Source organism: Hanamia caeni, from assembly GCF_003721595.1.
In the GTDB taxonomy this organism is placed as follows: Bacteria; Bacteroidota; Bacteroidia; order Chitinophagales; family Chitinophagaceae; genus Ginsengibacter; species Ginsengibacter caeni.
In genome coordinates this window covers 230,687-346,029 of the sequence record NZ_RJJR01000001.1, presented here as the reverse complement: position 1 = coordinate 346,029, position 115,343 = coordinate 230,687, and the positions used below count along the sequence as shown (strand labels likewise).

100 protein-coding genes and 1 pseudogene (2 of these 101 running past the window's edge) are annotated in these 115,343 nt (G+C 39.9%); 56 read left to right on the top strand and 45 right to left on the bottom strand.

What is annotated here, in order from left to right; genetic code table 11:
- On the top strand, positions 1-1,287 hold the 3' portion of the coding sequence (locus tag EFY79_RS01605) for a glycosyltransferase family 39 protein (protein WP_123118914.1). The gene continues 246 nt to the left of window position 1, outside the view; the window shows 1,287 of its 1,533 coding nt (coding positions 247-1,533); its start codon lies beyond the left edge, outside the window; its stop codon occupies positions 1,285-1,287.
- Between the two features lie 16 nt (positions 1,288-1,303).
- On the opposite strand, the gene EFY79_RS01600 is transcribed toward EFY79_RS01605, so the two are convergent.
- From EFY79_RS01600 to EFY79_RS01575, 6 genes are all read right to left on the bottom strand, one after another.
- Positions 1,304-3,082, bottom strand: coding sequence for an AMP-dependent synthetase/ligase (locus EFY79_RS01600; protein WP_123118913.1), 1,779 nt, complete (start codon positions 3,080-3,082; stop codon positions 1,304-1,306).
- 116 nt (positions 3,083-3,198) lie between these two features.
- Positions 3,199-4,203, bottom strand: a complete 1,005-nt coding sequence (locus EFY79_RS01595) for a tetratricopeptide repeat protein (protein WP_123118912.1) — start codon at positions 4,201-4,203, stop codon at positions 3,199-3,201.
- Positions 4,204-4,282: 79 nt separating this feature from the next.
- On the bottom strand, positions 4,283-5,509 hold the full coding sequence (locus tag EFY79_RS01590) for a DUF1015 domain-containing protein (protein ID WP_123118911.1): 1,227 nt from the start codon (positions 5,507-5,509) through the stop codon (positions 4,283-4,285).
- Positions 5,510-5,611: 102 nt separating this feature from the next.
- On the bottom strand, positions 5,612-6,679 hold the full coding sequence (gene serC, locus EFY79_RS01585; protein ID WP_123118910.1) for a 3-phosphoserine/phosphohydroxythreonine transaminase: 1,068 nt from the start codon (positions 6,677-6,679) through the stop codon (positions 5,612-5,614).
- Positions 6,680-6,805: 126 nt separating this feature from the next.
- Complete coding sequence (locus EFY79_RS01580) at positions 6,806-7,771, bottom strand: zinc dependent phospholipase C family protein (protein ID WP_233577898.1); 966 nt, start codon at positions 7,769-7,771, stop codon at positions 6,806-6,808.
- A 10-nt stretch (positions 7,772-7,781) separates the two neighbouring features.
- Complete coding sequence (locus EFY79_RS01575) at positions 7,782-8,393, bottom strand: DUF502 domain-containing protein (RefSeq protein WP_123118908.1); 612 nt, start codon at positions 8,391-8,393, stop codon at positions 7,782-7,784.
- Positions 8,394-8,518: 125 nt separating this feature from the next.
- Between EFY79_RS01575 and EFY79_RS01570 the strand changes: the two genes are divergently transcribed.
- The 7 genes from EFY79_RS01570 (at position 8,519) to EFY79_RS01540 (ending at position 17,990) form a co-directional block, all read left to right on the top strand.
- Positions 8,519-9,148, top strand: coding sequence for a TetR/AcrR family transcriptional regulator (locus tag EFY79_RS01570; RefSeq protein ID WP_123118907.1), 630 nt, complete (start codon positions 8,519-8,521; stop codon positions 9,146-9,148).
- 6 nt (positions 9,149-9,154) lie between these two features.
- Positions 9,155-10,507: a TolC family protein gene (locus EFY79_RS01565; protein WP_123118906.1), complete on the top strand. Its 1,353-nt coding sequence runs from the start codon at positions 9,155-9,157 to the stop codon at positions 10,505-10,507.
- 29 nt (positions 10,508-10,536) lie between these two features.
- A complete protein-coding gene (locus EFY79_RS01560) occupies positions 10,537-11,742 on the top strand; it encodes an efflux RND transporter periplasmic adaptor subunit (protein ID WP_123118905.1) in 1,206 nt (401 codons plus the stop codon).
- A 48-nt stretch (positions 11,743-11,790) separates the two neighbouring features.
- Complete coding sequence (locus EFY79_RS01555) at positions 11,791-15,363, top strand: efflux RND transporter permease subunit (RefSeq protein ID WP_123118904.1); 3,573 nt, start codon at positions 11,791-11,793, stop codon at positions 15,361-15,363.
- A gap of 272 nt (positions 15,364-15,635) precedes the next feature.
- Entirely contained in the window at positions 15,636-16,265 is a 630-nt protein-coding gene (locus EFY79_RS01550) for a DUF4136 domain-containing protein (protein ID WP_123119221.1), read from the top strand.
- A gap of 12 nt (positions 16,266-16,277) precedes the next feature.
- Positions 16,278-16,898, top strand: coding sequence for an outer membrane beta-barrel protein (locus EFY79_RS01545; protein WP_123118903.1), 621 nt, complete (start codon positions 16,278-16,280; stop codon positions 16,896-16,898).
- A gap of 729 nt (positions 16,899-17,627) precedes the next feature.
- Positions 17,628-17,990, top strand: a complete 363-nt coding sequence (locus tag EFY79_RS01540; RefSeq protein ID WP_123118902.1) for a response regulator — start codon at positions 17,628-17,630, stop codon at positions 17,988-17,990.
- Positions 17,991-18,035: 45 nt separating this feature from the next.
- Here EFY79_RS01540 and EFY79_RS01535 read toward each other — a convergent pair whose 3' ends face one another.
- Complete coding sequence (locus EFY79_RS01535; protein WP_123118901.1) at positions 18,036-18,527, bottom strand: DinB family protein; 492 nt, start codon at positions 18,525-18,527, stop codon at positions 18,036-18,038.
- A gap of 564 nt (positions 18,528-19,091) precedes the next feature.
- Here EFY79_RS01535 and EFY79_RS01530 point away from each other — a divergent pair.
- The 3 genes from EFY79_RS01530 to EFY79_RS01520 all read left to right on the top strand — a co-directional run bounded on the left by EFY79_RS01530 (position 19,092) and on the right by EFY79_RS01520 (position 24,835).
- On the top strand, positions 19,092-19,544 hold the full coding sequence (locus EFY79_RS01530; RefSeq protein ID WP_123118900.1) for a hypothetical protein: 453 nt from the start codon (positions 19,092-19,094) through the stop codon (positions 19,542-19,544).
- Positions 19,545-19,960: 416 nt separating this feature from the next.
- Positions 19,961-23,089, top strand: coding sequence for a SusC/RagA family TonB-linked outer membrane protein (locus EFY79_RS01525; RefSeq protein ID WP_123118899.1), 3,129 nt, complete (start codon positions 19,961-19,963; stop codon positions 23,087-23,089).
- 27 nt (positions 23,090-23,116) lie between these two features.
- The gene (locus EFY79_RS01520; protein WP_123118898.1) at positions 23,117-24,835 is read left to right on the top strand and encodes a RagB/SusD family nutrient uptake outer membrane protein; all 1,719 of its coding nucleotides are present in this window, start codon (positions 23,117-23,119) and stop codon (positions 24,833-24,835) included.
- A gap of 155 nt (positions 24,836-24,990) precedes the next feature.
- Here the strand turns inward: EFY79_RS01520 and EFY79_RS01515 are convergent, their stop codons facing one another.
- From EFY79_RS01515 to EFY79_RS01455, 12 genes are all read right to left on the bottom strand, one after another.
- Positions 24,991-25,827, bottom strand: coding sequence for a glycoside hydrolase family 16 protein (locus EFY79_RS01515; protein ID WP_123118897.1), 837 nt, complete (start codon positions 25,825-25,827; stop codon positions 24,991-24,993).
- Positions 25,828-25,968: 141 nt separating this feature from the next.
- Positions 25,969-27,300: a glycoside hydrolase family 2 TIM barrel-domain containing protein gene (locus tag EFY79_RS01510; protein WP_199727408.1), complete on the bottom strand. Its 1,332-nt coding sequence runs from the start codon at positions 27,298-27,300 to the stop codon at positions 25,969-25,971.
- Positions 27,301-27,521: 221 nt separating this feature from the next.
- Positions 27,522-28,598, bottom strand: coding sequence for a hypothetical protein (locus tag EFY79_RS01505; RefSeq protein WP_148041826.1), 1,077 nt, complete (start codon positions 28,596-28,598; stop codon positions 27,522-27,524).
- A 96-nt stretch (positions 28,599-28,694) separates the two neighbouring features.
- Positions 28,695-29,048: a nuclear transport factor 2 family protein gene (locus tag EFY79_RS01500; protein ID WP_123118895.1), complete on the bottom strand. Its 354-nt coding sequence runs from the start codon at positions 29,046-29,048 to the stop codon at positions 28,695-28,697.
- 139 nt (positions 29,049-29,187) lie between these two features.
- Positions 29,188-31,698, bottom strand: a complete 2,511-nt coding sequence (locus EFY79_RS01495) for an alpha-L-rhamnosidase-related protein (RefSeq protein ID WP_123118894.1) — start codon at positions 31,696-31,698, stop codon at positions 29,188-29,190.
- A gap of 192 nt (positions 31,699-31,890) precedes the next feature.
- Positions 31,891-33,108 (bottom strand): PQQ-dependent sugar dehydrogenase, encoded by a 1,218-nt coding sequence (locus EFY79_RS01490; RefSeq protein WP_148041825.1) that lies wholly within the window; start codon positions 33,106-33,108, stop codon positions 31,891-31,893.
- A gap of 257 nt (positions 33,109-33,365) precedes the next feature.
- Positions 33,366-33,755, bottom strand: a complete 390-nt coding sequence (locus tag EFY79_RS01485; protein ID WP_123118892.1) for a DUF1398 domain-containing protein — start codon at positions 33,753-33,755, stop codon at positions 33,366-33,368.
- A gap of 77 nt (positions 33,756-33,832) precedes the next feature.
- Complete coding sequence (locus tag EFY79_RS01480; RefSeq protein WP_123118891.1) at positions 33,833-34,597, bottom strand: response regulator transcription factor; 765 nt, start codon at positions 34,595-34,597, stop codon at positions 33,833-33,835.
- Between the two features lie 196 nt (positions 34,598-34,793).
- Positions 34,794-35,009, bottom strand: a complete 216-nt coding sequence (locus tag EFY79_RS01470; RefSeq protein WP_123118889.1) for a hypothetical protein — start codon at positions 35,007-35,009, stop codon at positions 34,794-34,796.
- 10 nt (positions 35,010-35,019) lie between these two features.
- Positions 35,020-35,991, bottom strand: coding sequence for an MBL fold metallo-hydrolase (locus tag EFY79_RS01465; RefSeq protein ID WP_123118888.1), 972 nt, complete (start codon positions 35,989-35,991; stop codon positions 35,020-35,022).
- Between the two features lie 249 nt (positions 35,992-36,240).
- The gene (locus tag EFY79_RS01460; RefSeq protein ID WP_123118887.1) at positions 36,241-36,585 is read right to left on the bottom strand and encodes a nuclear transport factor 2 family protein; all 345 of its coding nucleotides are present in this window, start codon (positions 36,583-36,585) and stop codon (positions 36,241-36,243) included.
- 317 nt (positions 36,586-36,902) lie between these two features.
- On the bottom strand, positions 36,903-37,373 hold the full coding sequence (locus EFY79_RS01455) for a hypothetical protein (protein ID WP_123118886.1): 471 nt from the start codon (positions 37,371-37,373) through the stop codon (positions 36,903-36,905).
- Positions 37,374-37,837: 464 nt separating this feature from the next.
- On the opposite strand from EFY79_RS01455, the gene cax reads away from it, so the two are divergent.
- Positions 37,838-38,926: a calcium/proton exchanger gene (gene cax / locus EFY79_RS01450; protein ID WP_123118885.1), complete on the top strand. Its 1,089-nt coding sequence runs from the start codon at positions 37,838-37,840 to the stop codon at positions 38,924-38,926.
- A gap of 262 nt (positions 38,927-39,188) precedes the next feature.
- Here the strand turns inward: cax and EFY79_RS01445 are convergent, their stop codons facing one another.
- Complete coding sequence (locus EFY79_RS01445) at positions 39,189-39,398, bottom strand: hypothetical protein (protein WP_123118884.1); 210 nt, start codon at positions 39,396-39,398, stop codon at positions 39,189-39,191.
- A gap of 65 nt (positions 39,399-39,463) precedes the next feature.
- A pseudogene (locus tag EFY79_RS21680) lies at positions 39,464-40,162 on the bottom strand (alpha/beta hydrolase).
- Positions 40,163-40,605: 443 nt separating this feature from the next.
- Between EFY79_RS21680 and EFY79_RS01420 the strand changes: the two are divergent.
- Both EFY79_RS01420 and EFY79_RS01415 read left to right on the top strand, forming a co-directional pair.
- Positions 40,606-40,839 carry a hypothetical protein gene (locus tag EFY79_RS01420; RefSeq protein ID WP_148041824.1) on the top strand — a complete coding sequence of 78 codons (234 nt, stop codon included), beginning with the start codon at positions 40,606-40,608 and terminating at the stop codon, positions 40,837-40,839.
- 44 nt (positions 40,840-40,883) lie between these two features.
- Complete coding sequence (locus EFY79_RS01415) at positions 40,884-41,324, top strand: hypothetical protein (protein ID WP_148041823.1); 441 nt, start codon at positions 40,884-40,886, stop codon at positions 41,322-41,324.
- 43 nt (positions 41,325-41,367) lie between these two features.
- On the opposite strand, the gene EFY79_RS01410 is transcribed toward EFY79_RS01415, so the two are convergent.
- A complete protein-coding gene (locus EFY79_RS01410; protein ID WP_123118877.1) occupies positions 41,368-41,826 on the bottom strand; it encodes a hypothetical protein in 459 nt (152 codons plus the stop codon).
- Positions 41,827-42,223: 397 nt separating this feature from the next.
- Here EFY79_RS01410 and EFY79_RS01405 point away from each other — a divergent pair, with 397 nt between their 5' ends.
- Entirely contained in the window at positions 42,224-43,306 is a 1,083-nt protein-coding gene (locus EFY79_RS01405; RefSeq protein ID WP_199727407.1) for a sensor histidine kinase, read from the top strand.
- Positions 43,307-43,490: 184 nt separating this feature from the next.
- On the opposite strand, the gene EFY79_RS01400 is transcribed toward EFY79_RS01405, so the two are convergent.
- Complete coding sequence (locus tag EFY79_RS01400) at positions 43,491-46,694, bottom strand: chemotaxis protein CheB (RefSeq protein WP_123118876.1); 3,204 nt, start codon at positions 46,692-46,694, stop codon at positions 43,491-43,493.
- Between the two features lie 455 nt (positions 46,695-47,149).
- Between EFY79_RS01400 and EFY79_RS01395 the strand changes: the two genes are divergently transcribed.
- The 10 genes from EFY79_RS01395 to EFY79_RS01350 all read left to right on the top strand — a co-directional run bounded on the left by EFY79_RS01395 (position 47,150) and on the right by EFY79_RS01350 (position 54,975).
- The gene (locus EFY79_RS01395) at positions 47,150-47,482 is read left to right on the top strand and encodes a hypothetical protein (protein ID WP_123118875.1); all 333 of its coding nucleotides are present in this window, start codon (positions 47,150-47,152) and stop codon (positions 47,480-47,482) included.
- Positions 47,483-47,771: 289 nt separating this feature from the next.
- Entirely contained in the window at positions 47,772-48,941 is a 1,170-nt protein-coding gene (locus EFY79_RS01390; protein ID WP_123118874.1) for a trans-sulfuration enzyme family protein, read from the top strand.
- 367 nt (positions 48,942-49,308) lie between these two features.
- On the top strand, positions 49,309-50,172 hold the full coding sequence (locus EFY79_RS01385; protein ID WP_123118873.1) for a universal stress protein: 864 nt from the start codon (positions 49,309-49,311) through the stop codon (positions 50,170-50,172).
- Between the two features lie 18 nt (positions 50,173-50,190).
- Complete coding sequence (locus tag EFY79_RS01380) at positions 50,191-51,111, top strand: universal stress protein (protein ID WP_233577897.1); 921 nt, start codon at positions 50,191-50,193, stop codon at positions 51,109-51,111.
- A gap of 30 nt (positions 51,112-51,141) precedes the next feature.
- A complete protein-coding gene (locus EFY79_RS01375) occupies positions 51,142-52,002 on the top strand; it encodes a universal stress protein (RefSeq protein WP_123118872.1) in 861 nt (286 codons plus the stop codon).
- Positions 52,003-52,022: 20 nt separating this feature from the next.
- A complete protein-coding gene (locus EFY79_RS01370) occupies positions 52,023-52,883 on the top strand; it encodes a universal stress protein (RefSeq protein ID WP_123118871.1) in 861 nt (286 codons plus the stop codon).
- Positions 52,883-53,005 (top strand): hypothetical protein, encoded by a 123-nt coding sequence (locus EFY79_RS21845; RefSeq protein ID WP_262683346.1) that lies wholly within the window; start codon positions 52,883-52,885, stop codon positions 53,003-53,005. Before EFY79_RS01370 ends, EFY79_RS21845 begins: the two co-directional genes overlap by 1 nt.
- 85 nt (positions 53,006-53,090) lie before the next feature.
- Positions 53,091-53,486 carry a DUF302 domain-containing protein gene (locus EFY79_RS01360; protein ID WP_123118869.1) on the top strand — a complete coding sequence of 132 codons (396 nt, stop codon included), beginning with the start codon at positions 53,091-53,093 and terminating at the stop codon, positions 53,484-53,486.
- Positions 53,487-53,587: 101 nt separating this feature from the next.
- The gene (locus EFY79_RS01355) at positions 53,588-54,034 is read left to right on the top strand and encodes an NfeD family protein (RefSeq protein ID WP_123118868.1); all 447 of its coding nucleotides are present in this window, start codon (positions 53,588-53,590) and stop codon (positions 54,032-54,034) included.
- Positions 54,031-54,975 carry an SPFH domain-containing protein gene (locus EFY79_RS01350; protein ID WP_199727406.1) on the top strand — a complete coding sequence of 315 codons (945 nt, stop codon included), beginning with the start codon at positions 54,031-54,033 and terminating at the stop codon, positions 54,973-54,975. Before EFY79_RS01355 ends, EFY79_RS01350 begins: the two co-directional genes overlap by 4 nt.
- Positions 54,976-55,417: 442 nt before the next feature.
- On the opposite strand, the gene EFY79_RS21330 is transcribed toward EFY79_RS01350, so the two are convergent.
- Complete coding sequence (locus tag EFY79_RS21330; RefSeq protein ID WP_158605116.1) at positions 55,418-55,594, bottom strand: hypothetical protein; 177 nt, start codon at positions 55,592-55,594, stop codon at positions 55,418-55,420.
- 24 nt (positions 55,595-55,618) lie between these two features.
- On the opposite strand from EFY79_RS21330, the gene EFY79_RS01340 reads away from it, so the two are divergent.
- Complete coding sequence (locus EFY79_RS01340; RefSeq protein ID WP_123118866.1) at positions 55,619-59,275, top strand: LGFP repeat-containing protein; 3,657 nt, start codon at positions 55,619-55,621, stop codon at positions 59,273-59,275.
- Between the two features lie 135 nt (positions 59,276-59,410).
- Here the strand turns inward: EFY79_RS01340 and EFY79_RS01335 are convergent, their stop codons facing one another.
- Positions 59,411-60,646, bottom strand: coding sequence for a glycoside hydrolase family 27 protein (locus EFY79_RS01335; protein ID WP_123118865.1), 1,236 nt, complete (start codon positions 60,644-60,646; stop codon positions 59,411-59,413).
- A 239-nt stretch (positions 60,647-60,885) separates the two neighbouring features.
- On the opposite strand from EFY79_RS01335, the gene EFY79_RS01330 reads away from it, so the two are divergent.
- On the top strand, positions 60,886-62,322 hold the full coding sequence (locus EFY79_RS01330; RefSeq protein WP_123118864.1) for a hypothetical protein: 1,437 nt from the start codon (positions 60,886-60,888) through the stop codon (positions 62,320-62,322).
- A 33-nt stretch (positions 62,323-62,355) separates the two neighbouring features.
- Here EFY79_RS01330 and EFY79_RS01325 read toward each other — a convergent pair whose 3' ends face one another.
- Both EFY79_RS01325 and EFY79_RS01320 read right to left on the bottom strand, forming a co-directional pair.
- Positions 62,356-62,814, bottom strand: coding sequence for an SRPBCC family protein (locus EFY79_RS01325; RefSeq protein ID WP_123119216.1), 459 nt, complete (start codon positions 62,812-62,814; stop codon positions 62,356-62,358).
- 82 nt (positions 62,815-62,896) lie between these two features.
- The gene (locus EFY79_RS01320) at positions 62,897-63,289 is read right to left on the bottom strand and encodes a VOC family protein (protein ID WP_123118863.1); all 393 of its coding nucleotides are present in this window, start codon (positions 63,287-63,289) and stop codon (positions 62,897-62,899) included.
- Positions 63,290-63,660: 371 nt separating this feature from the next.
- On the opposite strand from EFY79_RS01320, the gene EFY79_RS01315 reads away from it, so the two are divergent.
- Positions 63,661-65,349, top strand: coding sequence for an amino acid permease (locus tag EFY79_RS01315; RefSeq protein ID WP_123118862.1), 1,689 nt, complete (start codon positions 63,661-63,663; stop codon positions 65,347-65,349).
- 108 nt (positions 65,350-65,457) lie between these two features.
- Here EFY79_RS01315 and EFY79_RS01310 read toward each other — a convergent pair whose 3' ends face one another.
- The 5 genes from EFY79_RS01310 to EFY79_RS01290 all read right to left on the bottom strand — a co-directional run bounded on the left by EFY79_RS01310 (position 65,458) and on the right by EFY79_RS01290 (position 70,162).
- The gene (locus EFY79_RS01310) at positions 65,458-67,566 is read right to left on the bottom strand and encodes a prolyl oligopeptidase family serine peptidase (RefSeq protein WP_123118861.1); all 2,109 of its coding nucleotides are present in this window, start codon (positions 67,564-67,566) and stop codon (positions 65,458-65,460) included.
- Between the two features lie 216 nt (positions 67,567-67,782).
- Complete coding sequence (gene fabD / locus EFY79_RS01305; protein ID WP_123118860.1) at positions 67,783-68,664, bottom strand: ACP S-malonyltransferase; 882 nt, start codon at positions 68,662-68,664, stop codon at positions 67,783-67,785.
- Positions 68,665-68,676: 12 nt separating this feature from the next.
- Positions 68,677-69,282 carry a GTP cyclohydrolase I FolE gene (gene folE / locus EFY79_RS01300; protein ID WP_123119215.1) on the bottom strand — a complete coding sequence of 202 codons (606 nt, stop codon included), beginning with the start codon at positions 69,280-69,282 and terminating at the stop codon, positions 68,677-68,679.
- A gap of 28 nt (positions 69,283-69,310) precedes the next feature.
- Positions 69,311-69,727 carry a 6-pyruvoyl trahydropterin synthase family protein gene (locus EFY79_RS01295; protein ID WP_123118859.1) on the bottom strand — a complete coding sequence of 139 codons (417 nt, stop codon included), beginning with the start codon at positions 69,725-69,727 and terminating at the stop codon, positions 69,311-69,313.
- Between the two features lie 24 nt (positions 69,728-69,751).
- Positions 69,752-70,162: a 6-pyruvoyl trahydropterin synthase family protein gene (locus EFY79_RS01290; protein WP_123118858.1), complete on the bottom strand. Its 411-nt coding sequence runs from the start codon at positions 70,160-70,162 to the stop codon at positions 69,752-69,754.
- 71 nt (positions 70,163-70,233) lie between these two features.
- Here EFY79_RS01290 and mqnB point away from each other — a divergent pair, with 71 nt between their 5' ends.
- Together mqnB and EFY79_RS01280 are read left to right on the top strand one after the other, a co-directional pair.
- The gene (gene mqnB / locus EFY79_RS01285; RefSeq protein ID WP_123118857.1) at positions 70,234-70,857 is read left to right on the top strand and encodes a futalosine hydrolase; all 624 of its coding nucleotides are present in this window, start codon (positions 70,234-70,236) and stop codon (positions 70,855-70,857) included.
- Positions 70,858-70,868: 11 nt separating this feature from the next.
- A complete protein-coding gene (locus EFY79_RS01280) occupies positions 70,869-71,711 on the top strand; it encodes a 1,4-dihydroxy-6-naphthoate synthase (protein ID WP_123118856.1) in 843 nt (280 codons plus the stop codon).
- A 147-nt stretch (positions 71,712-71,858) separates the two neighbouring features.
- Here the strand turns inward: EFY79_RS01280 and EFY79_RS01275 are convergent, their stop codons facing one another.
- The 4 genes from EFY79_RS01275 to thrS all read right to left on the bottom strand — a co-directional run bounded on the left by EFY79_RS01275 (position 71,859) and on the right by thrS (position 75,640).
- Complete coding sequence (locus EFY79_RS01275) at positions 71,859-72,539, bottom strand: response regulator transcription factor (protein ID WP_199727405.1); 681 nt, start codon at positions 72,537-72,539, stop codon at positions 71,859-71,861.
- 245 nt (positions 72,540-72,784) lie between these two features.
- Entirely contained in the window at positions 72,785-73,354 is a 570-nt protein-coding gene (gene infC / locus EFY79_RS01270; protein WP_123118854.1) for a translation initiation factor IF-3, read from the bottom strand.
- Between the two features lie 28 nt (positions 73,355-73,382).
- Positions 73,383-73,676: a hypothetical protein gene (locus EFY79_RS01265; RefSeq protein WP_123118853.1), complete on the bottom strand. Its 294-nt coding sequence runs from the start codon at positions 73,674-73,676 to the stop codon at positions 73,383-73,385.
- A gap of 26 nt (positions 73,677-73,702) precedes the next feature.
- On the bottom strand, positions 73,703-75,640 hold the full coding sequence (gene thrS, locus EFY79_RS01260; protein WP_123118852.1) for a threonine--tRNA ligase: 1,938 nt from the start codon (positions 75,638-75,640) through the stop codon (positions 73,703-73,705).
- A gap of 139 nt (positions 75,641-75,779) precedes the next feature.
- Between thrS and EFY79_RS01255 the strand changes: the two genes are divergently transcribed.
- The 3 genes from EFY79_RS01255 to EFY79_RS01245 all read left to right on the top strand — a co-directional run bounded on the left by EFY79_RS01255 (position 75,780) and on the right by EFY79_RS01245 (position 79,859).
- Entirely contained in the window at positions 75,780-76,907 is a 1,128-nt protein-coding gene (locus EFY79_RS01255; protein WP_148041822.1) for an SPOR domain-containing protein, read from the top strand.
- Between the two features lie 261 nt (positions 76,908-77,168).
- Complete coding sequence (gene glmM / locus EFY79_RS01250) at positions 77,169-78,551, top strand: phosphoglucosamine mutase (RefSeq protein ID WP_123118850.1); 1,383 nt, start codon at positions 77,169-77,171, stop codon at positions 78,549-78,551.
- A 180-nt stretch (positions 78,552-78,731) separates the two neighbouring features.
- The gene (locus EFY79_RS01245) at positions 78,732-79,859 is read left to right on the top strand and encodes a cysteine desulfurase family protein (RefSeq protein ID WP_123118849.1); all 1,128 of its coding nucleotides are present in this window, start codon (positions 78,732-78,734) and stop codon (positions 79,857-79,859) included.
- 90 nt (positions 79,860-79,949) lie between these two features.
- Here EFY79_RS01245 and ligD read toward each other — a convergent pair whose 3' ends face one another.
- Entirely contained in the window at positions 79,950-81,632 is a 1,683-nt protein-coding gene (gene ligD / locus EFY79_RS01240; protein WP_123118848.1) for a non-homologous end-joining DNA ligase, read from the bottom strand.
- 245 nt (positions 81,633-81,877) lie between these two features.
- On the opposite strand from ligD, the gene EFY79_RS01235 reads away from it, so the two are divergent.
- From EFY79_RS01235 to EFY79_RS01205, 7 genes are all read left to right on the top strand, one after another.
- Positions 81,878-83,221 carry a Gfo/Idh/MocA family oxidoreductase gene (locus EFY79_RS01235; RefSeq protein WP_123118847.1) on the top strand — a complete coding sequence of 448 codons (1,344 nt, stop codon included), beginning with the start codon at positions 81,878-81,880 and terminating at the stop codon, positions 83,219-83,221.
- Between the two features lie 58 nt (positions 83,222-83,279).
- A complete protein-coding gene (locus EFY79_RS01230) occupies positions 83,280-84,761 on the top strand; it encodes a sodium:solute symporter family transporter (RefSeq protein ID WP_123118846.1) in 1,482 nt (493 codons plus the stop codon).
- Positions 84,762-84,810: 49 nt separating this feature from the next.
- Positions 84,811-85,875 carry a Gfo/Idh/MocA family protein gene (locus EFY79_RS01225; RefSeq protein WP_123118845.1) on the top strand — a complete coding sequence of 355 codons (1,065 nt, stop codon included), beginning with the start codon at positions 84,811-84,813 and terminating at the stop codon, positions 85,873-85,875.
- 193 nt (positions 85,876-86,068) lie between these two features.
- Positions 86,069-86,443 carry a hypothetical protein gene (locus EFY79_RS01220; RefSeq protein WP_123118844.1) on the top strand — a complete coding sequence of 125 codons (375 nt, stop codon included), beginning with the start codon at positions 86,069-86,071 and terminating at the stop codon, positions 86,441-86,443.
- A gap of 110 nt (positions 86,444-86,553) precedes the next feature.
- The gene (locus tag EFY79_RS01215; protein ID WP_123118843.1) at positions 86,554-87,264 is read left to right on the top strand and encodes a DedA family protein; all 711 of its coding nucleotides are present in this window, start codon (positions 86,554-86,556) and stop codon (positions 87,262-87,264) included.
- A gap of 12 nt (positions 87,265-87,276) precedes the next feature.
- Positions 87,277-88,044 carry a TerC family protein gene (locus tag EFY79_RS01210; RefSeq protein WP_123118842.1) on the top strand — a complete coding sequence of 256 codons (768 nt, stop codon included), beginning with the start codon at positions 87,277-87,279 and terminating at the stop codon, positions 88,042-88,044.
- A gap of 340 nt (positions 88,045-88,384) precedes the next feature.
- Entirely contained in the window at positions 88,385-89,659 is a 1,275-nt protein-coding gene (locus tag EFY79_RS01205; RefSeq protein ID WP_123118841.1) for a M23 family metallopeptidase, read from the top strand.
- A gap of 229 nt (positions 89,660-89,888) precedes the next feature.
- Here EFY79_RS01205 and EFY79_RS01200 read toward each other — a convergent pair whose 3' ends face one another.
- The gene (locus tag EFY79_RS01200; RefSeq protein WP_123118840.1) at positions 89,889-92,513 is read right to left on the bottom strand and encodes a glycoside hydrolase family 2 protein; all 2,625 of its coding nucleotides are present in this window, start codon (positions 92,511-92,513) and stop codon (positions 89,889-89,891) included.
- A gap of 183 nt (positions 92,514-92,696) precedes the next feature.
- On the opposite strand from EFY79_RS01200, the gene EFY79_RS01195 reads away from it, so the two are divergent.
- Positions 92,697-94,103, top strand: coding sequence for a hypothetical protein (locus EFY79_RS01195; RefSeq protein WP_123118839.1), 1,407 nt, complete (start codon positions 92,697-92,699; stop codon positions 94,101-94,103).
- A gap of 62 nt (positions 94,104-94,165) precedes the next feature.
- On the opposite strand, the gene accC is transcribed toward EFY79_RS01195, so the two are convergent.
- The 4 genes from accC to efp form a co-directional block, all read right to left on the bottom strand.
- Positions 94,166-95,503, bottom strand: a complete 1,338-nt coding sequence (gene accC / locus EFY79_RS01190) for an acetyl-CoA carboxylase biotin carboxylase subunit (RefSeq protein WP_123118838.1) — start codon at positions 95,501-95,503, stop codon at positions 94,166-94,168.
- Positions 95,504-95,620: 117 nt separating this feature from the next.
- A complete protein-coding gene (locus EFY79_RS01185) occupies positions 95,621-96,013 on the bottom strand; it encodes a four helix bundle protein (RefSeq protein WP_123118837.1) in 393 nt (130 codons plus the stop codon).
- A 75-nt stretch (positions 96,014-96,088) separates the two neighbouring features.
- Positions 96,089-96,568 (bottom strand): acetyl-CoA carboxylase biotin carboxyl carrier protein, encoded by a 480-nt coding sequence (gene accB, locus EFY79_RS01180; RefSeq protein ID WP_123118836.1) that lies wholly within the window; start codon positions 96,566-96,568, stop codon positions 96,089-96,091.
- 102 nt (positions 96,569-96,670) lie between these two features.
- Positions 96,671-97,237: an elongation factor P gene (efp, locus tag EFY79_RS01175; protein ID WP_123118835.1), complete on the bottom strand. Its 567-nt coding sequence runs from the start codon at positions 97,235-97,237 to the stop codon at positions 96,671-96,673.
- A 157-nt stretch (positions 97,238-97,394) separates the two neighbouring features.
- Here efp and EFY79_RS01170 point away from each other — a divergent pair, with 157 nt between their 5' ends.
- The 8 genes from EFY79_RS01170 to EFY79_RS01135 all read left to right on the top strand — a co-directional run bounded on the left by EFY79_RS01170 (position 97,395) and on the right by EFY79_RS01135 (position 104,881).
- Entirely contained in the window at positions 97,395-97,895 is a 501-nt protein-coding gene (locus tag EFY79_RS01170; protein ID WP_123118834.1) for a TlpA family protein disulfide reductase, read from the top strand.
- A 128-nt stretch (positions 97,896-98,023) separates the two neighbouring features.
- Positions 98,024-98,521 (top strand): TlpA family protein disulfide reductase, encoded by a 498-nt coding sequence (locus EFY79_RS01165; RefSeq protein ID WP_158605115.1) that lies wholly within the window; start codon positions 98,024-98,026, stop codon positions 98,519-98,521.
- Between the two features lie 137 nt (positions 98,522-98,658).
- Positions 98,659-99,591 carry a malate dehydrogenase gene (locus EFY79_RS01160; RefSeq protein ID WP_123118832.1) on the top strand — a complete coding sequence of 311 codons (933 nt, stop codon included), beginning with the start codon at positions 98,659-98,661 and terminating at the stop codon, positions 99,589-99,591.
- Positions 99,592-99,762: 171 nt separating this feature from the next.
- Positions 99,763-100,941: an acyl-CoA dehydrogenase family protein gene (locus EFY79_RS01155; RefSeq protein WP_123118831.1), complete on the top strand. Its 1,179-nt coding sequence runs from the start codon at positions 99,763-99,765 to the stop codon at positions 100,939-100,941.
- Between the two features lie 33 nt (positions 100,942-100,974).
- Entirely contained in the window at positions 100,975-101,268 is a 294-nt protein-coding gene (locus tag EFY79_RS01150; protein ID WP_123118830.1) for a DUF433 domain-containing protein, read from the top strand.
- Positions 101,265-101,762, top strand: a complete 498-nt coding sequence (locus EFY79_RS01145) for a shikimate kinase (protein WP_148041820.1) — start codon at positions 101,265-101,267, stop codon at positions 101,760-101,762. Before EFY79_RS01150 ends, EFY79_RS01145 begins: the two co-directional genes overlap by 4 nt.
- 168 nt (positions 101,763-101,930) lie before the next feature.
- Positions 101,931-102,335: a DUF423 domain-containing protein gene (locus EFY79_RS01140; protein WP_123118828.1), complete on the top strand. Its 405-nt coding sequence runs from the start codon at positions 101,931-101,933 to the stop codon at positions 102,333-102,335.
- Positions 102,336-102,409: 74 nt separating this feature from the next.
- On the top strand, positions 102,410-104,881 hold the full coding sequence (locus EFY79_RS01135) for a DNA translocase FtsK (RefSeq protein WP_123118827.1): 2,472 nt from the start codon (positions 102,410-102,412) through the stop codon (positions 104,879-104,881).
- 27 nt (positions 104,882-104,908) lie between these two features.
- Here the strand turns inward: EFY79_RS01135 and ytxJ are convergent, their stop codons facing one another.
- Positions 104,909-105,244 carry a bacillithiol system redox-active protein YtxJ gene (gene ytxJ, locus EFY79_RS01130; RefSeq protein WP_123118826.1) on the bottom strand — a complete coding sequence of 112 codons (336 nt, stop codon included), beginning with the start codon at positions 105,242-105,244 and terminating at the stop codon, positions 104,909-104,911.
- Between the two features lie 252 nt (positions 105,245-105,496).
- Here ytxJ and EFY79_RS01125 point away from each other — a divergent pair, with 252 nt between their 5' ends.
- The 3 genes from EFY79_RS01125 (at position 105,497) to EFY79_RS01115 (ending at position 108,505) form a co-directional block, all read left to right on the top strand.
- Positions 105,497-106,846 (top strand): UDP-N-acetylmuramate--L-alanine ligase, encoded by a 1,350-nt coding sequence (locus EFY79_RS01125; protein WP_123118825.1) that lies wholly within the window; start codon positions 105,497-105,499, stop codon positions 106,844-106,846.
- 21 nt (positions 106,847-106,867) lie between these two features.
- On the top strand, positions 106,868-107,635 hold the full coding sequence (locus EFY79_RS01120) for a 3'-5' exonuclease (protein WP_123118824.1): 768 nt from the start codon (positions 106,868-106,870) through the stop codon (positions 107,633-107,635).
- 66 nt (positions 107,636-107,701) lie between these two features.
- Positions 107,702-108,505 (top strand): polyprenol monophosphomannose synthase, encoded by an 804-nt coding sequence (locus EFY79_RS01115; protein ID WP_123118823.1) that lies wholly within the window; start codon positions 107,702-107,704, stop codon positions 108,503-108,505.
- 11 nt (positions 108,506-108,516) lie between these two features.
- On the opposite strand, the gene xerD is transcribed toward EFY79_RS01115, so the two are convergent.
- A complete protein-coding gene (gene xerD, locus EFY79_RS01110) occupies positions 108,517-109,422 on the bottom strand; it encodes a site-specific tyrosine recombinase XerD (RefSeq protein WP_123118822.1) in 906 nt (301 codons plus the stop codon).
- A gap of 140 nt (positions 109,423-109,562) precedes the next feature.
- Between xerD and EFY79_RS01105 the strand changes: the two genes are divergently transcribed.
- The 3 genes from EFY79_RS01105 to ade all read left to right on the top strand — a co-directional run bounded on the left by EFY79_RS01105 (position 109,563) and on the right by ade (position 113,791).
- Positions 109,563-110,141, top strand: coding sequence for a YkgJ family cysteine cluster protein (locus tag EFY79_RS01105; RefSeq protein ID WP_123118821.1), 579 nt, complete (start codon positions 109,563-109,565; stop codon positions 110,139-110,141).
- Positions 110,142-110,456: 315 nt separating this feature from the next.
- Positions 110,457-112,148: a L,D-transpeptidase family protein gene (locus EFY79_RS01100; protein WP_123118820.1), complete on the top strand. Its 1,692-nt coding sequence runs from the start codon at positions 110,457-110,459 to the stop codon at positions 112,146-112,148.
- A 5-nt stretch (positions 112,149-112,153) separates the two neighbouring features.
- On the top strand, positions 112,154-113,791 hold the full coding sequence (gene ade, locus EFY79_RS01095) for an adenine deaminase (protein WP_123118819.1): 1,638 nt from the start codon (positions 112,154-112,156) through the stop codon (positions 113,789-113,791).
- A gap of 46 nt (positions 113,792-113,837) precedes the next feature.
- Here the strand turns inward: ade and EFY79_RS01090 are convergent, their stop codons facing one another.
- Positions 113,838-115,154: a (Fe-S)-binding protein gene (locus EFY79_RS01090; RefSeq protein ID WP_233577896.1), complete on the bottom strand. Its 1,317-nt coding sequence runs from the start codon at positions 115,152-115,154 to the stop codon at positions 113,838-113,840.
- 132 nt (positions 115,155-115,286) lie between these two features.
- On the opposite strand from EFY79_RS01090, the gene EFY79_RS01085 reads away from it, so the two are divergent.
- Positions 115,287-115,343, top strand: partial view of a phosphoribosyltransferase family protein gene (locus EFY79_RS01085; RefSeq protein ID WP_123118817.1) — the 5' portion only. The gene runs 444 nt beyond the window's last position; only the first 57 of its 501 coding nucleotides appear in the window; the start codon lies at positions 115,287-115,289; its stop codon lies off the right edge, out of view.

The following is a 115,343-nucleotide window of genomic DNA, read 5'->3' as shown; positions in this document are numbered from 1 at the left end:
TATTTAATGGTAGGAAAAATAATTCTTTCTTTTAATGGAAAATGGCTTGCCCTGGTGCTGGGATTTCTGCCATTTATTTTCGGAGCATATCTTCGTATTCACTTCCTTTTCCAGCCTAATTTTTTAGAAGTATTTTTCTGGACTATGATAGCCTTTAGCATATTGCGGTTTATACAAACCCAACAAAATAAGTGGCTTTATATTTTTGGGACCTGCTGTGGCCTCGGTATGCTTAGTAAATATTCAGTTGCTTTTTTTATTATAAGTGTTTTACTTGCTTTGCTCATTTCAAGCCATAGAAAAATATTTCTAAATAAGCATTTTTATTTTTCATGCATCCTTGCATTCGTGATCTTTTTGCCCAATCTTTTATGGCAAATTCATTACGGCTTTCCCGTTATCACGCACATGGAAGAACTACACCAGTTTCAATTACAATATGTAGAGCCTTCCGGATTTTTATCAGACCAGATTTTAATGAACCTGCCTTGTGTGTTTATCTGGATTGCGGGTTTGTATTTTGTAATCTTCCGGGAAAGGGAATATCAAATTTTTGCATGGGCATATTTAATCGTAATTGTATTGCTGCTTTATTTCCAGGGTAAAAGTTATTATGCGCTGGGTGCATATCCCATTTTATTTGCTTTTGGCGGTGTGCAACTGGAACGCTTTGCCACGCTGCATTTTAAAGCGTGGACATTTGCATTTATTGCCATACCTGTTGTGGCCGGAACTTTTATGATTCCGCTGTTGCTGCCTGTATGGAAGCCACAAAAGCTTGCGCAGTTTTATGGAAAGGCACATTTAGAAAAGACCGGGCTTTTGAAATGGGAGGATTTGAAAGACCATCAGTTGCCCCAGGATTTTGCAGACATGTTGGGATGGAAAGAAATGGCGGCTAAAACAGCTAAAGCGTATTCTTCACTAACCAAACGCGAAAAAAAGCAGACGTTCATTTTTGCTGATAATTATGGCCAGGCCGGAGCTATCAATTACTATCGAAAACAATACGATCTTCCAACGGTTTACAGCGCCAATGCAAGTTTTCTTTATTGGCTGCCTGAAAACGTGCAGGTTTACAATATGATTTTAATAACTGACGACGAAAATGAAATGCAACGCCCCTTCCTGAAAGATTTTACTACAGCCATTTTGAGTGATTCTATAACTGATAATTATGCCAGGGAAAAAGGCTCGCTGATTTTAATTCTGAAAGGCGCCAACAATAAATTCAATGAACTGTTCAGTCAAAAAATAAAATCGGCAAAAGAAAAATTCAGGCATTAAACTTTCTTTCTGACAATCAGGTGGAGTAAATATTAGCGATTGCTTCCTTGTTTTTATCCATAATCACTTTTCGTCTCAGGCTTAATTTTGGTGTAAGCTCGCCACTATCAGTCGACCATTCCGAAGGAAGCAATTCAAACTTTTTCACCTGTTCAACGTGGTTAAAAAAACGATCGTATTTCCTGATTTCTTTTTCGAACAATTCTTTGACCGGTGCATTTTCAATTAATTTTTGACGGTCATCACAAGGCAGGTTATTTTCCTGGCACCATGATTTAAGATTGCTGAAAGATGGAATAATGAGCGCTGCGGTAAACTTTTGGCCGGCGCCAATTACCATAATATTTTCTATAAACCTTGATTCCTTTAATTTATTCTCAATAGCAAGCGGCGCCACATATTTCCCACCGCTGGTTTTAAAAATTTCTTTTTTGCGGTCCGTTATTTTTAAAAACTTTCCCACCATCACGCCAATATCGCCTGTTTTGAACCACTCGCCTTCCATACATTCCGCAGTCCAATCAGGATGCTTGTAATATCCCATCATAATATTTGGCCCTTTGCACAAAATCTCTCCATCTTCACTAAATTTTACTTCTACATTTTCAATCAGCGGCCCCACAGTACCAAACATTCTTCCTTCTTCTTCGTACCTGTTTACGCTGATTACAGGGGAAGTTTCGGTGAGACCGTACCCTTCCATTATGGGAACCTGCGCCGCAGTAAAAAGCTTTAAAAGCCTTACCTGGCAGGCAGCTCCGCCGCTTATTATACAAATAATATTATTGCCAAGGGCTTCGCGCCATTTATTAAAAATGAGCTTATTGGCCAGCGAAAGCTGTAACCTGTAAAAAACGGTAAATTTTTTATTTACATCGTATTTTAATCCCAGGCGATGCGCCCAGAAGAATAAACTCCGTTTAATGCCTTTAAGCTCGCTCCCTTTCTCCATTATTTTTTCATACACTTTTTCAAGAAGCCTTGGAACTGTGGCAAATAAATGGGGCCTCACTTCTTTCAGATTTTGAGCAATGGCATCGATGCTTTCTGCAAAAAATATACTTGTTCCTTTAAACAGATAAATGAAAGAAATCATGCGCTCAAAAACATGATTGAGTGGTAAAAAGCTCAGAGCTTTTAAATTTTCGCCGGGTGGAAAGCAAGGAAGACTGGCAAGAACATTACTCAAAATATTTTTGTGCGAAAGCATCACGCCTTTTGGTACGCCCGTGGTGCCTGATGTATAGATGATGGTAGCCAGGTCTTCGTATTTTATCTTATCAGATATAGCCCTGATTTCGCCTAAAATATTTTCAGTCAGCGGCAGCAGTAAATCGCGCCAATGCCTTACGCCATCAATCTTTTCAAATGAAATAATCTCTTTTAGGTTGGGAAGATTTTTTTTGACTGTATTTACTTTATCAAACAATGCAGAATCGTTCACAAAAATCAATTTCACATTTGCATCTTTCAGGATAAATTCCAACTCCACCTCGCTAATAGTTGGATAAACAGGCACCAGCACCGCACCCACCTGTTGAACGGCCAAATCAAGCGTCACCCACTCAGGCCGGTTTTTTGAAATAACGGCCACCTTATCTCTTCCTTCAGTAGAAAAGTCGCCCGGCCCGATTCCTGAATACAATAATCCGGAACTTAACCGGTTAACCAGTTCAGAAACCTCCACCGTTGAATATTCTTTCCATTCCCCATTTTCCTTACCGGCGAGCATAGTAAAGTTTGGTGCATCTTTTAAATGCATTTCAATACAATCAAATAATCGGGTTGGAACCATTTTACTTTTAAATATTTAATTATCGCCCTTCGGCATTTCGCTGAAATTCTAAATTAAACAATTAAACAAATAAAAGCGTTCAAAAAGCAAACTGATGTATAAATTCTTGTAAAAAATCAATGGTAATATTGCCCCGCAGGAATTTTAAAAATAATACCGGCTTTAAATTTTTTAAAATCTTCTTCTTCTTTTGCGTGATTGCTTGTCCAGTTTTGGTAAGCTGCAAGATTTTGTGAAGCGCCGAATATCCATTGATTGTAGGCTGGAAATAATCCCTGCTCCAGAAGCTGCTCCTGGAATTCGAACAACCTGAAAGGATATTTCTGTGCATAGTTCACTTCCCAATCGAGAATGAAACGGGTTCTGATCATAGTAAGCGTTTCAGGACTAATACCGCGGATCACCACATCGTTCTGGCGGTTCATACAGGTGAGGTAAGCAACTTCAAATTCAGATTTGCCTTTTACGTTTTTCAGCAAATCCGGATCCGCAAAAAGCCTCTTGTAACCGTTTAGCAGCAGGTTTTTTATTTCTGCAGTACGGGAAGTGAAGGATTCAATATTGATAAAAATTTCACCGTAGATAAGGCACCATGCATAATCTTTGTTGACGTAATAATATTTGCTGGCGTTGTAATAATTATAACCAAATGAAGGGTCTACCTGTATACCTTTTTCCCACGCTTTGATTGCCTCAGGGCTTTGATTTTTATGCAATAGCTCGCCATAATCGTTATACAAGGCGCCGCTGTTCGGAAATTTTTTCAGTGCATCGCGATAATTCTTTTCAGCTTCCTTGTCTTTTCCAAGCCTGCGGTAAATAGTGCCTGCAATCTGGTAAGCCTGGTCATCGGCATTATTGTTTTCCAAAAAAGGCTTGATTATGCCAAGCGCCTTCTGATCTTCCTTTTGTAAAAAATAACTTAATGAAAGATCTTTCGCAATCGAAAGATTTTCTTTATCCTGCTGAAGCGCGCGGGTTAATATCAGCGTGGCATTTCCATAATCGCCCTGTTGCATAAATGTTTTCGCATTTTCATGAAGCTGGGTTGCATCTTCCTGCTGGGCAAAGCCAATTGAAAAAAAGCTTATAAAGATTACGGAAAATAAAAATCTTTTCATCGGGTAAAGTTAAAATACTTTATCTCCTGAATTCTTTATTAAAAACAAAAAATTCTATAATGTTATCCAAAGGGTCAGATTAAGAGGAAATAAGATGAGTAAGGAGGCCATCTCTTAATTTCGGTTCAAACCATGTGCTTTTTGGAGGCATGATGTTATTGGTATCCGCTATATCAAATAATTGCTCAATGGTAACCGGATAGAGGCTGAAAGCCACTTCCCATTCACCGCTTTTCACTCTCTCTTCCAATTCTCCCAGGCCTCGTATTCCTCCCACGAAATCAATCCTCGTATCAGTTCGCTGATCTTTTATGCCCAGCACAGGTTCTAATAAATTGTTTTGTAAAATAGTAATATCCAATACACCAATCGGGTCAGTAGCAAAGGTACCTTCCAGGGCTGCAAGTTGATACCACTTTCCTTTTAGATACATCCCAAATTCATGTGGCTTTTGTGGTGCAAAAGGCTTTGACACTTTTGAAACTGAAAAGCTTTTGTTGAGATGGTTTAAAAAATCTTCCGCAGAAAGTCCGTTAAGATCTTTTACTACCCTGTTATATGACATTATCTGAAGCTGCGATGCAGGAAATAAGGTTGACAAAAAATGCCCCGCCTCTTCATTATCGGCCAACATGTATTTGACTTTGGCAGCCGAGGCCACGCGGTGATGGCCATCTGCGATATAAGTACATTCAACATCTTCCTTAAATATTTCAGTAATACGATCTATGATTCGTTCATCACTAATCACCCATACAGAATGTTGAATGTCATCTTCTGCTTTAAAATTATATACAGGGTTTTTAGTATTTTTCCATTTCTCCATAATATCATTCACCTCATCAATATCCCTGAAAGCAAGAAATACATTCCCCGTTTGAGCACCGGTAGTTTTTATGTGATTGATACGATCCTGCTCCTTTTCCGGCCTTGTTAATTCATGCTTTTTTATAAGGCCTTCTTCATAATCCGCCACTGAGCTGCAGCAAACCAAACCTGTTTGCGTTTTATCATTCATTGTGAGCTGGTAAATATAATAGCAGGGCTTGCTTTCACTAAAAAGCACCGGGCGGCTGATAAATGCATCAAGATTTTCTTTGGCCTTTTCATACACTTGTGGGCTGTGAACATCCGTACCAGCAGGAAGGTCAATTTCGCTGCGCGTAATATGAAGAAAAGAATGAGGATTCCCTTCCGCTTCTACTTTTGCTTCTTTGGTAGTTAAAACATCGTAAGGCCGGGAAGCCACTTGTTTTGCAAATTGTGGCTCAGGTCGCAATGCCTTAAAAGGAGAAATAGATATCATATTTTAAAAATGCCAAATGGCAACCAGTTTTTTGTAAAGGTTGCAAATATAAATCAATCAGGGAATATTGTTTTACCTTTCAAAAGGGTAAATGACCAATTTCTAACGGGTGCTGTTCTCAAATTCTTTCATCTTTTCAACCAAATATTCCACACTACTTAACGGCAATGCATTGTACAATGATGCCCTGAAACCTCCGACAGACCTATGGCCTTTGATACCATAAATATTATTTTGCTTTGCAAACTCAAGAAACTGTTTTTCTTTTTCGGCATCGTCCATCACAAAACAAACATTCATTTTGCTGCGGTCTTCCAATGCAACGGTTCCTTTGAATATTTTACTGTTATCAATTGCCTCATAAAGCAATTTTGATTTTTCAGTATTCAATTTTTCCATTGCAGCCACCCCGCCGTTTTCTTTTAGCCATCGAAGCGTAATCATTGAAGCATATACTGCAAAAACCGGCGGTGTATTCAACATACTTTTAGCCTGTATGTGTGCCTGGTAATCCATAATAGGCGGAACAGGCCGGTTTAATTTTCCTAATATTTGTTTGTTTACTACCACCAGCGTAGTACCTGCGGCGCCCATATTTTTTTGTGCGCCTGCAAATATCAAATCAAAAGAATTGAAATCAAGTTGACGGCTCAGGATATCGCTCGACATATCTGCAATCAAAGGCATGCTTACTGCAGGGATTTTCTGCCATTGCGTGCCATAAATGGTATTATTCGTGGTGATGTGGAGATAGGTAGCATTGTTGGATATCGCAAAATCTTTTGGTATGTAGGTATAATTCTTATCTTTTGAGCTACAAACAATTTCAACATTTCCATACAGCTTTGCCTCCTTAATGGCCTTCGTGCTCCAAACGCCGGTATCGGCATAAGCTGCCGTTTCATTTTCATTTAAAAGATTCATGGGCACCTGCATAAATTGTGTAGTAGCGCCACCATGAAGAAACAATACTTCATGTTTATCATCAAGGTTCATCAATTCTTTCACTAACGACCTGGCTTCTTCCATTACTGACTCAAAAAGAGGCGTGCGATGGCCTATTTCGAGGATAGACAATCCGCTGTTATTAAAATTCATAATCGCTTGTGATGCTTGCTGCAACACACTTTGAGGGAGAAAAGAAGGGCCTGCATTAAAATTGTGAATCATTGATAAAAATTAAAATATTTTTTTGATGTATTTGTTCATTTACTGATCGCGTTTAAAAAGAATTGCAAATTTGAAGTAAAAAAGAATAAGATTTTCATTTTTTTTGCCAGGCCTTACATAAAAAAGTCACTCATGAAATCTTCCTTTAGTTTCTTTATGATTTTTCCACGCAGCATTTAATTTTTCAAATTCTTGTTTGTCATTGTCCGAAAAATCATTGTTCACCAATTCAGAAAGATCAGGTTGGCCCGCATTTACCCAGGCTGTATACCAAAATGAGGCAATGGAAAAAACAGATTGCCGCATTCGCCGCTCCACCATACCGTTTAGTATTTTATCATAAGCGATGGTATATTCCGAGGAACTTTGTTCAACGCGCCTGTTATTTCTTGGTTCATAATTCCTTTTTTTATCAGGCCTGAATTTTAATGATAATTCCTTTTCAAATTTCAAAACTGAATCAGATGCTTTGGCGCTTTCCAAAATACGCTGCCAGATATAAGTTGACGGATCTTTGATATACTCGGCTTTTCCAATAAAAAAATTGAAATTGTTATCCAGTAATTCCGGGATGCGGCTTTCCCAGAATGCATGAATTCCTTTTTGATTGGTAAGCTGGCCATCATAATTTTCTGAAGTATGTAAAGGAACGTGCGCATCTGCAATGTAATGTCCCAGCTCTGCACTGTTTTTTAAAATGGACGAAAAGTTTTTTTCTTTAAAAGCTTTGGTAAGCCTGCCGAGCATTACCTGGATGTGCCACGGCACGATACCATAAGCCTGCAACGTATCTTCGCCGAATTTATCGATGGCGTCTTTCCATTTTCGTGGCAGCTGATCAAAAGGATAAGATCCATAATGGTCGATATCTATATAATGCCTGGCCCCCTCAGCAGCAATTGAATATCTTCTTTTATCCGGATCGGTGGCATGATTTTCAATAAATTCAATGTGAGGCTTATAAAATACCATCATCTGTGGCGGCAATAAAAAAACTGCATGAAAATTTATCTTTCTGTGCGCATGAAAACCCCAGCAAAAGCATGCCTTTGAGATGCTCATTAATAAGATAAAAAGGAAAGTCTTTGGCACGCAGTTGTTTTTAGTGAATCATAGATTCGTTTAACGGATCATCCGTAACATCGGAAAGATTTTGCGTAACACCTCCACTGACTGCAAACTTCATGGATTGGGCTGCACTAATCGAAGTGATAGGCCTTATTCTTTCTTTAGGTACAATATAGACATTTCCTGCGACAGAATAAGCCATTGGTAAATAAACTGCCACATAGTTTTCCATTCCAAAAATGCTCATATCTTCCTGTGTAATAAATCCTACACGCCAAACATCAGTATCATCCACGCATGCGAGCACGTTATGCGTAAACTTTTTTTTATTTCCGGCAAAGGCTTCAAAAAAATCTCTTACAAATGAATAAAATAATTTGACGCCAGGAGTTTTCTCCAAAAATCTATCCACAACAGACAATATTCTTCCCATTACAAAAAAGGAGCTCAGGTACCCGATAAGAAAAATAAATGCTATAATGATTACAAAGCCCAATCCCGGCAGATGAATAGTAGGCCGCAAGATGCTATCTACCTTGTCAAAAACAACGTAGATAAAATAAATAGTAATAGAAACGGGCCCGAGAATGAGCAAGCCTTGTAAAAAATACTGGATGGTTCTTTGGTAGCTTTTCGATTTTTTCATGATACACAATTATTGAAGGTTCAAAGTTACACGATGTACCATTTATCATTGAAATTTAAAAATTTATAAAAAAAATTTAATGGAAACTTTTGTAACTAAAAAAGTTTCCATAGTTTTGCGCACCGATGGAATTAAAAAACAGGATAAAAGAAAAGGCTGATGAATTGTTCAGGCGTTATGGCGTAAAATCTGTAACCATGGACGAAATCGCTTCACAGTTAGGCGTTTCAAAGAAAACGATATACCAGTCATTTAAAGATAAAAATGAGCTTGTGGATGCTGTGTTGGTTGAGATGATAGCCTACAATAAAGAATGCTGTGTAACAAGCCGCAACAAAGCTACGAATGCAATACAGGAAGTGTATTACGGTATCGAAAGCCTGCAGGACATGCTTGACAATATGAATCCTTCCATTCTTTTCGACATTGAAAGAGCCCACCCAAAAACGTTCAAAAAGTTCAGCGATTATAAAAATAATTTTCTGTACGACCTGATGACAAATAACATGGAGCGTGGCAAAAAGGAAGGATTGTACAGGGAGGAATCGAATGCCGAAATTGTTTGTAAAGTAAGGCTTGAGTTAATAATGCTCGCTTTTAACGAGGAAATTTTCCCGAAAAATAAGTACTCATTGTTTTACATTCTGCAGCAACTGACCGAGTATTTTTTATATGCAATAGTGACCCCGAAGGGATATAAATTATTAACCCATTATCAAAAAGAAAGCGCTGCAAAAAATGCGGCAAAAAAATAAGTACCGATGAAAATTATAATCAGACTGAGCCTGGCTTCTGTGTTGTGTATATTATGCGTTGGAGCCGGTGCGCAGCAAAAAAATTCAACAAGGCAGATTCATACATTTTCTGCAAAAGAAGCGGTTGATTATGCATTGCAAAATTCAGTACAGGTGAAGAATGCATTGCTTGATATCAAACTTCAGTATCAGCAAAACAAACAGGTGACCGCTGCAGCATTGCCTCACGTTACCGGCAGCGTTGATTTTACGGATTTTTTATCCATTCCCACGCAACTGATTCCTGCTGAATTTGCCGGAGGGCCCGCCGGCACTTATTTCCCGGTGAAATTCGGAACAAAATACACCGGAAGCTATGGCGCCAACCTGCAGCAGATTCTTTTTGACGGCCAGGTTTTTGTAGGCTTGCAGGCAAGAAAAGCGGCTATTAAAAATGCGGTACTTACTGCTGATATTACGAAAGAACAAATCAAGGCAAACGTTTACAAAGTGTATTATCAACTGGTGGTTGCCAAAAGGCAAATAACTACGCTGGATGCAAATATTGAGAATTACGAAAAGTTGCTGCATGACACCAAAATAATTTACACGAATGGCTTTGCAGAAAAGCTGGATGTAGATAAAGTGCAGGTGCAGCTCATAAATCTGCAAACTCAAAGATTAAAAGCTGAAAACCAGATAGCGGCCGGCAAAGAAGGATTGAAATTATTGATGAATATTCCGCAGTCTGATTCATTGTATCTTTCTGATACCCTTTCGGACGAAGAATTAAAATCAAATATCCTCGATGCCGGTTATAACTATGAAGACAGGAAACAATTTCAGCAATTGGAAACCGCTATTGAGCTTGGAAAATATAACGTAAAAAGATACCAGCTCAGCAGAATTCCAACGCTCACTTTTTCGGCAAATTATAACAACAATGCACAACGAACCACTTTTAATTTTTTCAAAAAAGATGAGCCGTGGTACAGTTCTTCATTTTTAAGCCTGCATTTAGCTATCCCGATTTTCGATGGCGGCGAAAGGCAGGCTAACATTAATTCTGCCCGGCTGAATCTTCAAAAGCTCACCAATAATGCAGATCAGTTAAAACAGTCAATTGATAATGATGTGGCGCAAGCCAGAATTAATATGAAATCTGCAATACTTACGATGGATGCGCAGAAAAAGAATATTGAGCTTGCACAGCAGGTTTATAATTCTACCAAATTAAAATACGAACAGGGATTGGGCAGCAACCAGGAAATTTCAACAGCGCAGGCTGACCTGGTAACTGCACAAAACAATTACTATAGCTCACTTTACGATGCAATAATTGCAAAAATTGATTACCTCACCGCTACCGGAAAACTTTAATAAAACACAAGCATTTCAAATACTATAAAATGAAAAAAATAACAACGATCGGTTTAAGCATGCTGTTGATTTCTTTTATTTCATCCTGCACCAACTCTTCAAAGGATGCGCAATTAAAAGATAAAAAGGCTCAGTTGGAAAAGTTGAAAAGTGAGCAGGCATCTATTGATTCAAAAATCGAAAGTCTTCAAAAAGAAATTGCCGTTTTGGATACAGGTTCGGCTATTGTTGCCAATCCAAAGCTGGTAGCGCTTTCTACTGTAGAAAAAGGTGATTTTAAACATTACCTGGAACTGCAGGGAAATGTGGATTCTAAAAACATTTCTTATATCACGCCAAGCGGGCAGCCCGGCCAGATAAAAGCCATTTATGTAAAGCAGGGAGATAAGGTTCATAAAGGCGAGTTGATCCTGAAACTTGATGATGCAGTGGCTCAACAAAATGTGACTGCCATCAAACAGCAAATGGGAAGCGTAAAGGCACAGCTTGGCCTGGCCCAATCCGTTTATGACAGGCAGAAAAATCTGTGGAATCAAAATATTGGCACTGAGGTGCAATTGCTGCAGGCAAAAACCAATGTGGAGACTTTACAAAACCAATTGAAGGCTATTGAAGCGCAGGTAAAAACCGCGCAGGAACAAGCCAATCAAAGCAATGTTTACAGCGATGTAAACGGAACCGTTGATGAGATTACCGCACACGTTGGTGAAACATTCAACGGAAATCCATTAACCGGTGGCTACATTAAAATCGTAAACGAAACCGATTTAAAAATCACAGTTACTGTTCCTGAAAATTATTCCGGAAAGGTTCATAAAGGCTCTCCCGTGATTGTAACGATACCCGATGCAAATCAAACTTTCAACGGTAGCATTTCTTTTATCAGCCAGGCGATTGGTGATTTAAACAGGGGCTTCACCGCAGAGATAAAAGTACCGAAAGGACTGAGCCTCCGTCCGAACCAGATTGCGAAAGTGAAAATCCTCGATTACAATGCACCGAATTCCATCGCCATTCCGCTGAACACCATCCAGACCGGGCAGGAAGGCAAATTTGTTTTACTCGCGGGAAAAGAAGACAGTGTAATGGTGGCAAAGAAACGAGTAGTTACTATCGGCCAGTTTTATGGCGACAGCATTGAGGTAAAATCCGGTTTGCAGCCAGGCGATAAACTGATAACAGAAGGCTTCCAGGGCTTATTTGAAGGCGATCCCATCTTTACAGCCAGTAAATAAACAAATAATGCAAAAATTGCTTTTGCAAAAAAGCACAATCAATCAAGTATGAGTTTAACTGAAAATTTCAAGGAAAAATATAAAGAGTTTAAACCAACCTCCTGGTCAATAAAGAATAAAACATCGATTTATCTTTTGGTGATATTCGTATCAATTATCGGGATTTATCAATTTGTAACGCTGCCAAAGGAACAGTTTCCTGATGTTGTGATTCCAACCGTTGTGATTCAAACTGTATATGCTGGTAACTCGCCCAAGGATATGGAGAACCTGGTAACCAAGCCAATTGAAAAGCAATTGAAAGGTATTACCGGCGCAAAAATCAATAAGATTACCAGCACCTCACTGCAGGATTATTCTGTTATCACCGTGGAATTTGAAACCAGTGTAAAAACAGAAGTGGGTTTGCAAAAAACAAAAGATGCGGTCGATAAAGCGAAGAAGGATTTGCCCACAGACCTTACGCAGGAGCCAAATGTACAGGATTTCGACATCAGCGAATTTCCTATAATGTATGTAAACCTGAGCGGCGATTATGATATGATGAGCCTGAAGAAATTTGCTGATGACGCCAAAGACAAGCTTGAAGAAATTCCGGAGATTACCAGGGTAGATATTGTAGGGGCGCCGGAAAGAGAGTTCCAGATCAACGTGGACAATTACAAAATGCAGAATGCAGGAATCACTTTTGATGACATTGCCGGCGCCATCCAGAGGGAAAATGTGGACATCTCCGGAGGTTTACTGGACGTTGGAAACATGAAGCGGACCTTGCAGATAAGAGGCCAGTTTAAAAATGTATTTGATCTTGAAAAAATAATCGTAAGAAATACAAAAGGGGCTCCGATTTACTTAAAAGACATTGCTACAATAATAGACACGGTAAAGACGAGTGAAAGTTTCGCCCGTTTAAATGGTAAAAACGTTGTGACACTCAATATCATCAAAAGGGCTGGTGAAAATCTGATTCAGACTTCAGATGAAGTAAAAAAAGCCGTAGAGGAAATGAAGGGAACCACCTTGCCAGCTAATCTCAAAGTTGTCATCACCGGCGACCAAAGCCGTTCTACGCGCACCTCTTTCAACGACCTGGTAAATTCTATAGTGATAGGCTTTATCCTTGTTCTTTTGATTTTGATGTTTTTCATGGGCGTAACCAATGCGTTCTTTGTGGCGCTTTCCGTGCCGCTCAGTATGTTTGTGGCATTCCTGTTTTTGCCGGCGGCCGACCTGGTGGTGGGTGGGAATGTAACGTTGAATTTTATGGTGCTTTTTGCCCTTCTTTTTGGGCTGGGAATTATTGTGGACGATGCAATAGTCGTCATAGAAAACACGCACCGTATTTTCATGGAAAACAAAGGGAAGCTATCTGCTATGGAATCGGCAAAGATGGCTGCAGGAGAAATTTTCGTTCCGGTGCTTTCGGGTACGCTTACCACTTTAGCGCCGTTCTTTCCTTTGCTGTTCTGGCCTGGCATTATTGGAAAATTCATGATCTATTTGCCTACCATGCTCATTTTCACATTGGGCGCGTCGCTGATTGTGGCGTTTATCATGAATCCCGTATTTGCAGTAGATTTCATGAATCATCCCGAAGGTGAAGTAAAAAGGAAATCAACCGTTTTCAAAAGCAAAGCCTTTCTAATTCCATTGTTAGCTGGGATCCTTTTTGATCTTCTGCATGTAACTTTTGTGGGCAATCTGCTTATTTTCTTCGCCATAGTAGTAGTGCTTAACACATATTTGTTTGATTCGCTTATTCATAAGTTTCAAAATAATGTATTGCCGCGCATCATGAGAAACTATGAAAAGCTGTTAAGATGGGCCACGGCAAAATGGCGCCCGGTGTGGCTTTTGGTAGGCACATTTGTATTACTGGTTTTTTCAATTATTCTTTTCAGCCTGAGAAATGTGCCTGTGGTATTTTTCCCGCAAGGCGACCCTAATTTTATTTACGTGTACCTGAAGCTTCCGGTAGGTAGCAGCGTAAATTATACGGATTCGATTACCAAAAATGTTGAAAATAAGGTCCAAAAAGTTTTACAGGGTCCTTCAGGAAAGCCCAACCCGATTGTGGAGAGTGTAATTTCAAATGTGGCTGTCGGCGCATCTGATCCGTTCAGCGGAAATAATATTACTCAGCCAAATCTTGGACGAGTACAGGTTTCATTCGTGGAATATCAACAGCGAAATGGCGTTTCTACTGCGCCGTATCTCGACTCCATCCGGGAAGCGGTAAAAGGCATTCCGGGCGCCCAGATTTCTGTAGCACAGGAAAATTCCGGACCTCCCACTGAGCCGCCTATAAATATTGAAGTATCAAGCGAGGATTTCGATGAACTTACCTCTACAGCTACCTCTTTAAAGACCTACCTGGATAGTCTGCAAATTCCGGGAATAGAAGAATTAAAATTAGACGTTGACCTTAGCAATCCGGAAATCACGCTCTCCATAAACCGTGAACGCGCCATGATAGAAGGCGTATCTACAGCCCAGATCGGCCAGCAGATACGGACAGCTTTGTTTGGCCTTGAGGTATCAAAAATTAAAGAGGGAGAAGATGAATATAAAATTCAATTGCGCAACAACGAGGTGCAAAGACAGAACCTCACCGACCTGCTCAATATGAATATTGTATTCAGGGATATGGCCAGCGGCGGACAGGTAAAATCTATCCCAATCAGTTCATTGGTAAATGTAGATTACACGAATACGCTTGGCAGCATTAAAAGGAAAAACGTGAAGCGCGTGATTACCATTTTTTCAAACGTACTTTCAGGATATACGCCCACTGAAGTAAATAAAAATATAGCCGCTGCCATCAACGATTTTAATCAAAAAGGCCCCGGCGTTACAATTAAGCAGACAGGCGAAGGCGAACAACAGGCAGAAACAGGCGCGTTTCTCGGGAAAGCGCTCATGATTGCACTCATGCTCATTTTGTTCATCCTGGTATTACAATTTAATTCAGTAAGCAAGTCTGTGATTATCCTGACAGAAATAATCTTCAGTGTCATTGGAGTAATTCTGGGCTTTTCTCTCACAGGTATGACTATCTCTGTAGTTATGACAGGTATCGGAATTGTAGGATTGGCAGGTATCGTGGTTAAGAATGCCATTTTGGTAATTGACTTTGCCGATGAGCTACGGGCGCGCGGAATGAAAACGAGAGAGGCAGTAATAGAAGCCGGAAAAATCAGGATAATACCGGTAATGCTTACCGCGCTGGCAGCTATATTCGCTTTGATTCCCCTGGCTATCGGTTTCAACATTAATTTCGTTACCACCTTCTCTGAACTGAATCCTCAGATTTTCTTCGGAGGCGACAGCGTTGTATTTTGGAAACCTCTGTCGTGGACAATTATATTCGGGCTGGCATTCGCCTTCTTTATGACTTTGATTATGGTGCCGAGTATGTACCTGATTGCTGAAAGGCTGAAACGCCCTATGCGCAGGCAATACGGCGGCAAATGGATTTCCATTCTTGGTATTCCGCCGCTCACGCTGTTGTTTATTCCGCTCATGTTTGTCACCATGATTATTCATAACATACAAGCAAAAAGAAGAAGAAGAAAGATGGGTAATGAACTCGGTGAACGATTTACGGGTAGTTGGTTTTGACAAATAAAAGTGTTTGATGACAAAAAGCCTGCAAAAAAATTGCGGGCTTTTTTTTATAGTAAAAGCACAAATAGCAGGCATTTTTATTCTATAAAATTGCTGTCTGTAATCATCAAATCTTAATTAAAAAACCATTGTATTATCATCCTGTGAAAGGCATTATAATAAAAAAATCTTAAAAGAAAGTTGCACCGGCTTTTCTTAACTTTTTTTATGAAATAGATTGAGAATCAGGCACTCACTTTGTGCAAACCAAAGAAAAAGTTTACACTATGAAACAAATATTAATCATGCTTATCGGCTTTGCGGGCTCTGCTGTTTTATTAAATAGCTGTACCAAAGATCCGGTAGCCAATTTAACTGACGAAGAATCGAGGATCTACATTACAGACCATGATTCAACTACTAATTTTTCCAATTTCAAAACCTACAGCATTTCTGATTCTGTGGCGGTAATCCAGGACGGCAAAACAGAAATGGAATTAACTGACGTAGACGCGGCGTACATTACCGCTGTAAAAAAATACATGAACCAGGCGGGATTTACTTTGGTATCAAAAAACGAGAATCCTGATCTGGGAGTAGATGTATCTCACATCATCCAAACCTCCACCGGCGTTATTTCGTATGGCGATTATTGGGGTAATTATGGCGGCTACTGGGATCCTTATTATTGGGGATATCCCGGGTATGGATATTACATCCCTTATGCCTACAGCGTTTATCAAATCAGGCAGGGAGCGCTGGCTGTAGATATCCTTGATTTAAAAAACGCGGAAGCTAATAAGAATATCAATATTGTCTGGACCGGCCTTATCCGTGGATCAGGAATTTTTAATACTTCCGTCGCAGACAGCCAGGTAAAAGCGTTGTTTGATCAGTCTACCTATTTAAAACATTAAAATTTTTAAAACATGAAAAACATAAAAATCTTTATAGCATCCTTGTTGCTGATGTGTTTCTGCGTGCCGGCAATGGCACAGAATACGCCACTCAATCTGGAACTTAATTACAATTACAGCATGCCCGCCAGTCATTTTAAAAGCGATCTTATAAGTGATGGTTCGCCGAGGGGCTTTTCAGCCAGTTTATTATATCCTGCTTCTAACCAACTATCTGTAGGGCTAGCCGTAGGCTTCCAGGATTATTATCAAAAATATCCGAGGGCGCTGTATAACTTAAATAAGACACAGCAGATCTCTGCAGTGCTTACCAATTCAATTCAAACCACACCGGTTATGGCCAAAGCAAAATACTTCCCGGCCATTCAATCCTCTTTGAAACCTTACGTGTCGCTGGCTGCGGGTGCTAACATCATTGATAACAAGCAATATTATGGCCAGTACGGAAACAGCGAATCAAATGTTGGTTTTAGGGCTGAAGGCGGATTAGGATTGCTAATCCCTTTCAAAAAAGGATCAACATCAGGGATTAATATTGGCGCTAATTATGCGCTTGCGCCCTATCATAAATTTGGCTATACCGACCTGAACACTTTTAATGTGCAGGCAGGAGTACAAATTCATTTGAGATAAAAACAGAAGAAAAGAAAAGTAAAAGCCCGGATAAAACCGGGACTTTTTTTTCAATGCTGTCAATAATAAAAATTATTATATCAATTTCTTGTATAATAATCTTCAAAAGAGTGCGTTTACATTTTGTAGATTATCATTAATATCCTCTAAAATTCTAAACCTATGATCGTTAAAGAAATCGTTTGTGAAATTTTAATTGCCACCCATATCATTTTGTTCATTCAGTCAAGATGGGAAAAAATCAATATAAAATAACAATTTCCCGAAAATCTTCGCTCCTCATTTACTACGAATAAATTGGCCTAAACGCATGTTTAGCCCCGCTGTTTTGCAGCAATTCAAATAATTATTTTTTTTACTCTGTATAAGAAATATTAGTTAATATTGCAGCACAATACGCCTATCCTACCGGAAAACTTTCTCCAACTTCCAATTCATTTTATTTATTCATTTCTAACAAAGAAATTATGAGAAAGATTTTCATTTTACTATTTCTGGTGGTTATGACTGCCACAACTGCTTCCTCCTGTTTTGCACCAAGACACGGTTGCGTGGCTACAGCCAAGATGTCCGGCTATCGCTAACCGACAGAAAATGATACTTGCCGGTTGTTTCCTCGAAGTCAGCGATTGCCAGGGCGAATATCACATTCACAGTCGGCCACAAGCCTGAGCTTATGTTATTCCAATACTAATTGAACAATTTCACCCAAAAAACTAATAATCCTTGATGGAAAAGAAATGCGTGTTAATCTATGATGATGATGTCGAAATATTGAATGTGTGCAAGGCTATTCTCCAAACCTCGAATTATAGAGTTGAAACTATTCAAACCTGCGAAAATATTATTTCAGATATCCTTACGCTTAAGCCAGACATTGTGTTGATGGATCTTTGGATCCCCTCGATTGGCGGAGAAAACGCTGTGCGGTGTATGCGTGAAAACCCCGAAACCAAAGATATACCGGTTGTGCTGTTTTCAGCTAGCGATGAAATTGAAAAAATAAGCGAAAGGGTAAATGCGAATTCTTTTCTGAGAAAACCTTTTGACATCCAAACCTTCAAGGATACCATCAGTGAAAATATGCTTTAATACGCTTACAAATTGAGGTTACAAAAGCGGGCCAATATAAATCTTTTAAACTGGCCAGTTTTTCAATATTCTCCTTATAATAATAATTTCACCTGTATGGTAACTCTGATGATCTGCCAGTACCAAGGCTTCGCGCAGCAAGGTTTGGCCATCGCCATATTCGAATGGAGTAAACAGGGTATCCGCAGAATTTCGCAGCAGGCTGATGAAACTTTTCCTATCCTTTCTAATTTGGCTAATACAATTTTCCCACGCTTGCTCTGATGCAGGCTTTACTTCTTTGGGCCAATAATCGTCTGGCCAATTTGGCGAGCGGTATTGGCTGTCTTTACTAAAATTCAAAATATCTGACTGGGCAATTCGGATATGTTCAGCAAGTTGCCAAATGCTGTAGGGCAGACCCTTTGGTCGGTTTCCCAGAATTTCGAACGGGATATTTTTTAAAGCCTCATCAAGAGAAACGTGCGCGTTTCCCTTTTTGAGCAAATTGATAAGATTGTCGATTATTGCGGCATTTTCTGTTGTATCGGTACTCATAATAAATATTTTTTCAAAAAAATGGGCCTGTAACTTTTTTTACATCATTATGTTACACAACTATCCTTCCAAAAAATTAAAAAATATTTATTATGAAAAAATTACTGGTTATTTTTATTATAGTTAGCGGGAACCAGGTATGCGCAACCGTGGAAAACCGTTAAAAGCAATAACCATATCAAAAAAGAGACCCGCACCGTTGGCGATTTTTCATCATTTCAATCAAAAGGGCCGCTGGATGTAAAATTATTTCCGGCATGGAGTATTCTTTTTGGTGACCGGCTCAAGCTTAATTTACGCACCCTAAAAAATAAATTGACCGGGAAAGAAGATGTGATGGCAACATAATGTCAACATGAATAAAAAATTTTGCTTCTGGCTCCATACTATCTGTAAAAATTTGTTTTATATAGATTATTTCAGAACCTACACTCAATCACTTAACTCATGTCTGCTAACGATTTTTTGTTATTTATTCAGAAAAAGAATAATTTTAATATGTAGTTTTTGTTCTGCCTTTGATAATTACAGGAAGATGTTTTATGTTTTTTAAAAAATTAAAAAATGAAAATTATCTGTCTGTTTTTTTTCGCAGCATTATTATCCTCTTTTACTTCTACAGGCCAGGTAAAAAATGGTCAGCAACAACCAAATATTGTCCCCAGAACTTCCATTAAGCCCGCGGCAGATTCGATTAAAATGGCTATAGATGATGCCAAATCTTCATTTAACACGCTCTTCAAAACACACAAAGACACCGCAACCATTGCGATATCAAATATTGAATATGAAGATTCAAACCTGGCCAATCTGAAAGAAAACCTGAAAAAATTAAAAGGAGTAAAATCAGTCTCCGAAGAATATAAATCTTCGAACGCATTGCTCAAAATCCCTTTTAAGGGCAAGCCCACGGATTTGTGGGACGAGTTACCTGCTTCAGTAAAAGCGCCTTTCAGGCTGGTGGAAGCGGGCGATAATTTTATATCGCTGAAATTTAAAAACGATAAGGATAACTAATTGCTTTTTTCATAAGCTCTTTCATTTTATCCGGAACAGAGTTAACCCGATTTACAAAATCTCTTTTTCCACAGTTCTATAACGGGAATCAGTTGATACACGCTTGAGTCCAATCGCCCTTCAATAAATATTGCTTTAGCATAAGAAACATTGCTATATATGAAGTTTTCTGACGTGCCCGCAATTGTATTACGATAGCGAGATATGCGCGTGCAGTAGCTTTGGTTGTTCAGGAATGTGCTTAACTTTTTTAATCGTCACTGTGCAGTAAAGCAAGAAAGAAAGGATTTTTTTATTTGCCCCGATACTGCTATTTTCGCGGTGCCAATGCGTACCAATACGGTTCATTCCTTGTGAAGTTATATTAACTAACAAAATCTATTTATCTATTTATTTACTTGATCAAATTGTTTTCAATGAGAAAATTTACTTATGAAAATCGCCTTACCTGGCGAATTCCCTTTTTCAAACGATTTTACGTCCTTTTATTTATGGTGTTCGGATTTTCCGCCAGTTCGTTTTGCCAGCAAATGGTAACCGGTAAAGTAACCGGCGCTGACAATGCCGGATTAGCGGGTGTTACTGTCCAGGTGAAAGGCAGTAGCTCTTCCACGCAAACTGATAATAGCGGTAGTTTCACCATAAATGCGTCTGCCAATGCTACTTTGATTTTTAGCTATGTTGGAATGGCAACCCAGGAAGTAAGTATTGATGGCCGCAGTCAAATTGACGTTCGCCTTTCACCTTCCGCCCAAAGCCTTAGCGATGTTGTTGTGGTGGGATATGGCACCCAGAAAAGATCATCTCTTACCTCGTCAATCTCTTCTGTTAAAGGTAGCGAGATTGCACGCCAACCGGTGAGCGATATTTCGAACGCTTTAGGTGGCCGGGTTACCGGTGTTTTGTTTTCGCAGGCCAGCGGACAGGCGGGTAACGACGCGGCACAAATCATGATAAGAGGTAAAGGAACCAACGGCAACGCTTCACCGCTTTATATTGTAGACGGCATACCGAGAAACTACAGCCAGATAGATCCTAATGATATTGAGTCTATATCCATTTTAAAAGACGCCGCAGCCGTTGCACCTTATGGTATGGGCGGTGCAAATGGCGTAATATTAGTAACTACAAAGAGGGGTAAAACAGGGAAGCCTGTGCTTACTTATGACGGGTATGTGGGTATGCAAAATCCAACTGTTATTACGCAGTTTATCAATTCGTATCAATATGCCACATTGAAAAATGTTGCTGCGGTTAATTCCGGGGCTACAGAAATGCCTTATTCGCCAAGTGACCTTCAGAAATATAAAGATCATTCCGACCCGGACGGGCATCCTAACTTTAACCCGATTGCAGACATGGTCCAAAAAAATTACCTGCAAACCGGCCATAATCTTTCAATAGGCGGAGGTTCTGACATTATAAAATATTCCGCAGGATTAGGATTTTTTTCGCAGGATGGTATGTTTCCGGGTATAAAGTATAAACGTTACAATCTTTCAGGCAGCATGGATATACAGGCTACTAAAACCACGACGGTAAGCCTCTCACTTAACGGCCGTGTGGAACAAAGAAATTTAACCGGCGCCGGATTTAACTCGCAGTCACTCTTCGAAAATCTTATTAATACCACCAGCATTTCTACACCCAAAATATACAGCAATGGAGATTATCCTTACCTGTATGCTTATTTTTATGACAATCCAAGTTATCAGATTATTACCGGCAATACAATGCTTACCCAATTTTCCATTAACCAAAAGTTGCCTGTTAAAGGGCTGAGTATAAAAGTCGTAGGCGCATACGACCTGAACCCTTTTGATCCTTACAACACCACGAACAACGGTATTGCAAGCCTTACCCGTTCATGGAGTGCACCGCTTAGTTTCTATCAATACGATACAACAACCAAAGAATACCTGCCTGTACCTGTAACAACTTCGCCATCTTTCAACGAAGCTTACCACCAAACACAGGCGTTCACCTACCAGGGATATATTAATTATTCAGGCACATTTGGCAAAAGCGCGATTACCGGTTTAGTGGTTGGCGAGGCCAGGAATACTAAATCTCTTATGTTTAATGCGGGCAGGATCAATTATAACTTGTCTATTCCGGAATTGTTCGCAGGTGGCACGGGCTCTACTGACCTTTCCAACTCGGGGAGGTCTACCGGTTCAAAGCAAAGGTCGCTGGTATACAGGATTACTTACGGTTTTGATAATAAATATTTGTTTGAAGCAACGGGCCGTTATGACGGAAACTATTATTTCGCGCCCGGTAAACGCTTTGGTTTCTTCCCTGCCTTCTCTGCCGGATGGAGAATTTCACAGGAAAACTTTATGGCCAACGTGAAATGGATAAACGAATTAAAGATCAGGGGTTCCTGGGGCCAGTCTGGTAACCTTGCCGGTTCACCATTCCAATACCAGTCAGGCTTTACTCTGTATGGTACTTCAGCCATACTCAACGGTGCTCAAACACAGGGTTTATATGAAAACACCGAACCCAATCCTAATATTACATGGGAAAGAGCCACAAAATCTGACATAGGCCTCGAAGCCCGGCTTTTTAATAATTTAATAAACCTGGAAGCAGATTACTTTCATGAAAGAAGAGGGAATATGCTTTTAACGCCAAATGTAGTAGTACCTGCAGAATACGGTATCGGGCTCGCACAGGAGAATGCGGGTGTCATGGTAAATGATGGATTTGAAGTTTCTGCCAGCAGCAATTATTCTGTTTCCAAGGATTTGAGAGTAGGCTTATCAGCTAATTTCAGCTATGCGAAAAATAAGCTGATACAGATTTTTGAGAACCATTCCACCTATGATTTTCCGAACCTGAGGCAAACAGGCAGACCTTTAGGGACGCAATTCGGTTACAAGGCGTTGGGCTATTTTACTGATGCTGATTTCGCAAGTGCCGGTGTTTTGAAGGAGGGCATACCTACACAGACGTGGTCACCACTGGCGCCCGGCGATATACGTTATGCCGATATCAGCGGCCCTAATGGAAAACCGGATGGCACAATCACTTCGTATGATATGGTTCCATTGGGAGCACCAAACTATCCGCAAATTGTTTACGGAATTGCTCCGAGCGTCTCTTACAAAGGCTTTGAACTTACGCTTCTGTTCCAGGGCGCCGGGCAGCGTTCACTGCAAATTACAAATACGGCAGCCTGGGCTTTCGACAATAATAAAAATGCGCCGGTTACTGTATTGGATTACTGGACAGAAACTAATCAAAATGCATCTTATCCAAGAATGACTACTACGCCTTCTGTCAATAATACGCAGGTATCATCTTTCTGGCAACAAGACCTATCTTATTTGCGGTTGAGAACAGGTATATTGGGATATACATTCCCTGCCAGCTTTTCAAAAAAAATAGGTATGAGCATGCTGAATGTCTATTTATCCGGGCAAAATCTGTTCACATGGACAAAGGTTAAAAATTTCGACCCGGAAATAAGCAATGGCAGAGGCTGGTATTTCCCAACTCAAAAAGTAGTTACCGCCGGCCTTAAAGTGCAATTTTAATTTTATTACCATTTCAAGAAAGATAAAATGAAAACATTCTATAATAAAAATACCATCGTTAAGTTAATCATATTCTCGGGGCTGGTCTTTTCTGCATGTAAGAAAGACAACTTCCTGAATGTCGATAATTTAAGTTCTGTAAGTTCGTCCACAGCTTTTGCGACGCAAAATGCCGCGGATCTTGTATTAAACGATATCTATTATGCTTTGCCGGATGAGTATAACAGCGTCTTTGACCCCTTTGATAACTGGACCGATAATTCAATGACCGGTTTTAGCTGGAGCAATTCTGCAAACCAGGCAAGAACCAAATCAACTATCAACTCAAATACTGGTTTTTCATACAACTGGGGCGGCGGAACCCAAAAGGCGACTTCCTGGTTAAACTGGGATTACCTGTATGGCGCCATCCGCAAATGCAATGTTTTTATTGCCGGACTGCAGGCTTCATCGCTTGACGACACTTATAAGAGCCAGCGTCTGGGAGAGGCAAAAGTATTACGTGCCTATTTTTATCATATCGTGTGGATGTTGTATGGCGGCGGCCCAATTATTACAAAACCTGACAGCAGAGCTGAAGACGGCGATTCAATTTATCATAAGAGAGCCACCTTCGATGAAAATTATACTTTCCTCGAAAAAGAACTTACCGATGCTGCGGAGTTGTTGCCAGATAACAGCGGAAACAATTCGGCCGGAAGAATTACAAAAGGAGCTGCCCTCACGTTAAAAGGATGGATCGAACTTTTCTACGCCAGCCCTTTATATAACACTTCAAACGATTTAACCAGGTGGGCAGCAGCAGCAGCTACCAACAAGGCGGTAATGGAAATGGGATACAGTCTTTATCCTAAGTATGATGAATTGTTTTTAACCACCGGCAACAATAATAACGAGGGCATATTATACAGGGAATACCTGGGCCTGAAAGAGGGAAGTACTATCGCAGGATACCAGGGGCCTGCCTATGCAGGCAAAGTATGGCTGAGCTGGGGCGGATCAACCCCTACACAGGAATTAGTTAATGATTATGCAATGGCCAATGGGAAAGCCATAACAGACGCTGGTTCAGGTTATGATCCGAATAATCCTTATGCCAACAGGGAACCGAGGTTTAAAGAATCTATTTTGTACAATGGCAATACTTTTAATGGACTTCCTTATCTGTCGGCTGTAGGATCAGGGTTTAATGAGATTGATTTGTCTGACGCAACAGATGCAACCAATACAGGATATGCGATGAAAAAGGGAATTGATACGACAATTAATATTTTTCAGTGGGGCGCCAGCAGCCAAACGTATTATTATTTCAGGTATGCTGAGGTTTTGTTAAACTATGCCGAAGCTCAGAACGAAGCCTCAGGGCCGGATGCCAGTGTTTATGACGCTATGGACCAGGTAAGAACCAGGGCCGGCGTTCCTACTTTTTCGGAAGTTTATCCCAATGCATCACAAACTGAAATGCGCCAGGCCATTCGTCGTGAAAGGCGGGTAGAACTGGCATTTGAAGGCAAGCGCTATTTTGACTTGCTTCGCTGGAAGACGGCTGAAGTAAATCTGAATCATGTAATGCATGGAATGAAAGTAACGCCTGTAACCGGTGGAGGTTATACTTATCAAATAGTTAATGCTATACCTCCCGGTTCACCGCAATGGTCTTTTGATCCGTCAAAAAACTATTTGCTACCAATTCCGCTATCAATTATGGGTCAGAATCCGCAACTTACCCAGAATCCAAATTATTAGTTTTACGGCATTTAAATCTTTAAAACCTTACCATTTGCATTATCAGCAAAGTGGTAAGGTTTTTTTATTTTATTAAGTATAAAACAGGAAGCAATGATCTTTTGCAGGTTTGATTTGAAGTAATACCCTCTTTATTAATAATGGATACGAAGGGTTTATTTAAGTTTTTGATACACCCGCACGTAATCCACTTCAAACTTTTTAGGGAAAGATGTGTTTGATGGATCGCCTCCGTTTGCGCCGCCGATAGCAAGATTCAGTAACATATAATGCGGCTGTTTAAACGGATTAAATCCGCTCCCATCTTTATTCACCAAAGAATCTAAGGGCACTTTATTCAGCAACTGGTCATCTATATACAAGGCGATAAATTCTTCATCCCAATCCATTCGCCACGTATGAAATTCAGAAGCCCATTTTTTACCTCCTAATGAATCAATGTTAAACCGGTTGCTAAACCATTCTGCTCCACCGTTTTTGTCTAAACAGGCAATATTCGCCAGCAACTTGCTGCGGTAATATTCCATGATGTCAATTTCGCCATTGGCAGGCCATCTCTTTTTTAAGCCTAAAGTCCACCAGGCAGGCCACATGCCATCACTGATATCAATACGGCCCCGCATAACAAAGCGCCCATATTGCCAGGAATGAAGGCCTTTTGTAAGTAAGCAGGCAGACGTATAATGAATACTATCCCTGCTTTTTTTCCAATCTTTACTGTTGGCAACATACCATGGATTTAGCTTTTGCACTCTTTTTGCTTCAATGATTAGTTTACCATTTTCGCACCGCGCGTTTTGTGGCTGGTACCACTGAAACTCCTGGTTGCGGACAAAACCTTTTTCATAAGTCCATTTAGAGGTATCAGGAGCACCGTTTTTATTAAATTCGTCAGCCCACACTAACTTATAACCCGGAATTTTTTGGGCTTTTGGCGACGAAACATTCAGGATAAAAAACGGTACCACGAGGAGAAATTTTATATGAGCCATACTGACTATTTTTTATTTGTGCAAATGAAGTGTAAGGGAAATAGAAACTGCCGGTATTTCTTCGTTTACTGAAAAATATTCTTTGTAAAAATTACATTTCCAAAAATCCAGGGTTGATTCCTTTAGAGTTTCTGGTTTTCCTTATTCTTTCACATAAAAAGGTAAATTAGCTGTTGCTACATTGTTATTCCCATCCGAAATGTAAATAAACAACCGGTAAGCGCCCGCCTTTGCAGGTGCCTTTAGGGTAGCGTGTCCATCACCTGTTGCATCTGAAATTGCATTTTCTACCGCTTTGGGACGGGCTTCAAAATCACCGCCTTCTCCTACTTTTGTGGGCTCGGGCAACAGCTCCCAGCGATAGGAAAGATGATCGCAATCAGGGTCTGACCCTACGGCCAAAACAGGATAGCTTTTGCCCGGCTTTACATACACATTTTCCAGTGCTTTTTTCCCATCCACCTGTAGCGAATAAATATGCGGGGCCTTGTTGGCAGGCCAGGCTCCGCTCCATAGAAACTGCATCACATCCACCACTTCCGTTTCCTCACCTTTCTCTGTAAACAGGCCATACCATGTGGGCGTGCGCTCCTGCTTTTGGCCCCAGAGAAAAACATACGATCCAAGGCATTTGTCCTTATGGGTTTCTATAGAAACTTCATAACGGCTTTTATACACCGCGGCTTTTTCGCTGCTTGTTTCCTCTATCGGAGATTTCCATTCGGTTGAAAGGCTTTCCCAATGACCGGTTGGGCCCCATTCCGTTACCATATAAGGGCCCTCCCATCCTGCTGTTTCAAGGGTTTTGGGAAGCCGGGGTAAATCAGCATACGTGTTGACGGCAAGAAAATCAATATCCGGGCAACGTTGCTTCATGTTATCCACCAGTTCTTTATTAACACCTGCCAATACAGTGCTGGTCGGGTGGTAAGGGTCCAGTTCATGAATCATCTTCGAAATGTCATTAACGGCATCCCAAACTTTTGGATTTTTATATTGCAGGTTCAATTCATTACCTATGCCCCATGCAAGCAAGGCCGGATCATTCCTGTACTTCAAAACTTCAGCACGCAAATTTTCTAATTGCTTTTTGACCGCTTCTGTATCATTATAATCAAATCCGTGCCGCTCAAGCCCAACGCCGAGGCCCATTAAAACTGTTAGCCCATATTTTTGGGCCGAATCCAAAACCTTTTGTCCATCGCGGGTTCCCCATGTTCGTATGGAATTTCCGCCGGAAGCCGCAATGCGATCAGGGTAGGCACTGCCTCCGGCGCCTTTTACAAAATAGGGCTTTCCGTTGCGCAGCAATTGAAAATGGTTGCCAACCTTTTTGATTTCTACTTTCACAGGCTTTGTATTTTTGGCAGTGGAAGATTGGGCTTTACAGGCAATAGCAAAAAAGCAGCATGCAGTTAACGTAACTATTTCTTTAATCATCAGGATTCTTTGTTTTCTGGTAAAAAGTATCATCAGTCGCGATAGATTTGTTAACTCACAAAATACAATTTATTCCGAGGGTTCTAAAATCTATTTTGTTTAGTATCAACAGTTAACAATGGCCCCACCCTGCTCAGCTTTCCTACCTAGGCCATAAGCCTTGCCTGCTTTTTATTAATTATAAACTTTTTAGAAAAACAAATTTGCAGACAAATGGCTCCTGTTTTCCATTGCCGCGAAAAGGGGTAACATAGTCAATTCCTTTGCGCCTGTTGTCTTGTGGGGGCTTCTTTCACGAACCGGATCAGCGCACTGCTATTTTCTGTGCTTGCCAGTCTTGCCTCATAACGTCTGCCATTTACCATGGCAATCATCAGTGAAGTATTCGGAGGAATAGAGCCGAGGTTTTCTGCCACCATCACCAGGTCGTTGGTTTGGAGCAGCGCCGCAACGGGCAATTTGATGATAAAAGCAGTTTCTGAAAGCCGGATATGTTCCGCAAGCATTTTATCGTTGAAAAATACAGCGATAGAATCACCATCAATTTCTGCGTTATCATAAAACCTCAGTTCCAGCGAATCACCTGTAAGGGGAATTTCCTGCACCAACTGGCGGGTACGCATCCTGAATTTTTGCTCATTGGTAAGTGGCGCCATAGCTATGGCTTTACTTATTGGGTTAGGTGTCGTTTTTATCGAAGGTTTGGGCGAAGGTACGGCGACGAAAACAGACTTTTTCGGCTGAATCGCCATTTCTTCGCGCGGAGGTTTCGACTGTGACTCTTTCGTAGCCGGAACCGGCCTCGTAAATGCCAACTTGACGATACTATCAATCAGATCAGGATCGTTGGCGCCCACGATATAATTATCAATGACGTAATCCCATTCATCACGGAAAAAAGGCGTTATAAATTTTTGCAGATCAACCGTAGCGTCTTGCTGGTCCGGTTTTTCTTTCAAAGCCGTGCTGCCGGTAAGATACATTTTGGTACCACCGGGACAGTTAAAATCGGCGGATGAAATATGCGGCGAAGCCATTTTTTTGGGCAAAAGATTGTTGGCGTTTTTTTCTTCAATCAATTGATCATCCCACCAGACCACGCTGTTGTCCCTGGCGTCAAAATATCCTTTTATGCTGTACCTTCTGAAATTGTTAGCGGACGTATAATAGTAACTCGTGCCGGTAAGGCTGTCGCCGTTCTTTACGATTTTAAGCTCCACGTTCCTGTGGTCAATTTTTCCCTTCCAGACACCGGTAAGGAGTTGTGCATTTGAATACGAACAGGCGAGCATACCTGCACAAAACAAAAAAAGGATAATAGATGGTTTCAATGGGCAGCCGGTTTTTTATTTATTAGCCGGTTTCAAAATAACGATATTAAAAGCTAATAAATTGCTAACATCGGGGGCTGTTTTACTGCCGATCGGCTATGTAACCTCAATATCCATTCTCCTTAATAAGCCGTCTTCTAAAATATATATATGCTTTACGATTCCATCAAACATCAAATTACCAGCTAAGTCCTTTACCACCTGGTGAACGGTAATTTCATAAGTGCCGTTCTGCCTTTCATTAAATGCAACCGGCTCAACGGCAGGATTTATTTCTGTCCATTGCCTTGTCCAATATTTTCTTATTTCATCATGCCCGCTCACATAACCGCCTTCAAATGCCTTGGGCCATTGAACACGGGCATGCATCGTTGAAAGCGCTGTATCGATGTCTCTTGTGTTGAAGGCAGCATAGGCCTTTCTAAATAAATCCTGAAGTTGCTTTTCCATAAAATGAGTTTAAGTAAACCAATAAATTCTGATGTTTTTTATTTTGAAGAGATACAAAAGGGTAAACAAATAAAGTATTTATGGTTAGGAAAACATTTCAGAATGCCTTTGCGATATAAAGTGAAGACCAATGTTTTTTTTAATTTTCTAAAACGATTCTGATTTTTTTTGTAGAGTTATTTTGTTTAAAAATTAAATTTCCTGCGGCATCGCTTCTGTTTTTCCTTAAAAAAATACCATCTCCATACACCAGGTAAGTACGCCCTGGTAAAAGTTTTTTTGCCAAAAAAGTAACATCAAAAGAAGAACCGGGGGCGCTTTGTTCTAAAATAATTTCTTTAGAATTGCATTTGATGATCTGCAGGCTAAGATGATTCACATTTTTTGCAATCGCTTCCACGGAAGGAAACGGATTGTCTTTATTAAAATACATAACGGTGTCGCCTACACTAAAAAAGCCAAAATCATCTTTAGCACTAATTGTGAATTTCTTATTCGAAACTGAATAGAGGCTCGTATCAAGGCTGATGGTCAATCTATCTCCCCTATATTTATAAAATAGTTTTGAGCCAGATAGCTCACTTGTGATATGAGGATTTAAATAGAAACGGTTATACAAAGGATTGAAACCATACACAGAATGGTAAAGTCCAACTACAGCCAGGCTATTTCCGGACAGGATATCATCGCCTTGCCCTGACTGGTCTTTACGCGAATATCGCTGAAAAGCAAGACCATCAATGCTATCCTGTCTCAGGACATTTTTAATATAATGTAAGGCGAGCGAAGGTTTCCACGAAGCATAGGCCTGAACAGCAACGCTTCCCCACGATAAAAAGATATCTCCATTTTCATAATAAGGAAACGGAAACTGGTATTCTTTTCCTTCATCGGTTTTATAAGGGAAAAAACTGATGGGCCAGAAAAATAAATTTTCCTTCTTCATCTGGGTTTCCACTTTTTCTAAAATGGAATTTCGGCGTATTGTATCATCACAAATGCCATATGCAATGGCCATAAAATTTACAGGAGTAACCAGGTTATCACCATGAACAGACCCGTCTTTATCGCGCCAGTAATCATAATATCCTTTGTCTTCATCCCAAAAGCCGCCGTGGTGAACACTTTTATTGAAACTTATTTTTAATTGTTCAGCGAACTTAGAATAATACAATGCTTTTTCTTTGTTTCCCAATTGCTGTTCAATATCGGACCAAAGTTTTAATGCATGATATAGTTTCGCATTTACAAATGCATTTTCATACGAAGCCCAGATAATATCTATCCAGTCGCTGCTTCTTTTTTGCGTATGACTGTCATTCATCATCTCTACCAAATGATTGCCGTTGAAATCTCTTTTCAATAAATAATCCAATGCCTTTTCGCAAGCCTTTTGTTGTTTTTTCACCCAATCAATATCTCCGGTTTGATTAAATAAGTCTGAAACATTGCTCACATAATCAGGATTGGAATCCAGCAGGTATCCCCATTGTGCTTCGTAAAATCCTGTGTTGGTAAATTGACCGGGCATGGCATCTTCATTGGTATAAGCCCATCGCGGCCAGACTCTTCCATCGGGTTTTATTGCATTGTCGCGATAAAAATCAAGGCACTGCTTATAGCCATTAAGATAATGCGCATCATTGATACCAAGCCCGAGTTGCGCAATGTATTGCTCGTGCAAACAAATAGGCCCGTATGGTGTGTGCCAGCTATTGCCTCCAAAGTGTTTGGCATCAATCACGCCCATGCGTGCAATAGTATTTAAAACAGAGGTTACCTGCTTTCCATCTATTCCTTTAAACGCTCCACGCCCATATTTTTTTTCATAATCAAAAGCAGAAAAATTAATGCTTTCCGAAGAGGTTCCGGCCTTTATTTGAAACGGTGCCCATACATCCGTTTTCTTCCTTATAAATCTGCGGCGATTCGTACCAGAATCGTAGCGCGGCAACATTTCTTTTTGTGAAACGGCAATACTGTAATCCAGTTTATCATCACCGGCTCGCGAATATTTCATGGCTACCTGCTTTCCCGGCGCATTTACTGACACATGTAAACCATTATTATTAGTGCTGTTCCAGAAAGAAGCTTCGTTGGTATGAACCCCATACGTCATTAGCTTTTCATTGAATAAATAAAACCACGCTATTCCGCCAAAGCCCTGGAAAGCGCCTTCCCACGTGTTGACATTGTTAAATTCGATTGCAGGAAAAGAAACAGACTCCGCTTCAAATGATTTAGGAAAAGTGCGGCTAATGGAAAGTTTAATATTGGAATCGCTGACAACAAATTTCCAATTTTCGTGTACTGGTATGTTAGCATCGCCATAAACGATGTCATTTATTTCTACCGAATTTTTTAAGCTTTTCACCGTTGGTAAATTCTTCAATTGCAGGGTAGAAAATGATTTGCCTTTTGTTTGTATTGCAGAATACATTCCGTTGTTTCCTGCCAGCACATTTATTCCGTTTACATCCATTGCGGAAATTCTGCACTCATGATTGTAGCCTACCACTATCTTAAGAGAGGAATTACGAATGGTAACGGTTTGGTTCCCGGGATTATTTGTAATTGAAAAGGATTGTGCGTTGCCAATAACCGAAGATGAAAATAACACAACAATGAAAGTAAGGAAATGGATTCTCATAGAAATTCAGAGTTTTTTTTAAGAAAAATCTAAAACAGTATTATATAATAAAATCTAAAAGTGAAAATACTGGTTTTGAACTTCATGATGGCTAAAAAAAATTGCCTTGGCAGTAAATCATCCTGCTTATCCGGTAAACAGGCAAATAAATAGGATTTTTATTTTGGTTTTCTCCGATTCCTGCTCAAAAAATTACCCCTTAACTACTTTATAAACCATTCCTTTTTCGGTTGTGTCACGGACTACATATCCGAGCACAAAAAGTTGGTTTTCCAGCAAATTGCATCCGCAAATAAAAAATGAACCTGCGGGTTGATTGAGGATCTTAACCGGTTGCCTTTGCCAATTGCCATATTTGTCTTTTGACAGGGCAAAGAGCTTGTCTTTCCAATCCGCAAAAACATATTTGCTTTTAAACTCCGGAATTTCATTTCCATAATAAAAATTTCCTCCTATAACACAAACTCCTGTTTTATGGGAGTAGGTATTAACAGGATTCACAAAAGAGCTGATATTTGCATGATTGCTACTTTTATAAACACTATCGCCTTCCATCACCGGCCATCCATAGTTGGCTCCCTTTTTAACCAGGTCAATTTCTTCCTCCCGGTCCTGCCCTACGTCCCCGCCAAAAAGCAAACCTGTTTGCGGGTCAAAAGAAAAATGCCACAGCTTGCGAAATCCATACGCCCATATTTCGGGGCTTGCATTTTTCACGTGTAAAAAAGGATTATCAGGAGGGATAGAATAAGGCAGTTTGCGCACATCGATACGGAGTAATTTGCCGCCAAAATAACTCAGATCCTGTGAGTGGTAATGGTACGCCGTATCCCCCGCACTTTCATCTCCAACAGAAATGTAGAGATAGCCGTCAGGCCCAAAAGCAATCTGGGCGCCATTATCCTGGATGGTAGGCCCCTCAAAATCTATTACCCTTTGTTCTGATGCAAGATCAGCGACATCCGGATGATGGGCGTCACAACTAAATTGGGAAACTACCAGTCTTCTATCGGCGCTATGAGGCTTGGAAGGCGCATTATAGCATACATAAAATTTGTGGTTGGTTGCAAAGAGCGGATCAAATGCCACGCTAAAAACCATTCCGGCAGGTGAAGCTTTTTTCTGCTTTCCTATTTTTTCATACAGATTAAAAAAAGGCTTTGGAAGTAACACATCGTTTTGGAGAATCCATATTTTTCCGTGGTTGTCTGTTATAAAAGCCTTTCCGCTTTTATCCGCCACCACGTTCAATTGCACGGGAAGCTCGGGTACATCGGTAACCAGTAGCAGTTTTACCTTTATACTATCATCTGACGCGGTTTCCGTTTTTACGGGTAGATTTTTGTGAGAAACCGTGTTGCACGAAACACAAAGAACAACAAGAGTAAAAAAAAGAAAAGATCTTTTCATACAGCCAAATTTAAAAGTTTGAATATGGGGAAATGTAAAAAAGGGAACCAAATTGTCAGCGGGTAAAAAGGATTAGAACCGGAAGATATATATTTTATTTAGAATAAAAATTTTTTCATGTCATTCGATGACAAAGGTCTTCCGCCCAGGTTTCTGGCCTCACGACACTTTTATTGTATACGTTAGTTTTTTGACAATACTTTGCTTTCAATTCCATTCGTTTAAATAGTTTCGCATAGTCCTTTGCAGGCAGTCTTTTATCCCGGTATTTGCTCTACCAGGATTTCTTTTCCCGCTTTGTCGTAATAAGTACAAGTCATTGCAGCCAGACACACGAACCATTTTTCAATTCCTGTTTCTGCACAATCTTTACAAAATGTCACGTATTCTGTTTTGCCTTGCTGATGAACTTGCAAGCGATGCCTGAACTTCTCTTTATTGGTGTTTTCAGCGATAGCCAGGTTTTCATACATCGGATCAGATTTTGTTTGATAGTGGTCTTTGCCAAAATATTCGCTATGGCTGTCGATGACCCATGTTTCAAATGCTGTCACCCCCAATTGTTTTATTTCCTGGATGTATTTAGGAAAATCTGCCCCGCTTTTTACTTTTGAGTGGGCTGATTTGATTTGTTCTACTGTAAACATCTTTTTGATTTTTGATTGTTATTAATAATGCAAAAGTGGAATAAGGGCGAAAGCTGTAATTGTAAAAAATCGTTTGTTTACAGAAAGCGTTTAAAAGTTTCCGGCGTATCGCCGGTATATTGTTTGAAATCTTTGATGAAATGAGCCTGGTCAAAGAAGTTATTCTCGTAACAAATTTCACTTAAGGATTTGATGTGGTTTAAATCATTCAACACAGAATTGAAGCGTACAATTGAAGCAAATTTTTTCGGTGTCGTCCCTACTAATTTTCTAAATCTTTTTTCAAAAGGGCTTTGGCTAATGAACAACTTTCCATTTAGTTCTTTTATTTTTATTGTTCCCTTTGATTGATAAATGAGCTTAACGGCTTCTACGATAAGCCTATCATTTTTAATATCTCTGAGTTGGCACAGTAAAAATTGTTCAACGATATGAATGCGTTGCTTGTCTGTTGTGGCAAACGCCAGTCTTTCTTCTGTATCGCTGATCTTGTATTTGTCAAAAATGTTTTCGAGGGAAATGCTTTGATTAAACAGTTCGTTGGCAGGCGTGGAAGTAAAATAGGTGAAACCAACTTCAGTAAAGTAAACCAATATTGTCCCTGTGTTAATTGAGTTTTTAAATATTTTAAAACTATCTGAAATACCGGTTATGCCTGCGGTGGCCAGTCTTATTTCTTTATCATCATTAATGTTACCTAATCGTCCACGATATTGAAAGCCAACCACCAAACCTGTTGAAGGGAAAACTTTATAAATATTTTCCGTCGCACTTTCTGAAACAACGAACTTTTTGATGTAAGGCTTTAATCTGTCTGTCGGTATGATGTTGTCAAATTTCATCGCTTGTGCTGCGCTGGTAATTTATAAATTGGCTGCTAAAAATAATAAAAGAAAGGATTGTTTGACTTATTTTTCAATTTATACTTTTCTGCGGATAGTTTTCCAAACCCGGATTTTCAGCGGTATTGCACACAAGGGCAGGCAGGGTGCTGCGCTCGTATTCAGCAAACGTTCGGTGGTACATCATTCAAATAAATCAGGTCAGTAATTTATACTTGTCAATAATAGCTTGCCGTTGATTGTGATACCAGGTTACAACGAACGTTTCGTCAAGCGCAGAGTTGATTATTTGTTTGCGATTAGGGATATGTTCTTTAACGTTTGTAATGTATTCATCGGTGGTAGAAATATTGATTTCAGTGCTGCCAGAATAAAATATTCGGCTTGTTTTTTTGGGGTGATGAGTTTGCATTTCCAGCTTTTTATTTATGTTGGCCTACACCCGGTTCAGATGGTTTTACTTGCATAGTTACAGAGTCTCCAACTGTGAAACTCATTAAGTCTTCGCCTAACATTACCCGGCCTGGATACTTCTCTTTTGTTCTTGGAAGAATTTCGTCCGTAGGATAACCGTAGATTCTAACAATGTGGGAATACACGGCAAGCTTCGGCTTAACAGCAGCAAACACTTTACCTGCCTGTTCAGGTGTTGTATGGTGGGCGAGTATATGATAGCTGGGGTCTGATTTTGTTACTGTATCAGAAGCGATTGCTACTTCATGGATGAGCAAATCTGCTCCTTTGGCATTTTTAATTAGATTCTCTGAATAGCGGGTATCTCCAGAAAGCACAACCGAGTGTCCGCCAAATTCTACTCTATAGCCAAAAGCAGGAACTACCGGGTAATGATCCACCAAAAAGGAAATTACTTTTATACCGTTCTGTTCATATACGGTACCTTCTTTAATATCAGTTGTTAGTAGCTTACCACCTTCGGGTGAAGCCTTGTCATCTGATTCTCTTATGGCAACGTCGAACTCATAGGCCTTTCGCAAATATTCGGTCATATTCCTGGTGCCTTCAGGACCAAAAACTTTTAATGGCGTGGTTCTTTGGGATGTCAGCCAACCCGTAAGCCACAAATCAGGAAACCCCACAATGTGATCAGAATGAAGATGGGTAAAGAAAACGGCATCAATCGTGGTATACCCTATCTTCAGTTGCCGCAACCTTTGTAAACATCCGCGACCGGCATCAAACAGCAGGTTTTTTCCATCAGCCTGTACTAAAATACTTGCACCAAAACGATCCATAACGGGCAGTGGGGTTCCGGTACCTAACAGGGTAACCTTTATAACCTGGTTACTTGTATTAGTCGCATCCTGTTGTATGCTTTGACCAGGACAAACAAAGAACACCGACAAAAAGATGGAAGTGATTGAAAGTCGTAGCATAATTATTTTCGTTAAGAGTAACCAAAGAAATTATGAATGGAGAATATTATCAATTTCCGCTAAAGCTAACTGGCTATTTCCGGTTGTTACAGTAAATTTAATATCTTTTGCAGAACTTTTAAACTACATCTAAGACTAAATTCCGGCTAACACCTGCGCAACGAACAGCAGGTCTATATTGGCTCCGCCGGTGTATTTGCTATTCCGGTTCGTGGACGGGAACCCCGGGAGGCGGCAAGAAGGAAGTGTTCATTTTTTTAAAACCGGGCGGGGATCAAATAATACTTTTAGTGAGCTTATCTCTCCCTTGTCCAGATGATACAACCCGCTGATTGGTATTTTCGCTTTGCCCGACATGTTAATTTCATAAAAAATACACACATCCTCATCGTCGGCAAATGCCTTATCAATTTCATATTTCAACTTCATTTTTTTCATATCCTCCATATATTCGGCTGCACCGTTTCTTTCACCCATCGGGCCTCTGAATGTAAAATTTTCATTTAAACATTCTTTTGCTTTTTTAAAATCTTCTTTATTTAATGCTTCTAAAAAAGACAAAACGATCGCTTTAGATTTTTTTCCTGTTTCCATGATTATTTATTGTAAAAGAAGAGGTTTAGATGTTGGCTTTCTAAGTAAATCTCTTTTTATAACTGGCAACCTTTTGTGGGATGGCTAAGATTACTGTTCTCTTTTTTGAATTGTGTACTGTTTACGGGATGGCCATATTTTTCAGGCGGGATTATTGGAAGGGCAATGGCAATCAAAGTCTGCTGTTAATTGAAAATATTATTCATCATCACCCTTGACTTATATGTGAACGGAAGGTTGTGCATCCAGTCTATTATTGGTGGCAGCCTTTGTCGTTTGAATATAGGCAGTTAATAAATTCAGTTTGATTAAATTAATCATTTGCTTCTCGGTCTGTAAACATCACTTACCAGTAGTTTAATAGTAGTACTGCCAACATTTTTACCGGAATCTGATAGCGGGCCGTTTATCAATCCCATGCCTGTTGGAAAAGTAAGTGTATCCTGTTTTCCTGCTGCCTGGATAAATAATGCCATTTTACCGCCCTGAAGTACATACACTATGTGGTCGGGATGTGTGTGCAGTGCCCACGATTCACCTGGCTTCGCCGTAAACTCATACATTTTTATCCCTAGTGTATCGGCCAGCTTTTTTGAAAATTTTGCTCCTACAATTAATGGTTCCATCGCGGGGTCATAAGCAGGCATGGAAGATGTATCGCTGACCGTAACGGCAGAAGTTGTATCCCCATTATTATTTTCTGAAGTAGTTGCAGATTGATTACAACTAATAAGAAATGAAAAGAAAATCACTGCAAAAAAATAAATGCAAATGTTGATTTGTTTCATAGCTTATATTTTTAAAATGAAAAATTTATTTTTTAAGTCATGTTAGGAAGTCGATTAGGTAAATCTTTTAATTTTTTCGAAGTCTTCAAATAAAGTTGCCACCAACTCGGAGATTTGTGATACACATTTTTATTGAAAAGAAAAACTATCATTAATTCTAAGATTTTTTTTATACTTTTTCAATTGGAGAAATCGAACTTTTTACAGGATCCTCCTAAAAACAATAGATAATTTCAACCGTTTCACTTTTCTTTATTTTCCAAAGATATACACAAGAGAGCGTGGCCTTTTCATGAACTTTGTAATGGTTTTCCATGAAATAATTTTTGTGAAATATTAATTGTAAGAATTATGCCTTTTATCAAAAGTACAAGCGGACCCCTGCGCTAACACAAAAATTCAACCTCGCGCCGACACTATCCTTCATTGATTTTTTTGTAATTTGTCCAACTAATCAATTTTATATGGCGACAAATACAGCGGAGAAAAAATGGTTTATACAATCTGATTACATCATTCTCATCGCTGGTGCTGTTGCCGTTATTGCAGCAGGAATTGCTTATTATGCAGCATTAAATTCTCTCCTTGCTTTTATTACTTCCGCAGTGGCTGTTGCATTGCTGGCTTCGCTGGTAGGCAGAAGTGTAGAACAATTGGGCGACCGATTCGGGCCGGGTGCAACAGGTGTTTTACAATCGGCCCTCGGTAATCTTCCGGAATTATTTATTGCTATTTTCGCTTTAAAAGCGGGGTTGGTAGAAGTGGTGAAAGCCGCACTTGTCGGATCTATATTATCCAATCTTTTGCTTGTGCTTGGGCTTGCATTTCTTGCAGGCGGATTAAAGCATGGCGCTCAAAAGTTAGGATCTGACCGGGCACGAACTGTTATCACCCTGATGCTTTTATCGGTGATGGGGCTTGCCATCCCTTCTCTTGCTCATTGGATACATACCCCCGCTGCGCCGCATGAAGAGACTTTCTCACTGATTGTGTCTGTTGTTTTATTGCTGTTGTTCTTACTGTACCTTCCGGCATCCCTGAAGCATGGTAAAATGGGAATTGCTTCAGAAAAGGATTCAACCCCCGGGCCGAGGTGGCCACTTTGGCTGGCTGTTGGCTTGCTGGCTTTTGCAAGTGTTTTGGCGGCCTTCGTTTCAGACTGGTTTGTTACTGCGCTGGAGCCTGCCATGCAAGCGCTGAATATTTCTGATGCCTTTGCAGGTTTGGTGATCGTTGCTATTGCGGGCAATGCTATTGAAAATGTGGTAGGAATCCAGCTTGCGTTGAAAGGCCAGTCAGAATATGCTTTTTCTGTGATTATCAATAGTCCTTTACAAATTGCTTTGGTACTGGCGCCTTTGCTGGTGATCATCAGCCAGGTGTTTGGATTGTCTTCACTCACCCTGGTTTTCAGCCCGATGCTAATGGCAAGCATTTTTCTCGCCATCATTCTTGCGGCGTTTATTTCTTTCGACGGAGAATCTAACTGGCTGGAAGGCGCCGCATTGATTGCGATCTATATAATTATTGCCACCGCTTTTTGGTGGGGGTAAAAATATTATTTCCTGCCTGGCTGCAAGGCTGAATAGTCCTGTTTGCAATAATAAGTTGCATCTATTCTATCTTGCCGGTTAATAATCCTTCTAATTAGAATTTTCTCATTTTGAATATACAATTTAATAAGCGATTGCATATTTTCTAAATCAACAAAACATTGATCCTTCTTGTAGGAATGAATATCGCCTGACCGTTGTCCGTGTGTTGAAATCCTTTCAAAATGAACAAAACGGAAGTATCATATTTTCAATCAGTTCATTAAATTCGTTTTATAATATTTCTTTTCTGCATCACTTCCACCGCCTGCGCATCTATGTCCACACCGAAAATGTTATTTAGAAATATTTGTTTCTTTACTGCCGTGGTCAGGTTTCCATCGGGCGTTAACGGCAAATGATTCCTTTCCTTTTGCGCATCGGAAGGCGAAGCGATATCGTGATAAAGAGATTGCTTCGTCGCTAAAGTCATTACCGAAAAATGAGATTATTCAAACTTACAAAACTGCCGCCTTACCAGCTTACTTCAAATTTCCATTAATCCGAATTGATTAGCGCGGCCAATTGTTGTTTGGCTGTTTTGGATTCCGGAAGATTTAATAGCATCCATGCGTGAAACATGTCCGGGTACTCATAATAAGTTATGTCCACCTGCTGCCTCGCTGCTACGGTTTTTAATTTCCTCGTATCAGCCACAAGAATTTCATTTGAACCGGCGAAAACAAAGATTTTACCTAACCCCTTTAATGATCCGTAAACAGGACTGAGCAGGTAATGATCCGGTGAAGTCAACCCTGCATATTGTTTGCCGGTTTCGGTAGTCCTTCGATGCCCAAGAAAGGTCATTCCGGCCAATACTTTTAATCGACTCATTGGTAAGGGTTATATCCAACCAGGGAGAAGTAAAATAATCTGCCCCGGCTGCGGTAAATGTTTATCCCGCAGGCGCTGGGCCAGGGCCAATGCAAACCCGCCACCGGCCGAATCTCCCATTAGGATCATGTTCTCTGCCTCATTTGTCTGCATCATTTGTTTATACAGCTTCACTACCATGTCAAATGCATCCACATAGGTGTAGGTTGGGGCCAGGGGGTAATCCGGTGCGGTGATCGTACAACCGGTAGCCTTTAGCATATCAGCCAGGAACGACCAGTGGGGCCTGGAAAAACTTTGAACATAGGCGCCACCATGTAAGTACAGGATATGCTTCCGGTTGTCAGAGTCACGGCTTCTGATGGTAAAAACGTTGCTGCCATTGATCCGGAATTTTTCTATGGTATTACCTGCAAAAAGCTTTACAGGAGGTTGAGGGCAGCTAAAATAATTTGTGAGCCTTTGTCAAGACGTCTTTTAAGAAAGGATTTTTTATCGACCAATCTTAAGAAGAAGGTAAATAATCTGCTCTGTATACTGGCCAATAGTATCGTTCTTCAAAAGTTAATGATAATGCATCAAAAATAATATGCCTGCCATCACTGGCATAATATTTACCGCATGTATCAAGATAGGCATAATTTGTTTGTTTGCTCCCCCTAATTGCGCACTCGCAGGCTTCCACGATAAACTATTAATAAGTTTTGGCAATATTACCAGGTCAAAAGAACTGGAACGGCAGTTCCTGACATTTTTATCCGCCGGGGGAATTCATGTTAAGATCCTAAATACAAAAAACGAATGAGATGAAATATTGTACCATTTGTGAAATAGAATTGGAAGAAGAAATGACTCGCTGCCCGTTATGTGGCTCAGTTCCGGTGAATGATGATACCGCCGGCAAGCAACCGGAAAATATACATGTAGAACCGGCGATTGAATACAAGAGCCCGGCTCAGCAACTGACCAAACACCAGAAGGCGCTCACCTGGGAGATCGTTTCCCTGGTTTTGGTTTCGGTGATCTTTGTACCCTGCTGATCAATTTTATTATCAATAAACGTATTACATGGGCAGTCTATCCTGTGGCTGCCTGTATAGTCGCTTTTTCATATACTTCTTTGTTTGCGTTCTCAAGGTATGGCATCGTCGTGCGGCTCGCAGGAGGTTTCATTATTTCTTCTGCGGTGTTGCTCATCGCGGGCCTATTTATCAGCGGCGCTGACTGGGCCTATAAAATTGCTATCCCGGTATTGTTCTTCGCCAGTATTATCGCAGCGGCGCTGGCAGAATTAGTGCGTGTGTCAAGGTATAAAGGTATCAACCTGATAGCGTATGCATTTATTGGCAGCGGGGTACTTTGCCTGTTTATAGATGGGGTCCTTTCCTTTTATCTCGAACACGAAGTTCATTTATGGTGGAGTGTAATTGTAGCTATTTGCGCATTACTGGTAGCTATCGTACTGATGTTTCTCCATTTCCGGTTAAAAAAAGGCCGTAGTCTTGAAAAAACATTTCATATATGAATTTGAAAAATAGTACCACGCCGGGGTTTTCTTCCAATTCATCCTATTTCTGATCACCGAATCCCGCACGCATTCTATCCAGTTCTTTTAGCCTGTTTTGATTTTTTGCAAGATCGCGGGTGAGCTGGCTTATCTTTTTATTTTGATTGTCCAGCGCATTGTCGGCTTTTCTTGAATCTTTCGCATCTTTTACTGATCTCCTGGCTTCTTTTTTTGCTCTCCTGGCATCTCTTACACTTCCATTGGTAGCATGTGATGCCTTATTAGCTGTGGCCATAGCGGTACTTTGGGCGTCAGAACTGGCTTTGTCGGATTTGCTGCTATATGCTGCCAGGTCATTTTGTGCCTTCGTGAGCCTGGTAGTAAGATCCGCAATATTACTGCTTACCTTAGTATATTCTTTATTAAATGCTACTGAATCTGCGGTTTTATACTTTTGAGAAAAGGCGGGTAAGGCAACGATGGTAACCAACAGCGCCGTCAAAATATAAATCTTTTTCATTTTATTTGTTATTTATTGTGTGAGAATGTCGTTGCAGAAGTCGTGCAACGTTTTATTTAAAGAAGCGACTAACATAAAACTAATAGCGGCAATTAACGGGCCGCGTTGTGTATTTATCCGGTACTAACTGTTAAACTGAAAATTCCATTTTTTGCCAGGCTACCACCTTAGTTATCCGGCATAAACAAGAACCGGGAATTCCATTTATTTTACAGCTCCTGAAGCCGTCCCAGCACATTCAGGCGTTCACCGCAATCGTGGTTTCACAACGGCTATTGACGAAAAGGGCACTTAAAAAGTGCTCAGTATTAATGGAACATAATTTGAGTAAATGTTAGCGTTTCGTGTAATATTGTATTAGCGACAACCGGGGCAGAGGTCACATAAATTATTAATTGTGGAAATAGAGAATAAAGACCAACAGATAAGGCACCTGAAGGAGCAGAAGGATGACCTGGAAAATTATTTCAGAAATACCATTATCCCGCAGCTATTTATCGATGCCGGTTTAATATTACGCAAATTTACTCCACCGGCAATGAAACAGTTTAAGCTGGCAGCCGATGATATTGGTAAACCTATTTCCGATGTGTTAAACAATTTTCGTTTTCCGTCAATCGTTGAAAATATAACTCACGTAATTAATACCTCTGAAATTCTTGAAAAGGAAATTCAAACAACTGACCTGAGATGGTATCAAATGAATATTTTACCTTATGTCAAAAAAAAGGATAAAAAGATAAATGGCGTAATTATAACGTTTGTAGAAATTACCCTGCGAATAAGAGATTTAAAGGAACAGGAGAAATTAATTTCTGAGCATGAAGCGTTATTAGACATCATTTCGCATGACATTAAGAATTCGCTTGGTAGCTTGCTGTTAACAATTGACTTGTTAAATGATGGTGGCGCTAAAAATCCCAAAGAACTTCAGTCTCTTTTAAAAACTGCTAAAAACGGGGTAAAGAAAATAGAAAATATTATTAATGAATTAACTGATACCAGAAAGCAGGAGCATAAGTATAAAGCCGTTGATGAATTGCTGAATTTTGAAAATATTTTAGAAGATGTACGCTTTACACTCCTGGATAATATTAAGAAATCAGGTGCAACTGTCACCACTAAACTCAATGTTTCGGAAATTACTTTTTCACGAAGGATATTAAGAAGTATAATTTATAACCTCCTAAACAATGCCATAAAATTTAAATCACCTGACCGTAAACCTGAAATCCACATCAGTACCGTTCTTGATAATAATTATGTTATCCTTTCAATAAAGGATAACGGTATTGGCATTGATGAGGCGAAGCAGAAAGCTGTTTTTTCAAAATATTATCGTGCCCAACATGAAATAGAAGGTTCCGGAATTGGATTATACCTGGTAAAAGAAATTGTTGAAAATTCCGGCGGAAAAATTTCTCTCGAAAGTGAGAAAGGAAAAGGATCGGAATTTAAAGTATATCTTAAGCAGGATTAGATATGGCATCAAAGACGTCCATCGTGGTGAGAGAAGCTTTCAACCGGTGCCGATTTGTGTAACTTTGAAACTCATGCTTGCAACACGCCCCTCGCCAAAATAAAAATTGCAATTAATTGTGAGTTTACTGTAGAGGATTTGTCTTTGTAATTCAGTTATGCTGATAAAAAAATATTGCACTATTTCATTGTCGCAGCGCTTTGGCCAGCACATGTTTTCCATCAGGCTTTTCTGCAAAATATACGGAAAAAGTGCTTCCTTTTCCCGGCTCGCTTTCTACAACGATCTTTCCCCCGGCGGCATTGATGATTTTCCTGGCAAGATATAAACCGATTCCGTGTCCCTCGATATTTTCATTTAGCCTGGAATACATACTGAAAATCTTTTCAATATCACCGGAACGCATTCCGATTCCGTTGTCTTTTACCGTAAGCACCGAATAGCCTTTTTCAGATTTGGCGCTTATCCATATTTCGGAAGGACGATCCGGATTGCTAAACTTGATGCCGTTGGTAATAAGGTTGTAAATAATACTTCTGAGGTTCTTTTTTGAAAAATAAATTTTAGTATTACCTACGTCTTTTCTGATTGTGGTTCCTGATGATATGATCCTGTTTTCGATACTTGCTTCGATATCCTCAATCAATTCCTGCAGGTCTATAGCTTCCTTCACCGACATGCCGCTTTCCATTTTACCTATGGTACCTAATTCGGCAACCAGTTTGTGGAATCTTTTGAAGGCATTTTTTATTATTTCCATTAGCTTGGTTCTCTCATCCCCAGAAATTCGCGTGTCAGATAATACACCAAAGCTCAATTCAATACTACTAAGCGGCCCGAGCAGATCGTGAGAGGCAGCGTGAACAAAATTATCCAGGTCGGAATTGATGGCTAATAACTTTTTATTCGTTTTATCGAGCTCTAATTCTGCCTGTTTTAAATTAGTAACATCATTAAATGTAATCATAGCGCCGTTTCTTTTGTGATCGCCGGTTATATACGGCATGGTAACCGTCTGGTACCATTTACCATCCTCCGCTTCAATTTCTTTGGTAATGGTATTTCCTTTTTCAATTACCTCTTTAATATCCTGGCTTATGGTTTCAAATTTTATATTAGTAGAAATATTGCTGAGCGGCCTGCCAATATCACTTTCGCGGAGGTTGATCAGCTTTATGGTTCCCGGTGAAAATTTCATTAACAACAAATCCTTGTTCACAAACAACTGCCCGTTGGTATTGCTTCTGAAATAATTATTAAGGTCATCATTGGTTTCCGTTAGTTCTTTGTTTTTTAAAACATAGTCAGCATTAATGGTATGAAGTTCTTCATTTACCGATTGCATTTCTTCATTCGTACTTTGCATTTCTTCATTCGCAGAAAGTAGTTCTTCATTAAAAGATTGCATATTTTCATTGGAGCGGTCAAGTTGCTCATAAGTAGATTGCAATTTGCTTTTTACTTCTTTTAATTCCTCTTCTAAATTCAAGGTATATTGGTCCAAGTAAATCTTTTCGTCAAACACTGTTTGCTGGTTTCCGGCATTTTCCATTTTATTCTCACTAAAGGTAACCATCAGCAATTTTTGCCCGCCTACTCTCAACGGGCTTACTGAAATATCTACTTTAATAGCCTTTCCCTGCTGTATAATTACAATTCCTTTATTAGCAGCTTTTTGATTTGTTTTTTGAACTGCACTGCTTAGTATTTTAAAGGCCACATCCAGCGGCTTTGGTAAAAGATCTCTGAGGTTTGAATTAAAATTCTTTTGCAGAAGAAATTTAGAAACATCGCCATAAGTTTTCACCACCCGGTCATTTTCATCAACACAAACTAACAGGCAATCCAACTCGTTCGCCAGGTTTTCATTCACAGCTTCCGGCAAAGCCAGGCTTTCCTTTTTGATCAGCTCTTCTTTTGAATAACGCTTCTCTTTTATATCAATCATTTGAGGCACTGAAAATCCATCAAAATGTACCTTACGTTGGGTTTGCAGGTTTTTATATATTTTCCAGGTTTTATCAATGACTTCCAGGTTTTGAATGATAGGCATTGGATTTTCGCTGGAGCCTAAAAATAAATATCCATCCACTTTAAGACCGAAGAGCAGCATAAAAAAGACCTTTTTCTGCAATGCCGGCGACATGTAAATGAGCAGGTTGCGGCAACTGATGAGGTGCATATTGCAATAAGGAGGATTCTTCACCAGGTCGTGGCGGGCAAAAATGACCATATTACGTATCTCTGACTTTATCCTGTAATTGTTGCCTTCCTTTTTAAAGTATTTTTCAAGCCGCTCCTTAGGCATCTCATTTGCAATGGCGGCGGAAAAAATACCTTTTCCGGCATGAACGAGTGCCACTGCATCTATATCGGTAGCAAATATTTTTACTACAGTATCTTTTAAATGATTGTTCAGTTGCTCTGCCACCAAAATGGCTAAAGAATAGGCTTCCTCGCCTGTAGCACACGCAGCTACCCATATTTTTAATTCTTCTCCCGGATGCAGATTCTTTAATATGGATGGAATGACCTCTTTTTCCAGGATGTCGAATGCTTCCTTGTTTCTAAAAAATGAAGTAACGCTTATCAGAAAATCTTTGCTTAGCGCGTCTAATTCTTCAGGGGACGTTTTTAAAAATTCAAGGTAAGCTTCCAGTTTAGTAATATTATTATGCCCGGCTCTTCTTTTTATTCTCCTGGAAATGGTGCTTTGTTTATAATCTGAAAAATCTAAGGGCGATTTTTCTTTTATTAATTCTATAATAGCCAATATAGTTTTTTCATCATTCTCATTATCCAATAATTTTCCATCCTGTTTTACATAATCTTCAATCGCATCAGGCATCAGCGCGGGCTCCAGGATAAAATCTACGATACCCGTAGCGATGGCGTTAGATGGCATGCTGCTAAACTCTGAAGTTTCAGGGTTACGCGCCATTACAATTCCCCCTTCCTGCTTAATGGCTTTCACGCCTTCTGACCCATCAGATCCAAGCCCTGAAAGCACGATAGCTATTGCCTTCCTGCCGCTATTTATAGCAAGCGATTTGAAAAATGTATCAATGGTAAGATGAGGCCCTTGTTCTTTATCTTTTGGAGTCAAGTGTAATTTACCATCGCTGATAGTCATAAACTTATCGTTAGGAATCAGATATACTACATTTGAATTTACAACCATTCCATTTTCGGCTTCTTTTACTTTTAGTTTGCTATGCCTTGTTAATAATTCAACCATGCGGCTTTTGAAATCGGGCGACAAATGCTGAACAATTACATAAGAAACCCCATCGAAGGGCGTATGGTCGAAAAATGAATTAATCTCTTCCATACCACCGGCAGATGCGCCAATAGCGATAATATATTCCGGCTTTTTTATGTTTTCCATTATTTATTATTTCAGGTTGGTCATTTGTTTTCTTTGATCTTAACCAGATACCCTTTTAACAATGAGAAGTTAGCGATATGGCATTCAGGGAAAGCAAAATATGTTCGGAGGATAGTGGTAAGTACTACAAGGTACAAAAAATAAAATGGGCAATAATTTTATTTAGTTAATTTAATTATTCAACTCGGGGTATCAGAAATGGCGTGGCAAAACAGAAAAACTGTTTATTTCTTCCTTTACTGCCACAGCGTTGGCTTATGAAATTAAACGATTGCTTATGCCCAATTGCAGTTTTATATTAAATCGGATGACAATTTCTACGTTACTGAATGAATAGAAAAAAGAAAAGCCTCCAGTTTCATTTTATTATTGTAACTTATGATGCAAATGCCAACTGTGCAAGTGACTACGATAGTTACCCCGGTTGTAAATATTGCGCCCACTAAAAACATCTCATGAAATATGATAAGGATTATCCTGACATGCCCACAGCAGAAGAAGGCCAGCCCCGTGTTTCACTCATTCTGCCCTTTGAATTAAAGATGAATCATGAAAAAAGCCTGTTTGATTTGCTAACATTGTCGGCAAACAAAGCAGAAAAAGAATTACGATTAACTTACCCGGAAGAAAGAGTAGCACCGGTGATAAAAAAATTGCGTCGTTTAATTGCGGGTATTCATTGCCGGCGAAATAATCAAAGCATTTGTATTTTAGTATCGCCGCTTACAGAAAAAGTATATTTTTTCACCGGTACCCGTGAGCTTAAGAATAATTTTCCTTTGTTTTAATTTTTCCTCTTATCAGGCATTTCATGGCGAATGTACCCACACCCGTCATCCTCAATCTTAATTGTCTGGATGCTGAGGGATTACAAGTAACACGCCCAGCGAAAGGCCAGGGTATTTTCCAGTAAAGCAATAAATTCAACGGTTTTTTATTTTGCTTTCCGGTATAACGGTTATGCGTATACGATACACGTGATAACTAAGAGATTGCTTCGTCGCCAAAATTTTATGGTTTTTAAAAAATCATTGCTTCTTATCTTCGCACTCCTTTTAATAAAAATTAAAAATAAAAATGACGCAACTCCCGAAAACGCAGGCTATCAGAATCCAAACCCCCCAAACCAACCAAAAAGAACACAGCACGCCACTATTTCTGACGTCAAGTTTTCAGTTTGACAGTGCCGAAGAAATGAGCGAAACATTTGCCGGCGAACTCGATAACAATATTTATTCACGCTTTGAAAATCCAAATGCCCAGGAGCTTATTGATAAAATGTGCGCGCTGGAAGAGGTTGAAGCAGGCTTTGTAACTGCATCGGGCATGAGCTCAATTTTCGGTTGCTTTATGACCTTCCTGAATGCGGGCGACCACCTGCTAAGCTGCCGCTCCATATTTGGCTCTACCCACACTATTATCACCAAGTTTTTCCCCCGGTGGAATATTGAATATTCTTACGCTGATATAAACGACCCCGAATCATGGGAAAGCCTGGTGAAGCCAAATACCAAAATGATTTTTATCGAAACACCCACCAATCCGGGACTGGATATTATAGACCTGGAATGGATTGGCAATTTTGCTAAAAAACATAATATCATATTGCTGGTAGACAATTGCTTTGCTACGCCCATCCTTCAAAAGCCATCCAGGTATGGAGCAGATTTGATTCTGCATTCCGCAACCAAATGGATAGATGGCCAGGGCCGTGTGCTCGGGGGTATTGTAGTTGGAAAAAAAGAACTGATTGACCAGCTTTTTGTTTTCTGTAAAAATACAGGCCCTTCCATTTCGCCGTTTAATGCCTGGCTGCTCAGCAAAAGCCTGGAAACACTTGACGTAAGGCTTCAAAGGCATTGCGACAATGCAGAGGCATTGGTAAAGGCGCTGGATGGCCATCCCAAGCTGAACAACATCAAATATCCTTTTCATCCCTCCCATCCTATGTATGAAGTGGCCAAAAAACAAATGACGCGCGGCGGAGGCTTAATTACTTTTGATATTAAAGGGGGGCTCGAAAGCGGAAAGAAATTTTTAAATAGCCTGAAAATGCTTACGCTCACTTCCAATCTTGGCGACACGCGCAGCATTGCTTCGCACCCGGCTTCTACCACGCATGCGAAGCTCACGGATGAAGAAAAAGCCAGTGTAAGCATCACTCCCGGGCTTATCCGGATTTCGGCAGGGCTGGAGGATATAGAAGACATCAAGGCAGACATATTGCAGGCGCTGGAAAAATGCTGATTGGGCAAAAAGGATCTATCAATAGATTAGGTATTGTAAAACCTTAGTAGAAATCAGGTAAACTCTATCGACATAACCTTATTACCTTATTATAAAAAAACTAACGCAGGGTAAAGTAATAAGGTTTTAATTTTTATTAAAGTATTTTTCTACTAAGGTTTGAAAGTCAGGTCCGGATTGAATTTTCGCTTGTTACGACTAATCTTCTCCATCAACATAAAAAACAACAATATTTATTGATTTACTGCAAAATGTAATTTTTAATTTTCTTTCTTTTGATTGATCGCAATCATAAAACAGCCTGACTTATATCATCTTACATCCGGATTAATAGGAATATCATTGCTCTAAAAACAATTAAAAAGCAATGCAAAAAATATTAGTCCCCACAGACTTTTCAGACAATGCTTTAAAAGCAGTGGCGCAGGCTTGTGAAATAGCTAAAAAAAACAATGCCGTTATCCACCTGCTGCATGTAGTGGAGCCTACGCTGAACATGGCCACCATGCAGGCAGATTCATCCGGGAAAAAAGTGGTTGCTGATAAAAGTAAAAGCCTGGAATTGTCGTTAAAAGCGATTGCGGAAGTGTACCCTGATGTAAAAATTTTACCTTTTCTCGTGGGCGGAAACGTAATCCCTTCCATTCTCAAATATGCAGAAAAAGAAAATCCCGATTTGATTGTTATGGGCACAAAAGGGGCTTCCGGGTTAAAGAAAATATTAATCGGAAGCGTTACTGCCGGGACAATCGGCAAAACCAATTTTCCGGTATTGACCGTACCTGCTTCATACGAATTACAAAAGCCCACAGCCATTGTTTTTGCCACCAACCAATTTGAAAAAGATGAAGCGTTGCTTAAAAACTTTGTGAATCTGGCTAACCTTTTTTCGGTCCCCGTTCATGTTATTGTTTTTAAGGATATTGATGCCAATGAAGATGCTGATTTTATTTACAATGAAGAGCAATTAAATTACTATCTGGGTTTTTTAAAAGAAACTTTTCCACGTACCGTGTTTAAAGGAGAAATTTTAGAAGGCAGCGATTTTGAATCGGCCATAGATGCTTACTGTGTAAATAATACGGCCGGAATCATTGCTATGGTAACCTATCCGAAATCATTTTTCGAAAAGTTTTTCTTCAAAAGCTTTACAAAAAATATGGCCTTTCACTCTGCCATTCCCATCCTGGCTATTCCCGGAATTTTACAGGAAGCAGAAGAATTTCTTTAGAAATTTAATTAAAAAATCATGAAAGAACTGACAAAAAAAATATTGACCAAAGAGCTCGAGTACAATACCGGCAGCCGCTTATACAAAAGAAAAAACCTGAAGTCGAAAAAATTCCTGGCAGTTTTTGATGGCTTAAAATTTTCACAGAGTACAATGGATTACGCCATCCAGCTTACCCGCGAAGCCAATGCATCGCTTGTAGGCGTTTTTTTGGATGATTTTATTTATCGCTCGTATAGCGTTTCAAAAATTATATCTTCTTATAATAACGATGAAAAAATAATAAAAGAGCTCGACAAAAAAGATCAGCTAAAAAGAGATGAGGCAGTTATGTTATTTGAACAGGCTTGCGGCAAAGGCGGTATACCCTATTCATTTCACCGGAATAAAGGAATTGCTATCCACGAGCTTAAGGAGGAAAGCATATTTGCCGATCTCATAATTATCAACGACTCCGAAACTTTTAACCGGTTTTCGGAAGGCCCACCCACGCGCTTCATCAGGGAACTACTTTCAGATGTGCAATGCCCGGTATTGATAGTGCCGGATATATATAAGCCCATCGACAAGGTTACTTTGCTCTATGACGGTGCCCCTTCGTCAGTTTTTGCCATAAAAATGTATAGCTATCTTTTTGGCGAACTTGATGCGGCTGTAGAAGTTTTGACAGTAAAAGATAAATTGGCAGGATCCCATTTGCCTAACAATAATTTAATACGTGAGTTTATAAAAAGGCATTTTCCAAAAGCAAATTATATCGTTGCAAAAGGAAGCGCGGAAGAGGAAATTCCTGGCCATTTGCGGTATCATAAAGAGAATGAGCTTGTGGTGCTGGGCGCTTACCGCAGAAGTGAAATCTCCAGATGGTTTAAGGTGAGCATGGCTGATATCCTGATGAAAGAATTGGAAACTCCTTTATTTATTGCTCATAATAAATAAATACAATTTCAAATAATAAATAAATTTCAAATGAAACGAGTATTAGTACCGACTGATTTTTCCGCCTGCGCAGATAACGCAATAAATTTTGCTGTTGAATCCGCCCGCATAGTGCCACTTCAAATTACGCTGCTGCATTCTTTTGAAATCATAGCGAATGTATATACCGATTATGTAGGAGTGAACAAGGAATTTAATACTACGCTTCTTAACGAAGCGAATTCAAAACTTGCGAAACTCAAAAAAGAGATAGAGAAAAAATATGGCGTACCTGTAGACGTGGTTATCTCTACAGAATCTTTGCAGGAAGCCATCAGCACCACTTTACACAACACCAAATTTGACGCTATTGTGATGGGCACATTGGGAGCCAGCGGTATCAAAGAAAAATTGTGGGGTAGTCGCACTGCGAACACCATCAGCAAATCACGAATTCCCGTATTTGCGATTCCCAACGATTATAAATGGAAAAAGCCTCAGAAAATTCTGCTGGCTACCAACCAATTCGAAAAAGACCCTGTGATACTTGATTTTATTTTTGAATTGGCCGGCTTGTATATGGCAAACGTTGAAGTGGAAATATTTACCGATAAAGATGATGACAAGGCAGGCATATTTCTGCATAATAACCGGCAAATTGTTCAATATGAAAAGTATTTGAAAGAAACGTATAAAGAAGAAACGCTGATGTCCGCACATCTTTCGGGTGAAGATTTTGGACAGACTTTACAGGACTTTATAGAAAAAAATGAGATTGACATTTTAGTGATGGTAACTTATCCAATGAAATTTTGGAACAGGATTTTTAAGCCGAGCAAAACCAAACGCATGAGCTATCATACCAAAATACCATTGCTCGCCATACCTGCTGCACACGGGCATTCAGAATAACAATAAGCAAAAAAAAGTTTATGAAACGAATATTAGTACCGGTAGACTTTTCAACAAATTCGAAAAAAGCTTTCAGATACGCGGTGGATATTGCTTCCAGGTCAGGAGCGGATATTATTCTTTATCATTTGTTCAGGCCACTAAAGGCTTCGGAAGCTGGCGTTGTTTTCAACGTGGATGAGCATAACCGGCGCCTGCAGGAAATTGTGTTGAAAAGGCTGCAACGACTACAAAAGAAAGTACTCGCCGATACAAACGCAAATGTGCCTGTCTCTGCTCACGTAGGTAGAATCCCGGTTGTGAAAAATATTCTTGATTTCGCTGATGAAAATTACATTGACCTGGTGGTAATGGGCACCGAGGGAGCCACCGGCCTGAAAAAAATCACTTTAGGAAGCAATGCCGCAAAGATTATCCAGCGAGCCAAAATTCCGGTGTTTTTAATCCCGGAAAAATTTAAATGGAAAAAACCAGGGAAAATTTTGTTCGCAACTGCCATTCATAAATCCGATAACAATGCCATCCCCATCTTATCAGCGCTTTCCGGAATTTACAATGCAGAAATAACGATGGTAAATCTGCGCGATCCACATCAGCCCGAAACTATGAAGGATAAGAAACAATTTGAAAGGCACGTTTTTGATATGCAAAAGGCATTTAAAGATACAAGGCTCGGGTTGCTGCAAATAGATACGTTTTCCATCTCAAAAACGATTCAGCATCTTTACGAGGAAATTCCCTATGACATATTGGTGATGATCCGGCGCAGGAAGAGCATTATACAACAAATCTTTGTGGAAAGCTTTACTAAAAACATGGCATTTATTACCGGTAACCCATTACTAATAATACCTCAACAGAATAAAGTTGTTAAAAGCTAATGGAAGAATTATTTGCTAAAATCGCTATCGTTTCAGGCATCTGGCCCCACAGAAAGCGAATTATCCGCAATAAACGCGCGGGAAGCAGAAATCTTTGTATGTTGGCGGCAGTAAACAAGTAAATTATGTAAAAATTTATTTCGTTTTGTATAGTTTGAATTAATAAAGAACAGATAAAAAGGCATCAAAATTGTAAGGAAATAATAAATGGAACAGCTTATCACCATAGCCTCCTACGCGTCTTTTAAAACCACGCTTGAAAAAGTTATTTCATTAATAAAGAAAAAAAAGTTTACCATTTTCGCGCAGATTGACCATGCTGCTGAAGCAGCAAAAGAAGGGCTTTCACTGAGGCCTACCATGCTGATTTTATTTGGCAATCCCCAAATCGGTACCGTATTGATGCAGGAACAGCAAAGCGTCGGAATTGATTTGCCGGCAAAAATCCTGATATGGGAAGCTGCTACCGGCAAAACCTGGCTGTCGTATAACCTGATGGGCTCGTTAAAAGCAAAACACCAGGTAGGCGAAGAGGGCAACGGAATATTGCGAAAGATAGAAAAGATAGTTTCGGGTATATGCAAAGAAGCATCAGGCACCTGATTATATTTTACCGCACATTCAATTTCTGCATCCTTATCATCCTGCTTTGACCGTTCATCTTATTGGGTTATATTTGAAAATTAATTGCCAAACCAATTTGAATGGAGAATTTTCTGACTGCTGCAGTTATCTGGATAATCATAGGGCTTGTTCTTTTTTTATTGGAATTTGTAATTCCGGGACTCATACTTTTCTTCTTCGCAGCAGGCGCCTGGATAGTAGCGATTTTATGCCTTTTCCTTGATATATCCATTAATACCCAGCTAATCATTTTCCTGGTGAGTTCCGTTGCAAGCATTCTTTTATTAAGGAAAGGATTATCAAAAATTTTATTGAAAAGAAAACATCCATCAGAACTATTGGAAGATGAGTTTCTCGGCAAAATTGCCAAAGCAGAAACGGATATTTCACCTGGTAATAATGGAAAAATTGATTTCAAAGGCACTACCTGGCCCGCCGCCTCGGAAGATACTATTGAAAAGGGCGACAACGTAATTATTATCGGCAATGAAAGCATTTTATTACACGTTAAATCAACTAAGTCATGATAACATCCTCAACCATTATCCTCCTCGTGGTTATTCTCTTTTTATTGGTGGCGTTTTTGTCCACGTTTAAAGTAGTGCCCCAGCGGTCGGTTTATATTGTAGAAAGATTGGGCAAATTCAATCGCGCACTGGACGCCGGTTTTCACATCCTGATTCCGTTTATTGACAAAATAGCGTACAAGCAAAATCTGAAAGAGCAGGCCATAGATGTGGCTTCGCAGATTTGTATCACAAAAGATAATATTGCAGTAGAAGTAGATGGCGTTATTTACCTCCAGGTGATTGATCCGCAAAAAGCTTCCTATGGAATCGACAATTACAGGTTTGCCGTTATCCAGATTTCTCAAACTACGATGCGGAGTGTAATCGGCAAAATGGAGCTGGATAAAACATTTGAGGAACGTGAAGCCGTAAATGCGACCATCGTGGAGGCAGTGGACAGGGCAAGCGGCCCGTGGGGCATAAAAGTATCACGATATGAAGTAAAAAATATTTCACCGCCGCAAAGCATTAAAGACGCCATGGAAAAGCAAATGCGCGCAGAACGTGAAAAGAGAGCGTTGATTGCAGAATCTGAAGGTGATAAACAAGCCAAAATAAACCGCGCCGAAGGTGAAAAACAACAAACCATCGCTTTGTCTGAAGGTGAAAAGCAAAGGAGGATTAATGAAGCGGCAGGAAGGGCCTCTGAAATTGAAATGGTGGCTGTGGCCACTGCCAAAGGTATCCGCGAAATTGCCCAATCCATTAATGAAGAAGGCGGGATGAGTGCCGTGAACCTGCGTATTGCAGAGCAATATCTTACTGAATTCGGTAAGCTGGCTCAAACTAATAATACTATGATTGTCCCTGCAGATTTATCTGATATTTCGGGTGTAATCTCCAGCGTGACTTCAGTTATTAATAAAACAAATTCAGGTTTGCCAGGGATGAAGAAATAGAGTGCAGGGAAGATAATTTATTGCAGATAAACATAGCGCTTGCAGCACAAATTTAACCGAAAGCCATAACACATTTTTCTTTTGTTAACTGCTCTGGAAAACTACTGCTGTCTCCCTCTTACAAATGAGTAAATGTCCGTCATTGCCAATAATATTAAACTGGTTAGTCAGCTTTACAATTTCGAATCTGTAGTGAACAAACAAAAAAAATCCATTCGTATTTTGGATCGATGATGCCAGACAAGCCTTCACGAGATACCTGTTGTATTGTGTTTTTACCTGGCTGAAATTGGCCACAGCCAACGCTTTTAAGATAATTTCTTCCAACAAACGTATGCTATAGCGCAAAAGTCATTCGACATTCGAAATGAGAAAACATTTTTTGGATACGCAAAAAATAACCTGAGAACCAAACAGGAGGTTAATAGTCTTTTGGTTGAATTTATTTATATATTTTATTCGAACTCATTTGCGCATTTACGAAGGAAATTACCACTTGCTGAATAAAGTCGCCCAATTGATCATTGACGCCGGCATCAATTCCATCATCATTTATATTTACAAAAGTATTAATATCAAATCCTGATATCATACCCCCAATTAGCGGCGTCTGTCCCATTTTTAAAATATTAAACCCACTAAAATGAAAGTCATTGATTATTCACTTGGTTCCGCGAAAGTCGCAAACCCTGATGGCAATATGCCAGCAACTGTTACAAACTGTACCATTGTGCCTGGACCGGGCACTATCGCGGCGGGCACTTTTGCAAATGCCCTGGACTTTGGTACTACAGGCAACATCGTTACAGTGCTTTCGCCAGCATCAATCTCCACTTCCAGGTTTTGCATAAGGGTTATTTTTAAAACGGACACTGCCATATCCTCCCGGCAGAATCTTGTCGAATCTAACTGTTTGCCATTTTCCATTTTTCTGGATAAAACAGCAGCCCCTAATAGCTTTAACCTCGCCGTTTCAGTAGCGCCGAAAGCCCATGGCTGGGCCGGAACTACTACCGAATATTTTAAAACGCTGCAGCTTGGTACCTGGTATACGGCTGACCTCGTATATGATACAGACACAGTAGCGGTGTTCATTGATGATACTATATTATCTGTTCATGCTTTTCCGTCAGGCATGATAGAGAAATTTGCCGGCAAAGAATTATTTATTGGTGCGTGGGTAGATCGTACCAGGAGCCATTTCAATGGCCAAATCGCTGCAGTTCAATGGTATGATAACGAAATACCTGAAATCCTGGAAGCCCAACTGGACGAACGGAGAAGCTATCCCGAATGGTTTTTAACATACAAGCAAGAACAAATAAAACCCATTTTGAATTTTGGCGCCATGCAGGGCAAATATGTCTACGATCCCTATGCAACAGCGTATATACAGTGGTTCGACTCAGGCCTGCTCATGTACAATGAGTCCGTAGGAACTGCTTTTGAAATGCATGGCCTGATTTTCCAGCATTATAAATCAGCTTCAAATGCAGGCAAGTCGGAATTGGGATACCTGGTAAGTAATGAAGGTAACACCACAAAAACAGGCGGCAGAAAAAATGTGTTCAGTAAAGGAGGGATTTATTGGAGTGCCGGCACAGGCGCTTTTTCGGTAACAGATCGCTTGTTCCTGGAATATGAGCATTTTGGAGAATCTGTATTTCTGGGCTGGCCGGTTGCAGAATCTACAAATATTAACGGTGGCAAAGAACAAATTTTTCAAGGTGGCAGAATGTATTACAAGAATGGCACACCCCAGGCATTTGAAGTACACGGCGCTATCCTCACAAAATATTTGGCTTCCGGAGGCGTAAACACGTGGGGATACCCGGTATGCAACGAATCTGATATAATGAACGGCAGTGCATTAATAGGTAAATTTAGCGAATTTGAAAGATGTACAATCTATTGGAGTAGCACCAGTGGCGCGTTTGAAGTACACGGAGACATCAGGGCTAAATACAGGAATCTGAACGGACCTATCGGGCAAATGGGATTTCCCACATCCGATGAAGGGAACATACCGGGAGTCTCCGCGCCGGCAAGATATAACACGTTCCAAAATGGAAGCATCTTATGGTTTGGAAGTTGGAATAACATATTTGTTTGCCAGGCCTTTAAACTATTTTTAGGTAGAGTGGACAGCCAGGAAAGCGAAGGATTTCTGATGGGGCAAAATGATTTATATCTGAAGGCTATTCTTAAAGACAATGGCTACGAGGTACATAGCCAACGGATTCCTAATTCAGGCGATTCTGATGGGCACAATGTATATGATTTCAACACCCTGATAGGCAAGACGATTATTCCCAATTCTGTTGACCGAAATATCACCTTTACGCTCGATATCTGGGAAAGCGATGGCGGAGCGCCTTTTGGCGGTGGCGATGACCACCTGGGCACTTACAATAAAACCCTCAATATGGCAAATGCCTGGGGAATGCGGGAAAATAATGGTGTGTTCAATACCGGACGATTTCAAATGATCAACTATATTACCTGGTCTGTAAAGCCGCAGATTAATGAAAACAATTTAACGCAAACTCAAAGATGGTGGGGCGTCACAAATGCGGGCACTCCGGAAATTAACTATAATCAATATGCGGCGGCTTTCCGTGATGTAGACAGCGATCCCGAATGGTGGGATCTTACAGATTGGCTGGAAAAAGCATTTTATGAGCTGGTAATAAAGGGCCTTGCTGCTAACGGCAATTGCTTTGGGATGTCGTTGGAGGCAATATACGCTTATAAACACCGTAGCCTGTTTAGTTTGCCTTTGGACAGGTTCAAGACATGGAGCACAGTAGTAAATGAATTCAATATTAAACATCAATACCAGGTGGGCGCTTCAGCCATCTGGTGGTTTGTGGGGCAATTTCTTTCCGGAAATACACATGACCCGGTAGATGTGTTTAACGAAACAAGAAACGAGTTTAACAGAGGATGCAATCCTGTCATTTGCATTTCGCAAAATTATGATTTCAGTGGCAAGCCACATTGCATTTTGCCGGTAGCATGGAATAGCAGTACATCTCCGTGGCAGATTTCTATCCTGGATCCTAACTTTCCCAACGATGTAAAAACGCTTTTCGTTAATCCTTCTACAAATGAATTCACTTATAATGGTAAGAGCACATACACGGGTGGCTCATGGAGCGGCGGACGTTTCCACTACATGCCTTATTCCGTTACCTGCGAGAGGCCCCGCACACCCATATGGGATGCGATTTTACTGATACTTACCGGAACTATTATCATCCTCGGCGAAGGCTCGGAAACAGTAAGCCTTCTGGACGAAAACGGCAACGACCTTGATGCATTTGGAGCAGATAGCATCAACCGGTTAAAACAGAAAAAAACTATGGAAAACAAATTTGTATCAATAAAAGGATTTGATGCAAAACTTGTAAAACCGGTAGTGGCCGAATCCAAAACCGTTTTAACCACTGCGAATTCGGGCATACAAACAATTGCCAAGCCTAAAGGGATTCTCGGATCTGAATTATATATGCGAACAGAAATCATTAACAATCGGTTTACAACCTCCCCCGGCATCCGGGAAAAAGGGGTTTTGGCAAACCTTACCTTAGCTGATATTGTAACAGATCGCGCGGCGGCTTCCACGTTGTCCGGATTAACCACCAATGATCAATTATTTAATGCCATCAAAGACAGAAGTGTTACGCATATAGTTAATGATCCGTCCGTTATGAAAAAACTTGATCCCACTATTGCTGGAGCCCTTGGAAATATTGCTACACTTGCCAACATCACAAAAAACTTTAAACACACAACGAGGGGCACAAACAATGGCCAGTTTATTTATGCTATCAAAAATCAACTGAATGAATTCAGGCTCCAATCTTCGGTGAAAACAAATGAGATTACCAAATTGGAAACTAAAGATCTGGGCACTACATCTTCAGTAGTAAAGATGATTACCAACGAAAACAAAACAGTTCGCCTTGAAATTAATAATAAGATGGGCGTCGGAAAAGATAAAATAGCCATTGTGATTGATAAAATACCCGTGGCTGTAGGTAAGGAACTCAACCTGAATATTAAGCCCGGCCTGGCTGGTTTGGATATTCTAACCACGGCAGAAAAAATAAAGGCAACTGTTTCTATCAACGGTATAATAAGCGGACAAGCTTTTCAACGCAGTTATGGCGTGGATCTGGAAGGCGGAGTACGCATTCGCCCTTCCACGGTGATTAGTAACAATGAATTGAAAGTAGGCAAAATAGACCAGTTGTTTGGACCATTGCAGAACGGCTCAATTATCAAAGGAATTTAATTGGCTTTAATTAGCTTTTGGGGAAACACGATACCTGATGCACTTTTTCCCAGGAAAACGCCATTTTCATTACGGATGTGGAAACAAAATCTTTATTATTTATTGTTTTACTATTTGGTTGGAAACTATGGATGTTTATTTCGATTCAGGCCATACACGAAACATTGCTACGCCATGCGAAGCAACTGAGGAACGAATCAAATCACTGGTGGAATAAGTGCCTGCCTGGTAGCGATTTCCTTTGTCCCAAAGATTTACCACTTTGTAGGAAGGTGCTTTTTGCAAGCCAACTTGTTCAACGTTTGTAGTCATAAAAACCCTTTCTTCTCCACGGTTCAAAAGCAAAACAGCGAAGCTTCCATCTGACATGGGCTTTACCCAAACTTCCTGGTCACCGTCGTCTTCTACTTTATATCCTTCTTTGCCCGCGGGATCCTGGTCTACCGCAATCACGTCTTTATTTGTCAAAATTTCTTTAGTGGCTTCCGTCATGTGCAGCAAATCATTGCCCGCAATCAACGGCGCAGCCATTATAGCCCACAAGCTGAAATGCGTACGATATTCATTGTTGGTCATTCCGCCATTTCCTACTTCCAGCATATCCGGATCGTTCCAATGCCCCGGGCCTGCATATTTTTGTAAGCCTACCTGTTGGTCTGTTATATTTATCATGCTATTCCAATTGTCTGAAATATCTCCCGTGGTGCGCCACAACTGGCTTATAGCCGGCGCCCATTGATAGGGATCTTTTACGCCCCACTCGCAAATGCTATAAACAATGGGGCGGCCGGTAGCAAGCAATGCCTTTTCCATTCCCTCATATCTTTGCATGTAATCCACACCTTCATTGCTGCAGTTGTCCAGCTTCAGGTAATCAATCCCCCATTTGGCAAAGCTTTCAGCATCTGTTTTTTCGTGATATAAGCTTCCGGGAAAACCTGCGCATGTCTTTGTGCCCGCTGATTCATAAATTCCGATTTTTAATCCGAGGCTGTGCACATAGTCGGCCAGCGCTTTTATTCCGTGGGGAAATCTTTTTGGATCAGGCTGCAAACGGCCCTGGGCATCGCGAACCGTGTCCATCCATGCATCATCAATATTAATATATTCATAGCCGGCAGCTTTCATCCCACTGGATACAAGTGCCTGCGCGGCATCTTTTATTTTCTGTTCTGTTATATCTGTATGAAAAGCATTCCAGCTATTCCAACCCATCGGAGGCGTTTGGCATAAAATATCGGCACCGGCATTTTGCGCAAAATTAAAAGTTTCTTTATTCAAGGGCTGCGCAGAAACCACCAACGGATAAAGATTTAGCAATACGAAAACAAGCGAAGTAACACGAAGAATTGAAAAGCATTTCTTTTTCATTGGAAATTGATTTTATATTTTTTGAAGTAGTAAATATAAATATATTTAGAAAACCTTTTCTAATTTTTTAAACCGCAGTAATAAAAATATGTTTTCTCTTTCAGTTTGATAATTATATTAACACGTCTATTGCCTTATATTAGATTTAATAAAATACAATTACTCCATCAGAGATATATCTATCCTCAAAAAAAAATTGATAGATTGCACTTTACTTATCAAACTGCAAATTGTAACTAATGAGGATACCGGAAGATCCATTTTTTTCTCCCAGGAAAGTTTCATTTCAAACCAAACACCCGCTACTCTTCTTCATCTTATTTCCTGCTATTACTATGATGCTCGGCTGGGGCCTGCGAAGTTTTATCGGCGGTGGTCCTTATGGCGCAATGATTCCCGGAGCGCTGGTGATGATTGCCATCTGCCTTTTGCTCGATATTCCGGTTTCGTTAGCAGCAACAGCCATCGTATTCGGAACCGTAGGAACAGCCATGGGCGATGCGATGACCTATAGCCAAACCATTGGTTTTCTCCGCAAGCCCAATGGATTATTGTGGGGGTTTTTCGGAACCAGTCTTAAAGGTGGTATATGGGGATTGCTCAGCGGACTGTTTATTGGCTTGGGACTGGTGTATCAAAGACTAAAATTTAAAACCATTCTCATTGGATTTGTGGTATTTATAATCGGGTTCGTGATAGGTTTGAAATTAATTAACGACCCCAAAGTAATCTATTTTTCCGATCCGTTTAATAAGCCGAGAAGTGAATTTTGGGCAGGATTTTTATTCGGAGCAGCCGGCTTATTAATTTACCTGAAAACAAAACTCAATGCTGAAGACTGGAAGGTTATTTTAAGATTCGTTGTGTATGGCGCGTTGGGCGGCCTGTTAGGCTTTGGATTGGGATCTCTTTGGATTGCATTTGGCTTTCAGTATGGCGCTGCATTCATAATAACTGACTGGTGGAAGGTGATGGAATTTTCGTTTGGATTTATATTAGGCGCTTTTCTGGGTTTTGCAGCATGGAAGAGTCAAAATGTAGACGTCCGCTCGTATCGAAAAAAAGAAATAAAAATTAATTATTCATTTTCCATAGAGGTGATTGCTTTTATTCTGATAGGTTTTTTTGTATTTGCTACATTGGAATTATTTGATACGTACCTGAATGTGGTTAAGAAGCATGACACCACGCTTTACGGAATTATAGGAACTCCGGGAAGAGTGATCATCAACTACGCCTTTATTGGATGCCTGTTAATAATTATTGCTCTTCGCTGGCCGTTTCTGTCATATCAAATTGCGATTTCATTAACTTTTGTTCATTGTATGATCGATCTGATTATTGACGATGGGCTTTTTCATAAGCTACAATCGCTGCCGTTGGTTATTATGGCAATTTTACTCGCAGCAGGATTACTCATTGGTGTACTGGTGGCCATTTTTCAAAGAAGGCCTTTTGTTTTAAAATCAATGTTTTTGTTGCTCTTATGGTCTGCTATTACTGTGGCTATGGTAAGAATGGTTGCAAATGGCACATTTAATTTCGATCCGGGCCATTCAATTGCACAGATTATTTTTGGCGATCTTTTTGTTTTTGACGTCTTTATTATTTCGGCCATCATTATATCCCTGCTCGTAATAAGAACTAACAGGCCTGCCGCAATCATGGAAATATAAAAGCCCAGCCAAAGCAATCAATGTTTATTTCAATCACAGTTGCACCTTTTTACGCATTTGTGGCTGCCCTTTTCCTGTAGCGATAAGTTCATAAAGACTGCCTTTAAAAAATTGATCCCAACCCTTTACGCACATTTCATAACATTCTACCCCGGGAACCAAACCGATATGCGTAAATGAAATCCTTGTCTTGCCGTCAGAAGATACAATAGTAAAATCCATTTGAGTATTGCTCCACTCCTTTTTATCGGCAAGCCAATTGAGGTTGCTGTCTGTTACCAACCACCTCACTTTTTTACCCGGAACTGACTCAATTATTTTGAAGGCAACAAAATTTCCATCGCCCCAATCAATAATAAATTCATCATTTAAATTTTCAGTCTTGCCTTCAAGGTTTTCTGACCACCATTTTGTTACCTTATTAATACTGCTGAATGCTTCTTCAGGCGATTGTGCTACTTCAATAGCAGCACTATAGTTTTTATTTTCCATTTTGATTATTTTTTCAGCAACAAAATTAAACCTGCAGCAACCGGGAAAATTGTAAAAAACGGAAGTGCTGCTATGGCCTTGCTTAATTATCAAATTCATGAAATTCGCTAACCACCAAATAATATCCGTCAGGATCGCGAAGAGCGAATTCTCTTTTTGCGGAATTGGGGTTTAAATGGATATCTTCCTCGATTACACAGCCTGCATCTTTAGCTTTTTTGTAGAACGATTGCATATTTTCTGTCCGGAAATAAAGCATTAACCCGTTGCCGGCTGTAATCGTATCATCTTCCAATGTGGGGTGGTGATCCATTTTCCATTGATGAAGTAATAAAACAACTTCGCCGTTGGAGGATTTCAACACAGCAAAACCGTGGCCTTCCGGCGACGCATTGGTGAAATCAAATATTCCGGAATACCACTTTGCGCTGCTATCCACATCTTTTACCGCTATGATTGTATTTAATTTATCCATTCGATTGAAATTTTATTGTCAACAGGGAGTGATGCCAACGAGCAAAGCCTGCTTATTAATTGCACATTATTCATGCCACTAAAGAATCTCATTTACCTACTAGAAGTTTAGAACGATACAGCAAATCAATAAATATCCTGTTTTTTATTTTAATGCTATACCAGGAAGTTCTTATTCAATAAAGGCCGTTGAATTTAGAAGGATGAGAAGGATTCCGCTGGCCTGATGTCAACTTTATTATTAGCCAAACTTCTGTAACAATGGATAATGCGCAATTGTAAGGTTTTAGGCTTTGTAGTGCATTAAAACTTTTTGCGGTTTTTTTAAATTATTCCTTACTTTTCCGCATCTTTAAAAAAAAACAACCCAAAATGAGTTTGTTTGTTAGAAAACCAATCAATGTGCTGCTTAATGAAGCGTCTCAAACCGGCGATCAAACCCTTAAACGCACATTGGGGCCAATGTCATTAGTCGCTTTAGGTATTGGAGCTGTTATTGGCGCAGGATTATTTTCGATCACCGGGATGGCTGCCGCAAATTATGCCGGGCCGGGCATTATGATTTCATTCGTGATCGCAGCTGTTGGTTGTGCATTTGCCGGCCTTTGCTATGCTGAATTTGCTTCTATGATTCCCGTTGCAGGAAGTGCTTATACCTATTCTTATGCTACCATGGGCGAGTTCATCGCCTGGATTATTGGCTGGGATTTGGTTTTGGAATACGCGGTTGGTGCAGCTACGGTGGCATCCAGTTGGGCGGGATATTTTGGAGAATTATTTAAATCATTTGGTGTAGCGCTGCCGCCCGAGCTTATGATGACACCATTTGATTCTGTGACCACAACCAGCGGAGAAATAATTCATGGATTTTTTAATTTGCCGGCAGTATTTATAGTAGTAATCATGTCGCTGATACTGATACGCGGCACAAGTGAATCTGCCTGGGTAAATGGTATCATTGTGGTTTTAAAAGTCTCAATTGTAATTGTATTTGTAGTTATCGGTTTCCAATATATTCGCCCCGAAAATTTAAAGCCGCTAATTCCAAAAAATACCGGAACATTCGGAAGCTTTGGATGGTCAGGAATTATACGGGCAGCGGCGGTCGTTTTCTTTGCATATATTGGATTTGATGCTGTGTCGACAGCGGCGCAGGAAACTAAAAACCCGAAGAAGGCTATGCCCATCGGGATATTAGGCTCGCTTGCCATCTGCACAGTTCTCTATATTTTCTTTGCTTATGTGATGACCGGCGTGGCGAATTACAAAATGTTTAATGTGGGAGGAAGTGCCGACCTGGCACCGGTTGCCATCGCCATTAAACAAATGGGGCCTGTGGGTATTAATGGAATTGTTACACCGGCCTATCCCTGGTTAAACACAATGATTATTATTGCCATTCTACTGGGATATTCGTCAGTGATATTGGTTATGCTTTTAGGGCAAAGCCGTGTTTTTTATTCAATGAGCACTGATGGATTGCTTCCAAAAGTATTTTCTCAAATCCACAGTAAACACCGCACTCCTTTCAAATCAAACCTGCTGTTTATGATTTTTGTGAGTGCGTTTGCCGCGTTAGTTCCGGGAAGAATTGTAGGTGAAATGACGAGCATAGGAACTTTGTTCGCATTTATTTTAGTGTGCCTGGGCGTATTGGTAATGCGCCGAAGCATGAAAGATGCTCCGCGCGCATTCAGAGTGCCATTTGTTCCATTGATTCCTATTTTAGGCGTGCTGGTTTGCCTTGGCATGATGGTATTTCTTCCGTTTGATACCTGGATACGCCTGATAGTTTGGATGCTGATCGGCCTTGATATTTATCTGGCTTACGGAATGAAAAGAAGTCACCTCAATATAGATGGCGCTTTTGATAGAAAAGGAAATAAGACTGTGGGTATTTGTGGAATTTCGTTGGCTGTGTTATTAATCATTCTCGCTTTTGCACATCATTATAGCGCCCCGGTTCCTGATATTGCATTGTATTACTTTTCACTTGTATTTGCCTTTATTCACCTGCTTTATTTTGGAATGAGGCTGATAAAAAGAGCCAGGGCAGTTTAGTAATTATCTTTTAATAAAGAAAAGCCGCTTCAATCCGAAGTGGCTTTTCTTTTGAAAACAGTGAACAAACTTTTAGCCGGAATTTTTATTTTGGTAGCTAAATATGATTTATTTAAAATCCATTCCCAAATTGTACATCACAAAACTCCAGATATCGGCGGCTTCTTCAATTTGCTTGTCGGTAGGTTTCCCTCCGCCATGCCCGGCTTTGGTTTCAATCCGGATTAATGTGGGATTGGTTCCATCGTTGTAAGCCTGCAAGGTTGCAGCAAATTTAAAACTGTGAGCAGGCACTACGCGATCGTCATGGTCTGCCGTTGTCACCAGCGTGGCCGGGTATTTTACACCGGGCTTTAAATTTTGCAAGGGAGAGTATTTAATAAGATTCTTGAAATCTTTTTCATTATCGCTTCTTCCATATTCAGTAGCCCACGCCCAGCCGATGGTAAATTTATGATAGCGCAACATATCCATCACACCTACCTGGGGGATTGCCACTTTAAAAAGTTCGGGCCGCTGACTCATTACAGCGCCTACTAACAAGCCGCCATTGCTGCCTCCGCGTATGGCTAATTTGGAAGGATTGGTATATTTTTTTTCAATTAAAAATTCAGCCGCGGCTATAAAATCATCAAAAACATTTTGCTTGTTTTGTAACATTCCTCCTTCGTGCCATGCTTCGCCATACTCACTTCCACCGCGAAGATTCACTTCTACAAACACGCCGCCCTGGTCAAGAAAAAATGCATTTGAAATAGAAAACGCCGGCGTAAGTGAAATATTGAAGCCACCATACCCATACATTAACACCGGATTATTTCCATCCAGCTTTAGTCCTTTTTTATAGGTGATAAACATCGGCACTTTTGTACCGTCTTTGCTGATGCAAAATGATTGCAACGTTTGATAATTATCCGCATTCACTTTCGCTTCACTTTTCCGAAATAAGGTGGACGTGTTATCTTCAATGTTATACCTGAATGTGGCGGTGGGGTAATCAAAAGACGTATAGGAATAAAAAAGTTCTTTATCTTTTTTATGGGCTGAAAAGCCGACCGCAGTGCCTATTCCAGGCAATTCAACATGCCTGGCATAATGGCCTTTATAATCTGTTTGATATACTCTGCTTGATGCGTCTTGCAAATACGTTAGAAATAATTTTCCACCGGCAGTTCCTGCAGTTTCCAGCAATTCTTTTCTCTCAGGAATCACCGTTTCCCAATTTTTTGCTGATGGATTTTTTGGGTCAATTAAAACCACTTTATAATTTGGCGCGCCTGCATTTGTGCGAACCAAAATTTTATCACCATCATTATCTATCACATTTGATTCAGTATCGAAGCCTTTTATCAATAAAACAAAATCATTTTTTGCAGAAGAATTTTTCATGTCCTTCACCCAAATTTCAGAGCCGCTTGTGCCTTCGCTTTTGGTTATAGTTAAAAAGCGTTCATCTTCTGTAAGGTGCGCTCCTATTATTCTTAACGGATGTTCTGTGTCCTCATAAATTAATTTGTCGTCTTTCTGTGGTGTGCCAATCATGTGATAATAAACTTTGTGATGCTGGTTTTGTTGCGTCAGCTTTTCTTTATCATCAGTTTCAGGATAGCGGCTGTAATAAAAACCTTCATCGTCTTTCCAGGATGTGCCGCTAAATTTTATAAAACGCAACTCATTTTTTAGCAAACTCTTGTCTGCCACATTCATCAGGTGAGCAATTTCCCAATCGCTGCCTGCCTGTGCTTCCAGGTAAACTGCGTATTTATTATTTCTGCTAAACGAAGGTGTATTTATAGATGCAGTGCCATCGCTGCTCAATTTATTCGGGTCAATAAAAACTTCAGGTTGTGCCTGTAATCCTTTCTGCCGGTACAATACAGACTGGTTTTGCAATCCGTCATTTTTATAGAAATAATAAAAATCACCTTCTTTAAATGGCGCACCATATTTGGTATAATTCCACATTTCTTTAAGTCGGGCTTTTACTTTTTCTCTAAAAGGAACTTTAGATAAGTAATCCTGCGTGACTTTATTTTCCTCTATAACCCACGCTTTGGTTTCAGCGCTGTTATCGTCTTCCAGCCAGCGGTATGGGTCTTTTATAATGGTTCCAAAATAATTATCTTCCTGGTCAACTTTTTTTGTATCAGGATATTTTATTTGAGAAAAGCCTGTTGTAATTATTGTCATCAGTAATATGGAAAAAATAATCTTCATGATAATCTTCTATTGATTTATTGAAGATAATTCTATTTTTAAATTAAGCCCAACGATAAAAAGACAGTGAAGGAATAAATATTTCGATTTTTTATTTTGGCAAATCTGTTAAAGAAATTAAGAAGAGAAAACCTTGTTGGAGAACTAAACTATCTAAACCTTTTTAAAACTAATCTTCCTAAACTTATCTATTAAGAATTTAACTGGCATTAACCTCTATCCAATTCCATCCACTTTCACTTCCTTGTTTATCTTTGAAATTAATCCCTGCAAAACCTTGCCTGGGCCGCATTCTGTAAACTCGGTTGCGCCATCATTAATCATTTGCTCCACAGTTTGCGTCCATTTTACCGGCCCGGTTAGCTGCGCAATAAGATTTGATTTTATTTCAGAAGGGTCGGTAACTGCTTTGGCCACCACGTTTTGATATACGGGGCAAAAGGGAATATTAAATTTTGTTTTTTCAATCGCTTCGGATAATTCTTCTTTTGCCGGCTGCATCAAAGGCGAATGAAAAGCGCCACCCACAGGAAGAACCAGCGCCCGTTTTGCACCAGCTTCTTTTAATAAAACACATGCTTCCTCAATTCCTTTGACAGAGCCTGAAATCACAATCTGTCCGGGGCAATTATAATTAGCGGGTACTACAATTTCATTTATTATGGAAGCGCAAATTTCTTCTACTTTTTTATCATCAAGCGCGAGGATAGCCGCCATAGTAGAAGGGTTTATTTCGCAGGCTTTCTGCATCGCTTTTGCTCTCACTGCCACCAAATTAAGCGCATCTGAAAAACTTAAACAACCATTTGCCACCAATGCAGAGAATTCGCCGAGCGAATGTCCGGCTACCATATCCGGCGTTGCAGTTGCCAGCGTTTTAAAGGCAATTACAGAATGTAAAAAAACCGCGGGTTGCGTAACATTCGTCTGTTTCAACTCATCTGCAGTTCCAAAAAACATAACGTCAGAAATCGGAAAGCCAAGTATGTCATTGGCTTCATCAAACAACAATTTTGCCTGTTCATTTTCATCATACAGGTTTTTACCCATTCCAATAAATTGCGATCCCTGTCCGGGAAAAACAAAAGCGTGCGCCATAATTTCTATTTTTTATTTTCTTTTGATAAGGTCTGCACTTATTAAACTGATAAACTCATGCCTTGTGGTTTGTTTTTCAAACTCGCCAAAAAATGCAGAGGTGGTGGTAACAGAATTTTGTTTTTGCACGCCGCGCATCATCATGCATAAATGTTCGGCTTCAATAACTACCCCCACTCCCAAAGGATTCAGAGCATCTTTGATCGCGTCTAAAATCTGGGTGGTTAATCGCTCCTGCACTTGCAATCTTTTAGAGAAAATATCAACGACGCGGGCAATTTTGCTCAGGCCGGTTATCCAGCCGTTCGGGATATATGCGATATGCGCTTTTCCAAAAAAAGGAAGCATGTGGTGCTCACACATGCTGTATAATTCGATATTTTTTACCACGATCATTTCGCTGATGTCTTCATGAAATTTAGCTGAATTCAACACAGCGCCTGCATCCTGCCCGTATCCCTGGGTACAATATTGCATTGCTTTTGCAATACGCTTAGGCGTTTTTATTAATCCCTCCCGATCAGGATCTTCGCCAATGAGCCTGATGGTTTCCCTGTAATTTTTAATGAGATCATTGGTCACATCTTCATCGTAATGCTCAATTCTTTTATAAGCCATACATGTTCTTTTTTTAGCAAAAATAAAATCAGGCTGCCGGATATTCCACAAAATTTCTTTCGGTTTCATACAGGCGCACCTGCAGTTGTAACTCATCATCTATTTTTTCGCGAAGAATATTATAAATAAGAATTGCGATATTTTCTGTAGTAGGGTTCATGTGTGAAAATTCGGCAATATCCAGGTTAAGATTCCGGTGATCCAATTTATTAGTAACGTGCTGCTTTATCAGGTCGCTCAGAAGTTTTAGATCTATTACAAATCCCGTGTCAGGCGCGGGTTCACCTGTTACTTTTACCACCAGTTCATAATTATGGCCATGGTAATTTGGATTGTTGCATTTACCAAATACCGCTACATTTTTATTCACGTCCCATTCCGGGTTGTTAAGCCTGTGGGCCGCACAAAAATGTTGTTTTCTAAAAACCGATACCTTCTTGTTCATTATTGATGTTGAATAATTATTTTTTTAACTCCCAAAATATTCTACAAAAATCCTTGGGGTTTCATAAAGTTTTACAGAGTGTAATATCACGCCGGGCGGTAAATGGAGCGATAGCTGTTGCCAAATAGCGATGGCAAGATTTTCTGCCGAACAAAGTTTTCCTTTCATCATCGCTACATCTACATTCAGGTTTTTATGGTCAATTTCTTCGATAACAAACTTGTTAATCAATTTTCCTAAGGTGGACGCATTGATTACAAATCCTGTGTCAGCAGACACTTCGCCCTTTACCGTTACGTGCAAATCATAGTTGTGGCCATGCCAGTTTTCATTGGCACACTTACCAAATTCCTCTTCATTTTTTTCTTTGCTCCACGCTTCATTATACAATTTATGAGCAGCATTAAAGTGTTCTACCCGCGTTAAAAATATCATGAGGATGCCAATTTTTTTTCAAAGGTAACCCGATGAATTCATAATATGGAGGGAATTGCGAAATTCGCAGCATGAAAGTACTGATTGTGGCTGCTACTGAATTTGAAATTAAACCACTTATTCAAACGCAAAAGAATGTTGAAATTCTTATAACAGGCATCGGGATTACAGCTACAATTTATCATCTCACAAAAAAGTTGCTTACCAATCATTACGACCTTATCATACAGGCCGGCATAGCAGGCATGTTTCCCGGGAAGTTCAATCCGGGCGCGGTTTTAGTTGTAAAGGAAGATTCTTTTGCTGATGTAGGAATTGAAGAAAAAGGTGCCTTTCAAACTCTTTTTGAATATGGATTTTTGGATAAAAATGAATTCCCGTTTTCTGATGGAAAACTTCCGAATCCATCCGGGGTTTTAGAAAAAATCCCTTTATCGGCGGCAACCGCCATCACCGTTAATATGGTAAGCGACAACATTGCTCGCAATGAAAAATCAAGGGAAAAGTACCACTCAGATATTGAAAGCATGGAAGGCGCTGCATTTCATTATGTTTGTCTTCAGCAGAAAATAGATTTTTTGCAAATAAGAAGTATTTCAAATGTGGTAGGTGAAAGAGATAAATCGAGATGGACGATAGATTCAGCAATCAGAAATCTCAACAATGAATTGATAAAAATAATTGGCGACATATAATAAATAAGGATATGAATTTTACTCTTGGGTTTTCTCCGTGCCCTAACGATACTTTTATTTTTGATGCGCTGGTAAATAAAAAAATAGATACAGGCGATTATCATTTTTCGGTAAGATTGGAAGATGTGGAAACGCTGAATGAACTGGCAAAAAAGGAAACATTGGATTTTACTAAAATCAGCTATGGCGTATTGCCACTTGTGGCCGAAAAGTATAAGGTGCTCAACAGCGGAAGCGCTTTAGGCAAAGGCGTTGGGCCGCTACTCATTTCCAAAAAGCCTGTGGATTTTGCAAAAGTCGAAAACTACAACATTGCTATTCCCGGAGAAAATACTACGGCTCATCTTTTGTTTTCACTTGCTTTTCCAAATGCAAAAAATAAAGTGTTCAAAAGATACGATGAAATAGAAGATGCTGTGTTAAATTCTGATGAGATATTGGGCGTCATCATTCATGAAAACCGCTTCACTTATATGAATAAAGGTTTGTACAAAATCGTAGACCTGGGAAATTACTGGGAAGAAAAAACTTCGCTGCCAATACCTTTAGGAGGCATCGTTGGCAAGAGGTCACTAGAGCAAAATATTCTCAAAGACGTTGATGCACTCATTAAAAAAAGTATTGAGTACTCATTTGCCAACTATCCTTTTATTTCGGATTATATTAAAAAACATTCACAGGAAATGGAAGAAGAGGTAATGAAAAAGCATATTGATTTGTATGTAAATAATTTTTCAATTGGCCTTGGCACAGACGGGCAAAATGCAATAAAACAATTAATGCAGATTTATCAAAACCTCCGCAAAAAATCCGGCATTCACAACGAACTAAGCCATGATTTATTTTTGAAATAGAATAATCTATTGAAGCAGCTTTAAATTTTCTGCTTAACGGAAAATAAAAACAAGAGATAAAAGTTCATTTACTGTCGGCAAAAAAAAATTGCCCATTCCTTTATATATTGAATGAGCAAAATAAATAGTCAGGCTCGGTAAATACGATTAACTCTCCTGGTCGAGCAGGTTATTTTTAACAGCGTACATGATGAGTCCGGCGGTGCTTTTGGTGCCGGTTTTCACTTTTAATTTGTCACGGATAGCTTCAATAGTTCGTGGACTGAGATCAACTGCTTCCGCAATTTCACGTGTGCTTTTTTCTTCACACATCAGCCTCAGGATCGTAATTTCTTTATCAGAAAGTACGGTATCCTCGTGCGAAGCCCTAAAAGGAGAGGCTACATTTTTTTGCCTCAGGTTATTGAGCAATGCTTTATTGGTCAATGCATTAAAATAGAATTCCTGTTGATAGCATGTTTTGATGGCCTCATAAATTACTTCCGCATCGGAAGTTTTTACGAGATAGCTGTTAGCGCCAAGTTCCATCAGTTTGGTAATTACACTCTGGTCGTCCAGCAATGTGAGCATAATTACTTTGATGCCCGGATAATTCTTTTTGATTTCAGGCAGTGCAGTAATACCGTCCATTATCGGCATCTGAATATCTAGTAAAATTACATCGGGTTTAATACCCTTCAGCATATTCAGAAGATGAGCGCCATTATCCGCTTCAGCAATTATTTTAATATCCTTTTTGGAGGAAAGAGCAGTTTTCACCCCTGCCCTGTAAAGAACATGATCGTCCACAATCATCACACTGATCACATTCCCGGTTTCTTCTTTCATAATTTCAATGAGTTTATTATTGTTAGCATGCCCACAAAGTTTTGATTTGTATATAATGAATTACAACGAACAATTACTAAAACTAAGTAAGCGTAATAATACGTCTCTAAAACGCAAAATAACCTACATTATTTTACAAATGAAAATGATTTAATTAAAAGGCTGTAAATTAACTATCTGTTTCTGTTAACAGGCCACAAAAAAGCACTACGCGGAGGTAGTGCCTTTATAAAAATGCTGCAGATTTATTTTTTCTTCTGACTTTTCGGGGCAAAAATAGCAAACATTCTTTTTCCCTCTAATTTGGGCATGCTTTCAAGAGTACCTACATCTACCAGCCTTTCGGCAAATTTTAGCAACAATAATTCGCCTCTTTCCTTAAACATAATGGCGCGGCCCTTGAACTGCACGTAAGCTTTTACCTTGTTGCCATCTTTTAAAAAATTTTCAGCATGTTTTGATTTGAAATCAAAATCATGGTCATCGGTGTTGGGCGTAAAGCGAATTTCTTTTACTTCAGAAACTTTGCTTTTGGCCTTCATATCCTTTTCACGTTTCTTTTTTTCATAAAGAAACTTATTATAGTCTATTATCTTACAAACGGGTGGGTCAGCATTGGGAGATATTTCTACAAGGTCAAGACCTTGTTCATTTGCAATTCTTTGTGCTTCTATTGTGTTATAAATTCCGGCTTCAATATTTTCACCAACTAACCGTACTTGCGGCACTCTTATCATGTGATTGGTACGGTGTTCTTGTTGTTGTTCTTTTTTAAAACGCGGATTAAAGCCCCTCGGGCGCGGTGGAAATGCCATTAATTGATTTTAGGTTATAAATTTATTTCTATTTGATTAAGAATATTTTGATTATCGACAATATTAATCCTACGACAGCTATTCCGGTACTCACTATCCAAATAATATTATTATTAAATCTTTTTTCAACTTCTATTTGGAATCTTAATAAATCCTGTTTTAACGTCGAAATATCTTCTTTTGTAGAAAGAAGATTTGATTTGCTTTCAAGTTTTGCTTCAATGATTTGTTCAATTTCCGGTACTACAATTTTTGCATCATCCTTATTATTAAAATGACGCTGCAAAATTTCATAGATTTTAAAAGATTGAGTCGTAGTCACTGAACCAAATTGTTAAATTCTTCAATTTACTGTGTTTTATTTCCAACTTCTTCCCTGATTTCCTTAATCACTTCGTCAAGTGATTTTGATCCTAAATCCCCCTTTCCCTGCCTTCTTACGGAAACCTTCTGGTCGTTCACTTCTTTTTCACCAATAATAAGCATTACCGGAATTTTAGCCAATTCTGTATCCCTGATTTTTCTGCCTATCTTCTCGCTCCGGTCGTCAATTTCAGCACGAATATCATTATTTTTTAATTGAAATAAAACATTTTCAGCATAAGATTTAAATTTATCGCTTATTGGCAAAATTTTCACCTGCACGGGCACAAGCCACATCGGAAATTTACCTGCACAATTTTCTATCAATACCGCTATAAACCTTTCCAGGCTTCCAAATGGTGCACGATGTATCATCACTGGCCGGTGTTTCGCATTGTCTTCTCCAATATAAATAAGGTCGAATCTTTCAGGCAAATTATAATCAACCTGGATGGTTCCCAACTGCCACTTTCTGCCGATGGCATCACGAACCATAAAATCCAGCTTGGGGCCATAGAAGGCGGCTTCTCCATATTCAATCACCACATTTTCCAATCCCTTCTCACTCACCGCTTCCACAATATCTTTTTCCGCGCGTTCCCAGTTTTCATCGCTTCCTATATATTTTGTGCGGTCGTTTTTATCGCGAAGTGAAATCTGTGCTGTATAATCATTAAAACCAAGAGATTTAAAAGTATATAAAACGAGGTCGATTACTTTTTTAAATTCATCTTTTACCTGCTCCGGCATGCAAAACAAATGCGCATCATCCTGGGTAAAGCCGCGCACCCTGGTGAGCCCGTGTAATTCACCCGATTGTTCATAACGGTACACAGTTCCAAATTCTGCAAGGCGGATGGGCAAATCTTTATAGCTTCTCGGCGCCGATTTATAAATTTCACAATGGTGAGGGCAGTTCATCGGTTTTAGAAGAAATTCTTCACCTTCAACGGGGGTTTTTATGGGCTGAAAACTATCTTTTCCATATTTTTCATAGTGCCCGCTGGTAACATACAGGCTTTTCGACCCGATGTGAGGTGTAATTACAGGAACATACCCTGATTCCATCTGCGCTTTCTGCATAAAATCCTGTAGCCGTTGCCGGAGCATGGCTCCCTTCGGCAACCACATAGGCAAGCCTGCTCCCACCTTTTCAGAAAAGGTAAACAATTCCAGTTCCTTCCCTATTTTGCGGTGATCTCTCTTTTTTGCTTCTTCCAGAAACACAAGGTATTCATCCAACTCCTTTTGATTGGGAAATGTAATGCCATAAATGCGTGTGAGCATTTTATTTTTTTCATCCCCTTTATAATAGGCGCCGGCAATATTGGTAAGCTTGATGCCTTTTATGAAACCGGTAGATGGAATGTGAGGACCGCGGCATAAGTCAGTAAATTGCCCCTGCGAATAAAAAGTAATTTTTCCATCCTCAAGGCCAGAAAGCAAATCCAGTTTGTACTCATCTCCCTTTTCTTCAAAATATTTTATAGCGTCAGCCTTTGAAATTTCCTTGCGCAAATATGGATTATCTTGTTTGCTCAGTTCTTTCATTTTATTTTCCAGCTTCTCCAGATCGCTGTCCGTAATTACGCTATCACCAAGATCCATGTCATAATAAAATCCGTTTTCGATGGGAGGGCCTACCCAAAATTTTACTCCCGGAAAAGTATCTTCTACCGCCTCGGCCATCAGGTGAGCAGAAGAATGCCAGAATGTTGATTTTCCCTTTTCATCCTCCCATTTCAAAAAATTGACCGTAGCGTCTTCTTTTATGGGACGCGACAGATCCCACACTTCACCATTAACCTCCGCTGCAAGAATTTTTCTTGCCAGCCCCGCGCTGATTGACTTTGCAATCTCCATTGATGAAACCCCTTGTTCGTATTGCCTTACAGCCCCATCAGGAAAAGTAATATTGATCATTCTATGCTCTGTAATTTTTAGTTTTTATTTAATTCTTTATGGGCAAATTTAACGAAGTATTAGACAAAGATGCTATTCCTTTGGGTGTCTGAATTATTAAATAACAATTAATTTAGACCGAATCAATTCCCCCGCTATAATGAAAAGATTTTTTACTCTTTTATGTTTGATGTTGTTCAATTATTCTTTGTTCGCACAGGAATCCTACGCACAAAATTTTACCAACAACAAATATTCCCCTCATACAAAATCTTCTGATAAAAAATCTGTCAATTTTAATGGTCAATGGAAAGGAACATTCAATGTAACGCTGCCTCCGGGTTATTACAGCATCGGCGGAAATACCAATGAATATGTGCTTGAATTAACTACTCAAGGTTCTGAAGTGAACGGGTATTCCTACACATATTATTCAGAAGGATTAAAAAAATATTATACGATTTGCAGGATAAAAGGCATCATCAACCGCAATACCAACACCCTTGAAGTGAAAGAAGTGGAAAGAATAAAATCCAACACACCGCCCGACATCACCAATTGTTTTCAAATTCATAAGCTGCATTATGAAAGAGATACAGGCAATATAGAGATTTTAAGGGGAAACTGGATTCCTGCACCGAACCAGGCGTGCACCGATACAGGAACTACCTTTCTTTCACGCAGAGTAGTAAATCCTTTGCCTATCGGCTATATGCCGCGGAATAAACCACCGCATAACGCCACTGCAAAAGCACCGGCAAAAAAACCGGCACACAAAAACCCGGTAGCCACGGCAAGACCTAAGCATCCACCGGTAAAAAAAGAAGTAGCTCCGCAAAAACCAACCATACAAACACCGGATCGCGTACAGGATCTTGCAAAAAAAGATTTTGAGGATGATGCTCACAAGCCGCCGACGATTTCATCTACTCCATCAGGGTTTAAAAACCGGCGGAAGGATATTGTAAAAACCATCACTATTACTGAACCCACATTCAAGTTGGATTTTTATGATAATGGTACCGTGGATGGCGACTCAATCACCGTATTTTACAACGGAAAGATAGTTTTATCGAATCAGCGGCTTTCTGAAAAGCCAATTTCTCTTACGCTTGCAATAGACAAAAATGCGCCGGAGAATATTATAACGATGTATGCGGATAACCTGGGCTCTATTCCTCCAAATACTGCACTAATGGTAGTTACAGACGGCACTAAGAGATACGAGGTCCGGATTGAATCGGATACAGAAAAAAGCGGCAGCGTAGTTTTCAAATCAGCTAAATAAAAAAAGGCTTTTTTATTGCTTTACTGTTGCATTATATTTCAATGGCAATTTTTAAGCAATTGGAATCATGCCCGAAGAAGCCTTAATGGTGTAACCAGCTTTGTCATAATTTCCAAATAGATACTGCTTCTGCAATCCATTGTACGAAAGCATTCCCACAAAATCATCGAACAAAATTCAGATGTTTTTACGCATCTTTCACAAGCGTTGCTTTCATTTCAACAAAGAAAAACGGTAAATTTGCTCCATTAAATTATTCATGTGGCATTGATCAAAAGTATTTCCGGCATCAGGGGCACGATAGGAGGAATTCCGGGAAAAAATCTTACTCCTTTAGACATTGTAAAATTTACAGCTGCATTTGCAAGTGCATTTGATCAAAATTCAGCCAATAAAAAAATTGTAATAGGCCGCGATGGCAGAATCAGCGGAAGCATGGTGAGCAGTATTTGTGCAAACACTTTGCTGGCTTGTGGATTTGACGTGGTTGACCTTGGGCTTACCACTACGCCGACGGTAGAAATTGCGGTGAAGGAAGAAAAGGCTGCCGGTGGAATTATATTAACCGCCAGCCATAATCCGCAGGAATGGAATGCGCTTAAATTGTTAAATCAGGATGGCGAATTTTTGGATGCTGCCGAAGGCGAAAAAGTATTGTCCATAGCTGAAAACGAACAGTTTCATTTTGTTCCTGTTTCTAAATTAGGCAAATACCGGAAGGATGATTCTTACCTGAACAGGCATATCGACATGGTAGTGAATTATGAACTGGTAGATGTAGAAGCCATTAAGAAGGCGAAGTTTAAAATAGTAGTAGACCCGGTAAACAGTTCAGGTGCTATTTATGTTCCGGCTTTGCTAAAAGCGCTTGGCGTAAAAGATGTAATCACCATCAACGAGGACGTGCATGGAAAATTTGAACACAACCCTGAGCCTTTACCCAAAAACCTGATTGGCCTCAGCAATGAAGTTACCAAACAGAACGCTTCGCTGGGCATAGCCGTTGATCCCGATGTGGACAGGCTTTGCTTTGTTTGTGAAGACGGAAGCATGTTTGGCGAAGAGTATACGCTCGTTGCAGTAGCAGATTATGTTTTGGGTAAAAGAAAAGGAAATACAGTGAGCAACATGTCTTCCACCAAATCGCTGAAAGAAATTACCCACAAGCATGGCGGCGAATATTATCCTTCCGCGGTGGGTGAGGTAAATGTGGTGAGCAAAATGAAAGAAGTGAAGGCTGTGATAGGCGGCGAAGGCAATGGCGGCATCATTGTGCCGGATTTTCATTATGGCCGCGATGCACTCATCGGCATTGGTTTATTCCTGTCGCATCTGGCCCATTCCAAAAAAAGCATTAAGCAATTAAGAGGAATGTATCCGGATTATTTTATTTCAAAAAATAAAATAACCCTCGAAAATAACGTGGATGTAAACGAGATTTTCCGAAAAATAAAAGACAAGTACAAGAACAATCCGATGAATACCGAAGACGGATTAAAGATAGAATTCGGCAACGATTGGGTTCATCTTCGCACCAGCAATACTGAGCCGATTCTGCGGATTTATTCCGAAAGTAATTTTGAAACCACCGCCGAGAATATCGCAAAGAAAATCATGAAAGATATTCATGAAGTGATGAGCTAATTAGCTGATTAGCTAATTAGCCAATGTGAAAATTCGAAAATGTGAAAATGTGAAAATTGGCTACCATCACCAGTGAAACAATGTAACAATACAACGATGTATCCATCCAATAATTCAATAATCTAATAATTCAATAATTTAATAATCCAATAATCCAATAATTTAATAATTTAAAAAAAATTGCAAAGAATTTATTTTGATAATGCAGCTACCACCCCTTTGGATCCTGAAGTATTTGAAGCCATGCTACCTTATTTTACAGAAAAGTTTGGAAATCCTTCCTCCATCTATTCTTACGGAAGAGAAACAAGAATGGCTATCGAAAATGCCAGGAAAACAGTGGCAAAAATTTTGAACGCGCATCCTTCTGAAATTTTTTTTACAAGTGGCGGCACAGAAAGTACCAATACGGCAATCCATGCGGCAGTAAACGATCTTGGCTGCATGCACATCATCAGTTCACCGCTGGAACATCATGCTACGCTGCATTCTATCGAACATCTTGCAGCAAAAGGAAAAATAAAATTATCTTATGTAAACATTTTACCCAACGGCTTAATCGATTACGAAGACCTTGAAAGGCTTTTAATGGAATGCAATGAAAAATGTCTTGTCACCCTGATGCATGCGAACAATGAAATTGGTAACATGACTGATATTGAAAGGGTATCTGATCTTGCAAAAAAATATGATGCCATCTTAAATGTAGATACTGTGCAGACGGTTGGCCATTTCCCCATTGACCTTCAAAAATTGCATGTCCATTTTATTAATGCAGCGGCACATAAATTTCATGGACCAAAAGGAGTGGGAATGTTATACATCAACCGCGATATTAAAATTCATCCGCTGATTAATGGCGGCAGCCAGGAAAGAAATATGCGTGCAGGCACTGAAAATATTTATGGTATCGTAGGTCTTGCAAAAGCACTTCAGATGGCTGTTGACAATATGGAAAAAGAAAGCAGGCATATTTTGGAAGTTAAAAATTATATGAAAGAACAGTTGCTCAAAAATATTCCGGGCGTCCGGTTCAATGGCAACCAGGATGGCAAATGCCTGTATACTGTGTTGAGCGTGGCTTTTCCGAGGACTGAAAAATCTGATATGCTTCTTTTTAATCTTGATATCAACAACATTTGCGCGAGCGGCGGCAGCGCCTGCACTTCTGGTGTAGAAGCCGTAAGCCATGTCATAAAAACTATTTCTCCGGAATCCGATCAGGCTACAGTCCGGTTTTCATTCAGCAAATTCAACACAAAAGAAGAAGTGGATGTGGTAGTGAACAAACTAAAAGAAATAATGTAGCATTTTACAGTAAATCAATAAATAAATAAAGTTCTTCTTTTACTGTTAACCACCTTTTCTGCTAATGCCGGTTTTCCCTGAATTTTTTTATTAGCTTTTGTTGCTACTTTTTTTATCGGATGTTTTGATGATTTTTTCTTCTTCGGTTTTGCTCAGTGGAATTTCACGAACCACCTTTTCGGGGTTCTTATCTTTTCTGAAACCAAGAAAAGTAGCGGGTTTGCGGATGCGCCCGGATTTGGTCCAGGTGGCAAACCTAAAATTGGCTACCAGCTCCGGTTTTACAAAATGGAGTATTGCGCCTTTTGTATCGAGTATTTTATTTACAAACGGAGATTCATCTATCTCCAATGCTTTTAATTTTTTTAAAATGGCCGGCATCTCCTTTTCTTTAAAACCTCCGCCTGAGCGCCCAATCCATTCCAACTGGTGATCCTTATTGTACGCGCCAAAAAGCAACGACCTGAAGGCCCTTCCATGCACAGATTCCGCCCAGCCACCGATTACAAATTCCTGCCTTTTTTCAGTTGGCAATTTTAGCCAATCACTATTACGCTTTCCCTGCTGGTATTGGCTTTGTCTTTTCTTGGCAACAATTCCTTCCAAATCCTGGTCTTTTATCAAATCATAAAGTTTCAGGCCATCGTCAAAATGATCACTGAATTTTAAAACTCCGTTAAAAGGAATTACTGCCCCAAGAATTTGCTTTCTTTCGGTCAATGGCAATTGCTGAAGATCATAGCCTTTGTAGTAAAGAATATCAAACAGGTAAAAAGCGAGCGTCGTTTCCTTTGTGGTCTTTTGCAGCGCATCAAAATCAGGATGGCCTTCATTATTCAAAGCCACAATTTCACCATCCACAATAATATCGGTTTCCAATTCGCTCAATGCCTTTGCCACGGCGGGATATTTATGCGTGTAATCCAAACCGCTACGCGAACTCAGTTTCACTTTCCCTTTTTTTATTGAAGCAATGATGCGGTAGCCATCAAATTTTACCTCGAACAAATATTTAGGATCACTAAAGGGTTCTTTGATAAGCGTACAAAGCATGGGGTCCACATTTTTTAAAAATGCGCTTTTAGTTCCTTTTTTTAATAAGTCGTCTATCGTTTCAGTTTTGTTTTCCGAGGTTTCGGTCTCAGCGTCATCAGCGACCGATTTTGTTTTTTGTTCCCTGTGACTTTTCCATTCTTTAGCCGGATGCGCTTTTACCTGCTCCAATGTTTTGTGAGATAATACAGATTTTTCTTTTTTGGTGATATCCGCTGTGGATACATATTCATCATCTTTCTTTACCAACAGCCACGCATTGTCACCCCGGCTTTTTGTTTTCACGAGCGAAAATTCTCCCTTCAGTTTTTTTCCTTTTAAAACAAAAGAAACCGATCCTTCGTAAAGATGATGAAGCAGTGATTTTTCATTTTCTTTTTTAGATTTCTTTTTTTCTGCAGGCTCATAAGTGCCTTCATCCCAAACAATCACCGTACCTGCGCCGTAGCCTGAGGGAATGATGCCTTCAAAATTCCTGTAATCCCATGGATGATCTTCCACCATCATAGCCAGTCTTTTTACCGATGGGTCCATTGACGGGCCTTTGGGAACGGCCCAGCTTTTTAGCACGCCCTCCATCTCCAGCCTGAAATCATAATGCAAATGAGACGCATGATGTTTCTGCACCACAAAATGTAATTTATCACCCGTTGGCTTGCCTCCTGTTGGCTCCGGGGTCTTATCAAAAGCTCTCTTTTTTTTGTATTGGGTTAAAGACATAAAAATGGTTAAATGATTTTCTTAGAGGTTACAAAAAATAAGCCATTGAAGGCCCATCAGCCAAAATAAAAAATGAAATTATTTATGCGTTTACTGCAACCATCGCTTATGTTCATTATTTCTGCGATGAAATTTCAATAGAATTTTATAATAGATTTGTTGATAACCGATTGAGGGAAAGTATTGCAGCCTGGTGATATGAATTCTGCACGAACAAAAATTTTTACACCTAAATCAATTCAGATATGGAAGATTCAAGGAGGGGATTTATTAAAAAATCTCTTGCAGCATCCGCAGCCATTTCATTGGGAGGCATTTTACCTTCGTTTGACGCTAAAAGCTACGGCAATATTTTAGGAGCGAATGAAAGAATAAAAGTCGGAATTATGGGCGTTCATGCGCGCGGCCTTGCGTTGGCTCATAATTACGCCAGCCAGAAAAATTGTGAGGTGCTTTATATTTCTGATGTAGACAGCCAGTCCATGAATAAATGCATCAACGAGGTGGAAAAAATCCAAAATGTAATGCCCAATGCAGCGCCGGATTTTAGAAAAGCTTTGGAAGATAAATCGCTGGAAGCGCTGGTAATTGCAGCGCCCGACCACTGGCATGCGCCCGCCGCTATCCTTGCGTGCAAAGCAGGTAAGCATGTGTATGTAGAAAAGCCCTGCGCTCACAATCCTCATGAAGGGGAATTGCTGGTGGCAGCAGCAAGGAAATACAACCGGCATGTGCAAATGGGCTCGCAGCGCCGCTCGTGGCCAAATGTAATGGAAGCGGTGAAAGCCGCACAAAACGGAATAATTGGCCGGGTATATTTTGGTAAAGGATGGTACACCAATAACCGCCCTTCAATTGGCACCGGCAAAAAGATGGAAATTCCCTCATGGCTGAATTTTGATTTATGGCAGGGACCGGCGCCCCGTGAAGATTACCGCGACAACATACTTCATTATAATTGGCATTGGTTCTGGAATTGGGGAACCGGCGAATCCGGCAACAATGGCGTTCACATGGTGGATTTGCTACGATGGGGAATGAATCTTGAATATCCCATAAGTGTCAGTTCATCAGGAGGCCGTTACCGTTATGATGACGACTGGCAAACTCCCGATACGCAGGTGATAGCGTGGAAATTCCCCGGGAAAAAATTAGTGCAATGGGAAGGCAGAAGCTGCAATGGGCGCGACATAGAAGGCTCAAGCGTAGGAGTTGCCTTTTATGGGGAAAATGGAACGCTCGTAATTGATGGCGGAAATTCTTATAAAATTTATGACCTCAACAATAAGTTATTGAAGGATGTAAAAAACAATTATGCGGTGGATCCACACAACACTGTTGACCCGTCAAAAAACCTGGATGCGCTGCACATTCAGAATTTTTTTGATGGCATTCGCAACGGCGCGTCATTAAATGCAGAAATAATGAAAGGCTATCAAAGTACGTTACTCAGCCTTCTTGGCAACATCGCTGTGCGCACCGGAACCACGCTGACAACTGATGAAAAAAACGGCCATATTTTAAATAATGAAGAAGCCAATAAATTTTGGAAAAGGCAGTACCAGCCGGGATGGGAACCGGTTGTCTAAAGCAGGCATTCAATTTTGATTCATCACTTACCTCCTGTTTAATTATTAAAATAAATACATGGCGCTTGATACGACAGACCTGGTAGTAATTATTCTATTTTTTGCAAGCATGCTGGTGATAGGAATTTTGTCTTATTTCAAAAGCCGCAATTCCGAAGATTATTTTGTGGCCGGTGGCAAATTGCCGTGGTGGCTGGCAGGAATTTCTCACCATGTGTCGGGGCATAGCGGCGCCGTGTTTGTAGCCTATGCAGCGGTTGCTTATACCCACGGGTTTACCATGTATATGTGGTGGGCCTTGCCTGTTGGCGTAGCCATCGTTGCAAGCGCTCATTTTTTTCCTGTTTACTGGGTGCGCCTGCGAAAAAACTTCCACGTGCAATCACCGCTTGAATATCTTAAAGCGAGGTACAATTTGGCCACCCAGCAAATTATTGCATGGGCGGGTGTGATTCTAAAAATATTTGATGTAGGTGCTAAATGGGCAGCCATCGGGATTTTGCTTCACGTGGTAGCGGGCATTCCTATGGCAACAGGCATTCTTGTGTCTGGCTGCGTCACGCTTATCTATGTTACATTTGGCGGCTTATGGGGCGTAATCATTACTGACCTGATCCAGTTTATTGTGCAGGTGCTTGGTGGGATTGTAATGTTTGTGTTGGTAGTGCAGTATTTGGGCGGATGGGATTCTATCCTCGAAATCTGGAAAGAGCTTCCGCCGGCGCACAGCCAGTTATTCCCCGAACCCTATACCGCCGGGTTTGTAATCATTATGTTTTTTCTTTATTTCTTGAGTTATAACGGCGGTAGCTGGAGCCTGGCAACCAGGTATATTTCTTCTTCATCTGAAAAGGAAGCATCAAAAGCCGCACGCCTGTCGGGTATTTTGTATTTAATTTGGCCTTTAATTTTGTTTTTCCCCATGTGGGCAGCGCCAATTATTTTACCGGGGCTTTCACAACCAAATGAGTCTTACGGCTGGCTAATGCTTAAAATTTTACCCCAGGGAATTATCGGGTTGGTAATTGCTTCTTTGTTTGCTGCCACCATGGGCATGACCTCCTCTGACGTGAACACTGTAGCTGCGGTTATCACGCGCGATATTCTTCCGGTGATTTCACCAAAACTCAGAGATGATAAAAGTTCGCTGCGCACCGCACGCATAACCACTTTTATTTTTACATTGGCAACGCTGGTGATAGCCTTAAACTATGAACGATTTGGAGGCGTGCTCGGATTAATTGTGAACTGGTTTGCCGCCCTGCTGGGGCCCACGGCCATGCCGTTAATCCTAGGGCTTATCCCAATGTTTAAAAGATGCAATGCTGCCGCAGCGATTGCTTCTATTGCGGCCGGATTACTTACATTTATCATTACAAAAAATATCGGACCTCACAGCCTCGCCATAGACGTAGGGTTGCCTTCAATAATTTCAGCAATTGTATTTATCTGCGTTGGCTTCGCAAATAAAACGGCCTCGCCGGTGGTGACAAACATGATGGCTTCGCTTAAAAAATCAACGCAGGTAAATACTCATTGACTTTAAGAATAAAAAATTCCAATTTTCAATCACATAAATTCAAAAAAGCATGACTTCCTATAACCGTCGCAAATTCATTACCACTACCGCTACTACAGGGATTGGCCTTGGGCTGATGGGCAGTTTATCTCCGCTCTTTGCTAAAAGTGAACCATCCGCAAAAAGAATGGGTATTATCGGGTTGGATACCTCTCATAGTGTAGAATTTACAAAAGCGCTGAACGGCGCAGATGCCTCTGCCGATTTTGGCGGTTACAAAATCGTAGCGGCTTATCCGCAGGGCAGCCTTGATATTGAGTCGTCCGTATCACGCCTACCGGGCTATACGGAAGAAGTAAAAAAAAGAGGTGTGGAAATAGTAAGCAGTATTCCTGCTTTACTTGAAAAAACCGATGTGATATTGCTGGAAACTAATGACGGCCGGCGCCACCTGGAGCAGGCCATTCCTGTATTGCAAGCAGGCAAAACACTTTTTATTGACAAACCCATCGCTGCTTCCCTTGCCGATGCCATCGTAATTTTTGAGCTGGCCAAACATTATAAAGTGCCCGTATTCTCATCTTCTTCCCTGAGATATATGGAGAGTGCACAGCAAGTGGTAAATGGTAAAGTTGGTAAAGTGCTGGGCGCTGATGCTTACAGCCCCTGCACGATAGAAAAAACGCATCCTGATTTTTTCTGGTATGGCATTCATGGTGTAGAACTTTTATACGCCGTGATGGGAACCGGCTGTAAAAGCCTTATGCGCGCCCACACTGAAGGAACCGATGTGGCCGTGGGCACATGGGCTGATGGGCGAATTGGCACCTTTCGCGGCACACGCACGGGCAAACATACGTATGGCGGAACTGCATTTGGCGAACTGGGAGATGCTGTTCTTGGCCCTTTTGAAGGATACAATTCTCTGTTAATACAAATCATCCAGTTTTTTAAAACAGGCCAGGCGCCCGTTAAAGCAGAAGAAACCTTAGAAATCTGCGCTTTTATGGAAGCGGCGGATGAGAGCAAAAAAAGAAATGGCAGCAGCGTAAGCCTCAATGAAATTTGGGCGCGGGCAAAAAAATCAGCAGATAAAAGATTGAACCAAATACTTGAAAATAAAAAACCGGTATAAAGGTTTGTTTACTGCTCGCTGCTTCGCATTTCTCTCTAACTAAAGGCTTATGTAACCATCCGGATTCGAAAATAAGACAAGGGAATTTGCTTACTTTTTAACAACTTGTTTTTTGTGATTGCTTTATTAAAACAATAACATTTAAGGTGCTGTTTTTCAAATATATTTGCTGCCATTAATTTGTAAGGTGAAGATGAATTCAATCGAAAATACGCTTTTAAAAAGCAGGCTACTGGCCCTCATCTTCATTTTATTAAACACAGTTTGCAGCGCAGCGCCCTCCATCAATAATGCTTTTGTAACAAAGGCCCAAAACAGCTTTCAGACGGTATTGCAAGTGGCAAATAATATTGAAAGCGAAGAAGCTTTTGCTGAAACGTCCACCTGCATCATCAACCATAGAAGTGGTTGTTCCAATTTTGGTACAGGCGAAAAAATTTCAGATAAAAAAAGCGGGCCTTCTGCAAGTACCGGCAACCAAATCAAAACCAATTTTTTTATCAAGCTGTCAACGCTGCTGCCTGCGCCCAGGTATTACAATTTCCTCTTCCGGTATAATTTATTTTGATTGGCTTGGTTGGACACAGCGTATTCTGATAGCCTGATTCTTATTTACCTGTAAAATATTTTTCACTGGCCTCTGCAACTATTGCATGCTCAAATTTTTCAAACAAAAACATGGAAACCATCATTCAACTTTTACATAATCTTATTGACCCGGATTGGATTGTTAATCACGGAGGGTTGTATATCGTAGCCCTTATCGTGTTTGTTGAAACGGGTTTATTTTTTGGTTTTTTCCTGCCGGGCGATTCACTACTGTTTGTTGCAGGAATGATAATCGCCAATACATTATCCCCATTTGCTGTACCACTGGTTAATTTGCTTTACTGGATAGCGCTGGTAACAGTTGCCGGTGTTATTGGAAACTACGCGGGGTATTGGTTCGGGAGAAAATCTGACAAATTCCTTTTTAATAAAGATCGCTGGTTTTTTAAAAGAAAGCATCTGTTACACGCAGAAGAATTTTACGCCAAAAAAGGAGGAAGCGCCATTATCATTGCGCGATTTTTGCCGGTGATCCGCACGTTTGCACCCATCGTAGCTGGCATGGTAAAAATGAAGGTGGGCAAATTTTCCCTTTACAACATTATTGGCAGCTTTGTATGGGTAGCCAGCATTGTTACTGCAGGCTTTTTGCTCGGCGAAAATGAATGGGCTAAAGAACACCTGGAAAAAATAATTCTCGGTATTTTGGTGATTACAACCGGGCCAATTTTGCTGAATTTTCTTTTTAGAAAAAAGAAAAACAGTTTGCAAAAAACCGTAGTTTTCCCCGTGAAGAAAAATGCGGACGCGCCCAAAATGCTCAACAGCAAATCAATTTAAAAATCACAACAGATGGAATTTACTTTCCCGGATTTTACGCATCCTGCTATTTGGATAAGCCTGCTAACGCTTACCTTTTTGGAAATTGTTTTAGGAATAGACAATATAATTTTCATATCAATTGTAGCTGGCAAATTGCCGGCAAACCAGCAGCGCGCCGCACGCAATATTGGTTTGCTGCTGGCAATGGCCTTCAGAATAGGTTTATTATTATCTATCAATTGGATTATTAGCTTTAAAGAACCGATCGTTAATATTCCGGCCATAGACGGTTTTTCAGATGAACCGCTGGGATTAAGCATCAAAGACCTGATATTGATGGCCGGAGGCTTGTTCCTTATCGTAAAAAGCACCCTCGAGATTCATCATAAATTAAAGCATCCGGAGGATACTGAAATTAAGCCCAAAGGAAAAGTTACAGGCATGAGGTCGGTTATTATCCAAATCATTTTAGTAGATGCTGTGTTTTCATTTGATTCAATACTGACCGCCGTTGGGCTTGTGGATAATGTAGTAATTATGATAATAGCCGTTGTTATATCCATCATCATCATGATGCTTTTTGCAGGGCCGGTTACCAAACTCATCAACCGCCACCCTACTTTGCAAATGCTCGCGCTTTCGTTTTTGGTGGTGATTGGTGTAGTGCTGATAGCTGCTTCCCTTCACCAGGAAGTAAGCAAAAGCATTATCTATTCCTGTCTTGGATTTTCCCTGTTGGTAGAGATACTCAATATTAAGTTAAGACAAAGAAGTGAAAAATCCAGGAAGCATGCTTAATCGCTGACCTTGATATTTTTTAAAATCGGGGTCATAGAAAAACATTTTAGAATAAAATCGGGCAGATACAATGAGCGCATTTCAATTTGATTTCAGAAATGTAAAAAGTTTCACAATAGATACAAAAAATTGAATGCGGCTTTTTATTCCAATTTGAATATTGCATCTTTGCCATAAGCGTCAAGGCGTAAGGAAAATTGATAACACCTGTTTATATTGGCGCTTCGCCGCATGTTTGCGGAATTATTCCTTTCCCGTCTTTTTGAATTAGCCCGCAGAATCTCTGCGGATGCTGACGGGATTAGTTGATAAAAATTTGCTGTTACAGCCTTAAGGTATAATGAATCGGAAAAAAAAACTTTCAGTAAAATCCATTACACTTATAGTTACCGGCATCATTGCTGCGCTTATTTTGATATTACAATTGATACAGCCGGGCAGCAAAGCCACTGCAAAAGAATTACCACCTGTTGCCAAACCTGAATCTACGACCATTCGTTTTGGCCTGCCCCTGGATTCCTTTTTTGTAGAAGAAGGTACGCTCGACCGCAACCAGTTTCTTGCCGACATTTTAAAAGATTATGGCATTGACAACGCAACGGTTTTGCAGCTTGCTGAAAAGGCGCGGAATATATACAGCGTCCGTAAATTAGACGCGGGCAAGCCGTACACCATACTATGTACCAAAGATTCCATCCAAAAGGCACTGTATTTTATTTACCAGCCTGATCCCGTAAATTATGTAGTGTATGATCTCCGCGATACCATGGCCGTATATACCGGCAAGCGGCCGGTAACCACGCAAATGGCCAGCCTTGGAGGTACTATAAACAGTTCGCTCTATGAAACCCTTGAGCAGAATAATGCCGATCCTGACCTTGCAGTAAAACTTGCCAAAATATTTGCGTGGACGATTGATTTTTATTCTATTCAAAAAGGAGATTGGTTCAAAATAGTGTATGAACAGCAATTTGTTCACGGCAAGCCCATCGAATCCGGCTCCATCAGGGAAGCTGTTTTTTCGCACAGCGGCGAGGTGTACAAAGCATATTATTTTGAAGCAGACAGCACCGGCGGTGGTGAATTTTATAATGAAGAAGGAAAAAGTTTACGCAAAGCATTTTTAAAAGCGCCTTTAAAATTCAGCCGCATTACGTCCCACTATAATCTTCACCGTTTTCATCCCATATCAAAAAGATGGAAAGCGCACCTGGGAACAGACTTTGCAGCGCCATCAGGCACCCCTATTCTTTCGACCGGCAGCGGCGTGGTGATTGAATCCCGGTATAGTCGTTTTAATGGAAATTATGTGAAAATTAAACACAATGCCACTTACACAACCCAATACCTGCACATGAGAAAAAGAGCCGTTAAAAAAGGGCAACAGGTAACACAGGGCCAGGTAATTGGCTACGTAGGAATGACAGGGCTCGCTACGGGGCCACATGTTTGTTACCGCTTTTGGAAAAACGGGAAACAGGTGGATCCGTTAAAGCAAAAATTCCCTGCAGCAACGCCCATTAGTCCGCAGGATATGCCGGCATTCCGTCAATTGGTAGATTCAGAAAATATAGTGCTTGCCAGAATTCCGGTTGATACTTCCGGGGTGAATTGATTGCTTTTGCCGCTTGCCCATCTGTACCAGTAAATAAACAATTATCGCTATTTTTTATTTTCAGACACCATTCACGATTGACCATTCAAGATTGACCATTCAACGATTCTCAAATACAAACCCACTTTTTCTCTTGCATTATGTCCGGTTGAAGGACGTGGATTGCTGAAATATGAATCGTTCATTGAAACAACAAATACTTATAATTTCTATTTTCTTATCATCCGAATTACTTTATCCCAATCACCCGCTCCTCCACGTTCCATCCATATAATTCCACTGCTGCATTTTCATTGGCGCCAGGCGTATAATCAATAGTGATTTTTTTAGTCTCGCCCGGTAACACCGAAATATAATTGTCAGTGTAAAACGCCGGCAATATTCTTTGCTTCGTTTTGGAATTCACCAACGAAAGCCTGTTGAAAAATGCAATAGGATTTTCTTTTGAATTACTGATTGTTACTTCTATTTTTCCAGGTTCCATTTTATGCGCTGTAACTTCTACGGTTGCTTTTTTCATTTGCTGCAATCCTGAATAATTACCTGTGGAATCCGGCAGCCAATATAAATTATCGTCCAGCAAATTTTTGTTTTCATCCAGCAAAGACAAATAAAGAAACACCCCCTTATCGTGTGCCATTCTATCAATTGCATTTTTTAGAGATAAATATTTTTTAGAGCTGGTTGGTTCAATGTAGGAAAATACCTGTGTAAGAACTCTTCCTTTACCATCCATATCAAACGCCTCCGCTTTCAACATGATATTACGCTTTTCGGTAAACGTGTTATTGGCGATCATCACCATTCCATCTGCATTATCGTACATCACATGAAATGCCTCGCTTCCTTTATGCAAACCATACAGGCATGCATTGGGATCGAGATAATAATCATACATCTGCCCACGCAAAGCTGTCCACGGATTTTGTGTTTTCCAAATGATAACGCCAGTGTACCATTCCCACATGTGAGCACTAAACCCTTCCATCAATGCACGATATTGATCGTAATTCGCTAACTGAGCTTTGTCCGCAAAATCTTTTACATCCGTTGGTTTGCCATAAGCATCGATATGATTACCGTAACCGCTATACTTATGATACCGCCATACGCTGTCCATGTTCCTGTAATCTTCATTCGGAAGAACCAGATTTTCTTTTGGTATAAATCTTTTCAATGACGCATAATCGCCCATTCCAACAGAACCTATTTCTGAGTTAAAAGGATAGGTTTGGTGTGCCCAAAAAGCATTGATATTTTGTATACCGTAAGGCCCGTCGCCATTGCCTCCATAAGGATTGTACGACATGCTATCAGAATTAGAATATTCTATAAAATATCTTGTATCATCCAACTTCGGCATAATGGAATCGCGCATCGCAACTAAAATATCTTCAGGCGGAGTAATTTCATTACCACCACACCACAAAGCGAGCGAAGGATGATTGCGCAGCATCTTCACCTGGTCAACCACCGAAGCCAAAAACAATTGATGATCATCAGGATATTTTCTTCTTGTCCATTGATCGTCTTTTTTCTTTGGATCCATCCAGCGGCCGTTGCAATCACCGGAGTTCCAGAAATCCTGCATCACCAGCAATCCATATTTATCGCACGCATCATAAAATTCCGGGCGCTCTGTAATCGCGCCGCCCCAAACGCGAATCAGATTCAATTTCATATCCCGGTGAAACCGGATCTCCGCATCGTAACGTGCATCAGTAAAACGAAGCATCTCGTCAGAAATGATCCAATTGCCACCTTTGACAAATATTTTTTGCCCGTTTACCAACACTTCGCGGCTACGGGTTGTAGTGTTCCAAACCGTATTGATTTCACGCACGCCAAATTTTATATCTTCTGCATCACTTGCTGAACCGTCATCTTTTATAAACTGTACATTGCTGTTGTATAGGTTTTGCGGGCCATAGCCATTGGGCCACCAAAGTTTTGGATTCTTCAAAACATAATCCGGCAATTGCAAGTTAATATTTGTGTTGGGAGGAACAGAAGCATTCGTGGAAATTTTTTCTCCCGCGACAGAATACTCCAACGTGCCATGCACTTCTTTATCAGTTGCATTGTTTAATTCAGCAGACACTTTTATAGTGGCCGGCGCCTGCTCTCCTTCAACAAATCTTTTGCCCGGAACAAGTGTGATCACATGCGTGTTTTGTACCTTAACAGCGCCGGTTCTTTCAATCGTTACTTTATCCCAAATACCCGTGTTGCGATCTCGCACAGGTTGTATCCAATCCCAGCCCGCTACATACTGATGCGAAACATTTTTTGCAATAGTGCCGTCGCCGCCCTGTCCGCCATTGGGGTCACCAACAGGATCCGGCGGATAGACAATCACCGCCAACCGGTTCTTTCCATTTTTCGTCAGCCACTTTGTAATATTATATTGCTGCCGCAAAAACATTCCATAAAATCTTTTATCATTCAGTTGGTGGCCGTTCAGAAAAACATCGCAACTATAATTGATGCCCCGAAAATGCAGCCACACCTGTTCTTCAGCGCTGGTACTTTTTTCTGTAAAATCTTTTACAAACCAGTAAGTGTAATAGTCACTGCCCGTGTTATAGATATCAGGAATTTTTTCATTGTTCATTCCATAGAATGGATCGGGTACCATTTTATTGTTGAGCATCGTGGTAAGCACCGTGCCGGGCACCGTTGCAGGCATAAAACCTATTAAAGAAAAAGACAGTTGCGAAATTTTTTCTCCATTCTTATTTATGTCTTTTACATTGATGCATTTCCATCCGCTGTTGAGTTCGTATGGTTGTTGCGCATGGGCGGTGGCACCAAAAACACACAGGGCTAAGAAAAGGAATCCTTTGAACTTCATGGGAAAATTGTTGAGTTTAGGTGGAATTGCAAATTACAGGAAAATATAGAAAGTTATTTTGGTATCCTGCATGATATAGTTTGTTCATGCCTGCAGAACGGAAAATAAAAACCCCAGAATTTGCCTGCTTACTGTTGCCGGCCGCGCAAATAAATTAACTTTCCGCGAAATTTGCATCCGGTTATGAAAACCAATTACTTTCTTTTTTTCATCCTGGTTTCATTGTATACAATCGCCTGCGGCGGAAGTAGTCATCATAAAGACGCAAACATTGATTCCTCTTTAATTAAACGGATTGATATTTCCTCGGTTCTTCCGAAAGACAGTATCATCCCCAAAGTAGTTTGTGGCTCAGATCCGGCAATGTCGTATGCCTTGTATATTCCATCATCAAAAAATAATAACCCTTTGCCCGTGGTTTATTTTTTTGATCCGCATGGGAATGGTGTGTTGCCGGTTAAAAAATATAAATCTTTGGCCGACAGCTTTCATTTCATTTTAGCAGGAAGCAACGATTCAAAAAATGGCAACAACCTGGATGACGCCGGAAAGATTTTTACAGCAATGAAAGATGATCTTGTAAAAAGAGCCAACGTAAACGCCGACCGAATTTATCTATGCGGATTTTCAGGAGGCGCTAAGGTAGCTACGTATTTGGCACTCCACTTTCCTGGAATAAAAGGGATCGTTGCAAATGGCGCAGGACTTGAAGATATTACCCACGCAGGTGATTTTACATTCAGCTATACGGCGATAGCCGGCGAGGGTGATTTAAACATGACTGACCTGGCCGCCATTGAAAATCTTTTGGATAAAACCCACACACGCCACAGTATTATTTATTTTGACGGCATCCATGAATGGGCTCCCGAAACAACGATGGCTATTGCTTTTGAAGGCTGGCAGTTGGAAGCGATGCGCGATAAGTTAATTCCCGCTGATAGCTTGTTTACTCACCAGTTTGCAGCGCAACTGAAAGAAATTGTCAATAAAAAAATGAAGCAAAATCAACTAATCCAGGCACAGCAAAATTGTAAGCTTGCCGCGACTATGTTGCAGGGGTTTCAAGATGAACAAAATTGGTTTGTACAAAAGCAAAGTGCAATTACTCGATCAAATATTTTTCAACAACAAAAAGAGCAAAGACGACAATTATTGGCCAAAGAAGAAAAATTAAAATTCGATTACCAGCAAAAATTTGCAGACACGGATGCGGGCTATTGGGAAAAGACGATAAAAGAGGTAAAGGCCAAATCCCGACTGAAAAATGCCGAAAGCCAGATGTATCAACGGTTACAGGCATATCTTTCCTTAGCGTTTTATACTATCAGCAACCAGATGATTAACCGTAATGAAAATAAAATCGCCGAGTTTTTCGTAGCGCTTTACAAAATGGCCGACCCAACAAATAGTGAAGCATGGTATTTTTCCGCGATTTTAGATGCGCGAAATAATGAAGCAGAAAAAATCAGAAAAGACTTGGAAAAGGCCATAGCCCTTGGCTTTAATGATAAAAAGCGGTTGATGCAACAGCCTGAATTTGCGCAACGAAATATCGATGTAAATGAAATTGAAAAACAGATAAAGTAGAAGCTGTTATTTCTTCCTGAACTTAAGGAAATAAAAAAGACTTTTTTTATGCCTTTACTGTATTAAACCATTTTGAAATCTTCCAGAAACTTGGTAGTGAAATTTCCTTTCCTGAACTGCTCATTTTGCATCAGTTGAAGATGAAAAGGAATGGTAGTTTTGATACCTTCGATCACATATTCGCTTAAAGCTCTGTACATCGTGTCAATAGCCTCATCCCGCGTCTGGGCCATGGTAATCAATTTTCCAATCATGCTGTCATAATAAGGCGGAATTACGTAGCCCGCGTAGCAATGGCTGTCAACGCGCACGCCATGTCCGCCCGGCTGATGAAGAACGGTGATGCGGCCGGGAGAAGGCCGGAAATCGTTATAAGGATCTTCGGCATTTATCCTGCATTCTATTGCATGCATTTCAGGATAATAATTTCTCCCTGAAATTTTTTCACCGGCGGCAATCTTTATTTGCTCTTTAATCAAATCGTAATTCACTACTTCTTCTGTAACACAATGCTCCACCTGGATCCTCGTATTCATTTCCATGAAATAAAAATCACGGTTTTTATCCACCAGGAATTCAACAGTACCCACGCTTTCATAATTGATAGCAGAGGCTGCTTTGATGGCCGCTTCTCCCATTCTTTCGCGTAATTCCGGCGTCATAAAAGGGGAAGGGGATTCTTCCACCAGCTTTTGGTGGCGGCGTTGAATAGAACAATCTCTTTCGCTAAGATGGCACACATTTCCATATTGGTCGCCGGCAATTTGAATTTCTATATGATGTGGCTCCTCCACATATTTTTCCATGTAAATACCGTCGTTCTTAAACGCAGCGCCTGCTTCAATTTTCGCCGTTTCAAATGCCCTTTCCATTTCTTTTTCGCTCCAAACTACGCGCATGCCTTTACCTCCCCCACCGGCAGTTGCCTTTAAGATAACGGGATAGCCTACTTTTTTGGCCGATTTTTTTGCATGGTTCACATCTTCCAGCAAGCCCTCTACGCCAGGAACAACGGGCACTCCCGAAACAATCATCGTTTCCTTAGCCGTAATTTTATCGCCCATAGAATTAATCATCGCGGGAGTTGGTCCGATAAATTTAATGCCGTGGTCAAAACATATCTGGGCAAACTTTGCATTTTCTGCCAGGAATCCATATCCCGGGTGTATGGCATCCGCATTGGTAATTTCAACCGCCGCCATAATGTGTGGAATATTCAGGTAGCTGTCTATGCTGGCTGGCTTACCGATACAAACCGCTTCATCAGCAAATTTTACATGCAGGCTGTCTTTATCGGCTGTAGAATAAACGGCCACCGTTTTGATGCCCATTTCTTTACAGGTTCTGATTATCCTCAGGGCTATTTCGCCCCTGTTTGCAATGAGTATTTTTTTAAACATCTTTTTAATGTGCCAATTAGCTAATTAGCTGATTAGTTGATGTGCTAACGTGCTAATCTCAGTTTTAATTTTTAAGAATTTTAAGTCTTCTTTTTAAATATACTTTCTTTTAATTCGCTAAAAAATGAAAAAGTCCATCACAGAACTTATCGGGGTTTTTCTTTTAGCCGTTCCTAAAATCTTATTAATAACCTTTTGAACCGATTCAAGTTTTAAGAGCAATGAATCACATTCGGGGTATCTGTCTGAATAGTTGCATAATAAAAGCCAGTATTGAGTTTCATCGGCTTCTTTTGCAGCAATTTTAATTTTATGAATAAAATCTATTTTGCTTTCGGCATTCTGAGCTTCTGTACAATTTGCGCCAATTGAAGTGCCCGATTTGAGTAGTTGCCTGCTGATTGTATATTTTTTCCTCTCATCAAGAAGATCGCAATAATCTATAATTAATAATGAAAATTCGAAAGTGAGTTTCAGAATAGGATTTGATTCAATTTCTTCCTTCTTCATAAATAAGAATTATATAGAAAAGAGAAAATTTACCATGCTTAAATTAGCATATCAGCTAATTAACTAATTAACTAATTAAGCCGGCTCTACCAAAAACAATGGCTGATCAAACTCTACCGGAGAGGCATCTTCTACCAGCACTTTCACAATCTTTCCGGCTACTTCACTTTCTATTTCATTAAATAATTTCATGGCTTCTATAATACAAACTACCTGGCCCACTTCTACCTCATCGCCCACGCTTACAAAAATGGGTTTGTCGGGCCCGGCCTGGCGATAAAAAGTCCCGATCATGGGACTTTTAATGGTAAGAAGATTTTCCTGCTTTGCGGATTCCTGCCTGGTTTCAGATGACTTTGGCAAGCCAGCAGGAGCAGCGGCTATCGCCGGCTGCTGTATCGCCTGAAACGGTTGCATCATTGGCTGGCCGATAATCGGCGCCGGATCTTTTTTCTGCTTTATGGTAATTTTAAAACCTTCTTGTTCAATCATCAATTCACCAATATTGCTCTTATTTACAAGCTTTACCAATTCATGAATTTGCTTAATGTCCATACAGGATATCGTATTTAGGTTATAAAAAACTAGTAGCTAAGGTACTTTTTAAATTGAAAATTAAGGGAATAAATGTAAACAAAAATTAGTGGAACTGGCCGCTTATTCTTTCACTCTTTCAACATATTCGCCGTTTTTTGTGTTCACCCTTATCAGTTCGCCTTCGTTTACAAATAAGGGAACATTTACGGTAGCGCCTGTTTCCACCGTTGCCGGTTTAAGTGTTTTCGTGGCGGTGTCGCCTTTTAAACCAGGCTCGCTGTAAGTTACTTTCAGCACAATTTTATCGGGCAATTCAACTCCCATCGGAAGGTCGGTTTCCGTATTTATCAACACAGATACTTCCTGGCCATCTTTTAAAAACTGGGGAGCATCTATCAACTCAGGCGATACTACAATCTGTTCATAATTTTCAGTGTTCATAAAGGTATAGCCGGTATCATCTTTAAAAAGATATTGATAGGGCCTCTTTTCAACACGCACCGGAAAAATAGTTTCACCACTGTTCCACGTCTGTTCGATGGTGCGCCCGTTGTCTACGCCTTTTAATTTTGCCCACACCTTTGCAGCCGCGCGCGCAGTTTTATTTTGTCCGAATTCAATGACAGTATAAAGACTACCATCAATTTTTAAAATCAGTCCTGTCCGGATATCAGAAGTAGATGCCATATAAAAAATTTTTTGAGGCAGCAAAGGTAAAAGAATTGACGTAATGGCTGAGCTATTTCTAAAAAAACGTGGTTCCCAATTCTTAAACAACTGCTAAACTAACGCTGTATGCCCCGTGAATTCATACTTTTACATAGTTTTATTAAAAATCATTTCTGTGAAATATTTATTCATTTTTTCATTTTTATTTCTTGTTTCTTTCTCTGCATTTTGCCAGAAAGATTCAGCCGGGCAACCGGCTCCTTATCTTCAATATCCTACCATACCTGCATTTACGCTTTATAGGGCGCCGGATAGCAGCGCCTTTACGAGGGAAGATTTGAAGAAAAACAAGAATACTATTTTCATCGTGTTCAGCCCGGATTGCAGTCATTGCCAGAATGAAGCGAAGATGATTACCCAAAATATAAAGCAATTTAAAAACACGCAATTTGTAATGCTTACTTATTTGCCTTATGAAGAGATGATGGCGTTTTATAAAGTTTTTCGCATTTACAATTATCCGCAAATAACGATGGGCCGGGATACCAAATTTTTCTTCCCCATTTATTTTGGCGTAAAAAATCTGCCTGGCATCTATATTTATGATAAAAACGGGCGCTTTAAAAAATCATTCGAGGGCGATGTAAAACCGGAAACGATTTTGGCCGAGTTGTAAATTTTCTTTGTCTAAACATCAAAATAAAAAAGGCAATTATTTGTTGGTTCACTGTCTATTTTTAATCACGGGATGCGGTTCCATTTTCCGCTTTGGCGATTTTTATTAGTTTTATAAAAAAAATTATGATGAAAAGATTTTTAGTTTTTGTTTGCTGCTTATGTATTTCTTACGGCGGATTTTCACAGACGAAGAACACCCCGGAATATATAAAAAACCCCGTTATTCCTGAGTTTACCGTTTACACCGCACCCGATAGCTCTGTATTCACCAAACAAAATCTTAAAGAAAACAAACCCACATTAATTATGATTTTTAGCCCGGAATGTGGGCATTGCCAAAATGTAACAAAGGAACTGGAAGAATATATGGGTCATTTCAAAAATACCCAAATCCTGATGGTAACCTGGCTTCCGTATACCGAGATGATGGCATTTTATCACAATTATAAAATTGCCGAATACCCACAGATTGTGATGGGCTGGGATAAAAAAGATTTTTTCCTACCCTATTATCACGTTCAAATGTATCCTGGAATAGTGGTTTATGACAAGCATGGCAAATACGTAACCTCTTTCAACGGTGATGTAAAAATGGAAGACGTGGCCAAAGCACTCGGTGAATAAATTGAATAACTTACAACTTACAACTTACAACTTTCAACTTACAACTTTCAACTTTCAACTCCTATCCGGTAAAATAATAATACAATACCTTTGAACTGTAATCCTATTTTTAAAAAATTAATAATAAAAAAAAAGAAATGAAAGTAACTGTAGTAGGTGCCGGAGCAGTTGGCGCCACAGCGGCAGACAACATTGCCCGGAAAGAACTTTGTGAAGAATTAGTTTTATTGGATATTAAGGACGGCATCACAGAAGGAAAAGCAATGGATTTCGCGCAAAGCCAAACACTTTTGGGAAGCGATACAAAAATTATTGGCAGTACCAATGATTATTCCAAAACAAAAGGCAGCAATGTAGTGGTGATTACTTCAGGTGTGCCCCGCAAACCCGGGATGTCGCGTGAAGAATTAATCGGCATCAACGCTGATATTGTTGAAGGTGTAGCACTGAAAATATTGGAAGAATCACCGGAAGCTATTCTTGTGATAATCAGCAATCCGATGGATACGATGACCTACCTGGCTTTGAAAGCCACCAAACTTCCCAAAAACAGGATTATCGGCATGGGAGGAATTTTAGACAGCGCCAGGTTTAAATATTTTCTATCTACTGCAATGAACGTATCCGCCCAGGATTTGCAGGCAGTAGTAATCGGGGGGCACGGAGATACCACGATGATTCCCCTTACCAGGTTAGCCACTTACAACAGCACTCCGGTTTCCAATTACCTTGATGAAGAAACTTTGAATAAAGTAGCCGCAGATACGATGGTTGGTGGAGCTACGCTTACCAAATTATTAGGCACCAGTGCATGGTACGCGCCCGGAGCCGCAGCAGCTACGTTAGTGGAAGCGATTGTACGCGATGAGAAAAAATTGATTCCTTGTTCAGTTTTGCTTGACGGCGAATATGGACAAAAAGATATTTGCATTGGCGTTCCGGTAGTAATAGGCAAAACCGGTTGGGAAAAAATAATTGATTTTAAACTGAATGAAGACGAGCAGGCAAAATTCAACAAAAGTGCGGATGCGGTAAGAAATATGAATGCTGCCTTAAATAAAATTGGCTAAGATTTTTTTTATAATTGAACCGGCGTAATTGATTGCGCCGGTTTTTTTATTTCTCGGATTTGCATTGATTTGCCAGGCAAGGAAGTATCCGTTTAAAGTTATCTTTGAAGTAACGTAATAGAAGTAAAGCAGGAAATAACCTGTTTTTATTTTTAATCAAAACACTTTACGATGGCACAAGATCTTTTTCAATCACCGGACTATTTTAATGTGGATGAGTTGCTGACTGATGAACAAAAACTCATCAGGGAAAGCGTTCGCAATTATGTGAAGAAAGAAATCTCTCCCATCATTGAATCGTATGCACAGAAAGCGGAATTCCCACAGCAAATCGTAAAGCAATTGGGCGACCTTGGATGTTTTGGGCCAACTATTCCTGAGGAATACGGCGGTGGCGGATTGGATTATATTTCCTATGGACTAATGATGCAGGAACTGGAGCGCGGGGATAGTGGCGTACGCAGTACTGCCAGCGTGCAAGGCTCCTTGGTAATGTTTCCCATTTTTGAATATGGGACTGAAGAACAACGAAAAAAATACTTACCCAAATTAGCCAGCGGCGAATGGCTGGGATGTTTTGGATTAACAGAACCTAACTATGGAAGCGATCCCGCAGGAATGCTGAGTAATTTTAAAGACGATGGCGATCATGTTATTTTAAACGGAAGTAAAATGTGGATCAGCAATGCGCCGTTTGCGCAGATCGCTGTGGTTTGGGCAAAAGATGAAAACGGGGAAATTCACGGATTGATTGTTGAAAGAGGAATGGAAGGATTTACCACGCCCACAACACATAGCAAGTGGAGCCTTCGCGCCAGCGCCACCGGCGAATTGGTTTTTGATAATGTGAAAGTGCCGAAGGAAAATATTTTACCCAACATCAAAGGATTGAAAGGACCGCTGAACTGCCTTACCAAAGCGCGATATGGAATTGCATGGGGCGTGGTGGGCGCAGCAATGGACTGTTACGATACCGCACTACGTTATTCTAAAGAAAGAATCCAGTTTGATAAACCGATTGGAAGTTTTCAATTGCAACAAAAAAAACTGGCGGAGATGATCACTGAAATCACAAAGGCACAATTGCTTAACTGGCGACTGGGCGTTTTGATGAATGAAAAAAAGGCTACGCCGCAGCAGGTAAGCATGGCCAAAAGAAATTCATGCGTGATAGCAACGCAGATTGCGCACGATGCCCGTCAAATGCTTGGCGGAATGGGCATCACAGGCGAATACCCCATCATGCGCCACATGATGAACCTGGAAAGCGTGATTACTTATGAGGGCACTCATGACATTCATCTTTTAATAACCGGAATGGATATTACGGCAATGAATGCGTTTAAATAAAAATCGAATTTTTATTGTAATAAAAATTTTTAAATGGAATCTGAATTATATAAAAGCATTGTTTCTAACTCTGAAGTATGCGGCGGACGAGCAACAATAAAAGGAACAAGATTAACTGTCAAAACTATTATGGAACATGTTATAGCAGGTGATAGTGATGAAATTTTATTAGAAGCTTTTCCCAGGTTGACTAAAGAAAGTTTGAAGCATTGCAAAGAATTTACAACGTTGCTTCTTGATAGCAAAACTTTAATGAATTCATTTGATTATAAAAATGAGAATGCATCTATAGATATGATTCCACGAAAAAAAATCAGAAAATTTTGAACCAAAATATTTTTTTAATCGGTTTTATGGGAAGCGGCAAATCTTACTGGGGCCATATCTGGGCTCAGCAAAAAGGCTTAACATTTTACGACCTGGATACGGAAATCGAAAATTCTTTCGAACTTCCCGTGGAACTAATATTTGAAAAGCACGGCGAAGAAAAATTCCGGGAAATGGAAAGATATCACCTCCGCAAATTTGAAAGCAATAAAAATCATCTGATCGCCTGCGGCGGTGGCACACCCTGCTTTTTTGATAATCTTGAATGGATGAAAAAACATGGCAAGGTCGTGTATTTAAAAGCTTCGCCGGAATATATTTTAAAAAGAGTGATGGCCGAAACCGAAAAAAGACCTCTGCTAAAAAAAGTTAACCCTTCAGAATTGCTCTTTTTTATTCAGCAAAAATTAAAAGAACGTGAGCCGGTTTATCTACGTGCAGACTACATATTGGATGTGGAAACGCTCAGTAAAGATTCACTGGATCTTCCATAAAAAACAAAAGCGAAACTTTTCCCTTAAATGATTGTAAAAAGTTGAATTTAGTTTGATCACTCTTTTATGTTCTAATTTTATCAAAAAGAAGTTGATCTATAAATAAAATATGGGCAGCCTTAGATTAAAAAATCACATTAAAAGTTTGCCTGCTGAAAAATAAAAATTATGCATAAGGGATTTTTGAAAACGGCTGCATTTTTAGGCGCTTTATCGGTAGCACTGGGAGCATTTGCAGCGCATGGCCTAAAGGGCTCTGTTTCACCGCAAGCTCTAGAAATTTTTGAAACCTCTGTTAAATACCAATTTTATCATGTTTTCGGTTTGTTAGCCGTTGGAATTATTTATAAAGAGTTTTCTTCAAAAATCCTTGTTTGGGCAGGCAGGTTATTTATCGCCGGAATTATTTTATTCTGTGGTTCCCTGTATATTCTCACCGCTACAATAGCTTCCGGTGAAACTTCATTTAACTGGATTGGAGCCATTACACCTTTTGGCGGACTGTGTTTTATTCTCGGCTGGATTTTCCTTTTTTGGGGTTTCAGAAAGAAACAGGCTGTTGAATTTCCTTAATTAAAAATTAAATAAACCTTTTGCATTTTTACGCTGGTAAAAAATGAAATTTCCATTCCCTATCTTTGTCGCTGATGGCATCTAACGGCAAAAAAAACAGTAAATCAAAGGCGGCGGCTTCTTCTAAACTCAAAGCTGATAAGGTTGAAAAAATAGAGGTTAAAAAACTGATTCATGACGAACGCTCGCGTAAAATAGCAGGATCATTTTTTATCCTGGCGGCCTTTCTGTTGTTCATCGCATTTACTTCCTATCTGTTTACCTGGCAGCAGGACCAGTCAGGCCTCAGGGAGGCCAAAATATTTTTTCCTGACGAAAAGCAACATTTTGCAAACTCCCTCGGCACATTCGGAGCCTGGATTTCAGATTTATTTTTTCGTGCAGGGTTCGGAATCGCTTCTTATTTATTTTGCCTTTTATTTTTTGTAATTGGTGTTAACCTTATTGCTCCGCGCAAAATCTTTTCAGTAAAAAGAAATATCAGGTACGTTATTGTGGGCCTTTTGGTAATCAGTGTTTGCGCTTCTTTTATTTTTCATTCGCCGAATCCGCGTTCTTTTGGAACAGCAGCGCCCGAGTTTTTCTGGGGTGGTAAAGTGGGCGATATGATAAATGATTGGCTACAGCAAATGATTGGCTATGTAGGAACATTTGCACTTTTGCTGGTTTGCTTATTCAGCTATATCATCTGGCGTTTCAATCCCGCGTTCAATTTGCATAAAGTAAGAAAAATAAAAAGTTCCCTTTTCACCGGTATTGTGGCTGGCGATGATAATGTCGTGGATGAAGAAACGAAAACTCCTGCCCCTTTTATTCCTTTGACTTCTACTCCGTTAAAAGAAAATGCGGAGTTTGAACATCAATTTGAGGTGGTCGAAAAAGATGAAGAACCCACATTTACTGACAGATTTAAAAAAGAAGAAAAAAAACTGGTTATAAGAGATAATGCGCCGGACAGCGGTTTAACGCTCGAGGTAAAAAATGCTGAAGCTTTAGAGGAGCAGGAAGAAGAGCCTGCACCTGTAAAACCGAAATTGCCCCAACAGCTTTATGATCCCGTATTAGATTTAAGAAATTACAAATACCCTACGCTGGATTTATTGGAAAATCATGGCAATGATAAAATTGTGCAGGATGTTTCTGAGTTGGAAGAAAATAAAAACCAGATTATTCATACGCTGCGCAATTATGATATAGAAATACAAAAAATTTTTGCAACAGTAGGTCCTACGGTCACTTTATATGAAATCATTCCGGCGCCGGGCGTGCGCATTTCACGAATCAAAAACCTGGAAGATGATATTGCTTTAAGCCTTGCTGCGCTGGGCATCCGTATCATCGCGCCTATCCCAGGAAAAGGAACAATTGGTATTGAAGTGCCCAACTTCAAAAAAACCGTGGTGAGCATGAAAGCGCTGCTGAATTCTGATAAATTTGTAAACAGCAATTTCACGCTGCCCATCGCCATCGGCAAAAAGATCGACAACGAAAATTTCATTGTAGACCTTACTTCAATGCCTCATTTATTAATGGCGGGCGCTACCGGCCAGGGGAAATCTGTAGGATTGAATGCCATATTGGTTTCGTTACTTTATAAAAAACATCCATCTCAATTAAAATTGGTTTTAATAGACCCAAAGAAGGTAGAATTAAGCATTTATAAAAGCATTGAAAAACATTTTCTGGCTAAACTACCCGGTGAGGAAGAAGCGATCATAACTGACACCAAAAAAGTAATACATACTCTAAATGCACTTTGCATTGAAATGGATAACCGTTACGATTTGTTGAAGGAAGCTGGAACAAGGAATATAAAAGAGTACAACCACAAGTTCATTAACAGAAGATTAAACCCGGAAAAAGGCCACCAGTTTTTACCATTTATTGTGTTAGTAATTGATGAATTTGCCGACCTGATAATGACTGCCGGCAAAGAGGTAGAGATGCCGATTGCCCGCCTGGCACAGCTTGCGAGAGCTGTGGGCATCCACCTGATTATTGCTACGCAGCGGCCTTCTGTAAATATTATTACCGGAACCATCAAGGCGAACTTCCCTGCAAGAATTGCCTTTAAAGTAAGCAGCAAGATTGACAGCAGGACAATTTTGGATATTGGCGGAGCTGAGCAACTGATAGGCAAGGGCGATATGCTCATAAGTTATAATGGTGAGCTCACCCGTCTTCAATGTGCTTTTGTAGATACGCCAGAAGTAGATAAGATTACGGATTTCATTGGCGACCAGCAAGGCTATACTGAAGCATTTATGTTGCCTGAGTATGTAGATGAAAAAGAATTTGAAAACAAAACATTTGATGCCAACGATCGTGATCCTCTTTTCGATGACGCTGCAAGATTGATTGTTCAAAGCCAGAGTGGAAGCACTTCATTGCTACAACGAAGGATGAAACTTGGTTACAATCGTGCCGGGCGGCTCATGGATCAGCTTGAAGCCGCTGGGATTGTAGGCCCCAACCAGGGAAGCAAAGTGCGCGATGTAATGGTAAAAACAGATGCAGAATTGCAACAATACCTGAGTGGTGATTAACAGTAAAGCAAGAAATAAAAGGCTTTTTTATTTTTGCGCAACTACTTCTTCAATCTCATCAAAAACGATAGCACTGTGGCTTTCATCGTAAATGCAATTGCCGTTATTAATCACCAATACCTGAGGAGATTCGTGCATTACATTAAATTGAGAAGCAATTCTGTTTGAAATATTCCTGTATTTGAAGAGATCAACAAGATAGAAATTGATACCGGCAGGATTGTCATTTCTCTCGAGCCGGTTTTTAACCATTTTACTGGTTCCACACCGGGTGCTATGCTTAAAAATTACCTGGGGTGTGGTATTTGAGGCTGAAATTATTTCGTCGAGTTGTTTTTCATTTTCCAGGAGTATCCAGTTCATACAGGCTTTTAAAATATTTAATAAACAATTCCTTCTGACATTGGGCAGCCTGTCTTTCGTGAGCTACTACAGGAAGAAAATGTAAAGGCTGCAAGGCATACAACAATAAGCAGAACAAAAAATTTTTTCATAGATAATGTTTTTATTGGATTTAGATTTGCAAATTTAAAACAAGAGATTTAATGTATTTTCTTAAAAACGTGCTATATTCCAAACTTTAGAATTAATTAACGAAAAACAGCAATAAAAATTATGCGTGTCCATTTTATTTCCATCGGGGGAAGCGTAATGCACCAGTTGGCGATCGCTTTAAAGAAAAAAGGAAGTACCGTAACGGGAAGTGATGATGAAATATTTGAACCCGCAGCCACTAATTTAAAGAATGAAAATCTTTTGCCTTCCGAAAATGGCTGGCACCCGGAATTGATTACTCCTGAAACAGATGCTGTCATCCTGGGAATGCATGCAAAGGAAGATAATCCCGAACTCAAAAAAGCAAAAGAGCTGGGCCTGAAAATTTATTCCTTTCCTGAATATATTTTTCTCGAAAGCCTTCATAAAAAAAGAATCGCAGTTGGAGGCAGCCATGGCAAAACGACTACCACGGCCATGATAATGCATGTCTTAAATTCCCTACATTTTGATTTTGACTACCTGGTGGGCGCATCTTTAAAAGGTTTTGAACAAAGCGTAAAAATTACGGAAGCGCCTGTTATTGTTTGCGAAGCCGATGAATATCCCGCCAGCGCAATCGAAAAAAAACCAAAATTTCATTTTCTTTTTCCACACATCGCGGTGATCACCGGCATAGCATGGGATCATATTAACGTATTTCCAACATTTGAGTTTTATCTCGAGCAATTTATAATTTTTGTCAACAAGATTGAAAAAAACGGTATACTTATTTATAATGAAACTGACCAGGTTTTGAAGAAACTCGTTGAATCTCATCGCAGAGATGATATTTCTTATGCTCCTTACCATCTTCCGGAGCACACAATTGACGAAGGAAAAACCATCGTAACGATAGGCAACACCGGTTCAACTTTAAAGGTGTTCGGTAATCATAATCTTTTAAATTTGCAGGCAGCATGGCTGGTTTGCAAAGAACTCAATATTAGCGAAAAAGCATTTGCCGGTGCGATTTCAGATTTTGAAGGAGCTGCTAAAAGGTTGCAGTGGATAGGTTCAAAAAACGACGGAAATATTTACAGGGATTTTGCTCATGCGCCTAGTAAAGTGAAAGCAAGTATCGATGCTGTTAAAGAACAATTTCCAGATAAAAAATTAATTGCGATACTTGAATTACATACTTTTAGCAGCCTCAATAAAGAGTTTATGAATGAATATGGCGGAGCAATGGCCAATGCAGACGAGGCAATAGTATTTTACAGCCACCACGCCCTTGAATTGAAGAGGATGAATTTCCTGGAACCTGCCCTTGTAAAGCAAGGATTTAAGAAAGAGAACCTGGTGGTGATAAATGAAAGGCAGGAATTAGAAGAAAAGCTCAGACAATATGATTTAAAAAATGCGAATTATCTTTTTATGAGTAGTGGAAACTATGATGGAATGAATATACTTACTACTCTGAATATTTAAATTTAAATTACCAAATCCAATATGGCATTACAATTAACACGACCTCTTGTTTTTATTGATCTCGAAACTACAGGAACTAACATCGCTATTGATCGGGTTATCGAAATTGCAATCGTTAAAATTCTACCAGATAGAACCCGGCATGTAAAACACAAGCTGATAAACCCGCAAATGCCCATTCCAAAAAGCAGCACTGACATTCACGGAATAACGGACGAAAAAGTTAAGGACGCGCCAATTTTTAAAGAAGTGGCCAACGAATTAAAGCAATTTATCGACAATGCTGACTTATCTGGCTATAATTCAAACCGCTTCGACATTCCTTTACTGATGGAAGAGTTTCTGAGGGCCGGCATTTCAATCGATATGGCGAACAGGAGAATGCTGGACGTTCAAACTATTTTTCACATGATGGAAAAAAGAACGCTGGCTGCGGCTTACAAATTTTATTGTGAAAAAGATTTACAGGATGCTCACTCCGCAGAAGCAGATGCATCCGCAACCTGGGAAATCCTTGAAGCACAATTAGAAAGATACGCGCATCTCGGGCAAACATTGGATACTGTTCTTCAATTTACCGGCGAAGAAAAATTCGTGGATTTTGCACGGAGGTTTATTATGGATAAAGATGTGGAAGTTTTCAATTTTGGCAAGCACAAAGGGCGCAGCGTGGCCCAGGTGTTGAAAGCTGAACCTCAATATTACGATTGGATGATGAAGGGAGATTTCCCTTTGCACACCAAACAAAAACTTACTGAAATTTTTAACAGAACTCTTCTTAAGAAATAAACAAATGAACGGTTTTGAAATACCATAACAAATAATTTATTAATTTCATTCGAAATACAGCAATCGTTGGAAAAGCTTTTAATTATACCCACTTATAATGAAAAGGAAAATGTTACGTCTTTACTAAAAGCTGTATTTAACTTACAACAAGGCTTTCATGTGCTTATTATTGATGATGGCTCGCCCGACGGGACTGCGGAAATTGTCAAAAATCTTTTTAATACCTATCCCGGTAGATTGTTTTTGGAGGAAAGAAGAGGAAAGTTTGGATTAGGCACAGCTTACCTGCATGGCTTCAGGTGGGCGCTTAACAGGGGATATGAATTTATTTTCGAAATGGATTGCGATTTTTCTCATAATCCGAAAGATCTTGATAAACTATACAGGGCGTGCAAATATGGCGGCGCCGATGTTTCCGTTGGTTCAAGATATGTGAAGGAAGGAAAAGTTGAAAACTGGCCGGCGCTGAGAATCTTCATTTCCAAAGGTGCTTCCATTTATACCAGGATGATAACATTTATGCCTGTCAAAGATCCTACCGCCGGCTTTGTTTGTTACCGCAGCTACGTTCTGGAAGCCATCAATTTTGAAAAAATCAGTTTTGTCGGTTATGCTTTCCAGATTGAAATGAAATTTGCTGCGTGGAAACTGGGTTTCAAAATAAAAGAAGTGCCTATCACCTTCATTGACCGTCAATACGGGGTTTCAAAGATGAACAAAGGCATAGTAAAAGAAGGCATTTTTGGCGTTTTAAAATTGAAGTGGATGAGCATATTCAAAAATTACCGCAACCGCGTAAAAAATTATGACAGCTTGTTTAAAAATGAACCGGAATTAACTCCGGTAGAACAAAACGGGTCTGGCAACTGACTGCGATTCGATTAGCTTCCTTTAAATGAGGGATGAAATTGCTGAAGCGTTTCTCTTAAATATTCCCTGTCCAGGTGTGTGTAAATTTCAGTAGTGGTAATGCTTTCGTGGCCGAGCATTTCCTGCACTGCGCGCAAGTCGGCGCCGCCTTCCACAAGATGTGTGGCGAAAGAATGCCTGAATGTATGCGGTGAAATTTTTTTCGTAATTCCCGCTTTTCTTGCCGCCTCTTTTACTATCATAAAAACCATCACCCTCGAAAGGATTTTGCCTCTCCGATTTAAAAAAACAATGTCCTCATTTCCCTTTATAACGGTAATGTGTACACGAATTTTTTCGAGGTAAATTTTTACAAATTTAATTGCTGAGCTGCCAATAGGAATAAGCCGCTCCTTATCGCCCTTACCCGTCACGCGTATGTATCCTACATCAAAAAAAAGACAGGATAATTTTAAATTAACCAGCTCAGAAACGCGCAAACCGCAACTGTACAGCGTTTCAATCATTGCTTTGTTCCTGGTGCCTTCGGGCGTGCTTAGATCAAGTGATGCAATTATCTGTTCAATTTCCTGAAAGCTTAAAGTATCAGGAAGATGTTTGCCCAACTTAGGCGCCTCAAGCAATTCCGTCGGATTTGATATCGAGATTTGTTCCTGCAAACAATATTTATAAAATGCTTTTATTCCTGAAATAATCCTCGCCTGCGAAGCCGTAGTCATTCCCAATTCATTTATCCATTTCAGAAACTTGTCTAAATCTGCGAGCGCTATTTCTTTAGGTGACTTTTCAAAATTATGTAAGGAAAGAAACTGAGTAAATTTTTCGATGTCATGAATGTACGCATCAACAGAGTTTTCGGATAAAGATTTTTCCAGTTGCAAATAGGCTTTAAATCCCTTTTTATAAGGTTCCCACATGAATAAAGAAAATTAAAATTCGCGTTATTTATTATTTTACTGCACTTTTCCTGCTTCTTTCAGGAGACTTATATTTCTGTGAAATTAAAATAAAATAACGCTACTTTTATCTTAAATAAACACAGTTTTAGTACCGTTTTATGAATTCAATCCATCTGAAAAGATTAAAGAAAAATTTCGACCTCAGGCGAAAGTCATACAGGTATTTTATAACAAGAATAGAAAGCAAGCCGCCTGCCAATCTTGACAACCTGATGGAAGATGCAGAAAAGAAAGTATGGCAGGAGATAAATTGTCTTAGCTGCGCCAATTGTTGTAAAGTTATGAGCCCCACATACACTACGGCCGATATTAAAAGGATATCTGCACACCTTGGCATGAGGCCAAAAGATTTCAAAGAAAAATGGCTATACCGCGAGAAAAAAAATAACGACTGGATGAACCGTTCACAGCCGTGCCAGTTCCTTGATCTTACTACAAATATGTGCAGCATTTATGAAGTCAGGCCGGCTGATTGTGCAGACTTCCCGCATTTTCATCGAAGGCCTTCAACTGATTATTTTTATATTCATAAACAAAATATTGAATACTGCCCGGCCACCATGCTCCTGGTGGAAAAATTAAAAGCATCCATTCCCGCTCAATACCTGGCGGCCAATCGTTTTAGCGCCGTAAATGAAATATCTGTCAATTCAAATGAAGATGAAGCAGGAACGTAATGCCACGATTCATGCTTTATTAAATACATATTTTTCCATCCGAGTTTAATAAATGCCGATTTTTAAAATTTCCGGCCTGGAAAAGGCTATTTACATAAATATTCACCATCTTTTTTGACGAGGCCTTATTAATTTCTTTTGCAAAATTTTGGTAGATTTAATAGCAGTCAAACGATACTTATTAATTATTTTTGTTGAGTCATAGCCAGGTGTAACCCCATAAAATTGGAAAATACTATTAGCCCGGCTATTTTTATATAATATTCTATTTTTAGACTCCATTCATTTTAAGAAGTATAAAAGATTAAGTTATAGATGCTCAATAAATTTAAGTTCATAAATATACTTTGCCTTTCTTTAGCCGTGGTACTTTTTGCCTGCAACAGCCACAAAACAATCAAGCAAAAAGAAATAGTAAAGGCCCCGGAGAAAATGGATGAACAGGTCTCTGATAATATCAAATCTGTCCTTGATTATGCAGCTTCTTCGGGCGGAAAAATTAATGATTCCGTTCAATTATCCCAATTCAACCTCGTAAATAATTTTTATACCTCTAATAATTTTTCCGGGGTTTGGAGCAAGAGTGAAAAATGGAATTCTATTGCCGACTCTATGTTTGATTTTATAAAAAATTCTATGACCTACGGCCTGTATCCTGAAGATTATCATTTTTCAGCATTACAAAAAATAAGATCAAAGATTGAAAATGATAGTCTCGCACGAATGGATGCTGTAGTATGGACGAAAGCGGATCTTATGCTTACCGATGCATTCATGAATACGCTTAAGGATTTAAAAGAGGGCCGGATGGTAGACGATAGTGCTTCCATTGTTTCAGATAAAAAATATATTGATTCGTTCTTCATACCGAAAATAAAAAAAGCGATAACATCAAACACGCTCACCTCTATCTTTGAAAATGCGGAGCCGAAAAATATTTACTATACATCGCTTAAGGAAAAGCTTCCTGATTTTGTGAAAAACATGGATACCACAAAATATACCTACATCAATTTCCCGTATAGCGATACAGTAAAATTTTACACACAGCTCCATGAAAGGCTTGTCCAATCGGGAATTACACCTGTTTCCGCTATCGCTTCGGACTCTGTGTCTGTCAGCAATGAAGTAAAAAAATACCAGGCAAAACATAATCTTAAAATCGACGGGAAGCCGGGTCAGGAAACCATCTACAGGTTAAACTCTTATGATTTTGAAAAATTCAGGAGAATTGCAGTTACGCTTGACCGTTATAAAGAATTTCCTGAATTTCCTGAAAAATTCCTGATGGTTAATATCCCTTCTTTTGCCTTAAAAGTTTGGGATAATGATACTGTTGTATTGACCTCTAAGGTAATTGTCGGCAAACCTTCCACCCCTACCCCGGTTCTTCAATCAGCCATATCCAATATGGTCACCTATCCTAACTGGACGATTCCTGAAAGCATTATTAAGAAAGATATTTTACCTGCTTTGAAAGTGGATCCCGGGTATCTTGCCAGCAAAGGATTCAGCCTCGTGGATTATCATGGGCAGCTCGTAGATCCTTACTCGGTTAAATGGTCTAAATATAAAAAAGGCATTCCATGGAAAGTGGTGCAAGGCAGCGGAGATGATAATGCCCTCGGGATTTTTAAATTTAATTTCAGCAATCCATATAGTGTTTATTTGCATGATACCAACCAGCGCTATCTCTTTGCCAACTCCGACAGGGCGCTCAGCCATGGATGTGTGCGTGTTCAAAAATGGGAAGAGCTTGCTTTTTTTATTACAAAAAATGATAGCCTTGCTGCACCCAAAGGACACAAAATTTCGTATAATGCAGATTCAATAAAAACCTGGATTGCCAATGAAGACCGTAAATCAATTATGGTAAAAAAGAAGCTGCCTCTATACATTGAGTACTTTACCTGCGAGGCTACAAAAAATAAAATCGCATTCTACAAGGATATTTATAACAAAGACCAGGAACTGGAACAGAAATATTTTGCAGACAAAGTTTTATAAATTTTATGCGTTTCAAAATTGAAGGAAATATTGTTGATGTTGAATCGAAAAAAATAAATTTTGGTGAAGTTATAATCGAAGGCAATAAAATAAATTCAGTTCATAAAACATCGGATCAAAAAGAAAATGCCCCTTTTATATTGCCCGGCTTTATAGATTCACATGTACATATTGAAAGCTCGATGTTGGTTCCATCTGAATTTGCCAAGTTAGCTGTTGTTCATGGAACGGTGGCTACAGTAAGCGATCCTCACGAAATTGCGAATGTTTGCGGTATTCAGGGGGTGAATTACATGATCCAAAACGGAAAAACAGTTCCTTTCAAATTTTATTTTGGTGCGCCGAGCTGCGTACCTGCTACCATTTTCGAAACCGCAGGCGCTACGCTGGACGCACATTTGGTGGATGAGCTTTTAGCAAAAAATGAAATTCACTACCTGAGTGAAATGATGAATTTTCCCGGCGTGCTTCATCACGATGAAGAAGTTTTTTCCAAAATCAATGCAGCAAAAAAATACAACAAACCAATAGATGGGCATGCTCCCGGGCTTATGGGGCAGCATGCAAAAAAATACATTGATGCAGGCATAAGCACCGATCATGAATGCTTTACCGAAAAGAGGGCGCTTGACAAATTACATTTTGGAATGAAAATTCTAATCCGCGAAGGAAGCGCGGCAAAAAATTTTGACGCATTAATTAATCTTCTCAATAATCATGAAGATGAAATGATGTTCTGCAGCGACGACAAACACCCGGATAACCTCGTCAAGGGCCATATCAACGAACTTTGCAGGAGAGCCGTGCAAAAAGGAATTGATGTTTTCAAAGTGTTGAAAGCTGCGTGCATTAATCCGGTAAAACATTATAAATTAAGTGTGGGTCTTTTAAAAGAAGGAGACTTTGCAGATTTTATCATCGCAGAAGACTTAGTTAATTTTAAAACACTCAGTACATACATCAATGGACAGTTAGTGGCTAAAAATGGTATTTCAAAAATTGAAACACAGCCGTCGGAATTAATTAATAACTTCAATTGTTCTAAAAAAAATGCTGCATCATTTCAAATAAAATACTTTAGCGGCAAGGTAATCGAGGCATTTGACGGACAACTAATCACCGGAAAGATGGATGCCTATCCGAAGAAAACAGGCGATTTTTTTGAAAGCGATGTTGAAAAAGATATTTTGAAAATTGTGGTTGTCAATCGCTACTATGATGCAGATCCCTCTATTGCTTTCATTAAAAATTTTGGATTAAAAAAAGGCGCTATTGCTTCATCGGTGGCTCACGATAGCCACAACATTATTGCAGTCGGCGCAGATGATGACAGCCTTTGCGAAGCCATAAATTTGATAATTGAACAGAAAGGAGGAGTCAGCATTGCTGATGCTGCCGCGCCTTCATCAAACCGGGTTTTACGATTGCCGGTGGCAGGGTTAATGAGCAATGAAGACGGGTATAAGGTGGCAGAAAAGTATACTCAAATAGATGCCGCGGCTAAAAGCCTCGGATCCACACTTTCTGCGCCGTATATGACTTTATCTTTTATGGCCTTATTGGTAATTCCGCATCTGAAATTAAGCGATAAAGGATTGTTTGATGGCGATAGCTTCACATTAATAAACTCCACGAAACAGTAGACGTATAAATACTGCGCTTTTTTATTTCAGGATTAGAAAATATTTTCTATTCCATTTCTGTGGCCCATTTGTCTCTGTCATCAGGACTAAATTTCCACGGGGCAAAATTGTTTTCAATGTTGCTGAACATCGCATTCCATTCAGCAGGCGCATTGCTTTCTTCCATAATTAATGCACGACGCAGAGAAAAAATAATATCCAGGGGATTAATACCTACGGGGCATTCCTGCACACATGCATTGCAGGAAGTGCATGCCCTCAATTCTTCAGCAGTAATATAATTATGCAGCAAGGGCTTTTCATCATTTTTAAAGCTCCCATTCAGCTTAATGTTTTTTCTGACATCCTGCATACGATCTCTTGTATCCATCATTATTTTGCGCGGGCTCAATAATTTGCCCGTTTGATGAGCAGGACAAGCGGCTGTGCATCTTCCACATTCTGTGCAGGTGTAGGCATCCATCAGGTTTTTCCACGTAAGATCGAAAATGTCCCTTGCGCCGAAAGACTGTGTTTGCGTTTGTGCATCACCGTTAGCTGTCGCCAGTTCAGGCTCAAACATATAATGAACTTCCTGTTCCACATTTTTCATATTAATCATCTCTCCTTTTGGAATAAGCCGCTTATAATAAGTGTTGGGGAAAGCCAGCAAAATATGAAAATGCTTGCTGTAAGGAAGATAATTCAGAAAGGCAAAAATGCCTGTAATATGCAGCCACCAGCAGGTTCTCTCAATGCCAACAAGAGTGGATGGTCTTATACTTACCAAAAATAACGATAGCCACCCTGAAAAAATAAAACTTCCGTGATCGGCATAATGCGGGTTTCCTTGCAGTTGCAAAGCCCTGTCTGCTGCGTTCATAGTAAGAAACAAACCCATCAAAATAATCTCCGTTATTAATATCAGGTTTGCATCTGTGCGCGGCCATCCGTCAAGATCATTATCAATAAACCTTTTGAGTTTCAGCATATTTCTTCTAATCAAAAACACAACGCAGGATACCAAAACGCCCACGGCTAATATTTCAAAAAAGTCAATAACAAAAGTATAAAAACCGCCAAGCGTGGCAGCAAATAACCGATGAGTTCCTAAAAGCCCATCAAGAACAATTTCAAGAATTTCGATGTTGATAATTATAAAGCCGGCATAAATAATAAAATGTAAAACAGCCACCAGTGGATACCGAAACATTTTTTTTTGCCCGAAAGCCAACAGTAGCATAGTTTTCCAACGCTCAGCCTTATGATCAGAAATATCTTGCTCCTTTCCGAGATTGATGTTTGATTTTATTTCTTTCACCTTCCTCCCAAAAAGGAATATGGCAAAAGCCACCAGCAATATGAATGCGATTTGTTGAAACATTTGCATAAAAAAGATTATTATTAAAGATAGAAATTAAAAAGTAATATCGTAAATCAACCGGTAAGCAAATTCCCGCGGAAAAAATACTAATGCTGATATATTGTAAATTGCTGCTTTAAAACTCACAACAGCATGGCGGCTCACAATATTTTATCTAAAGAAATTGCTTATAGAAAATTGCAAAGGATG

What these genes read in the sequence shown, in the direction of transcription:
- EFY79_RS01600 (WP_123118913.1), bottom strand. Translation starts at nt 3,082, where the DNA reads ATGGTTCCAACCCGATTATTTGATTGTATTGAAATGCATTTAAAAGAT.
- EFY79_RS01595 (WP_123118912.1), bottom strand. Translation starts at nt 4,203, where the DNA reads ATGAAAAGATTTTTATTTTCCGTAATCTTTATAAGCTTTTTTTCAATT.
- EFY79_RS01590 (WP_123118911.1), bottom strand. Translation starts at nt 5,509, where the DNA reads ATGATATCTATTTCTCCTTTTAAGGCATTGCGACCTGAGCCACAATTT.
- serC (WP_123118910.1), bottom strand. Translation starts at nt 6,679, where the DNA reads ATGATTCACAATTTTAATGCAGGCCCTTCTTTTCTCCCTCAAAGTGTG.
- EFY79_RS01575 (WP_123118908.1), bottom strand. Translation starts at nt 8,393, where the DNA reads ATGAAAAAATCGAAAAGCTACCAAAGAACCATCCAGTATTTTTTACAA.
- EFY79_RS01570 (WP_123118907.1), top strand. Translation starts at nt 8,519, where the DNA reads ATGGAATTAAAAAACAGGATAAAAGAAAAGGCTGATGAATTGTTCAGG.
- EFY79_RS01565 (WP_123118906.1), top strand. Translation starts at nt 9,155, where the DNA reads ATGAAAATTATAATCAGACTGAGCCTGGCTTCTGTGTTGTGTATATTA.
- EFY79_RS01560 (WP_123118905.1), top strand. Translation starts at nt 10,537, where the DNA reads ATGAAAAAAATAACAACGATCGGTTTAAGCATGCTGTTGATTTCTTTT.
- EFY79_RS01555 (WP_123118904.1), top strand. Translation starts at nt 11,791, where the DNA reads ATGAGTTTAACTGAAAATTTCAAGGAAAAATATAAAGAGTTTAAACCA.
- EFY79_RS01550 (WP_123119221.1), top strand. Translation starts at nt 15,636, where the DNA reads ATGAAACAAATATTAATCATGCTTATCGGCTTTGCGGGCTCTGCTGTT.
- EFY79_RS01545 (WP_123118903.1), top strand. Translation starts at nt 16,278, where the DNA reads ATGAAAAACATAAAAATCTTTATAGCATCCTTGTTGCTGATGTGTTTC.
- EFY79_RS01540 (WP_123118902.1), top strand. Translation starts at nt 17,628, where the DNA reads ATGGAAAAGAAATGCGTGTTAATCTATGATGATGATGTCGAAATATTG.
- EFY79_RS01535 (WP_123118901.1), bottom strand. Translation starts at nt 18,527, where the DNA reads ATGAGTACCGATACAACAGAAAATGCCGCAATAATCGACAATCTTATC.
- EFY79_RS01530 (WP_123118900.1), top strand. Translation starts at nt 19,092, where the DNA reads ATGAAAATTATCTGTCTGTTTTTTTTCGCAGCATTATTATCCTCTTTT.
- EFY79_RS01525 (WP_123118899.1), top strand. Translation starts at nt 19,961, where the DNA reads ATGAGAAAATTTACTTATGAAAATCGCCTTACCTGGCGAATTCCCTTT.
- EFY79_RS01520 (WP_123118898.1), top strand. Translation starts at nt 23,117, where the DNA reads ATGAAAACATTCTATAATAAAAATACCATCGTTAAGTTAATCATATTC.
- EFY79_RS01515 (WP_123118897.1), bottom strand. Translation starts at nt 25,827, where the DNA reads ATGGCTCATATAAAATTTCTCCTCGTGGTACCGTTTTTTATCCTGAAT.
- EFY79_RS01510 (WP_199727408.1), bottom strand. Translation starts at nt 27,300, where the DNA reads ATGATACTTTTTACCAGAAAACAAAGAATCCTGATGATTAAAGAAATA.
- EFY79_RS01500 (WP_123118895.1), bottom strand. Translation starts at nt 29,048, where the DNA reads ATGGAAAAGCAACTTCAGGATTTATTTAGAAAGGCCTATGCTGCCTTC.
- EFY79_RS01495 (WP_123118894.1), bottom strand. Translation starts at nt 31,698, where the DNA reads ATGAGAATCCATTTCCTTACTTTCATTGTTGTGTTATTTTCATCTTCG.
- EFY79_RS01490 (WP_148041825.1), bottom strand. Translation starts at nt 33,108, where the DNA reads ATGAAAAGATCTTTTCTTTTTTTTACTCTTGTTGTTCTTTGTGTTTCG.
- EFY79_RS01485 (WP_123118892.1), bottom strand. Translation starts at nt 33,755, where the DNA reads ATGTTTACAGTAGAACAAATCAAATCAGCCCACTCAAAAGTAAAAAGC.
- EFY79_RS01480 (WP_123118891.1), bottom strand. Translation starts at nt 34,597, where the DNA reads ATGAAATTTGACAACATCATACCGACAGACAGATTAAAGCCTTACATC.
- EFY79_RS01470 (WP_123118889.1), bottom strand. Translation starts at nt 35,009, where the DNA reads ATGCAAACTCATCACCCCAAAAAAACAAGCCGAATATTTTATTCTGGC.
- EFY79_RS01465 (WP_123118888.1), bottom strand. Translation starts at nt 35,991, where the DNA reads ATGCTACGACTTTCAATCACTTCCATCTTTTTGTCGGTGTTCTTTGTT.
- EFY79_RS01460 (WP_123118887.1), bottom strand. Translation starts at nt 36,585, where the DNA reads ATGGAAACAGGAAAAAAATCTAAAGCGATCGTTTTGTCTTTTTTAGAA.
- EFY79_RS01455 (WP_123118886.1), bottom strand. Translation starts at nt 37,373, where the DNA reads ATGAAACAAATCAACATTTGCATTTATTTTTTTGCAGTGATTTTCTTT.
- cax (WP_123118885.1), top strand. Translation starts at nt 37,838, where the DNA reads ATGGCGACAAATACAGCGGAGAAAAAATGGTTTATACAATCTGATTAC.
- EFY79_RS01445 (WP_123118884.1), bottom strand. Translation starts at nt 39,398, where the DNA reads ATGACTTTAGCGACGAAGCAATCTCTTTATCACGATATCGCTTCGCCT.
- EFY79_RS01420 (WP_148041824.1), top strand. Translation starts at nt 40,606, where the DNA reads ATGAAATATTGTACCATTTGTGAAATAGAATTGGAAGAAGAAATGACT.
- EFY79_RS01410 (WP_123118877.1), bottom strand. Translation starts at nt 41,826, where the DNA reads ATGAAAAAGATTTATATTTTGACGGCGCTGTTGGTTACCATCGTTGCC.
- EFY79_RS01400 (WP_123118876.1), bottom strand. Translation starts at nt 46,694, where the DNA reads ATGGAAAACATAAAAAAGCCGGAATATATTATCGCTATTGGCGCATCT.
- EFY79_RS01395 (WP_123118875.1), top strand. Translation starts at nt 47,150, where the DNA reads ATGAAATATGATAAGGATTATCCTGACATGCCCACAGCAGAAGAAGGC.
- EFY79_RS01390 (WP_123118874.1), top strand. Translation starts at nt 47,772, where the DNA reads ATGACGCAACTCCCGAAAACGCAGGCTATCAGAATCCAAACCCCCCAA.
- EFY79_RS01385 (WP_123118873.1), top strand. Translation starts at nt 49,309, where the DNA reads ATGCAAAAAATATTAGTCCCCACAGACTTTTCAGACAATGCTTTAAAA.
- EFY79_RS01380 (WP_233577897.1), top strand. Translation starts at nt 50,191, where the DNA reads ATGAAAGAACTGACAAAAAAAATATTGACCAAAGAGCTCGAGTACAAT.
- EFY79_RS01375 (WP_123118872.1), top strand. Translation starts at nt 51,142, where the DNA reads ATGAAACGAGTATTAGTACCGACTGATTTTTCCGCCTGCGCAGATAAC.
- EFY79_RS01370 (WP_123118871.1), top strand. Translation starts at nt 52,023, where the DNA reads ATGAAACGAATATTAGTACCGGTAGACTTTTCAACAAATTCGAAAAAA.
- EFY79_RS21845 (WP_262683346.1), top strand. Translation starts at nt 52,883, where the DNA reads ATGGAAGAATTATTTGCTAAAATCGCTATCGTTTCAGGCATCTGGCCC.
- EFY79_RS01360 (WP_123118869.1), top strand. Translation starts at nt 53,091, where the DNA reads ATGGAACAGCTTATCACCATAGCCTCCTACGCGTCTTTTAAAACCACG.
- EFY79_RS01355 (WP_123118868.1), top strand. Translation starts at nt 53,588, where the DNA reads ATGGAGAATTTTCTGACTGCTGCAGTTATCTGGATAATCATAGGGCTT.
- EFY79_RS01350 (WP_199727406.1), top strand. Translation starts at nt 54,031, where the DNA reads ATGATAACATCCTCAACCATTATCCTCCTCGTGGTTATTCTCTTTTTA.
- EFY79_RS21330 (WP_158605116.1), bottom strand. Translation starts at nt 55,594, where the DNA reads ATGGGACAGACGCCGCTAATTGGGGGTATGATATCAGGATTTGATATT.
- EFY79_RS01340 (WP_123118866.1), top strand. Translation starts at nt 55,619, where the DNA reads ATGAAAGTCATTGATTATTCACTTGGTTCCGCGAAAGTCGCAAACCCT.
- EFY79_RS01335 (WP_123118865.1), bottom strand. Translation starts at nt 60,646, where the DNA reads ATGAAAAAGAAATGCTTTTCAATTCTTCGTGTTACTTCGCTTGTTTTC.
- EFY79_RS01330 (WP_123118864.1), top strand. Translation starts at nt 60,886, where the DNA reads ATGAGGATACCGGAAGATCCATTTTTTTCTCCCAGGAAAGTTTCATTT.
- EFY79_RS01325 (WP_123119216.1), bottom strand. Translation starts at nt 62,814, where the DNA reads ATGGAAAATAAAAACTATAGTGCTGCTATTGAAGTAGCACAATCGCCT.
- EFY79_RS01320 (WP_123118863.1), bottom strand. Translation starts at nt 63,289, where the DNA reads ATGGATAAATTAAATACAATCATAGCGGTAAAAGATGTGGATAGCAGC.
- EFY79_RS01315 (WP_123118862.1), top strand. Translation starts at nt 63,661, where the DNA reads ATGAGTTTGTTTGTTAGAAAACCAATCAATGTGCTGCTTAATGAAGCG.
- EFY79_RS01310 (WP_123118861.1), bottom strand. Translation starts at nt 67,566, where the DNA reads ATGAAGATTATTTTTTCCATATTACTGATGACAATAATTACAACAGGC.
- fabD (WP_123118860.1), bottom strand. Translation starts at nt 68,664, where the DNA reads ATGGCGCACGCTTTTGTTTTTCCCGGACAGGGATCGCAATTTATTGGA.
- folE (WP_123119215.1), bottom strand. Translation starts at nt 69,282, where the DNA reads ATGGCTTATAAAAGAATTGAGCATTACGATGAAGATGTGACCAATGAT.
- EFY79_RS01295 (WP_123118859.1), bottom strand. Translation starts at nt 69,727, where the DNA reads ATGAACAAGAAGGTATCGGTTTTTAGAAAACAACATTTTTGTGCGGCC.
- EFY79_RS01290 (WP_123118858.1), bottom strand. Translation starts at nt 70,162, where the DNA reads ATGATATTTTTAACGCGGGTAGAACACTTTAATGCTGCTCATAAATTG.
- mqnB (WP_123118857.1), top strand. Translation starts at nt 70,234, where the DNA reads ATGAAAGTACTGATTGTGGCTGCTACTGAATTTGAAATTAAACCACTT.
- EFY79_RS01280 (WP_123118856.1), top strand. Translation starts at nt 70,869, where the DNA reads ATGAATTTTACTCTTGGGTTTTCTCCGTGCCCTAACGATACTTTTATT.
- EFY79_RS01275 (WP_199727405.1), bottom strand. Translation starts at nt 72,539, where the DNA reads ATGAAAGAAGAAACCGGGAATGTGATCAGTGTGATGATTGTGGACGAT.
- infC (WP_123118854.1), bottom strand. Translation starts at nt 73,354, where the DNA reads ATGGCATTTCCACCGCGCCCGAGGGGCTTTAATCCGCGTTTTAAAAAA.
- thrS (WP_123118852.1), bottom strand. Translation starts at nt 75,640, where the DNA reads ATGATCAATATTACTTTTCCTGATGGGGCTGTAAGGCAATACGAACAA.
- EFY79_RS01255 (WP_148041822.1), top strand. Translation starts at nt 75,780, where the DNA reads ATGAAAAGATTTTTTACTCTTTTATGTTTGATGTTGTTCAATTATTCT.
- ligD (WP_123118848.1), bottom strand. Translation starts at nt 81,632, where the DNA reads ATGTCTTTAACCCAATACAAAAAAAAGAGAGCTTTTGATAAGACCCCG.
- EFY79_RS01235 (WP_123118847.1), top strand. Translation starts at nt 81,878, where the DNA reads ATGGAAGATTCAAGGAGGGGATTTATTAAAAAATCTCTTGCAGCATCC.
- EFY79_RS01230 (WP_123118846.1), top strand. Translation starts at nt 83,280, where the DNA reads ATGGCGCTTGATACGACAGACCTGGTAGTAATTATTCTATTTTTTGCA.
- EFY79_RS01225 (WP_123118845.1), top strand. Translation starts at nt 84,811, where the DNA reads ATGACTTCCTATAACCGTCGCAAATTCATTACCACTACCGCTACTACA.
- EFY79_RS01220 (WP_123118844.1), top strand. Translation starts at nt 86,069, where the DNA reads ATGAATTCAATCGAAAATACGCTTTTAAAAAGCAGGCTACTGGCCCTC.
- EFY79_RS01215 (WP_123118843.1), top strand. Translation starts at nt 86,554, where the DNA reads ATGGAAACCATCATTCAACTTTTACATAATCTTATTGACCCGGATTGG.
- EFY79_RS01210 (WP_123118842.1), top strand. Translation starts at nt 87,277, where the DNA reads ATGGAATTTACTTTCCCGGATTTTACGCATCCTGCTATTTGGATAAGC.
- EFY79_RS01205 (WP_123118841.1), top strand. Translation starts at nt 88,385, where the DNA reads ATGAATCGGAAAAAAAAACTTTCAGTAAAATCCATTACACTTATAGTT.
- EFY79_RS01200 (WP_123118840.1), bottom strand. Translation starts at nt 92,513, where the DNA reads ATGAAGTTCAAAGGATTCCTTTTCTTAGCCCTGTGTGTTTTTGGTGCC.
- EFY79_RS01195 (WP_123118839.1), top strand. Translation starts at nt 92,697, where the DNA reads ATGAAAACCAATTACTTTCTTTTTTTCATCCTGGTTTCATTGTATACA.
- accC (WP_123118838.1), bottom strand. Translation starts at nt 95,503, where the DNA reads ATGTTTAAAAAAATACTCATTGCAAACAGGGGCGAAATAGCCCTGAGG.
- EFY79_RS01185 (WP_123118837.1), bottom strand. Translation starts at nt 96,013, where the DNA reads ATGAAGAAGGAAGAAATTGAATCAAATCCTATTCTGAAACTCACTTTC.
- accB (WP_123118836.1), bottom strand. Translation starts at nt 96,568, where the DNA reads ATGGACATTAAGCAAATTCATGAATTGGTAAAGCTTGTAAATAAGAGC.
- efp (WP_123118835.1), bottom strand. Translation starts at nt 97,237, where the DNA reads ATGGCATCTACTTCTGATATCCGGACAGGACTGATTTTAAAAATTGAT.
- EFY79_RS01165 (WP_158605115.1), top strand. Translation starts at nt 98,024, where the DNA reads ATGAAAAGATTTTTAGTTTTTGTTTGCTGCTTATGTATTTCTTACGGC.
- EFY79_RS01160 (WP_123118832.1), top strand. Translation starts at nt 98,659, where the DNA reads ATGAAAGTAACTGTAGTAGGTGCCGGAGCAGTTGGCGCCACAGCGGCA.
- EFY79_RS01155 (WP_123118831.1), top strand. Translation starts at nt 99,763, where the DNA reads ATGGCACAAGATCTTTTTCAATCACCGGACTATTTTAATGTGGATGAG.
- EFY79_RS01150 (WP_123118830.1), top strand. Translation starts at nt 100,975, where the DNA reads ATGGAATCTGAATTATATAAAAGCATTGTTTCTAACTCTGAAGTATGC.
- EFY79_RS01140 (WP_123118828.1), top strand. Translation starts at nt 101,931, where the DNA reads ATGCATAAGGGATTTTTGAAAACGGCTGCATTTTTAGGCGCTTTATCG.
- EFY79_RS01135 (WP_123118827.1), top strand. Translation starts at nt 102,410, where the DNA reads ATGGCATCTAACGGCAAAAAAAACAGTAAATCAAAGGCGGCGGCTTCT.
- ytxJ (WP_123118826.1), bottom strand. Translation starts at nt 105,244, where the DNA reads ATGAACTGGATACTCCTGGAAAATGAAAAACAACTCGACGAAATAATT.
- EFY79_RS01125 (WP_123118825.1), top strand. Translation starts at nt 105,497, where the DNA reads ATGCGTGTCCATTTTATTTCCATCGGGGGAAGCGTAATGCACCAGTTG.
- EFY79_RS01120 (WP_123118824.1), top strand. Translation starts at nt 106,868, where the DNA reads ATGGCATTACAATTAACACGACCTCTTGTTTTTATTGATCTCGAAACT.
- xerD (WP_123118822.1), bottom strand. Translation starts at nt 109,422, where the DNA reads ATGTGGGAACCTTATAAAAAGGGATTTAAAGCCTATTTGCAACTGGAA.
- EFY79_RS01105 (WP_123118821.1), top strand. Translation starts at nt 109,563, where the DNA reads ATGAATTCAATCCATCTGAAAAGATTAAAGAAAAATTTCGACCTCAGG.
- EFY79_RS01100 (WP_123118820.1), top strand. Translation starts at nt 110,457, where the DNA reads ATGCTCAATAAATTTAAGTTCATAAATATACTTTGCCTTTCTTTAGCC.
- ade (WP_123118819.1), top strand. Translation starts at nt 112,154, where the DNA reads ATGCGTTTCAAAATTGAAGGAAATATTGTTGATGTTGAATCGAAAAAA.
- EFY79_RS01090 (WP_233577896.1), bottom strand. Translation starts at nt 115,154, where the DNA reads ATGTTTCAACAAATCGCATTCATATTGCTGGTGGCTTTTGCCATATTC.